The organism is Pseudomonas sp. G1002, from assembly GCF_013385455.1.
Lineage (GTDB): Bacteria > Pseudomonadota > Gammaproteobacteria > Pseudomonadales > Pseudomonadaceae > Aquipseudomonas.
On the sequence record NZ_JACAPY010000016.1, the window covers coordinates 227,712 to 343,054 of the forward strand.

Annotated in this window: 101 protein-coding genes, 5 tRNA genes and 1 pseudogene (2 of these 107 cut by a window edge); 47 read left to right on the plus strand and 60 right to left on the minus strand. The window is 60.6% G+C overall.

Features of this window, described 5'->3' with window-relative positions; genetic code table 11:
* From HX801_RS07240 to HX801_RS07260, 5 genes are all read left to right on the plus strand, one after another.
* Positions 1 to 798 carry the 3' portion of an RNA polymerase factor sigma-54 gene (locus tag HX801_RS07240; protein WP_003216117.1) on the plus strand. 696 nt of this gene lie to the left of the window's left edge, so the window shows 798 of its 1,494 coding nt (coding positions 697–1,494); the start codon falls outside the window, past its left edge; it ends in the stop codon at positions 796 to 798.
* A 75-nt stretch (positions 799 to 873) separates the two neighbouring features.
* The gene (gene hpf, locus HX801_RS07245; protein ID WP_003216115.1) at positions 874 to 1,179 is read left to right on the plus strand and encodes a ribosome hibernation-promoting factor, HPF/YfiA family; all 306 of its coding nucleotides are present in this window, start codon (positions 874 to 876) and stop codon (positions 1,177 to 1,179) included.
* Positions 1,180 to 1,191: 12 nt separating this feature from the next.
* Positions 1,192 to 1,656, plus strand: a complete 465-nt coding sequence (gene ptsN, locus HX801_RS07250; RefSeq protein ID WP_003216114.1) for a PTS IIA-like nitrogen regulatory protein PtsN — start codon at positions 1,192 to 1,194, stop codon at positions 1,654 to 1,656.
* A 2-nt stretch (positions 1,657 to 1,658) separates the two neighbouring features.
* The gene (gene rapZ / locus HX801_RS07255; RefSeq protein ID WP_003216111.1) at positions 1,659 to 2,516 is read left to right on the plus strand and encodes an RNase adapter RapZ; all 858 of its coding nucleotides are present in this window, start codon (positions 1,659 to 1,661) and stop codon (positions 2,514 to 2,516) included.
* 16 nt (positions 2,517 to 2,532) lie between these two features.
* Positions 2,533 to 2,805, plus strand: a complete 273-nt coding sequence (locus HX801_RS07260; RefSeq protein WP_177021835.1) for an HPr family phosphocarrier protein — start codon at positions 2,533 to 2,535, stop codon at positions 2,803 to 2,805.
* Between the two features lie 20 nt (positions 2,806 to 2,825).
* Here HX801_RS07260 and HX801_RS07265 read toward each other — a convergent pair whose 3' ends face one another.
* On the minus strand, positions 2,826 to 3,827 hold the full coding sequence (locus HX801_RS07265; protein WP_102369902.1) for an SLAC1 anion channel family protein: 1,002 nt from the start codon (positions 3,825 to 3,827) through the stop codon (positions 2,826 to 2,828).
* A 114-nt stretch (positions 3,828 to 3,941) separates the two neighbouring features.
* Here HX801_RS07265 and HX801_RS07270 point away from each other — a divergent pair, with 114 nt between their 5' ends.
* The gene (locus tag HX801_RS07270) at positions 3,942 to 4,892 is read left to right on the plus strand and encodes a GlxA family transcriptional regulator (RefSeq protein ID WP_087692865.1); all 951 of its coding nucleotides are present in this window, start codon (positions 3,942 to 3,944) and stop codon (positions 4,890 to 4,892) included.
* A 13-nt stretch (positions 4,893 to 4,905) separates the two neighbouring features.
* Here HX801_RS07270 and HX801_RS07275 read toward each other — a convergent pair whose 3' ends face one another.
* The 6 genes from HX801_RS07275 to pmbA all read right to left on the minus strand — a co-directional run bounded on the left by HX801_RS07275 (position 4,906) and on the right by pmbA (position 10,174).
* Complete coding sequence (locus tag HX801_RS07275) at positions 4,906 to 5,799, minus strand: ZIP family metal transporter (RefSeq protein ID WP_087692866.1); 894 nt, start codon at positions 5,797 to 5,799, stop codon at positions 4,906 to 4,908.
* A 31-nt stretch (positions 5,800 to 5,830) separates the two neighbouring features.
* The gene (locus tag HX801_RS07280; protein WP_008434313.1) at positions 5,831 to 6,442 is read right to left on the minus strand and encodes a superoxide dismutase; all 612 of its coding nucleotides are present in this window, start codon (positions 6,440 to 6,442) and stop codon (positions 5,831 to 5,833) included.
* A 1-nt stretch (position 6,443) separates the two neighbouring features.
* Positions 6,444 to 6,887, minus strand: a complete 444-nt coding sequence (locus HX801_RS07285; RefSeq protein WP_003216099.1) for a hypothetical protein — start codon at positions 6,885 to 6,887, stop codon at positions 6,444 to 6,446.
* Between the two features lie 27 nt (positions 6,888 to 6,914).
* Positions 6,915 to 8,291 (minus strand): aspartate ammonia-lyase, encoded by a 1,377-nt coding sequence (locus HX801_RS07290; protein ID WP_008434316.1) that lies wholly within the window; start codon positions 8,289 to 8,291, stop codon positions 6,915 to 6,917.
* Entirely contained in the window at positions 8,284 to 8,679 is a 396-nt protein-coding gene (locus HX801_RS07295; RefSeq protein ID WP_008434319.1) for a hypothetical protein, read from the minus strand. Before HX801_RS07295 ends, HX801_RS07290 begins: the two co-directional genes overlap by 8 nt.
* Before the next feature lie 148 nt (positions 8,680 to 8,827).
* Positions 8,828 to 10,174: a metalloprotease PmbA gene (pmbA, locus tag HX801_RS07300; protein WP_003216094.1), complete on the minus strand. Its 1,347-nt coding sequence runs from the start codon at positions 10,172 to 10,174 to the stop codon at positions 8,828 to 8,830.
* Positions 10,175 to 10,282: 108 nt separating this feature from the next.
* On the opposite strand from pmbA, the gene yjgA reads away from it, so the two are divergent.
* A complete protein-coding gene (yjgA, locus tag HX801_RS07305; protein WP_003216092.1) occupies positions 10,283 to 10,804 on the plus strand; it encodes a ribosome biogenesis factor YjgA in 522 nt (173 codons plus the stop codon).
* Between the two features lie 45 nt (positions 10,805 to 10,849).
* On the opposite strand, the gene tldD is transcribed toward yjgA, so the two are convergent.
* From tldD to mreB, 8 genes are all read right to left on the minus strand, one after another.
* On the minus strand, positions 10,850 to 12,292 hold the full coding sequence (tldD, locus tag HX801_RS07310) for a metalloprotease TldD (protein WP_010170608.1): 1,443 nt from the start codon (positions 12,290 to 12,292) through the stop codon (positions 10,850 to 10,852).
* Positions 12,293 to 12,308: 16 nt separating this feature from the next.
* Positions 12,309 to 13,157: a carbon-nitrogen hydrolase family protein gene (locus tag HX801_RS07315; protein ID WP_008437218.1), complete on the minus strand. Its 849-nt coding sequence runs from the start codon at positions 13,155 to 13,157 to the stop codon at positions 12,309 to 12,311.
* A 48-nt stretch (positions 13,158 to 13,205) separates the two neighbouring features.
* Positions 13,206 to 17,021 (minus strand): YhdP family protein, encoded by a 3,816-nt coding sequence (locus HX801_RS07320; protein WP_177021836.1) that lies wholly within the window; start codon positions 17,019 to 17,021, stop codon positions 13,206 to 13,208.
* Positions 17,022 to 17,097: 76 nt separating this feature from the next.
* Complete coding sequence (rng, locus tag HX801_RS07325) at positions 17,098 to 18,555, minus strand: ribonuclease G (protein WP_003216085.1); 1,458 nt, start codon at positions 18,553 to 18,555, stop codon at positions 17,098 to 17,100.
* A 70-nt stretch (positions 18,556 to 18,625) separates the two neighbouring features.
* Positions 18,626 to 19,222: a nucleoside triphosphate pyrophosphatase gene (locus tag HX801_RS07330; protein ID WP_003216083.1), complete on the minus strand. Its 597-nt coding sequence runs from the start codon at positions 19,220 to 19,222 to the stop codon at positions 18,626 to 18,628.
* 50 nt (positions 19,223 to 19,272) lie between these two features.
* The gene (gene mreD / locus HX801_RS07335) at positions 19,273 to 19,761 is read right to left on the minus strand and encodes a rod shape-determining protein MreD (RefSeq protein ID WP_003216081.1); all 489 of its coding nucleotides are present in this window, start codon (positions 19,759 to 19,761) and stop codon (positions 19,273 to 19,275) included.
* Positions 19,761 to 20,870: a rod shape-determining protein MreC gene (mreC, locus tag HX801_RS07340; RefSeq protein ID WP_080673268.1), complete on the minus strand. Its 1,110-nt coding sequence runs from the start codon at positions 20,868 to 20,870 to the stop codon at positions 19,761 to 19,763. Before mreC ends, mreD begins: the two co-directional genes overlap by 1 nt.
* Before the next feature lie 140 nt (positions 20,871 to 21,010).
* Positions 21,011 to 22,048, minus strand: a complete 1,038-nt coding sequence (mreB, locus tag HX801_RS07345) for a rod shape-determining protein MreB (RefSeq protein ID WP_002555108.1) — start codon at positions 22,046 to 22,048, stop codon at positions 21,011 to 21,013.
* Between the two features lie 210 nt (positions 22,049 to 22,258).
* Between mreB and gatC the strand changes: the two genes are divergently transcribed.
* The 6 genes from gatC to HX801_RS07375 all read left to right on the plus strand — a co-directional run bounded on the left by gatC (position 22,259) and on the right by HX801_RS07375 (position 27,518).
* Positions 22,259 to 22,546 carry an Asp-tRNA(Asn)/Glu-tRNA(Gln) amidotransferase subunit GatC gene (gene gatC, locus HX801_RS07350; protein WP_003216077.1) on the plus strand — a complete coding sequence of 96 codons (288 nt, stop codon included), beginning with the start codon at positions 22,259 to 22,261 and terminating at the stop codon, positions 22,544 to 22,546.
* A gap of 16 nt (positions 22,547 to 22,562) precedes the next feature.
* On the plus strand, positions 22,563 to 24,014 hold the full coding sequence (gene gatA / locus HX801_RS07355; protein WP_008437245.1) for an Asp-tRNA(Asn)/Glu-tRNA(Gln) amidotransferase subunit GatA: 1,452 nt from the start codon (positions 22,563 to 22,565) through the stop codon (positions 24,012 to 24,014).
* A gap of 10 nt (positions 24,015 to 24,024) precedes the next feature.
* The gene (gatB, locus tag HX801_RS07360) at positions 24,025 to 25,470 is read left to right on the plus strand and encodes an Asp-tRNA(Asn)/Glu-tRNA(Gln) amidotransferase subunit GatB (protein WP_003216073.1); all 1,446 of its coding nucleotides are present in this window, start codon (positions 24,025 to 24,027) and stop codon (positions 25,468 to 25,470) included.
* Positions 25,471 to 25,663: 193 nt separating this feature from the next.
* Positions 25,664 to 26,035: a septal ring lytic transglycosylase RlpA family protein gene (locus HX801_RS07365; RefSeq protein WP_003216071.1), complete on the plus strand. Its 372-nt coding sequence runs from the start codon at positions 25,664 to 25,666 to the stop codon at positions 26,033 to 26,035.
* Positions 26,036 to 26,094: 59 nt separating this feature from the next.
* The gene (locus HX801_RS07370; protein WP_032899620.1) at positions 26,095 to 27,141 is read left to right on the plus strand and encodes a calcium/sodium antiporter; all 1,047 of its coding nucleotides are present in this window, start codon (positions 26,095 to 26,097) and stop codon (positions 27,139 to 27,141) included.
* The gene (locus tag HX801_RS07375) at positions 27,138 to 27,518 is read left to right on the plus strand and encodes a carboxymuconolactone decarboxylase family protein (RefSeq protein ID WP_003216068.1); all 381 of its coding nucleotides are present in this window, start codon (positions 27,138 to 27,140) and stop codon (positions 27,516 to 27,518) included. Before HX801_RS07370 ends, HX801_RS07375 begins: the two co-directional genes overlap by 4 nt.
* Here the strand turns inward: HX801_RS07375 and HX801_RS07380 are convergent.
* The 5 genes from HX801_RS07380 to kdgD all read right to left on the minus strand — a co-directional run bounded on the left by HX801_RS07380 (position 27,515) and on the right by kdgD (position 34,062).
* Complete coding sequence (locus tag HX801_RS07380) at positions 27,515 to 28,456, minus strand: AEC family transporter (protein WP_003216066.1); 942 nt, start codon at positions 28,454 to 28,456, stop codon at positions 27,515 to 27,517. The genes HX801_RS07375 and HX801_RS07380 overlap by 4 nt on opposite strands.
* Positions 28,457 to 28,631: 175 nt before the next feature.
* Entirely contained in the window at positions 28,632 to 30,185 is a 1,554-nt protein-coding gene (gene garD / locus HX801_RS07385) for a galactarate dehydratase (RefSeq protein ID WP_088422717.1), read from the minus strand.
* Between the two features lie 13 nt (positions 30,186 to 30,198).
* On the minus strand, positions 30,199 to 31,563 hold the full coding sequence (locus HX801_RS07390; RefSeq protein WP_177021837.1) for an MFS transporter: 1,365 nt from the start codon (positions 31,561 to 31,563) through the stop codon (positions 30,199 to 30,201).
* 87 nt (positions 31,564 to 31,650) lie between these two features.
* Entirely contained in the window at positions 31,651 to 33,096 is a 1,446-nt protein-coding gene (locus HX801_RS07395) for an aldehyde dehydrogenase family protein (RefSeq protein WP_003216060.1), read from the minus strand.
* A 54-nt stretch (positions 33,097 to 33,150) separates the two neighbouring features.
* Positions 33,151 to 34,062 (minus strand): 5-dehydro-4-deoxyglucarate dehydratase, encoded by a 912-nt coding sequence (gene kdgD, locus HX801_RS07400; RefSeq protein ID WP_003216058.1) that lies wholly within the window; start codon positions 34,060 to 34,062, stop codon positions 33,151 to 33,153.
* A 224-nt stretch (positions 34,063 to 34,286) separates the two neighbouring features.
* On the opposite strand from kdgD, the gene HX801_RS07405 reads away from it, so the two are divergent.
* Entirely contained in the window at positions 34,287 to 35,441 is a 1,155-nt protein-coding gene (locus HX801_RS07405) for a phospholipase (RefSeq protein WP_177021838.1), read from the plus strand.
* Positions 35,442 to 35,642: 201 nt separating this feature from the next.
* Here HX801_RS07405 and HX801_RS07410 read toward each other — a convergent pair whose 3' ends face one another.
* The 8 genes from HX801_RS07410 to rplM all read right to left on the minus strand — a co-directional run bounded on the left by HX801_RS07410 (position 35,643) and on the right by rplM (position 41,451).
* Complete coding sequence (locus HX801_RS07410; RefSeq protein ID WP_008437251.1) at positions 35,643 to 36,392, minus strand: FadR/GntR family transcriptional regulator; 750 nt, start codon at positions 36,390 to 36,392, stop codon at positions 35,643 to 35,645.
* 170 nt (positions 36,393 to 36,562) lie between these two features.
* Positions 36,563 to 36,982: a ClpXP protease specificity-enhancing factor gene (locus HX801_RS07415; protein ID WP_003216051.1), complete on the minus strand. Its 420-nt coding sequence runs from the start codon at positions 36,980 to 36,982 to the stop codon at positions 36,563 to 36,565.
* A gap of 17 nt (positions 36,983 to 36,999) precedes the next feature.
* Complete coding sequence (locus HX801_RS07420) at positions 37,000 to 37,617, minus strand: glutathione S-transferase N-terminal domain-containing protein (RefSeq protein WP_003216049.1); 618 nt, start codon at positions 37,615 to 37,617, stop codon at positions 37,000 to 37,002.
* A 145-nt stretch (positions 37,618 to 37,762) separates the two neighbouring features.
* A complete protein-coding gene (locus tag HX801_RS07425; protein ID WP_003216044.1) occupies positions 37,763 to 38,542 on the minus strand; it encodes a cytochrome c1 in 780 nt (259 codons plus the stop codon).
* Positions 38,542 to 39,753 (minus strand): cytochrome bc complex cytochrome b subunit, encoded by a 1,212-nt coding sequence (locus tag HX801_RS07430; RefSeq protein WP_003216042.1) that lies wholly within the window; start codon positions 39,751 to 39,753, stop codon positions 38,542 to 38,544. Before HX801_RS07430 ends, HX801_RS07425 begins: the two co-directional genes overlap by 1 nt.
* Positions 39,753 to 40,349, minus strand: coding sequence for a ubiquinol-cytochrome c reductase iron-sulfur subunit (gene petA, locus HX801_RS07435; protein WP_003216040.1), 597 nt, complete (start codon positions 40,347 to 40,349; stop codon positions 39,753 to 39,755). The genes HX801_RS07430 and petA overlap by 1 nt, the downstream gene beginning before the upstream one ends.
* Before the next feature lie 266 nt (positions 40,350 to 40,615).
* On the minus strand, positions 40,616 to 41,008 hold the full coding sequence (rpsI, locus tag HX801_RS07440; RefSeq protein WP_003216038.1) for a 30S ribosomal protein S9: 393 nt from the start codon (positions 41,006 to 41,008) through the stop codon (positions 40,616 to 40,618).
* Positions 41,009 to 41,022: 14 nt separating this feature from the next.
* The gene (gene rplM, locus HX801_RS07445; protein WP_003216032.1) at positions 41,023 to 41,451 is read right to left on the minus strand and encodes a 50S ribosomal protein L13; all 429 of its coding nucleotides are present in this window, start codon (positions 41,449 to 41,451) and stop codon (positions 41,023 to 41,025) included.
* 248 nt (positions 41,452 to 41,699) lie between these two features.
* Between rplM and HX801_RS07450 the strand changes: the two genes are divergently transcribed.
* Entirely contained in the window at positions 41,700 to 42,740 is a 1,041-nt protein-coding gene (locus HX801_RS07450; protein WP_177021839.1) for an NADP(H)-dependent aldo-keto reductase, read from the plus strand.
* A gap of 123 nt (positions 42,741 to 42,863) precedes the next feature.
* On the opposite strand, the gene HX801_RS07455 is transcribed toward HX801_RS07450, so the two are convergent.
* Positions 42,864 to 44,000, minus strand: a complete 1,137-nt coding sequence (locus HX801_RS07455) for an acyl-CoA dehydrogenase family protein (RefSeq protein WP_003216028.1) — start codon at positions 43,998 to 44,000, stop codon at positions 42,864 to 42,866.
* A 220-nt stretch (positions 44,001 to 44,220) separates the two neighbouring features.
* Here HX801_RS07455 and HX801_RS07460 point away from each other — a divergent pair, with 220 nt between their 5' ends.
* Positions 44,221 to 45,141 carry a GlxA family transcriptional regulator gene (locus tag HX801_RS07460; protein ID WP_173406101.1) on the plus strand — a complete coding sequence of 307 codons (921 nt, stop codon included), beginning with the start codon at positions 44,221 to 44,223 and terminating at the stop codon, positions 45,139 to 45,141.
* A 193-nt stretch (positions 45,142 to 45,334) separates the two neighbouring features.
* Here the strand turns inward: HX801_RS07460 and zapE are convergent, their stop codons facing one another.
* The 3 genes from zapE to HX801_RS07475 form a co-directional block, all read right to left on the minus strand.
* Positions 45,335 to 46,429, minus strand: a complete 1,095-nt coding sequence (gene zapE / locus HX801_RS07465) for a cell division protein ZapE (protein ID WP_003216025.1) — start codon at positions 46,427 to 46,429, stop codon at positions 45,335 to 45,337.
* Between the two features lie 78 nt (positions 46,430 to 46,507).
* Entirely contained in the window at positions 46,508 to 47,863 is a 1,356-nt protein-coding gene (locus HX801_RS07470; RefSeq protein WP_177021840.1) for a tryptophan--tRNA ligase, read from the minus strand.
* Between the two features lie 16 nt (positions 47,864 to 47,879).
* Entirely contained in the window at positions 47,880 to 48,509 is a 630-nt protein-coding gene (locus HX801_RS07475) for an alpha/beta hydrolase (RefSeq protein ID WP_023659190.1), read from the minus strand.
* Between the two features lie 147 nt (positions 48,510 to 48,656).
* Between HX801_RS07475 and HX801_RS07480 the strand changes: the two genes are divergently transcribed.
* Entirely contained in the window at positions 48,657 to 49,094 is a 438-nt protein-coding gene (locus HX801_RS07480; RefSeq protein WP_003216019.1) for a YhcB family protein, read from the plus strand.
* A gap of 198 nt (positions 49,095 to 49,292) precedes the next feature.
* Here HX801_RS07480 and HX801_RS07485 read toward each other — a convergent pair whose 3' ends face one another.
* The 3 genes from HX801_RS07485 to HX801_RS07495 form a co-directional block, all read right to left on the minus strand.
* Positions 49,293 to 51,017, minus strand: coding sequence for an ABC transporter ATP-binding protein/permease (locus HX801_RS07485; protein ID WP_177021841.1), 1,725 nt, complete (start codon positions 51,015 to 51,017; stop codon positions 49,293 to 49,295).
* Positions 51,018 to 51,117: 100 nt separating this feature from the next.
* Positions 51,118 to 51,678 (minus strand): response regulator transcription factor, encoded by a 561-nt coding sequence (locus tag HX801_RS07490; protein WP_003216016.1) that lies wholly within the window; start codon positions 51,676 to 51,678, stop codon positions 51,118 to 51,120.
* On the minus strand, positions 51,671 to 52,933 hold the full coding sequence (locus tag HX801_RS07495; protein ID WP_003216013.1) for an ATP-binding protein: 1,263 nt from the start codon (positions 52,931 to 52,933) through the stop codon (positions 51,671 to 51,673). The genes HX801_RS07490 and HX801_RS07495 overlap by 8 nt, the downstream gene beginning before the upstream one ends.
* Positions 52,934 to 53,139: 206 nt before the next feature.
* On the opposite strand from HX801_RS07495, the gene HX801_RS07500 reads away from it, so the two are divergent.
* The 13 genes from HX801_RS07500 to HX801_RS07560 all read left to right on the plus strand — a co-directional run bounded on the left by HX801_RS07500 (position 53,140) and on the right by HX801_RS07560 (position 73,038).
* A complete protein-coding gene (locus tag HX801_RS07500) occupies positions 53,140 to 53,853 on the plus strand; it encodes an SIMPL domain-containing protein (protein WP_003216012.1) in 714 nt (237 codons plus the stop codon).
* A gap of 299 nt (positions 53,854 to 54,152) precedes the next feature.
* On the plus strand, positions 54,153 to 57,500 hold the full coding sequence (locus tag HX801_RS07505) for a dermonecrotic toxin domain-containing protein (RefSeq protein ID WP_177021842.1): 3,348 nt from the start codon (positions 54,153 to 54,155) through the stop codon (positions 57,498 to 57,500).
* A gap of 118 nt (positions 57,501 to 57,618) precedes the next feature.
* Positions 57,619 to 57,930 (plus strand): hypothetical protein, encoded by a 312-nt coding sequence (locus tag HX801_RS07510; protein ID WP_134327322.1) that lies wholly within the window; start codon positions 57,619 to 57,621, stop codon positions 57,928 to 57,930.
* Positions 57,927 to 60,299, plus strand: coding sequence for a hypothetical protein (locus tag HX801_RS07515; RefSeq protein WP_218166075.1), 2,373 nt, complete (start codon positions 57,927 to 57,929; stop codon positions 60,297 to 60,299). The genes HX801_RS07510 and HX801_RS07515 overlap by 4 nt, the downstream gene beginning before the upstream one ends.
* A 135-nt stretch (positions 60,300 to 60,434) precedes the next feature.
* A complete protein-coding gene (locus HX801_RS07520; protein WP_177021843.1) occupies positions 60,435 to 62,036 on the plus strand; it encodes an ABC transporter substrate-binding protein in 1,602 nt (533 codons plus the stop codon).
* A 258-nt stretch (positions 62,037 to 62,294) separates the two neighbouring features.
* Complete coding sequence (locus tag HX801_RS07525) at positions 62,295 to 63,923, plus strand: ABC transporter substrate-binding protein (protein ID WP_003216000.1); 1,629 nt, start codon at positions 62,295 to 62,297, stop codon at positions 63,921 to 63,923.
* 364 nt (positions 63,924 to 64,287) lie between these two features.
* On the plus strand, positions 64,288 to 65,832 hold the full coding sequence (locus tag HX801_RS07530; protein ID WP_371135981.1) for an ABC transporter substrate-binding protein: 1,545 nt from the start codon (positions 64,288 to 64,290) through the stop codon (positions 65,830 to 65,832).
* 171 nt (positions 65,833 to 66,003) lie between these two features.
* Positions 66,004 to 67,401 (plus strand): OprD family porin, encoded by a 1,398-nt coding sequence (locus HX801_RS07535; protein ID WP_003215995.1) that lies wholly within the window; start codon positions 66,004 to 66,006, stop codon positions 67,399 to 67,401.
* Positions 67,402 to 67,482: 81 nt separating this feature from the next.
* The gene (locus HX801_RS07540; protein WP_003215993.1) at positions 67,483 to 69,081 is read left to right on the plus strand and encodes an ABC transporter substrate-binding protein; all 1,599 of its coding nucleotides are present in this window, start codon (positions 67,483 to 67,485) and stop codon (positions 69,079 to 69,081) included.
* 74 nt (positions 69,082 to 69,155) lie between these two features.
* Positions 69,156 to 70,166, plus strand: coding sequence for an ABC transporter permease subunit (locus HX801_RS07545; RefSeq protein WP_003215992.1), 1,011 nt, complete (start codon positions 69,156 to 69,158; stop codon positions 70,164 to 70,166).
* A 10-nt stretch (positions 70,167 to 70,176) separates the two neighbouring features.
* A complete protein-coding gene (locus HX801_RS07550) occupies positions 70,177 to 71,088 on the plus strand; it encodes an ABC transporter permease subunit (protein ID WP_003215991.1) in 912 nt (303 codons plus the stop codon).
* Between the two features lie 10 nt (positions 71,089 to 71,098).
* Positions 71,099 to 72,067, plus strand: a complete 969-nt coding sequence (locus HX801_RS07555) for an ABC transporter ATP-binding protein (RefSeq protein ID WP_008437263.1) — start codon at positions 71,099 to 71,101, stop codon at positions 72,065 to 72,067.
* Positions 72,067 to 73,038 carry a peptide ABC transporter ATP-binding protein gene (locus HX801_RS07560; RefSeq protein WP_003215987.1) on the plus strand — a complete coding sequence of 324 codons (972 nt, stop codon included), beginning with the start codon at positions 72,067 to 72,069 and terminating at the stop codon, positions 73,036 to 73,038. Before HX801_RS07555 ends, HX801_RS07560 begins: the two co-directional genes overlap by 1 nt.
* A gap of 113 nt (positions 73,039 to 73,151) precedes the next feature.
* Here HX801_RS07560 and HX801_RS07565 read toward each other — a convergent pair whose 3' ends face one another.
* Together HX801_RS07565 and HX801_RS07570 are read right to left on the minus strand one after the other, a co-directional pair.
* Positions 73,152 to 73,427: a hypothetical protein gene (locus HX801_RS07565; RefSeq protein ID WP_003215984.1), complete on the minus strand. Its 276-nt coding sequence runs from the start codon at positions 73,425 to 73,427 to the stop codon at positions 73,152 to 73,154.
* A gap of 168 nt (positions 73,428 to 73,595) precedes the next feature.
* The gene (locus HX801_RS07570) at positions 73,596 to 75,179 is read right to left on the minus strand and encodes a peptide chain release factor 3 (protein ID WP_003215978.1); all 1,584 of its coding nucleotides are present in this window, start codon (positions 75,177 to 75,179) and stop codon (positions 73,596 to 73,598) included.
* A 295-nt stretch (positions 75,180 to 75,474) separates the two neighbouring features.
* On the opposite strand from HX801_RS07570, the gene HX801_RS07575 reads away from it, so the two are divergent.
* The 5 genes from HX801_RS07575 (at position 75,475) to HX801_RS07595 (ending at position 80,616) form a co-directional block, all read left to right on the plus strand.
* Entirely contained in the window at positions 75,475 to 76,227 is a 753-nt protein-coding gene (locus HX801_RS07575) for an ABC transporter permease (RefSeq protein ID WP_233092015.1), read from the plus strand.
* Positions 76,228 to 76,265: 38 nt separating this feature from the next.
* Entirely contained in the window at positions 76,266 to 77,159 is an 894-nt protein-coding gene (locus HX801_RS07580; protein WP_003215975.1) for a glycine betaine ABC transporter substrate-binding protein, read from the plus strand.
* Positions 77,160 to 77,170: 11 nt separating this feature from the next.
* The gene (locus HX801_RS07585; protein ID WP_003215973.1) at positions 77,171 to 77,824 is read left to right on the plus strand and encodes an ABC transporter permease; all 654 of its coding nucleotides are present in this window, start codon (positions 77,171 to 77,173) and stop codon (positions 77,822 to 77,824) included.
* Positions 77,821 to 78,978: a betaine/proline/choline family ABC transporter ATP-binding protein gene (locus HX801_RS07590; RefSeq protein WP_008437274.1), complete on the plus strand. Its 1,158-nt coding sequence runs from the start codon at positions 77,821 to 77,823 to the stop codon at positions 78,976 to 78,978. The genes HX801_RS07585 and HX801_RS07590 overlap by 4 nt, the downstream gene beginning before the upstream one ends.
* A 474-nt stretch (positions 78,979 to 79,452) precedes the next feature.
* Positions 79,453 to 80,616, plus strand: coding sequence for a type III PLP-dependent enzyme (locus HX801_RS07595; protein WP_003215969.1), 1,164 nt, complete (start codon positions 79,453 to 79,455; stop codon positions 80,614 to 80,616).
* Positions 80,617 to 80,682: 66 nt separating this feature from the next.
* Here HX801_RS07595 and HX801_RS07600 read toward each other — a convergent pair whose 3' ends face one another.
* Both HX801_RS07600 and HX801_RS07605 read right to left on the minus strand, forming a co-directional pair.
* Positions 80,683 to 81,483 (minus strand): tetratricopeptide repeat protein, encoded by an 801-nt coding sequence (locus HX801_RS07600; RefSeq protein WP_177021844.1) that lies wholly within the window; start codon positions 81,481 to 81,483, stop codon positions 80,683 to 80,685.
* A 2-nt stretch (positions 81,484 to 81,485) separates the two neighbouring features.
* Positions 81,486 to 82,166 carry a Fe2+-dependent dioxygenase gene (locus HX801_RS07605; RefSeq protein WP_008437276.1) on the minus strand — a complete coding sequence of 227 codons (681 nt, stop codon included), beginning with the start codon at positions 82,164 to 82,166 and terminating at the stop codon, positions 81,486 to 81,488.
* 219 nt (positions 82,167 to 82,385) lie between these two features.
* Here HX801_RS07605 and HX801_RS07610 point away from each other — a divergent pair, with 219 nt between their 5' ends.
* Entirely contained in the window at positions 82,386 to 84,680 is a 2,295-nt protein-coding gene (locus HX801_RS07610) for a TonB-dependent siderophore receptor (RefSeq protein ID WP_177021845.1), read from the plus strand.
* A 135-nt stretch (positions 84,681 to 84,815) separates the two neighbouring features.
* On the plus strand, positions 84,816 to 87,341 hold the full coding sequence (locus tag HX801_RS07615; RefSeq protein WP_177021846.1) for a sulfite reductase flavoprotein subunit alpha: 2,526 nt from the start codon (positions 84,816 to 84,818) through the stop codon (positions 87,339 to 87,341).
* A 149-nt stretch (positions 87,342 to 87,490) separates the two neighbouring features.
* Here HX801_RS07615 and HX801_RS07620 read toward each other — a convergent pair whose 3' ends face one another.
* From HX801_RS07620 to ptsP, 4 genes are all read right to left on the minus strand, one after another.
* Positions 87,491 to 89,032, minus strand: coding sequence for an alkaline phosphatase (locus tag HX801_RS07620; protein WP_008437279.1), 1,542 nt, complete (start codon positions 89,030 to 89,032; stop codon positions 87,491 to 87,493).
* Positions 89,033 to 89,218: 186 nt separating this feature from the next.
* Positions 89,219 to 90,931 carry a PTS fructose-like transporter subunit IIB gene (locus HX801_RS07625; RefSeq protein ID WP_003215951.1) on the minus strand — a complete coding sequence of 571 codons (1,713 nt, stop codon included), beginning with the start codon at positions 90,929 to 90,931 and terminating at the stop codon, positions 89,219 to 89,221.
* An 11-nt stretch (positions 90,932 to 90,942) separates the two neighbouring features.
* Complete coding sequence (gene pfkB, locus HX801_RS07630; protein ID WP_177021847.1) at positions 90,943 to 91,863, minus strand: 1-phosphofructokinase; 921 nt, start codon at positions 91,861 to 91,863, stop codon at positions 90,943 to 90,945.
* Positions 91,864 to 94,722: a phosphoenolpyruvate--protein phosphotransferase gene (ptsP, locus tag HX801_RS07635; protein ID WP_177021848.1), complete on the minus strand. Its 2,859-nt coding sequence runs from the start codon at positions 94,720 to 94,722 to the stop codon at positions 91,864 to 91,866.
* Between the two features lie 294 nt (positions 94,723 to 95,016).
* On the opposite strand from ptsP, the gene cra reads away from it, so the two are divergent.
* Positions 95,017 to 96,012, plus strand: coding sequence for a catabolite repressor/activator (gene cra / locus HX801_RS07640; protein ID WP_003215943.1), 996 nt, complete (start codon positions 95,017 to 95,019; stop codon positions 96,010 to 96,012).
* A 5-nt stretch (positions 96,013 to 96,017) separates the two neighbouring features.
* Positions 96,018 to 96,794: a TatD family hydrolase gene (locus tag HX801_RS07645; RefSeq protein ID WP_177021849.1), complete on the plus strand. Its 777-nt coding sequence runs from the start codon at positions 96,018 to 96,020 to the stop codon at positions 96,792 to 96,794.
* A gap of 32 nt (positions 96,795 to 96,826) precedes the next feature.
* Here the strand turns inward: HX801_RS07645 and HX801_RS32230 are convergent, their stop codons facing one another.
* The 5 genes and pseudogenes from HX801_RS32230 to HX801_RS07665 all read right to left on the minus strand — a co-directional run bounded on the left by HX801_RS32230 (position 96,827) and on the right by HX801_RS07665 (position 102,634).
* Positions 96,827 to 97,756, minus strand: a complete 930-nt coding sequence (locus tag HX801_RS32230) for a methyl-accepting chemotaxis protein (RefSeq protein ID WP_371316559.1) — start codon at positions 97,754 to 97,756, stop codon at positions 96,827 to 96,829.
* Positions 97,733 to 98,824 (minus strand): annotated as a pseudogene (locus HX801_RS32235) (methyl-accepting chemotaxis protein); the annotation flags it as partial. The pseudogene HX801_RS32235 and the gene HX801_RS32230, both read right to left, overlap by 24 nt.
* 192 nt (positions 98,825 to 99,016) lie before the next feature.
* A complete protein-coding gene (gene ampE / locus HX801_RS07655) occupies positions 99,017 to 99,853 on the minus strand; it encodes a regulatory signaling modulator protein AmpE (protein WP_003215936.1) in 837 nt (278 codons plus the stop codon).
* Positions 99,850 to 100,413 (minus strand): 1,6-anhydro-N-acetylmuramyl-L-alanine amidase AmpD, encoded by a 564-nt coding sequence (ampD, locus tag HX801_RS07660; protein WP_003215934.1) that lies wholly within the window; start codon positions 100,411 to 100,413, stop codon positions 99,850 to 99,852. The genes ampE and ampD overlap by 4 nt, the downstream gene beginning before the upstream one ends.
* 61 nt (positions 100,414 to 100,474) lie before the next feature.
* Entirely contained in the window at positions 100,475 to 102,634 is a 2,160-nt protein-coding gene (locus tag HX801_RS07665; RefSeq protein ID WP_177021851.1) for a DUF1631 domain-containing protein, read from the minus strand.
* Positions 102,635 to 102,916: 282 nt separating this feature from the next.
* Between HX801_RS07665 and nadC the strand changes: the two genes are divergently transcribed.
* A complete protein-coding gene (nadC, locus tag HX801_RS07670) occupies positions 102,917 to 103,765 on the plus strand; it encodes a carboxylating nicotinate-nucleotide diphosphorylase (RefSeq protein WP_008437288.1) in 849 nt (282 codons plus the stop codon).
* Between the two features lie 134 nt (positions 103,766 to 103,899).
* Here the strand turns inward: nadC and HX801_RS07675 are convergent, their stop codons facing one another.
* The 4 genes from HX801_RS07675 to HX801_RS07690 all read right to left on the minus strand — a co-directional run bounded on the left by HX801_RS07675 (position 103,900) and on the right by HX801_RS07690 (position 106,363).
* Complete coding sequence (locus HX801_RS07675) at positions 103,900 to 104,205, minus strand: DUF6388 family protein (RefSeq protein ID WP_008437299.1); 306 nt, start codon at positions 104,203 to 104,205, stop codon at positions 103,900 to 103,902.
* Positions 104,206 to 104,341: 136 nt separating this feature from the next.
* A tRNA-Thr gene (locus HX801_RS07680) sits at positions 104,342 to 104,414 on the minus strand.
* 39 nt (positions 104,415 to 104,453) lie between these two features.
* Positions 104,454 to 105,863 (minus strand): O-antigen ligase, encoded by a 1,410-nt coding sequence (locus tag HX801_RS07685; protein WP_177021852.1) that lies wholly within the window; start codon positions 105,861 to 105,863, stop codon positions 104,454 to 104,456.
* An 86-nt stretch (positions 105,864 to 105,949) separates the two neighbouring features.
* Positions 105,950 to 106,363: a pilin gene (locus HX801_RS07690; protein WP_003215925.1), complete on the minus strand. Its 414-nt coding sequence runs from the start codon at positions 106,361 to 106,363 to the stop codon at positions 105,950 to 105,952.
* Between the two features lie 201 nt (positions 106,364 to 106,564).
* Between HX801_RS07690 and HX801_RS07695 the strand changes: the two genes are divergently transcribed.
* Genes HX801_RS07695 through yacG form a run of 4 tightly spaced genes read left to right on the plus strand, consistent with a single transcriptional unit; the run spans position 106,565 to position 109,465 of the window.
* Positions 106,565 to 107,773, plus strand: coding sequence for a type II secretion system F family protein (locus HX801_RS07695; RefSeq protein WP_218166073.1), 1,209 nt, complete (start codon positions 106,565 to 106,567; stop codon positions 107,771 to 107,773).
* Complete coding sequence (locus tag HX801_RS07700; RefSeq protein WP_003215922.1) at positions 107,770 to 108,648, plus strand: A24 family peptidase; 879 nt, start codon at positions 107,770 to 107,772, stop codon at positions 108,646 to 108,648. The genes HX801_RS07695 and HX801_RS07700 overlap by 4 nt, the downstream gene beginning before the upstream one ends.
* Positions 108,645 to 109,268 carry a dephospho-CoA kinase gene (gene coaE, locus HX801_RS07705; protein WP_177021853.1) on the plus strand — a complete coding sequence of 208 codons (624 nt, stop codon included), beginning with the start codon at positions 108,645 to 108,647 and terminating at the stop codon, positions 109,266 to 109,268. Before HX801_RS07700 ends, coaE begins: the two co-directional genes overlap by 4 nt.
* A complete protein-coding gene (yacG, locus tag HX801_RS07710; protein ID WP_003215918.1) occupies positions 109,265 to 109,465 on the plus strand; it encodes a DNA gyrase inhibitor YacG in 201 nt (66 codons plus the stop codon). The genes coaE and yacG overlap by 4 nt, the downstream gene beginning before the upstream one ends.
* Here the strand turns inward: yacG and HX801_RS07715 are convergent.
* From HX801_RS07715 to HX801_RS07725, 3 genes are all read right to left on the minus strand, one after another.
* Positions 109,462 to 109,677, minus strand: coding sequence for a hypothetical protein (locus tag HX801_RS07715; RefSeq protein ID WP_003215917.1), 216 nt, complete (start codon positions 109,675 to 109,677; stop codon positions 109,462 to 109,464). The two genes, yacG and HX801_RS07715, sit on opposite strands and share 4 nt — an antisense overlap.
* Before the next feature lie 65 nt (positions 109,678 to 109,742).
* Positions 109,743 to 110,432, minus strand: coding sequence for an energy-coupling factor ABC transporter permease (locus HX801_RS07720; RefSeq protein WP_003215915.1), 690 nt, complete (start codon positions 110,430 to 110,432; stop codon positions 109,743 to 109,745).
* Positions 110,429 to 110,896: an FAD/FMN-containing dehydrogenase gene (locus HX801_RS07725; protein WP_134327333.1), complete on the minus strand. Its 468-nt coding sequence runs from the start codon at positions 110,894 to 110,896 to the stop codon at positions 110,429 to 110,431. Before HX801_RS07725 ends, HX801_RS07720 begins: the two co-directional genes overlap by 4 nt.
* A gap of 102 nt (positions 110,897 to 110,998) precedes the next feature.
* Here HX801_RS07725 and HX801_RS07730 point away from each other — a divergent pair, with 102 nt between their 5' ends.
* The 3 genes from HX801_RS07730 (at position 110,999) to HX801_RS07740 (ending at position 113,250) form a co-directional block, all read left to right on the plus strand.
* A complete protein-coding gene (locus tag HX801_RS07730; RefSeq protein ID WP_008437312.1) occupies positions 110,999 to 111,628 on the plus strand; it encodes a DUF1780 domain-containing protein in 630 nt (209 codons plus the stop codon).
* Between the two features lie 89 nt (positions 111,629 to 111,717).
* Positions 111,718 to 111,891: a DUF3094 family protein gene (locus tag HX801_RS07735; protein WP_010174986.1), complete on the plus strand. Its 174-nt coding sequence runs from the start codon at positions 111,718 to 111,720 to the stop codon at positions 111,889 to 111,891.
* 60 nt (positions 111,892 to 111,951) lie between these two features.
* Positions 111,952 to 113,250, plus strand: a complete 1,299-nt coding sequence (locus HX801_RS07740) for an NAD(P)/FAD-dependent oxidoreductase (RefSeq protein WP_003215906.1) — start codon at positions 111,952 to 111,954, stop codon at positions 113,248 to 113,250.
* Positions 113,251 to 113,442: 192 nt separating this feature from the next.
* Here HX801_RS07740 and HX801_RS07745 read toward each other — a convergent pair.
* From HX801_RS07745 to clpB, 5 genes are all read right to left on the minus strand, one after another.
* Positions 113,443 to 113,519 (minus strand) — tRNA-Pro (locus tag HX801_RS07745).
* Between the two features lie 94 nt (positions 113,520 to 113,613).
* Positions 113,614 to 113,689, minus strand: a tRNA-Lys gene (locus tag HX801_RS07750).
* Between the two features lie 5 nt (positions 113,690 to 113,694).
* A tRNA-Pro gene (locus HX801_RS07755) sits at positions 113,695 to 113,771 on the minus strand.
* A 10-nt stretch (positions 113,772 to 113,781) separates the two neighbouring features.
* Positions 113,782 to 113,857: transfer RNA gene (locus HX801_RS07760), tRNA-Asn, on the minus strand.
* A gap of 300 nt (positions 113,858 to 114,157) precedes the next feature.
* Positions 114,158 to 115,343 carry the 3' end of an ATP-dependent chaperone ClpB gene (clpB, locus tag HX801_RS07765; RefSeq protein WP_003215904.1) on the minus strand. Its footprint extends 1,379 nt past the window's final position, so 1,186 of the gene's 2,565 nt are visible here — the last part of the coding sequence; the start codon falls outside the window, past its right edge; its stop codon occupies positions 114,158 to 114,160.

Sequence of the window (115,343 nt, forward strand, 5' to 3'; positions counted from 1 at the left end):
CTGAGCGAAGCGCAGCGCCTGGTCACCGACTACATCGACCTGCTGGGCAGCCGCGACTACAGCCAGCTGATGCGCCGCATGAAGCTCAAGGAAGATGACCTGCGCCAGATCATCGAGCTGGTGCAGAGCCTCAACCCACGCCCGGGCTCGCAGATCGAGTCCAGCGAAGCCGAATATGTCGTGCCCGACGTGATTGTGCGCAAGGACAACGAACGCTGGCTGGTGGAGCTGAACCAGGAATCGGTGCCGCGCCTGCGGGTCAATCCGCAATACGCAGGTTTTGTCCGCCGCGCCGACACCAGCGCCGATAACACCTTCATGCGTAACCAACTGCAGGAAGCCCGCTGGTTCATCAAGAGCCTGCAGAGCCGCAACGAAACCCTGATGAAAGTCGCCACCCAGATCGTCGAGCACCAGCGCGGCTTCCTGGAATACGGCGATGAAGCAATGAAGCCGCTGGTACTGCACGACATCGCCGAGGCGGTGGGCATGCACGAATCAACGATTTCCCGGGTGACCACGCAAAAATTCATGCATACCCCACGGGGTATATATGAGCTGAAATACTTTTTCTCCAGCCACGTCAGCACCTCCGAAGGCGGCGAATGCTCGTCCACGGCGATCCGCGCGATCATCAAAAAACTGGTTGCCGCGGAAAATCAGAAAAAGCCGTTGAGTGACAGCAAGATCGCTGGTTTACTGGAGGCACAAGGCATTCAGGTCGCCCGTCGAACCGTCGCCAAGTACCGCGAGTCCCTAGGGATCGCGCCTTCCAGCGAGCGTAAGCGTTTGATGTGACGGGCGGGCCATAGCGTTCCAGTGGCGGGTATTCCTACCCGCCGCTTTATGCACTGGCAACGAAGGAGAAGCTGTATGCAAGTCAACATCAGTGGACACCATGTAGAAGTCACCCCTCCATTGCGCGAATACGTCGAGCTGAAGCTGAAGAAGCTTGAGGGCCATTTCGACAAGATCACCAACGTGCAGGTCATCATGAAGGTCGACAAGCTTCAGCAGAAAATCGAAGCGACACTTCAGATACCCGGTGGCGAAGTGGTCGCCAATGCCGAACATGAAGACATGTATGCATCAATCGACTTGCTCACAGACAAGCTTGACCGCCAACTTAAAAAGCATAAGGAAAAGCAGCAGAGCCTTCTTCAAGGCACTGGCCGCTAACACTCCCCACCCATGATCCGACTTGAAACCATCCTGACCCCCGGCCGTTCCCTCGTGAACGTGCCGGGCGGCAGTAAAAAGCGCGCCCTCGAACAAATTGCCAACCTGATCGGCCGCGAAGTGCCCGAACTGGATACGCAAGCTGTGTACGAGGCCCTGATCGCCCGTGAAAAGCTCGGCTCCACCGGCTTTGGCAACGGCATCGCCATTCCTCACTGCCGCCTGCAAGGTTGTGAGTCTCCAGTCAGCGCCCTGCTGCACCTGGACGCCCCTATCGATTTCGACGCCATCGACGGCGCGCCGGTCGACCTGCTGTTCGTGCTGCTGGTCCCGCAAGCTGCCACCGATGCGCACCTGGAGCTGCTTCGGCAGATCGCCAGCATGCTCGACCGCAAGGACGTACGCGACAAACTGCGTAGTGCCTCAAGCAATGAGGCGCTCTACCAGGTTGTCCTGGATGAACAAAACGGGCATTAATCATGCGTTTGATCATCGTCAGCGGCCGTTCCGGCTCAGGTAAAAGCACGGCCCTCAATGTTCTTGAGGACAACGGCTTCTATTGCATCGACAACCTGCCCGCCGGCCTGCTACCGGAACTGGCGGAACGCGCGCTGATTCATACCGAGCTGGCGCAACCGCTGGTCGCCGTGTCGATCGACGCCCGCAACCTGCCCAGCCACCTCACACGCTTTCCTGAACTGCTCGAAGAAGTGCGGGCCAAGCATATCCATTGCGATGTGTTGTACCTGGACGCCGACGAAGAGACCCTGCTCAAGCGCTTCTCCGAAACCCGTCGCCGCCACCCGTTGAGCAGCCCTCATCGTTCCCTGGCCGAAGCCATCGAGGACGAGACCAAACTGCTGGGGCCGATCATTGACCTGGCCGACCTCAAGATCAACACCACCAGCCTGAACCTGTATCAACTGCGGGATGCGATCAAGCTGCGCCTGCTGAACCAGCCGGAGCCAGGCACGGCGTTCCTTGTCGAGTCGTTCGGTTTCAAGCGCGGCATGCCGGTAGATGCCGACCTGGTGTTCGATGTGCGCTGCCTGCCCAACCCGTACTGGAAGCCGGAACTGCGGGATCAGTCGGGGCTGGACCAACCTGTGGCCGAGTACCTGGCGGCGCAACCGGATGTCGAGGAAATGTACCAGGACATCTCCAGCTACCTGCTCAAATGGCTGCCGCGTTTTGCGGCCAGCAATCGGGCTTATGTCACCATCGCCATTGGCTGCACCGGCGGCCACCACCGATCCGTCTACCTGACCGAACGCCTGGGCAAGGTGCTGCAACAAACCCTCAAGAACGTCCAGGTTCGCCACCGCGACCTCAGCTGAAAGGAACACCCCCGCGATGCCCGCTCTGGAAATTGAAATCATCAACAAGCTGGGCCTGCACGCCCGGGCCTCGGCCAAGTTCGTCGGCGTCGCCGGGCAGTTCCCTTGCCAGATCCGCGCCGGGCGCACCCCGGAATCCATGGTCGACGGCAAAAGCATCATGGCCATGATGATGCTGGCTGCGGGCAAGGGCACGAAGATTCATTTGAAGACCGAAGGCGAGCAAGAGCAGGAAGCGATGGGTGCCCTGGTAGCGTTGATCAATAATTTCTTTGATGAGGGCGAGTAGGTAATCGCCCCTCCCCTGCGTCAGTTGGACAGCAGTTTGCCGTTGAACAGAATCTTCAACGTCTTGACCGTCAGTACGGCCAGGGCGATCGTCAGGAAAGCCAGGATCAGATAGGCAATCGCTTCCAGGATCACGCCTCCTTTGGCATCGGCATATTTCAACGCAGCGTTGCTCAATGCCGCAATCGGAAAGCTGATTGCCCACCAGGCAGGAGAAAAAGGCGCGGCCTGACGGAATACTTTGAATGCCAGCACCCCAAACAGGAACAGGCCAAAGTAGAAGAGCACGCTGGCAAAGTAGTCGACGCTGCCAAAGAAGTTGGTGTAAGCCAGAAAGCCGACTTCAAAGGGGGCGATAAGTATCATCAGCGAAGGTGTCATACCTTTGGCCATCACCGGCTCGTGAACCAGACGTGAAAAAATTCGCGTGAAGAACACCAGCGCAATCACACTCCCTACCGCCATCGCGAACAGATTGAACTCGTATGCCCACGCCATGGGCATGTGGGCACCTGTCACCGCGATGTCGAGCGCCGCCACCCCCGGGATCAGCCAGGCAGGCACCGCATATTGCGACTCCTGATTACCGGACAACAGTCGCGAGAGCACAATTGCCGCCAGGATCATGGTCAGCAGGCTACCCAACATCCAAAGCCCTTGGCTGATCAGGGTGCTAGCTGAACCTACGACTGCCGACAGCAGCAGCAACGCGATCGTCACCGTGCCAAAGAAATTTCCTGATATCGGGTGATTGAACTCAGCTTTGACCGCCGCAGGGTATTTAACCCACTTGGTGAGATACCCCGCCACCAGTGCGATAAACACCAGAATGGCAAACCCACCAATGACCGCTCCGATCATTTGCGCGTAAGCCACATATTCACTGGCGGACTGCCAGGCCAGGCTCAGGCCGGCCAACCCCATCACGGCGCCAAACAAATTGATGGGAAGATTCTTGATGGACCCCGACCGCTCGCTCGATTCGACAGCGAAGGGGGGAAGTGGCGCGTTACAGATGCTCATGCGGGTCTCCGGTTGACGATAAAGCACGTGACGGACAGTGTCGCCTACCTCCCCTCTGTCCTATAGTGTCGCTTAACGACGATTTCAGCCAATTCCACTACGGAGACCGACACCATGCGAATTGCCCTCCTGGCGTTTCCCCGTGTGCAAATGCTGGATGTCGTGGGCCCTGCCGATGTGTTCGCTGAAGCGGCCAGGCAATTGGGCAATTCCCGTGCATACCGGATCTCGGTCATCGGTACCGTCGCCGGGCAGATCAAGGGAACCAATGGGCTTCGCCTGGCCACGGATGACTCCATCGAGACGTTCAAGGGGGCTATCGATACGCTGCTGATCGCAGGAAGCCCCAGCGTGAATGATGTGGCACACGACGCCCACCTGCGGGACTGGGTGCGCTACCAGGCCACGCGCGTGCGGCGGATAGGCTCGGTTTGCAGTGGCGCTTTTGTGCTGGGGGCTGCTGGCTTGCTGGTCGGGCGACGCGTCACCACGCACTGGAATTCCAGTGCATTGCTGGCCAGGCAATACCCCGATGCCGTGGTCGAACCGGACAGCATTTTTATCCGCGACGGTAACCTGTACACCTCCGCCGGTGTGACGGCCGGTATGGATCTGGCGCTCGCGTTAGTCGAGGAGGACCACGGCCGTGATTTGGCGCTCAGTGTGGCCAGGGAAATGGTGATGTACTTCAAACGGCCGGGCGGCCAGTCACAGTTCAGCGCCCAACTGGCGGCACAGACCGCAGAGCGCACGAACATTCGCCAGATACAGACCTATATCGTCGACAACCTGGCCGCAGACCTGAGCGTGGCATTGCTGGCCCAGCGCGCTGACATGAGCGAACGCAACTTTGCCCGGGTATTCAAGGCCGAGGGTGGATTCACCCCTGCCGAGTTCGTGGAGCTGGCACGTATCGACCAGGCACGGCGGCTGATCGAAGGCTCGAATGTCTCGCTCAAACGCCTGGCCGATCAGGTCGGCTATGCCAATGTTGATGGGTTCCGGCGCGCCTTCGTTCGCCGCCTGGGCGTTACCCCCAGCGACTACCGCAAGCGCTTCTTGTAGAAGCGCGACAGCCTCAGCCCAACGCCGTATCCATCACCATCATCAAGCAAAACCCGATACACAGCCCCAGGCTGGCGAGCTTGTCATGGCCATTGCGCCGCGACTCGGGAATGACTTCGTGAGTCACCACCAGCAGCATGGCCCCGGCCGCCAGCGCCAGCCCCAGCGGCAACAGCACCTGAGCAAGGCTCACCAGCCAGGCACATAGCACCGCAAACACCGGCTCCACCAGCCCTGACGCTGCGCCGATCAGGAATGCCTTGACCCGCGACATCCCTGCCCCGGCCAGCACCAACGCAATCACCAGTCCCTCCGGCACATCCTGCAAGGCAATACCCATGGCGAGGCTGTCGGCATCCGGCATGCCGCCGCCTGCCGAGACACCCACGGCCATGCCTTCGGGAATGTTGTGGGCAATGATGGCGAACACAAACAGCCAGATACGCGGCGGTATCACCGGATGATCCGGACTGCCCACCAGCATTTCCGGGCTCGCGCCGGAGACCTTGCGATCCACCAGATACAGCCCGAACGCGCCCAGCATGATGCCGAAACTGATCAATCCACTGGCGCCCCATGGCGTCAGCCCCAGGCTTTGGGCAGCCGCAATACCCGGCACGATCAGCGAAAACGCCGTAGCGGCCAACATCACCCCGGCACCGAAGCCGAGCAGCGTGTCGCTCACCGCCAATGGCATCCGGCGGATCACCAGTACCGGCACGGCACCCAGGGCGGTGCCGAGCGCGCAGATGGCCCCGCCCTGCAAGGCACGCAGGATGCGCGGTTCCAGGTCAAGCCAGGCCAGCCCTTGGGCCACCAGCAATGCAGTTCCTGCCAATAGCAGCAGCGAGCCAAACGCATAACGAAACATTCGCACGCTGCTGATCGCCAGTGTTTCAGTGCCCATAGTCGGCCTTAGATCTTGTTATAGAGGAGTTTCAGCCCAGCGCAGCCTGGTAGCGGCCGGCAACTTCCGGCCAGTTGATGACGCTGTAGAACGCATTGATGTATTCCGGACGACGGTTCTGGTACAGCAGGTAATAAGCGTGTTCCCAGACGTCCAGGCCGAGGATTGGCGTATTGCCGTTCATCAACGGGCTGTCCTGGTTGCCGCTGCTTTCCACCACCAGGGTCTTTTGCGGCGTCACGCTCAACCACGCCCAGCCGCTGCCGAAACGGGTCAAGGCAGCTTTGGTGAAGGCCTCTTTGAAGGCGTCGAAACCGCCCAACTGCTCGTCGATGGCGTCACCCAGCGCGCCGTCTGGCTTGCCGCCGCCCTTGGGCGACATGACAGCCCAGAACAACGAGTGGTTGGCGTGGCCGCCGCCCTGGTTGATCACCGCCGCCCGGAGTTTTTCCGGCAGTTGCTGGACGCTGGACACCAGTTTCTCCACCGGCCAAGCGGCAAACTCGGTGCCTTCGACGGCTGCGTTGAGGTTGTTGATGTAGGTCTGGTGGTGCTTGGTGTAATGGATCTCCATGGTTTGTGCGTCGATATGCGGTTCAAGGGCATCGTAGGCGTAAGGCAAGGCCGGCAAGGTGTAGGACATATCAATGAGCTCCATAAAAAGGGCTGTTGCGGGTCGACGCATCCGATGGCGCCACGTTGCTGCCCAGCAGGCGGTGGGTACGTGGGTACTCACCGTGATCGCTGATGAAATTCAGCAGTTCGACGTAGGTCTTGCTGCTCTGACGCAGGGCCGCTTCCCGCAATAGCGGGTTAAGACGGGTGTCTTGCATGGTCTGCAACAGGCGCTGGTGAATGGCGCAGAGGTATTCCGCGCTTTCTTCCGGCTGGTTCAGGCGCAAGTGCAGGTCGGCCAGGTTGTGATGGGAAATGACGCAAGCCGCCACCGCTTCGTCGGCATCCGCCCAGCGCTCAAACAACACTTGAGCCAGGGCCAGGGCTTGCAGGTAGGCCTCGCGGGCATCTACCAGCTCGCCCGCCATAAAGCAGCGATTGGCCCGTTCGATCGTGCGTTTCCAGTGCTCCATGGTGAGCCTCCAAAGCAGGGTCGGTGATTACACGCCGCCGGCCGTGAGCTTTTCCGGATCCAGCAGGATTTCCAGTTGGCTGCGGGGCAAGTCGGTATGTTCGAGCGCCACATCAATCACCGGACGGCCTTGTTGATAGGCCTTCTTGGCGATTTCGGCGGCCTTTTGGTAACCGATGATCGGGTTGAGTGCGGTCACCAGGATCGGATTGCGCGACAGCGCTTCCTTGAGCTTGGCTTCGTTGACCTTGAAGCTGGCGATGGCCTTGTCGGCCAGCAGTCGGCTGGAGTTGGCCAGCAACTCCAGGCTGCCGAGCAGGTTCTGGGCAATGATCGGCAGCATCACGTTGAGTTCGAAGTTGCCGGACTGGCCGGCGATGGTAATCACCGTGTCGTTGCCGATGACTTGTGCGGCAACCATGGCGGTGGCTTCCGGGATCACCGGGTTGACCTTGCCGGGCATGATCGAAGAGCCCGGCTGCAGGCCTTCCAGCTCGATTTCACCAAGGCCCGCCAATGGGCCGGAGTTCATCCAGCGCAGGTCGTTGGCGATTTTCATCAGGGACACGGCGGTGGTCTTGAGCTGCCCGGAGACCGCGACGGCCGTGTCCTGGGAGCCGATCAGCGCGAACAGGTTCTTGCCTGGGGTGAACTGGACGTGGGTCAGGCTGCTCAGTTGCTGGCTGAAGCGCGCTGCAAACTCCGGATGCGCATTGATCCCGGTGCCGACTGCAGTGCCACCCTGGGCCAGCGCCTGCAAACTCGGCAGCAGGTCTTGCAGATGACCGATATTGGCCTTGAGCTGCTGCGCCCAGCCATTGAGCACCTGGCTCATGCGCACCGGCATGGCGTCCATCAGATGCGTCCGACCGGTCTTGACGAAACGGTGCACCTCCTCGGCCTTGTGCTCGATCACCTGGACCAGGTGCAGCAGCGCCGGCAGGGTTTGCTCATGCAGCACCAGCGCCGCGCTGACGTGAATGGTGGTGGGGATGATGTCGTTGCTGCTCTGGCCGCAGTTGACGTGATCGTTAGGGTTGACCGGCTCGCCCAGCAAGCGGCTGGCGAGGGTCGCAATCACTTCGTTGGCGTTCATGTTGGAGCTGGTGCCGGAACCGGTCTGGAAGATATCCACCGGGAAATGCTGCATGAAATCGCCTTCCAGCAAGCCTTGGGCGGCATCAACGATGGCCTTGCCCTGGGCTTCGCTCAGTTGTTTCAGCTCGACGTTGGCTTTAGCAGCGGCAGCCTTGGCCAGAATCAACGCACGAATGAACTGCGCCGGCATGCGCTGGTGGCTGATGGGAAAGTTGTTCACCGCACGCTGGGTTTGTGCGCCATACAAGGCTTCGGCGGGCACTTGCAGTTCGCCCATGCTGTCGCGTTCGATACGGGTGTTACTCATCGGAAGATCCTTGCACCAGGTCAGAGTGAGAAATCGATGGCAGCAATTCGCAGGTCGCCAATTGCCAGGCAAAGGTCTGCCAGCGCTTGAGGCGGCAGGCACAGTGGGAAAGTTTTTCCAGGTCGCGCAACGGGCGCCAGGCCTGGTCCAGGCACATGGACCGCCAGTGCCAGGGCAAGGCGATGTCGGAGGCGGTGTCCAGCAGCAGGCGGAATGAGGTTTCGCCGATGGTCCACGGGTGGGTCGCAGTGCAACAGGCGAGGTACCGGCCTTCGGCCAGGTAATGTTCGATCAGGCGGGGCTCGTCGGGAGCAAGGCCGCAACGAATCTGACGACTCATCCAACGCCAGCTTTCCAGGTAGGGATCCTCATGCAGGACAGAACTCATGATCCACACTCATTCGGTAATGATATTTATTATTAAATGATATTGAGAATCAAAACAAGAGCCTGAGGAAATCACTCGGAATTCCAGGCACAAAAAAAGGCGCGCCACCCAATGGGTGGCGCGCCTTCTTTATGGCGCCTGTGGCGGGTTAGCTGCCGGCGACGGTCATCTTTTCGATCAACACCGAACCGGTGCGGATGTTGCTGCGCAGTTCCAGGTCATTACCCACCGCGACAATCTGCTTGAACATGTCACGCATGTTGCCCGCGATGGTCACTTCCTGCACGGCGAACTGGATTTCGCCGTTTTCCACCCAGAAACCCGCCGCACCACGGGAGTAATCACCCGTGACCATATTCAGGCCATGGCCCATCAACTCGGTGACCAGCAAGCCACGGCCCATGCGCCGCAACAGCGCCGCCTGGTCTTCATCGCCATGGGTGATGAACAGGTTGTGTACGCCACCGGAGTTGGCGGTGCTTGGCAGGCCGAGTTTGCGACCGGCGTAGGTGCCCAGCACATAGGACACCAGCTCACCGTTCTCGACGAATGGCTTGGCATAGGTGGCCAGGCCATCACCGTCAAACGACGAACTGCCCATGGCGCGCATCAGGTGCGGGCGCTCATCGATGGTCAGCCATTCCGGGAACAGCTTCTGGCCAATCGCACCTTCCAGGAACGACGACTTGCGGTACAGGTTGCCGCCGGAAATCGCCCCAAGGAAACTGCCGAACAAACCACCGGCCAGTTCCGCCGAGAACAACACCGGCACTTCACAGGTCGGCACCGGGCGCGCGCCCAGGCGGCTGGCAGCACGCTGCGCGGCACGCTGGCCGATGAGTACCGGGTCCATCAGCAATTCGCCCTGGCGGTTCACGTCGTACCAGTAATCACGTTGCATCTGGCCGTTGGCTTCGGCGATCATCACGCAGCTCAGGCTGTGACGCGTCGAAGCATAACCGCCGATAAAACCGTGGCTGTTGCCGTATACGCGGCACCCCTGATGAGTACTCAAGGTGGTGCCATCGGCGTTCTTGATCCGGCTGTCGGCATCGAATGCCGCCGCTTCACAGGTCAGTGCCTGCTCAATAGCCTGTTCCGGGGTGATGTCCCAGGCATGGAACAGGTCAAAATCCTTCAAGTCCCGAGCCATCAGGGCTGCATCAGCCAGGCCGGAGCTTTCATCTTCGGAGGTGTGCTTGGCAATCGCCAGCGCTGCTGCAACGGTTTCGCGAATCGCTTCCGGGCCGCTGGCAGAAGTGCTGGCCGAGCCTTTGCGCTGGCCCACGTACAAGGTGATGCCAAACCCCTGGTCGCGGTTGAATTCGACGGTTTCCACTTCCCGCTGGCGCACCGATGTCGACAACCCCTGCTCCAGGGACACCGCCACTTCACAGGCACTGGCCCCCTGGCGCTTGGCCTCGGCAATGATCTGCTCGACTTGTTCCTGCAGTGCCGGTAACGCTTGCGGACCGACGCTTTGGGCTGCACTCATGGTTTTCTCCACTCAAATTCTGCTTTCGGTTAAGGCCTTCTAGCGACCGGGCCGGACAAGCGGCCCCCGACTGGTTATCATGGCGGCGTTTCTTTGCGGACTGCCACCATGGTTGATTCTTACGACGACTCCCTCGATGGGGAAAAAAGCAAATCTCAGGTCAAACGCGAGCTGCATGCTCTGGTTGACCTCGGCGAGCGCCTTACAACACTCAAGCCTGACTTGTGTGCAAAACTGCCATTGACCGACGCCCTGCGCCGGGCTCTGAACGATGCGCCCAAGCACACCGCGAATATCGCGCGTAAACGGCACCTCATGTTCATCGGCAAACTGATGCGCGACCAGGACACTGACGCCATTCTGACTTTGCTCGATCAACTCGATGCCTCCACTCGCCAGTACAACGAGCGCTTCCATAACCTGGAACGCTGGCGTGATCGCCTGATCGCTGGCGATGACGCGGTACTGGAGAAGTTCGTCATCGAGTACCCGGATGCCGATCGCCAACAATTGCGCTCCCTGATCCGTCAGGCCCAGCACGAACTGGCGCAAAGCAAGCCACCGGCCTCCAGCCGAAAAATCTTCAAATACATCCGTGAGCTGGACGATAGTCAACGCGGCCTGCGCTGACCCTCTTCCCCGGGTGGCGGCCTTCGCCACCCGAAGCTCCCGTTCTTACGACCCCGTGCCACCCACGGTGATCGCATCGATTTTCAAGGTTGGCTGGCCGACACCCACCGGCACCGACTGACCATCCTTGCCGCACGTCCCCACACCGCTGTCCAGCGACAGGTCGTTACCGACCATCGACACCTTGCTCATGGCTTCCGGGCCGTTGCCAATCAACGTTGCACCCTTGACCGGCGCGGTGATCTTGCCGTCTTCGATCAAATACGCCTCGCTGGTGGAGAACACGAACTTGCCGCTGGTGATGTCCACCTGCCCACCACCGAGGTTGGCGCAGTAGATGCCGCGTTTCACCGAGGCGATGATTTCGGCCGGATCGCTTTCGCCGCCGAGCATGTAGGTGTTGGTCATGCGCGGCATCGGCAGGTGCGCGTAGGACTCGCGACGACCGTTACCGGTGCGGGCCACGCCCATCAGGCGCGCGTTGAGCTTGTCTTGCATGTAGCCCTTGAGCACACCATTTTCGATCAGTGTGGTGCACTCGGTCGGGGTGCCTTCGTCATCGACGCTCAACGAACCGCGACGCCCGGCCAGGGTACCGTCATCGACGATGGTGCAGAGCTTGGACGCAACCATCTCGCCCATGCGCCCGCTGTAGGCGGAACTGCCCTTGCGGTTGAAATCACCTTCCAGGCCGTGGCCCACCGCTTCATGCAGCAGCACGCCGGACCAGCCAGAGCCCAATACCACCGGCAACGTACCCGCCGGGGCCGGAATTGCTTCCAGATTGACCAGGGCCTGGCGCAACGCTTCACGGGCATACCCCATGGCGCGGTCTTCGGTGAGGAAATAACGGTAGTCGGTACGCCCACCGCCGCCATGGCCACCGCGCTCGCGACGGCCATTCTGTTCAACGATCACGCTGACATTGAAGCGCACCAGCGGCCGCACATCCGCCGCCAGGCCGCCATCGGTGGAGGCCACGAGGATGCGTTCCCACACCCCGGCCATGCTTACGGTGACTTGCTGGATACGCGGATCCAGGGCGCGGGTCGCCGCGTCCACACGCTTGAGCAGCTCGACCTTTTCGGCGCGGCTGATCACTTCCAATGGGTTATCCGGGGCATACAGCTGGGCCACGTCCTGGGTGCTGAACGCCTGCACCGTGCCGTTTTGCCCGGCACGGGAGATCGAACGCGCTGCGCGAGCCGCCAGCCCCAGGGCTTCCAGGGTGATGGCGTTGCTGTAGGCAAAGCCGGTTTTTTCACCGGACTGCGCACGCACACCCACGCCTTGGTCGAGGTTGAAGCTGCCTTCCTTGACGATCCCGTCTTCCAGGGCCCAGGACTCGGAAATCTGCCCCTGGAAATACAGGTCGGCCGCGTCGATGCCTGGCCCGGCCAGATCGCCGAGGACCGTTTGCAAGCTTTCGATGGTCACGCCACCAGGCGCCAGGAGGTGTTCACTGACTGAGGACAACAACTCGCTCATAGGTTTGGCCTTAAATTCATCGTTCTGAAGCAGGTCGCTGTGCGCCCTGCGAGAAAAAGCGCCGGTGGCCCGCCACCGGCATGCGCGTCCGTATCGACGCCTGTTCGCTGCTATCGCGTTCGGCCAACAACACCGCCTCGCCTTGATCCTGTTGTGCCAGCACCCGCCCCCATGGGTCGATGATCGCTGCATGCCCGAAGGTTTCCCTGGGCCCCGGATGCACGCCACCCTGGGCGGCTGCCAGCAGGTAGCACTGGGTCTCGATGGCACGCGCACGGATCAGCACATCCCAGTGCGCGGCGCCGGTTACCGCTGTAAAGGCCGAGGGCGCGGTGATCAACTCGGCACCCGCAGCGCGCAATTCGCTGTATAGCTCCGGGAAGCGCAAGTCGTAACACACCGTCAGCCCCAGGCGGCCGACCGGCGTATCCGCCACGACCACCTGGCTACCATGAGCATAGTCATCGGATTCACGATAACGACCCCGGGCATCGGCCACATCGACATCGAACAGGTGCAGCTTGTCGTAGCGGGCAACGATTTCGCCCTGATCATCGATCAGCAGCGAGCAGGCATTGGACTTGGCGTTCGGTTGGTCCTTTGGGGGCAGCGGCAAAGTGCCGGCCACTATCCATAAGGTGAGGTCGCGGGCGGTCTGTTTCAACCATGGCAGGATCGGACCTTCGCCCAAGGCCTCGGCGCGACCGATATCGGCCACATCGCGACGGCCCATGGCGGCGAAGTTTTCCGGGAGTACCGCAAGCCTTGCACCGCCCGCCGCCGCTTGCTCCAGCAGGCGCCGGGCCTGGGCCAGGTTGGCCAGCACATCGCTTTGGCTGACCATTTGAATTACCGCAAAGGACATGGGCCCACACTCCAGAAAAGGCATGAGGCCATGCTACTCCACAGGTACTCAGTTTGGCTTTTCAAATGGCTTGTCGAAGGTGATTTTCGGGTCCTTCCACGGGCCTTCTACCTTGTACTGCACGCTGGCGAAACGCGAAACACGGTCGCCAATCAGCTTGTCGATCAGGAACAGCGCCCCACCAATGGCCGGCGCGCCGACGATCAATGCAGCAATCGGCAGGTTGTTGGTGACCGGCAGCGTCACCAGCAACTTGGCATCGACGCGATCTGCCACCAGGTCCAGGGTGCCGTTGATCTCCAGGTTACTCGACGGGCCGGTCATGGTGATCGGCTCACGGGTTACAAACACGCCGTTACTGGCGGCCAGCAAGCCCTTGACCCGGTCATAACTCAAGCCCTTGCCAAGCAAGTCCGAGAAGTCCAGGCGCAGCCGGCGACCGATGGAGTTGAAGTTCAGCAAGCCAAACACCCGCAGGGCCTGCGCACCGCCGTCCACTTCAACAAACTGGCCTTTGCGGAAACTGGCGTCCAGGCTGCCGGAGAAACGCTTGGGACCTACCCAGGCCGGCGAACCCGGCCAGCGGCCGTCCACGTCCACGTGAAAATCTTCGCTGGTCACGCTCGGCGCAAATCCCCAGCCCTTGAGCACGTCGCCAATGTTCTTGCCATCGAGGCGGCCCTTGTACCAACTGCTGCTGGCACCGGGTGCACCTTCCCAACCGCCGGCGCCCTGGAGCACCATGCCCTTGAGCCCCAGGTTCAGGCTGTTGAACGCCATGCCCCTGGTGGTCGGGCGAACTTTCAGAGACCAGGCACCTACCAGGTCCGGGCCCTGGAACAACTGGGCAATCGAGATATCCAGCGCGGGAATATCCTTGGGATCAACATCAGCCAATGGGTCCGGCGCATTTTCATCCGCCTGCACGGTCGGATCCACCGCAGGCAGCTTCACGTACTGCAGGTTGACTGCAATCGGCGCGCCCTTGGCGTCCGGCAACCCCACGGTACCCTTGGCCTGCTGGCTGTCGAACTGCAAGCCCCAGGCAGCGGGTTTGCGGTCCAGCTGCAAGCTGACCTGGTCGAACTGGGTGCCGAAACCGGTCAGCTTGCCGACCTTGAAATCGGCCCCGCTCAACAACTGCTTGGCACTGCCACCCGGGTCGTTGCCGGCGTAGCGGTCCACGAGCTTTTTCCAGGGGTCGATATCCAGCTCCGACAACACGCCGCGGATTCGCAAGCCCTTGCCGGCCGGCAACACCGCATCGCCATCTCCCAGGAACAGCTCACCCCGGCCGTCGGCGAAATTGTCCGCCGGGGCGGCGAAGGTGAAGCTGCCCAACTCGCCATAATCGAACCAGTAACGGCGCTCCTTACCCTGCAAGGTCATGCGGAACACACTGTCGCGGCCCTGGCTCGCCGGCATGCCGAACGGCGCCGGCAGGTCCACGGCCACGCCCTTGAGGTTGGAGCTGACCATCAACTGGCTGTCGGCGCCATCGAGGTTGAGCTGCAATTGGTAGGGGATATCGCCGGACACCGGCAACGGCTGGCTGACCTTCAGCCAGTCAGTCAGCCGCTTGACGGTCACCTGCCCTTTCGCGGTGACGCGGGTGTTGAGGTCGCCTGGCTTGCCATCGGCGAAAATCTGCGCGGTGATCGGTCGGTCGAAGGCCTGGGCGCTGATGTTCTGGCCACTCAGGCCCTTGGCGCTGTCGAAGCGGAAATCACCCTTGAGCTGGCTCAGGTCCAGCGTAGGCTCGGCCAGTTGCAGGCGGGACTTGTCGGTCTTGAAATCCACCACGATCTTGGGATCGGCGCCCTTGGCCAAGGGAATATCCAGGTCCAGCTTGCCTTGCAGGTCGCCCTCGCCTTTCCAGCCGGCGAAGGTCGAGGCGGTGCCGATCGGCGCTTCCTGAAGGATTTTCAGGCCATCGCCCAGGCCACCGGCAAAGTTGCCGGTGAGCAGCAGGTGGCTGTCCTTGCCTTCGGGGGCGTGGGGAATGTTGACGTAGATATCATTGACCTTGGTGTCGAGCAGCTGGCCCTTGCTGGCCAGGATGCGCACGCCGCTTTCCTCGACAAACACTTCACCCTTGACCTTGCTCACGTGCGGCCAGCCCGGCTGGAATGCCAGCTCGGCATCATGCACCTTGAAGAACAGGCTGATATTGCGCGAGGCAGGCAGTGCGTCGTGGTTCAGCGAGCCTTGGTACTGGAAGAAGCCCTCGTCCACTGCACCCTTGAGAATCGCAGTGCGCAGCCACTCATCGAGTGCCGGGCTCAACACCGCCGGCAGGTATTTGGGGGTGAAGCGGCCATCGCCGTCGACCATACCGACCCGCAGGTCCATGTAGTCTTCCTGGCTATGGTCGAAATGCAGGCGAATCAGGAAGTCGGCGGCGACCTTGCCCTCCTCGCCCAGCACCTTGATATACGGCGCGATCAGGGTGAAGCCTTGCTTGTCGAGCTTCCACGTCAGGCGGGCGTTGGCCTGGATGTACTGCCAGGGCTTGGCGAAGATCGGAAACAGGTGCAAGGAGAAATCCTTGCTGTCCATGCGCAACTCGCCCTTGCCCAGGTCACCGCTGATGCTGCCGCTGACATTGCGGGCTGCCGGTGCGCCGAAGTAAGCGTCGAAACCAATACGGTCGAGGTTGGCCGCGAAGCTCACGCGCTGGTCGGTGGTGTCTTGAGGCCGATAATCCAGCAACACGTTCCGCAGCGTGCCGGTGGCCTTCAGATGATCCAGGGTGGTGGCCACGGCTTCCGGCAAGGGTGCCAAGGCGTGCAGCAATGGCGTGATCGGCGTCAGGTCGAGGCGATCGGCCTGCAGGTTCCAGACTTCCTGGGCCTTGTCGGTGGCCAGGGTTTGCTGCAGTTGCAGGCGCGATTCCCAGCGGGTGTCGCCGAGGTTCATTGCGAGCGAGTCAAACAGCACCTTGAGGCCGCTGTCACTGCGTTGCAGGTACGCAGTGAGGGCCAGGTTCTCAATATGAGTCGGCTTGCGATCGGCATAGCTGCCCTTGAGCTGCGGGGCGTTGAGGCGCACGGCGGCGCTTTGCACGGTGCCCTTGGCCCAGGTCAGCCAGAATTCGCCGCCGGCCTTGAGTTCGGTAAGTTTCCATTGCTGGGTCAGTTTTGCCGGGATCCATTTTGCCCAGTCACTCTGGGGCAAGCTCAGGTAAGCCTCGGCTTCGCCGTCTTTCCACTGGCTGGCGCGGATTCGGGTGCGCAGGTTCAACGCCAGGGGCTGGCCGTCGGGCAGGGTCAGGCGCGCGTCCAGGCGCTGGCGGTTGGCGCCGGTCTGCAGGCTCACGCCGACATAGGTCAAGGTCAGCGGAGCCTGGTCGAACGGCTGCAGCGTCACCTGGCTGTCGAGCAATGAAACCTGCCCGACCATTTGCATGCGCGTCAGCAGTTGTTCGGGATCCAGCGGCTGGTCATCCTGCACCGGCAGGCCTTGCAGCGCCCAGTGGCCGTCCTGGTCTTCCTTCACGCTGACTTGCAGGCCGCTGACTTCCAGGTGGGCAATGCGCACTTCACGCGCCAGCAGGCTGGCCCAGATATCCGGCACCACTTGCACCTGGTCCAGGCGCAGGGCGCTGCTGCCCTCGCCGACCATCACGTCGTGAGCCAACAATACCGGCGCGAAGCCACTCCAGCGCCCTTCCAGGCTGCCGATGTTCACGGGCATATCCAGCGCAATACGCGCCTTGGCCTCGATTTCGCCACGGTATTCCGCCACCAACGGCGTCAATTCACGGCCCAGGCTCACGTACACCGCCGCCAATACCAGCAGCAAGGCGCACAGGCCGAGGCCCCAGCGGGTCAATGCGGCAAAAAAGCGTATCAGACGCTCCATGTCAGGCGACCCTCAAAGGCAATAGTCGGACGGCAGATCAAGGCCTGCCCGTCTCGTTGATAAGAACTAACGCGAATCAGAGCAGCACCACGTCATATTGTTCCTGGGAATACATGGTTTCGACCTGGAAGCGAATGGTGCGCCCGATAAAACCCTCCAGCTCGGCTACGTTGCCGGATTCTTCATCCAGCAAACGGTCGACCACCTTCTGGTTAGCCAGGACTCTATAGCCCTCGGCCTGGTAGGCGCGTGCCTCCCGTAAGATTTCCCGGAAAATCTCGTAGCAAACCGTTTCCGGGGTCTTCAACTTACCGCGCCCCTGGCAACTGCTGCACGGCTCGCACAGCACTTGCTCCAGGCTTTCGCGGGTGCGCTTGCGGGTCATCTGCACCAGGCCCAGCTCGGTGATGCCGATGATGTTGGTCTTGGCGTGATCGCGCTCCAGTTGCTTCTCCAGGGTACGCAGCACCTGGCGCTGGTGCTCTTCGTCTTCCATGTCGATGAAGTCGATGATGATGATCCCGCCCAGGTTGCGCAGGCGCAGCTGGCGGGCGATCGCGGTGGCCGCTTCGAGGTTGGTCTTGAAGATGGTTTCTTCGAGATTGCGATGGCCCACAAAGGCACCGGTATTCACGTCGATAGTGCTCATGGCTTCCGCCGGGTCCACCACTAGGTAACCGCCGGACTTGAGCGGCACTTTGCGCTCAAGGGCTTTCTGGATTTCGTCTTCGACGCCATACAGGTCGAAAATCGGCCGCTCGCCCGGGTAATGCTCCAGGCGATCGGCGATTTCCGGCATCAGCTCGGCAACAAATTGCGTAGTGCGCTGGAAGGTTTCCCGCGAGTCGATGCGAATTTTCTCGATCTTCGGGCTGACCAGGTCGCGCAAGGTGCGCAGGGCCAGGCCGAGATCTTCGTAGATCACGCTGGGGGCGCCAATGGTCTTGATCTGCGCTCCGATCTGGTCCCAGAGGCGGCGCAGGTAGCGGATGTCCATGAGGATTTCATCGGCACCGGCACCTTCTGCGGCAGTACGCAGGATAAAGCCGCCGGCCTCCTTGATGCCTTCGAGCGCCACGCAGTCACTGACCACCTTTTTCAGGCGCTCGCGCTCGGCTTCGTCTTCGATTTTCAGGGAAATACCGACGTGGGCCGTGCGCGGCATGTACACCAGGTAGCGCGAAGGAATCGACAGTTGCGTGGTCAGGCGTGCGCCCTTTGAGCCAATCGGATCCTTGGTGACTTGCACCACCAGGCTCTGCCCTTCGTGCACCAGGGCGCTGATGCTTTCAACCGCAGGGCCTTCGCGCAGGGAGATTTCCGAAGCATGGATAAACGCAGCGCGGTCCAGGCCGATGTCGACGAACGCCGCTTGCATCCCCGGTAACACACGCACGACCTTGCCTTTATAAATATTGCCGACGATCCCGCGCTTTTGGGTGCGCTCGACGTGCACTTCTTGCAGAACACCGTTCTCTACCACCGCCACGCGCGATTCCATCGGCGTGATATTGATCAGAATCTCTTCACTCATGGCTGGGTCTCGTTCAGGCGTTTTCACAATAGTGACCGATCGCTTAAGGCTTGGCGCTGGAATACGGCGTTTAGCGCACGGTAAGGTTTTGCCAACAGGGTATGCCGAATTGGCCCAGCAGTTCTGCGGTTTCGCAGACCGGCAGGCCAACGACGGCAGAGTAGCTGCCATTGAGTCCGGCGACGAACACCGCCGCCAAGCCTTGGATAGCATAGCCGCCCGCTTTGTCCTGGGGCTCGCCGCTGTGCCAATAAGTGGTGGCTTCGTCCGCTGAAATCCTGCGAAAGCGCACACGACTGCTGACCAGCTGCGTTTCGCAACGCTGGCCGTCAATCAGCGCAATGGCCGTCAACACTTCGTGTTCACGCTCGGAAAGGGCCAGCAACATGGCCAGGGCATCGGCTTGATCCACGGGTTTACCGAGGATCCGGCCGTCGAGGATCACGGCTGTGTCCGCGCCCAGCACACAGGCGCCGGTGGCATCGGCCAAGGTCGCTCGACCGGCCGCAGCCTTGCCGCGCGCCAGGCGTTCTACGTAGGACGCGGGCGATTCATTTGTAAGGGGAGTTTCATCAATGGCGGCGCTGACGACGGTGAACGGCACGCCGATCTGTGTCAGCAGCTCACGCCGCCTCGGGGAGCCCGAGGCCAGATAAAGCGAATTCATGCAGACTCTCCCTGTAGGGTTCGATAACCAGGCAGAGCCTCGCGATCCATTCAATTGATTTTATAGCGACGACGCAATCCACGCAGGCCAAAACTGACCCAGGGCCACAACAGCGCGCTGACCAGCGCGGGCAACACCAGCGCCAGGGTCGGTTGGCGGTTGCCGGTCAAGGCGCTGAGCCACAGCTGTACCAACTGCGCCAGGCCGAAGATCACCAGGATCACCAGGCACTGTTGCCACATCGGGAACATCCGCAGGCGCTGCTGCAATGACAGCACCAGGAAGGTAATCAGGGTCAGGATCAGCGCGTTCTGCCCGAGCAGGGTGCCGTAGAGCACATCCTCCATCAGCCCCAGGCACATGGCCGTGACCATCCCGACCTTGTGCGGCAGCGCCAGGGCCCAGAACGCCAGCAGTAAGGCGAGCCACAGCGGGCGCAGGATCTCCATGAATTGCGGCAGCGGCGAAACGCTGAGCAGCAAGCCGATGGCAAAGGTCAGCCAGACGATCCAGCCGTTACGCGAATGAGTACCGGCCATTATTCTTCCCTCTGCCGAGTGGTTGCCGGGGCCGCGGCCGGTGGTTTGGCGGCGGCGGGCGGTTTGGCAGCGGCAGGTGTTGCAGCCGCAGGCTTGGCCGGACGCGCGCTATGGGCCACAGGCTTGACCGGTGTCGCAACCGGCGCGGCTGGCGTTGCCGGAGCGGCTGCCGGGGCAGCAGGTGCAGCCGGCTTTGGTACGGTGGCCGGAATGATCGGCGCGGTGCCGTTTTGCTTGTCTTCCGCTTCCTGGGCCTGGGCGGCTTCGTTGGCACGCTCTTCCGGGGTGCGGTTGTCACTGAACACCAGCAACAGGTAACGGCTGCGGTTCAATGCGGCGGTCGGCACGGCGCGCACAATGGCGAACGGCTGGCCGGAATCGTGGATCACTTCCTTGACCGTCGCGACCGGGTAGCCTGCCGGGAACCGCTGACCCAGGCCGGAGCTGACCAGCAGGTCGCCTTCCTTGATGTCGGCGGTGTCTGCGACGTGACGCAACTCCAGGCGTTCCGGGTTACCGGTACCGCTGGCAATCGCCCGCAGGCCGTTGCGGTTGACTTGCACCGGGATGCTGTGGGTGGTGTCGGTCAGCAACAGCACGCGGGAGGTATAAGGCATCAACTCCACCACCTGGCCCATCAAGCCACGGGCATCGAGCACCGGTTGGCCAAGGACTACGCCGTCGCGCTCACCCTTGTTGATGATGATGCGATGGGTGAAGGGGTTCGGATCCATACCGATCAACTCGGCCACTTCGACCTTCTCATTGACCAGCGCAGAGGAATTGAGCAACTCGCGCAGCCGAACGTTCTGCTCGGTGAGGGCCGCGAGCTTTTGCATGCGCCCCTGCAGCAGCAGGTTTTCGGTCTTGAGTTTTTCGTTCTCCGCCACCAGTTCGGTGCGGCTGCCAAATTGACTGGCGACACCCTGATAGAGACGCTGCGGCAGGTCAGTGATCCAGTACGTCTGCATCAGGACCAGCGACATCTGGCTACGCACTGGCTTGAGCAGTGTGAAGCGGGCATCGACCACCATCAGCGCAACCGATAGCACGACCAGCACCAACAGGCGCACGCCCAATGAGGGGCCTTTGGAAAAAAGCGGTTTAATAAGCCGCTCCTCCCAGGCAAATGTTTTCTTTATTCATACGGCATCAAACCGGCCTGGATGCAGATTGAAGAAGATAAACGCCAACAGGCAGCACTGCAAAGTGCTGCCTGTGAGCGAAACATGGGCAAACCAGCAAATTCTTATTCGCTGGAGAGCAGGTCCATGGTGTGTTTATCCATCATTTCCAGTGCACGGCCACCGCCGCGGGCGACGCAGGTCAACGGGTCTTCAGCGACGATCACTGGCAAACCGGTTTCCTGGGCCAGCAACTTGTCGAGGTCGCGCAGCAAGGCGCCACCACCGGTCAGTACCAGGCCACGCTCGGCGATATCGGAAGCCAGTTCCGGAGGCGATTGCTCCAGGGCGCTCTTCACCGCCTGAACGATGGTGGCCAGGGACTCTTGCAGAGCTTCCAGCACTTCATTGGAGTTCAGGGTGAAGGCACGTGGAACGCCTTCGGCCAGGTTGCGACCGCGAACATCGACTTCGCGAACTTCGCCGCCCGGGTAAGCGGTACCGATTTCCTGCTTGATGCGCTCGGCGGTGGATTCGCCGATCAGGCTGCCGTAGTTGCGACGCACGTAGGTGATGATCGCTTCGTCGAAGCGGTCGCCGCCAACCCGTACGGATTCGGCATACACCACACCATTGAGGGAGATCAGGGCGATTTCAGTGGTACCACCACCGATATCCACCACCATCGAACCGCGCGCTTCTTCAACCGGCAGGCCGGCACCGATCGCAGCGGCCATTGGCTCTTCAATCAGGAACACTTCACGGGCACCGGCACCAAGGGCCGACTCACGGATGGCACGACGTTCCACCTGGGTGGACTTGCACGGAACGCAGATCAGCACACGAGGGCTGGGCTGCAGGAAACTGTTTTCGTGAACCTTGTTGATGAAGTACTGCAGCATCTTTTCGCAGACACTGAAGTCAGCAATCACGCCATCCTTCATCGGACGAATGGCAGCAATGTTGCCCGGTGTTCGGCCCAACATGCGCTTGGCCTCGGTGCCAACGGCAACGACACTTTTCTGATTACCATGGGTCCGAATGGCCACAACCGATGGCTCATTCAGGACGATACCGCGCTCGCGCACGTAAATAAGGGTGTTGGCAGTGCCCAGGTCGATGGAAAGATCGCTGGAAAACATGCCACGCAGTTTCTTGAACATGGGAAAGGGACCCTAGGCAACGCGTGGGTAAAAAAGTGCGGCAAACTCTAACAACGACAGGGATTTTGGGCAAGGCGCCAATGTGCTAAATTGGCCGACTTTCTGTGCACCAACCCCCACAATCGCGGCCATATGACCGTAGAAATGCGGTAGTGTTCCTACAATCTAACACACGGATAGCTTCCGTTCTGTTTTCCACTGGAGAATCCCATGGCGCTTGAACGCTCCGACGTGGAAAAAATCGCTCATTTGGCCTGCCTGGGCCTCAATGAAGCCGATCTTCCACAGACCACCGCAGCCCTGAACAGCATTCTCGGGCTGGTCGACCAAATGCAAGCCGTGAATACCGACGGCATCGAGCCCCTGGCTCACCCGCTGGAAGCCAGCCAGCGCCTGCGCGCCGACGTCGTGACCGAGCGCAATAATCGCGAGGCTTACCAGTCCATCGCGCCAGCGGTCGAAAACGGCCTGTACCTGGTTCCGAAAGTCATCGACTAAAGGGAAAGAGCCTGCAATGCATCAATTGACTCTGGCCGAGATCGCCCGCGGTCTCGCCGACAAAAAGTTTTCTTCCGAAGAGCTGACCACGACCCTGCTGGCGCGTATCGCCGAGCTGGACCCTAAGGTCAACAGCTTCATCAGCATCACCGAAGAGCTGGCCCTGAGCCAGGCCAAGGCCGCCGACACACGTCGCGCCAACGGTGAGAACGGCGCCCTGTTGGGTGCGCCGATTGCCCACAAGGACCTGTTCTGCACCCAGGGCATTCGCACCAGCTGCGGCTCGAAGATGCTCGACAATTTCAAGGCGCCCTACGACGCCACTGTGGTCGCCAAGCTGGCCGCTGCCGGGGCCGTGACCCTGGGCAAGACCAACATGGACGAATTCGCCATGGGCTCGGCCAACGAGTCGAGCCACTACGGCGCGGTGAAAAACCCGTGGAACCTTGAGCACGTGCCCGGCGGTTCGTCCGGTGGTTCGGCGGCCGCGGTTGCCGCTCGTCTGTTACCTGCCGCCACGGCCACCGACACTGGCGGCTCGATCCGCCAACCGGCCGCTTTCACCAACCTCACCGGCCTGAAACCGACCTACGGTCGCGTTTCCCGCTGGGGCATGATTGCCTACGCCTCCAGTCTCGACCAGGGCGGCCCCCTGGCACGCACCGCTGAAGACTGCGCAATTTTGTTACAAGGCATGGCAGGCTTCGATCCGCAGGACTCCACCAGCATTGATGAACCCGTGCCGGACTACAGCGCCAGCCTGAATACCTCGATCAAAGGCCTGCGCATCGGCGTGCCGAAAGAGTATTTCAGCGCCGGCCTCGACCCGCGCATCGCCGAACTGGTGCACAACAGCGTCAAGGAGCTGGAAAAGCTCGGCGCCGTGATCAAGGAAATCAGCCTGCCGAACAACCAGCACGCGATTCCGGCCTACTACGTGATCGCCCCGGCAGAAGCCTCCTCCAACCTGTCGCGGTTCGACGGCGTGCGCTTCGGCTACCGCTGCGAAAACCCGAAAGACCTCACCGACCTGTACAAGCGCTCCCGTGGCGAAGGTTTCGGCGCGGAAGTACAACGCCGGATCATGGTCGGTGCCTACGCCCTGTCGGCCGGCTACTACGACGCGTACTACCTCAAGGCGCAAAAGATCCGTCGCCTGATCAAGAACGACTTCATGGCTGCCTTTAATGAAGTCGACGTGATCCTCGGCCCAACCACGCCGAACCCGGCCTGGAAGATCGGCGCCAAGACCGGCGACCCGATCGCCGAGTACCTGGAAGACCTGTACACCATCACCGCCAACCTCGCCGGTTTGCCGGGCTTGTCCATGCCTGCAGGTTTCGTCGATGGCTTGCCGGTGGGCGTGCAACTGCTCGCCCCGTATTTCCAGGAAGGCCGCCTGCTCAATGTGGCGCACCAGTACCAGTTGAACACTGACTGGCACACTCGCACCCCTACCGGCTTCTGAGGAGAACACTATGCAATGGGAAGTCGTGATCGGGCTGGAGATTCATACCCAGCTCGCCACCCAATCGAAGATTTTCTCCGGTAGCGCCACCACGTTCGGCGCAGAACCCAACACCCAGGCCAGCCTGGTAGACCTGGGCATGCCCGGCGTGCTGCCGGTGCTGAACCAGGAAGCAGTGCGCATGGCAGTGATGTTCGGCCTCGCCATCGATGCCGAGATCGGCCAGCACAACGTGTTCGCCCGCAAGAACTACTTCTACCCGGACCTGCCCAAGGGCTACCAGATCAGCCAGATGGAATTGCCGATCGTCGGCAAGGGCTACCTGGACATCCCGCTGGAAGACGGCACCATCAAACGTGTCGGCGTGACCCGTGCGCACCTGGAAGAAGATGCCGGCAAGAGCCTGCATGAAGAATTCAACGGCGCCACCGGCATCGACCTGAACCGCGCCGGCACCCCGCTGCTGGAGATCGTTTCCGAGCCGGACATGCGCAGCGCCAAGGAAGCCGTGGCCTACGTCAAGACGATCCACGCGCTGGTGCGTTACCTCGGGATATGCGACGGCAACATGGCCGAAGGCTCCCTGCGTTGCGACTGCAACGTGTCGGTGCGGCCAAAGGGCCAGGCCGAATACGGCACCCGCTGCGAGATCAAGAACGTCAACTCGTTCCGTTTCATCGAGAAGGCGATCAACACCGAAGTACGTCGCCAGATCGAGCTGATCGAAGACGGCGGCAAGGTGATCCAGCAGACCCGCCTGTACGACCCGAACAAAGACGAAACCCGCGCCATGCGCAGCAAGGAGGAAGCCAACGACTACCGTTACTTCCCCGATCCGGACCTGTTGCCGGTGGTCATCGAGGACTCGTTCCTGGCTGACGTGCGCGCCACGCTGCCGGAACTGCCGCCGCAGAAACGCGAGCGTTTCCAGGCGCAGTTCGGTCTTTCGGTGTATGACGCAAGCGTGCTGGCGTCGAGCCGCGAGCAAGCCAACTACTTCGAAAAAGTCGTGAGCATTGCCGGCGACGCCAAACTGGCGGCCAACTGGGTGATGGTTGAGTTGGGCAGCCTGTTGAACAAACAGGGCCTGGAAATCGACGAGGCACCGGTGTCGGCAGAACAGTTGGGCGGCATGTTGCTGCGGATCAAGGACAACACCATCTCCGGCAAAATCGCCAAGACCGTGTTTGAAGCCATGGCCGCCGGCGAAGGCAACGCTGACGAGATCATCGAAAAGCGCGGCCTGAAGCAAGTCACCGACAGCGGCGCGATTTCGGCCGTACTCGACGAGATGCTGGCAGCCAATGCCGAGCAGGTTGAACAATACCGTGCGGCGGATGAAGCCAAGCGCGGCAAGATGTTCGGCTTCTTTGTCGGCCAGGCGATGAAAGCCTCCAAAGGCAAGGCCAACCCGCAACAGGTCAACGAACTGCTGAAAAGCAAACTCGAAGGCTAAACGCGGTGAAATGGTCGGAGCAGGACCTCACGTCCAACTCTGACCCCTTGTGGGAGCGGGCTTGTGTGGGAGCGGGCTTGCTCGCGAAAGCGGTGGATCAGTCAGCCTATTCGTTGCCTGACACACTGCATTCGCGAGCAAGCCCGCTCCCACCCAAGCCCGCTCCCACATCTGTAAGGGGGAAACCTTGAAAATGAAGCGTCTACTCGGCCTGTTGGCCCTGTTCTCTCTGCTCGCCGGCTGCGCCAGCGGCCTCATCGACCCCAACGGCTATGACGAAACCGGCTCCGCGTCCTACTACGGCGCCAAACACCACGGCAACCGCACTGCCAGCGGTGAACCGTTCAACCAGAATGCCCTGACCGCCGCCCATCGTCGCCTGCCCTTCGGCACGCAGGTGAAGGTCACCAATCTCGACAACAACAAAAGCGTCGTTGTCCGCATCAATGATCGCGGCCCGCATACCCGTGGGCGCCTGATCGACCTTTCACGCAAGGCCGCCGAACAGATCGGTATGATCGGCAGCGGCACCGCGCGCGTTCGCGTGCAAGCCCTCAGCAACTGACCGACGGAGCCCAGGCCATTTCCGCATTAACCGCCCTCTCGCCCTTTAGCCTGATCGAACTGATCAGCGGCCTGCTGCTGTTGATCTTCGGCGCAGAAGTATTAGTGCGCGCCGCCGTGCGCCTGGCGGCCAGCCTCAAGGTGCGCCCGCTGATCATCGGCCTGAGCATCGTCGCCTTCGGCAGCAGCGCGCCGCAGATGGCGATCAGCTTGCAAGCGACCCTGGCGGACAACACCGACATCGCCGTGGGCAGTGTGATCGGCAGCAGCATCTTCAACACCCTCGTGACCCTTGGCCTGGCAGCCCTGATCATTCCGCTGCGGGTCTCCCGGCAACTGGTACGCCTGGATATCCCGATGATGATCATCGCCAGCCTGCTGGTGTTTGTGCTAGCCGCCAATGAAGAACTCACGCCGATCGATGGCCTGTTACTGCTGGTGGCCCTGGTGGCCTACCTCGGCGTGCTGCTCTACCAGACCCGCCACTCCCGCCGCCCGCGCACCCGGGACACTGTGGTGCAGGCGCCGTGGCTGAGCAGCGTGCTGCTGATGCTCGGTGGACTGTTGATCCTCGTACTGGCCGGGCACCTGCTGCTGGGCGCGGCGGTGGACGTGGCCTCTGACCTGGGCCTGTCGGAACGCATCATCGGTCTGACGCTGATTGGCGTCGGCACTTCCCTGCCCTGCCTGGCCACCTCGCTGATCGCCGCCCTGCGCGGCCAGCGGGAAATTGCCGTGGGCAACGTGATCGGCAGCAACCTGTTCAACCTGCTTGGGGTGCTGGGCTTTACCGCCCTCGTGGCGCCCTCGCCGTTGTCGGTGTCGCCCAATGCCCTGGATTTCGACCTGCCGGTAATGCTCGGCGTGGTCGCCCTGTGCCTGCCGGTGTTTTATTCGGGCTACCGCGTCACCCGGGCCGAAGGCCTGGTGTTCCTGGGCCTGTACCTGGTGTACGGGCTGCACGTGGTGTCGTTCACCTTCGGCATGCCGCTGGCCAACAAGCTTGAACAACTGATGCTGTATTACGTCCTGCCAGCGCTGGTGGCTTTCCTGTTGTTCACCTCGCTGCAAGCCTGGCGCCGCCAACACAAGAGGGAATCGCAATGACCGAACAGAAAAAGCCCGGCGTTGAAATGCGCCGCCAGGTGATGGGTGATGTGTTTGTCGATCGGGCGCTGGGCAATGCCACGGAGTTCAGCCAGCCGCTGCAGGATTTCGTCAACGAGCATGCCTGGGGCAGCGTGTGGAATCGCGAAGGGTTGCCGCTGAAAACCCGCAGCCTGATCACCCTCGCCGCGTTGACCGCCCTCAAGTGCCCGCAGGAACTCAAGGGCCACGTGCGCGGCGCGCTGAACAACGGTTGCACTGTGGAGGAGATTCGCGAGGCGCTGCTGCATTGTGCGGTGTATGCCGGTGTGCCGGCGGCCATTGACGCCTTCCGCGCCGCGCAGGAAGTGATCGACAGCTACCAGAAAGACGCCTAGATCCAGCCACCCGCCTGCAACACGAAAATCCCGATATTCGTGGTCACCGCCGCCATCAAGGTGGTGATCACGATAATCGCGGCCGCCAGTTCATGATTGCCCTCCGCCGCCCGCGCCATGACAAAACTGGCCGCCGCCGTGGGCGCGCCGAAGTACAGGAACAGAATCCCCAACTCCGGCCCACGGAACCCCAGCAGCCACGCCCCCAGGGTCGCGATCACCGGCAGCCAGACCATCTTCATCAGGCTGGCGCTCAGGGCCATGTCGCCGCTTTTGCGCAGCGCCGCCAACGACAACGTGCCACCGATACAGATCAACGCCAATGGCAACGTCATGTCCGCCAGGTACTGCCCGGAGGATTCCAGCCAGCCAGGCAAGCCAATCTGGAAGTACGCGAAGGGCGCCGCCGCGATCACGCTGATGATCAACGGGTTGGCCAGCACGCTCTTGAAGATGCTCCACGGGTCGGACTTGATCACCGGGCTGTACACCGCCAGCACAATGGTCGACAGGGTGTTGTAGAACAGGATCACCAGCGCCGCGAGCACCGCGCCAAGGGAAATCCCGTAGTCGCCGTACATGCTGGCCGCCAGCGCCAGGCCGATCACCCCGTTGTTACCACGGAAAGCGCCTTGGGCGTAGATGCCACGGTCTTCCCGCGGGCATCGGAAGATCGCCCAGCCCCAGGCCAGGGCGAAGCTCAGCAGCGTGGCGACGGCGAAATAGATCAGCAGGCCGGGCTTGAGGGCTGAATGCAGGTCGGCATGGAGAATCCCGAGGAACAGCAACGCCGGCATGGTGACGTTGAACACCAGAGCCGAGGCGATGTGGATAAAGTTATCGTTGATCCAGTTGATGCGCTTGAGCAGGACGCCCAGGAACAGCATGGCAAACACCGGCGCGGTGATGTTCAGGGTTTGTAGGAAGATTGCCAGCATGCCGGAGAGAACCTTGGGTGGGCGTCGGTAGGTGGCTAATGATAAGCCAGCATGGCCAGCTTCGTCTGGACTACCGCTTTCGCGAGCAAGCCCGCTCCCACATTTGACCGAGTTCTACCTTTGGAATGCAGTCAAATGTGGGAGCGGGCTTGCTCGCGAAGCAGGCGACTCGGTCTTAAGTAATCGGCGCGGGATTGAACAACGTAATGTCGTTATGCAGCTTGTGCTGCTCCGCCCACGTCTGTTTTTTGCCGCTGGCCACATCCAGATAGAAGTGGAACAACTCCCAACCCAACTCCTCGATCGTTGCCCGCCCAGTGGCGATCCGCCCGGCATCGATATCAATCAGGTCCGGCCAACGCTGCGCCAGCTCGGTGCGCGTCGAAACCTTCACCACCGGCGCCATCGCCAGCCCATACGGCGTGCCACGCCCGGTGGTGAACACGTGCAGGTTCATCCCCGCCGCCAACTGCAACGTGCCGCACACAAAATCACTCGCCGGCGTGGCACAAAAGATCAGGCCCTTGCGATTGAACCGCTCGCCCGGGCCAAGCACGCCATTGATCGCACTACTGCCCGACTTGACGATGGAACCCAACGACTTCTCGACAATATTCGACAACCCACCCTTCTTGTTCCCCGGCGTAGTGTTGGCGCTGCGATCCGCCTCGCCCTTGGCCAGGTAGCGGTCGTACCAGTCCATTTCCCGCACCAGTTCCCGGGCCACGTCCTGGTTCTCGGCACGGGAAGTCAGCAGGTAGATCGCATCGCGCACTTCGGTCACTTCGGAAAACATCACCGTCGCGCCCGCCCGCAGCAGCAAATCCGAGGCATAACCCAGCGCCGGGTTCGCGGTAATCCCCGAGAACGCATCACTGCCGCCGCACTGCATGCCGAGGATCAACTCCGACGCCGGTACGGTTTCCCGCCGGCGCAGGTCGAGTTTCTTCAGGCGGGTTTCGGCCAGTTCCATGATCTGTTCGATCATTTCGGTAAAGCCGTGGCTGGAGTCCTGCAACCGATACAGCCATGGCTCGCTCAGGTCCACCGAGCTGTCGTTTTCATGCATCACCTGCCCGGCCTGCAACTTCTCGCAACCCAGGCTGATCACCAGGGCTTCACCGCCCAGGTTCGGATTGCGCGCCAGGTTACGCACGGTGCGGATCGGGATGTAGGCGTCGGTGGCCGTGATCGCCACGCCGCAGCCGTAGCTGTGGGTCAGCGCCACCACGTCATCGACGTTCGGGTACTTGGGCAGCAACTCGTCCTTGATGCGCTTCACCGCATGGTCCAGCACGCCCGTGACGCACTGAACCGTGGTGGTAATCCCGAGGATATTGCGCGTGCCCACGGTGCCGTCGGCATTGCGATAACCCTCGAAGGTAAAACCTTCCAGGGGCGCTTGGGCCTCGGGCACTTCGGTGGACAGCGGCAAGCTGTCCAGCGGCGGCGCCGTGGGCATGCGCAGTTGATCTTCCTGCACCCAACTGCCTCGCGGAATCGGGCGCAGGGCATAACCGATGGTCTGGCCGTAGCGAATGATGCGGCCGCCTTCGGGGATGTCTTCCAGCGTCACCTTGTGGCTTTGGGGAATGAAATCCACCGTCACCAGGCCGTCGGGAAACTCGGTCCCCGCCGGTACGCCCTGGTCGTTGACCACAATCACCACGTTATCCAGCGCGTGCAAACGGATGGAGCGTGGCGAATCGGCATGTTCAATCAACTGCATGACGCGGGCCCCTTCAGGAATGCGCTTGGGAAAGTTTAGTCAGCTCGGGGCCGTTGGCCGGCGGCTCCTTGAGCACTACACGCTTGATCGGGCCAACGATCACCACGTAACTGAACACAGCGACCAGCGCGTTGGCGCCAACGAACACCAGGGCCCACTTGAACGAGCCGGTGGTGCTGATGATGTAGCCGATCACAATCGGGGTGGTGATCGACGCGATGTTGCCGAACATGTTGAACAGACCACCGCTCAAACCGGCGATTTGCTTTGGCGAGGTGTCGGAGACTACCGCCCAACCCAGTGCGCCAACGCCTTTACCGAAGAAGGCCAGGGCCATGAAGCCCACCACCATCCATTCGATGTCTACGTAGTTGCAGGCCACGATACTGCAGGAAATCAGCAATCCACCAATGATCGGCGCCTTGCGGGCGAACGTCAGCGAATGGCCTTTGCGCAGCAGATAGTCGGAAATGATCCCGCCCAACACGCCACCGATAAAACCACAGACCGCAGGCAGGGAAGCAATAAAGCCGGCCTTGAGGATCGTCATGCCGCGCTCCTGGACCAGGTACACCGGGAACCAGGTCAGGAAGAAGTAGGTGATGCCGTTGATGCAGTACTGGCCCAGATACACGCCGAGCATCATGCGATTGGTCAGCAATTGACGAATGTAATCCCACTTCGGCCCGTCGACTTTCTTGCCTTTGCCCTTGTCCTGATCCATATCGACCATGCCGCCGTTCTGGGCGATGTGCTGCAGTTCGGCGTCGTTGATCATCGGGTGTTGGCGCGGACTGTGGATAAGTTTCAGCCAGATCAACGAGAACAGAATGCCGATGCCGCCCATCACGATAAACACGTGCTGCCAGCCGAAGGTGTAGACGATCCAGCCCATCAACGGCGCGAACAACACAGTCGCAAAGTACTGCGCCGAGTTGAAGATCGCCGAGGCCGTACCCCGCTCAGCCGTAGGAAACCATGCCGCCACGATGCGCGCATTTCCGGGGAAGGATGGCGCTTCAGCCAGGCCCACCAGGAAGCGCAACATGAACAGCGCAACGATGGCCGTGGAAACACCGAACTCACCGACATAGCCTTGCAGCACGGTGAACAGTGACCAGGTGAAGATACTCAGGGCGTAGACTTTTTTCGAACCGAATCGGTCCAGCAGCCAGCCGCCGGGAATTTGCCCGGCCACGTAGGCCCAACCGAATGCGGAGAAGATATAGCCAAGGGTGACCGCGTCGATGCCGAGGTCTTTTTGCAGGCTGGAGCCGGCAATCGCGATGGTGGCCCGGTCGGCGTAGTTGATCGTGGTCACCAGGAACAGCATGAGCAGGATCAAATAGCGGACATGGGTCGGCTTGGTCGCTTGCATGAAGATGTACTCCCACTAATTATTTTTTTTGCGGGTAATCAAATTGTAAGCCTGTGGCGGGCACGGACCCGCCACAGGGTGCAGCCGTTACGAACCGATGTAGCTGGTTTTCACCACGGTGTAGAACTCTTGCGCATAGCGACCCTGCTCACGCGAACCGTAGGATGAACCCTTACGGCCGCCGAATGGAACGTGGTAATCCACACCGGCAGTCGGCAGATTGACCATCACCATCCCGGCCTGGGAATGACGCTTGAAGTGGTTGGCGTATTTCAGCGAGGTGGTGGCGATACCGGCCGAGAGGCCGAACTCGGTGTCGTTGGCCATCGCCAGCGCCGCCTCGTAATCCGCCACGCGCACCACGTTGGCCACCGGCCCGAAGATCTCTTCACGGCTGATGCGCATCGCGGCTTCGCTGTCGGCAAACAGCGTCGGCGCGAGGAAGTAGCCTTCGGTGTCGCAGGTCACCAGCTCACCGCCGCTGACCAGCCGGGCGCCTTCGCTCTGGCCGATGTCGATGTACTTCAAGTCCTGGTCCAGTTGGGCCTGGGAAACCACCGGGCCGATGTCGGTGCCGGTTTTCAGGGCGTGGCCGACCTTGATCGACTTCATCCGCTCGGCCATGGCCGCGACGAACTGGTCGTGAATCCCGGCGGTGACGATAAAGCGGCTGGACGCGGTGCAACGCTGGCCGGTGGAGTAGAACGCGCTCTGTACCGACAGCTCGACGGCTTGCTTGAGGTCGGCGTCGTCGAGAATGATCTGCGGGTTCTTGCCGCCCATTTCCAACTGCACCTTGGCCTGGCGCGACACGCAGCTGACGGCGATCTGACGACCCACGCCCACCGAGCCGGTGAAGCTGATGCCGTCGACTTTCGGGCTGTTGACCATGGCATCGCCGACCACACGGCCGCTGCCCATCACCAGGTTGAACACACCGGCAGGGAAGCCGGCGCGGGAGATGATTTCGGCCAGGGCCCAGGCGCAGCCCGGTACCAGTTCAGCCGGTTTGAGCACCACGCAGTTGCCGTAGGCCAGGGCCGGGGCGATCTTCCAGGCCGGGATGGCAATCGGGAAGTTCCACGGCGTGATCAGGCCAACCACGCCCAACGCCTCACGGGTCACTTCAACGTTGACGCCCGGACGCACCGACGGCAGGTAGTCGCCGGACAGGCGCAGGCATTCACCGGCGAAGAATTTGAAGATGTTACCGGCGCGGGTCACTTCGCCGATGGCTTCCGGCAGGGTCTTGCCCTCTTCCCGGGCCAGCAGGGTGCCGAGTTCTTCGCGACGGGCGAGGATTTCGGTGCCGACTTTATCCAGCGAATCATGACGCGCCTGGATCCCGGAAGTGGACCACGCCGGAAAAGCAGCGCGCGCAGCGTCGATGGCCGCGTGGACCTGGGCGAGGTCAGCCTTGGCGTATTCGCCAATGACATCAGACAACTCCGACGGATTGATGTTGGCCGAGTAGTCGGCGCCGGCAACCCACTGGCCACCGATGTAGTTTTCAAAACGCTTGGCTTGGGACACGAATTCTCTCCTGACGCAAAAAGCCGCTGATTACTCAGCGGCCTTGGTGATGGGTTATTGCGCGCCTTGCTTGTCGATCAACGCGGCCAGGGCTTCGTATTCTTCCGGCAGCAGATCGGTCAGCGGGGTACGCACGGGGCCTGCGTCGTAGCCGACGATTTTCGCCCCGGCCTTGACGATGCTCACCGCGTAACCGGCCTTGCGGTTACGGATGTCGAGGTACGGCAGGAAGAAGTCGTCGATGATCTTGCCGACGGTGGCGTGATCTTCCCGGGCAATGGCGTGGTAGAAATCCATCGCGGTTTTTGGAATGAAGTTGAACACCGCCGAGGAGTACACCGGCACGCCCAGGGCCTTGTAGGCAGCGGCGTAAACCTCTGCAGTCGGCAAGCCGCCCAGGTAGCTGAAACGGTCACCGAGGCGACGACGGATCGACACCATCAATTCAATGTCACCCAGGCCGTCCTTGTAACCGATCAGGTTCGGGCAGCGCTCGGCCAGGCGCTCCAGCAGCGGCGCGGTCAGGCGGCAGACGTTGCGGTTGTAGACCACTACACCGATCTTGACCGACTTGCACACCGCTTCAACGTGGGCGGCAACCCCGTCCTGGCTGGCTTCGGTCAGGTAGTGCGGCAGCAGCAACAGGCCTTTGGCGCCCAGACGCTCGGCTTCCTGGGCGTACTCGATGGCCTGGCGGGTGGCACCGCCGACACCGGCAAGAATCGGCACGCTGGTGGCGCAGGTATCAACGGCGGTTTTCACCACTTGCGAATATTCGCTGGCCGCCAGGGAGAAAAACTCACCGGTGCCGCCAGCGGCGAACAAGGCGGTAGCGCCATAAGGGGCCAGCCATTCCAGACGCTTGATGTAGCCCGCCTGGTGGAAATCACCCTGGGCATTGAAATCGGTCACCGGGAAAGACAGCAGACCGTGAGAGAGGATGGACTTCAGTTCTTGTGGATTCATTATTCGAACACCCTGGGCGAAGACTTTCTGTTGTGAGATTACGGATGGTTATCTTGATGTCGTACGTCATCGTACAACTATAAAAATATTCGTCAACTGCAATTCATCGCCGCCCTTCTCGATTGCTGCTTTCTTGACGTAGGAAGTTTTTCCTCTATGCTCGGGATAACTGTATATACGTACAGTTATTACGGAAGATTCCTACGACATAGCAAGGAGCTAACATGTCAGATCTTGAACTCGCCACACCTGTGAAAACCCCGCCAACCCTGCGTTTTGAAGGCGGCGAACACACCGCCATCGGCGACGACACCCTGTTGCGTTTCGTCAAGGACGCCCCGCCGATTCCCGCCCGGCAGGTCGAATTGCACCTGCCCAATGGCCTGGCCCTGAGCTATGGCCAGATCATCGCCCTGGGCGGTGATTTCTATGGCATCCCCGGACGCCCCATCAACGAAGGCACATCGCCCGCTGATCGTGTGCAGCGCTTTACCGATGCATTCAACTCGCTGGCGGTATTGCCAGCATCACGGGAAGAAGCGGGCAAGATCCTGGCGGTGATGCAAAAGGAGATCAATGCGGTCAACCAGGCGATCAAGGATGGCAAGCAACCCCATGAAGCCTATGACGCGCTGGGTGACACCTTGTCCGAGGAATGGAACCGCATCACCGGCGGCGGCAGTGCTGTCTCGGCACTGATTCCACTGGGGCGCTACCTGAAACTGGCGGCAGACAATGCCGACCACTTTGGCGAATGGGCTTTGGCGGCCTATTTGGCGGGGCATACGGCAGCCTTGCAACAAGCCGTCGTGGCGCATCAGACCGACACCGACCAGGCGCTGGAACTGGCCTATGCCATGAACAGCTTTGCTGATCACTTTTTGACCGATCTATTTTCCGCCGGGCACCTGCGGGTACCGCGCAAGCAACTGGCGGCGGTGGTGACACCGGGTGAACTGGGCTCGCTGATCAGCCGCTTCATGCACGATGAAGACAGCAAGTTCGGGCTCAATGTGCGCAACGCCCTGGGCGAGCAGTGGCATGCCTACGGTGATAAACGCTATTTCGACAGCAACGATGCGGCCAACCGCGCCATGGTCAAACGCGCCGTGCAGGCCTCGGCCGATGAGATCTTCGAAACGTTTATCAGCGGCATGGCGCCCTCCCCGGCCAACTTCAAGGCACCGCTGTATGTGCCGGACCTGAACGCCGCGCAGAACCCGGTGAACAACTTCTCACCGCTGTTCAAGGCTGAAGGCGACAAGGTGCTGCGACGCAAGGACGTCAACAACCTGAACGACAAGCAGTGGACCAATGACTGGTGGGGTTGGAGCACGTATCTGCTGCTCAAGGACTACAAGCCGAATCAGCCGGCCTGAAAGACGTGAGTTAAGCCTCGCGCATTAACCTGTGGCGAGGGAGCTTGCTCCCGTTGGGCTGCGAAGCAGCCCCAGCAAGAACACGGGGTTCTTTCAGACAGAACTCGGGGCAATGGATTTGGGGCCGCTGCGCGGCCCAACGGGAGCAAGCTCCCTCGCCACAATGAGCTTTCAAGCCACACGCTTACGTCCAGCCTGGAATCAACCGCGCTGCGCTTCCGCCTCTTCATGGGCATGGCGCAGCCGCTCACGGCTGTTGGTCAGGTGCAACCGCATGGCCGCCCGCGCCGCATCCGAGTCCTGGCGCGCGATCGCCTCGTAGATCTCTTCGTGTTCGCGGCTCAGGCGGCTCATGTAGTGCTGCTGGTCATCATGGGCCAGGCGTGCCGAGTTCAGCCGCGTGCGTGGAATGATGCTGGTGCCCAGGTGGGTCATGATGTCGGTGAAGTAGCGGTTGCCGGTGGACAGGGCAATCTGCAGGTGGAACTGGAAGTCCGACGCCACCGCATCACCGGCGTGGGCCGCACTTTCGTTAAGGGCATCGAGGGCAGCACGCATGCCGGCCAATTGCTCGTCGCTACGACGCTGGGCGGCGAGCCCGGCAGACTCCACTTCCAGACTGATCCGCAGTTCAAGGATGGCCAGCACATCACGCAGGGTGACGACAGTGGCCGGATCAATCCGGAAACCGCTGGGGCTTGGCGTATCCAGCACAAAGGTACCGATGCCATGGCGGGTTTCTACCTGCCCGGCGGCCTGCAATCGAGAGATGGCTTCACGCACCACGGTGCGGCTGACCCCATGGGCGTCCATGATCGCCGACTCGGTGGGCAGTTTGTCGCCACGTTTGAGTTGGCCGTCGCGGATCTGCTCGGACAACACCGTGACCAATTCCTGGGCAAGGCTGCGGCGCTTGCGGGGAAGACGAGGGGCGGCGCTGGAGTTTTCCATGATGAATCATCTATCTCGGCGATCTGAAGCACGCATGATAGCCCATGGCGGTTGTACGATCACCGTCCTGTCATGACTTTCATCTATAACCGCCGGGGTTTTCGCCAGGCAAAAAAATGCCCCGGCATCACCGAGGCATTTTCAACGCTGGCCCGAGGGCCCGCGCCTTGTTACTTCACCACTTTCAGACTCGGCCGACCGCTTGGACGCGGTGGCTCGGAATCCGGCGGCGGCACATCATCTTCGCCTTCGAGCTCGATCGCTTCGTCATCCTCAAGGGAAGACTCCAGATCAAACACCATGCCCTGGCCATTTTCCCGGGCGTAGATCCCGAGGATGGCACCGATGGGCACGAACAGCGTATGCGGCACACCGCCGAAACGCCCTTCAAAGCTGACCGCTTCATTGTCCATGTGCAGGTGTCGCACGGCACTGGGTGAAACGTTCAGGACGATTTGTCCGTCACTGGCAAAACCTTGCGGTACCTGAACCGCGGGAAACTCGGAATTGACCAGCATGTGCGGGGTGCAATCGTTGTCCACTATCCACTCATAGAGCGCGCGGACCAGGTAAGGTCGACTGGAGTTCATCAACGGCTCCTTAAGCCTTAGCGCATATCGCGTTCGACACCAGACAGACTCGCCTGGAAAGCCTCACGCGCAAACTGGCGCTCCATGTAGTCAAGCAGCGGCTTGGCAGGCCGCGGCAGTTCTATGCCCAAAATCGGCAAGCGCCAGAGTATGGGTAATAGGCAGCAATCCACCAGGCTTTGTTCCTCGCTGAGGAAAAAAGGTTTGTCGGCAAACAACGGCGAAACACCGGTCAGGCTCTCGCGCAATTCCTTGCGCGCCTGAACCCGGGCCGCTTCCTTGCTGCGTGAATCCAGAATCAGGTCCACCAGGCCACACCAGTCACGCTGGATCCGATGGATCAGCAGGCGGCTGTTGGCACGCGCCACCGGATACACCGGCAGCAACGGTGGATGGGGATAACGCTCATCCAGGTATTCCATCACCACGGTTGACTCCCACAACGCCAGGTCACGATCGACCAGGGTGGGCAAGCTGCCGTAAGGGTTCACTTCGATCAGTTTCGGCGGGTGACGTCCCACCTCCACACTGATGATCTCTGCGCTGACACCCTTCTCTGCGAGCACGATGCGTACTCGGTGGGAATAGTGGTCGGCGGGGTCGGAGTAACAGGCCAACCGATTGGTCACGCCCATGGCGGTCCTCCTCGCTTGTTGAAATTATCGGAAGCTCAAAAACGAGCGCGCCCAGTGAGCATCTCCGTGATGCCTGGATAAACCAGACTTACCTTCAGAGATGCCGCTGGGCGCGCAAGATTAACAGCAATTACTTACGGTTGGATCAATGCACATCCTTCCAGTATTCGCGTTTCAGCAGATAGGCGAACACGAAGAAGAAGGCCAGGTACAGCAACACATAGGTACCAATGCGCTGATGCTGCAGCTTCACTGGGTTGGCCGAGTAGGCCAGGAAGGTCACCAGATTCTTGACCTTCTCGTCGAACTGCTCTTCGTTCAGCGTGCCGGTCTTCGGCACTATGGTCAGCTGATCGCACGCTTCATGAGTCAAAGGCGTACCGGTGAGCGGATCATACTGCTTCTTGCCGTCTTCGACGATTTGTACTTGCTTGCATCCTACCACTTGGCGACCTTGCAGGCCGACCAGAACGTTAGGCATACCGACGTTCGGGAACACTTTGTTGTTCACGCCGTAGGGACGCGTCGGGTCTTCATAGAAGGATTTCAGGTAGCCATAGAGCCAATCGGTGCCACGCACACGGGCCACCAGGGTCAGGTCGGGCGGTGCAGCCCCGAACCAGGTCTTGGCGTCGGCCGGTTGCATGCCGATGGTCATGTGGTCGCCGATCTTCGCCCCGGTGAACACCGAGTGGCTCAGCATCACGTCATGGGGAATGCCCAGGTCGTCGGCCACTCGCTCGTAACGCTGGAACTTGGCGCTGTGGCAGCCCATGCAGTAGTTGGTGAACGTACGCAGCCCGTCCTGCATTGCGGCTTTGTCCGACACGTCGATGTCGACTTTTTCCAGTTCTGGGCCGTGTTCAGCGGCGAAAGACAGCAGCGGCAGGGCCGCAAGAATGAATGCAACGAATAATTTTTTCATCAGCCAGTCACCCTTTCCGGTACCGGTTTGGTCTTCTCGAGCCGGGTATAGAACGGCATCAGAATGAAGTAGGCGAAGTACAGGAAGGTGCAGACCTGCGACAGCAACGTACGCTCCGGGGTCGGCGCCAGTACGCCCAGTACACCCAGGATCACGAACGCAATGCAGAACACCCACAGCCAGATCTTGCTCAGCCAGCCCTTGTAGCGCATGGACTTGACCGGGCTACGGTCGAGCCACGGCAGCACGAACAGCACTGCAATCGCTGCGCCCATGGCGATAACGCCCATGAGTTTGTCGGGAATCGCCCGCAAGATCGCGTAGAACGGAGTGAAGTACCAGACCGGGGCAATGTGTTCCGGGGTCTTGAAGGCGTTCGCCTGTTCGAAGTTCGGTTTCTCGAGGAAATAACCGCCCATCTCCGGGAAAAAGAACACGATCGAGCAGAAGATGAACAGGAACACCACCACACCGACGATATCTTTCACGGTGTAGTACGGGTGGAACGGAATGCCGTCCAGTGGTACGCCGTTTTCGTCCTTGTGCTTCTTGATATCCACGCCGTCGGGGTTGTTCGAACCCACTTCGTGCAACGCCAGGATGTGCAGCACTACCAGGCCCAGGATCACGATCGGCAAGGCCACCACGTGCAAGGCGAAGAAGCGGTTCAGGGTGATCCCGGAGATCAGGTAGTCACCGCGAATCCACTGGGTCAGGTCGTTGCCGATGACCGGGATCGCACCGAACAGCGAGATGATCACCTGGGCGCCCCAATAGGACATCTGGCCCCACGGCAGCAGGTAGCCCATGAAGGCCTCGGCCATCAGCGCCAGGTAGATCAGCATGCCGAACACCCACACCAGCTCGCGAGGCTTCTGGTACGAGCCGTAGAGCAGGCCACGGAACATGTGCATGTAGACGACGATGAAGAACGCCGAGGCGCCGGTGGAGTGCAACAGACGCAGGATCGAGCCGTACTCGACGTCGCGCATGATGTATTCGACAGAGGCGAAGGCTTCTTCGGCCGACGGGGTGTAGCTCATCGTCAGCCAGACACCGGTAACGATCTGATTGACCAATACCAGAAGTGCCAGGGAGCCAAAGAAATAGAAGAAGTTGAAATTCTTCGGTGCGTAATACTTGCTGAGGTGGTCTTCCCACATCTTGGTCGCGGGGAAGCGCGCATCCACCCAATCCATGAACTTGCTCATCAGGCTTTCTCCCCCTCGTCGACGCCAATGACAATGACACTGTCAGTCTCGTAGTGATGTGGCGGAACTGGCAGGTTCAGTGGTGCAGGTTGTGACTTGTAGACGCGGCCAGCGAGGTCGTAGTGAGAACCGTGGCACGGGCAGAAATAGCCCCCGACCCAGTCCTTGCCCAGGTCCGCGGGCGCCACTTCCGGGCGGAAGGTGGGAGAGCAACCCAAGTGGGTGCAGATACCGATCAGCAGCAGAATTTCCGGCTTGATCGAGCGAATTTCCTTATCGACGTAAGCGGGTTGGTCGGAATTCTTCGAGTCGGGGTCGGACAGCTGGCCCTCGATCTTCTTCAGATTTCCCAGGATTTCCTCGGTACGACGAACGATGAACACTGGCTGACCGCGCCATTCAGCAATCATTTGCTGGCCTGGATCGATCTTGCTGACATTCACCTTCACCGGTGCACCTGCGGCTTTCGCCTTGGCACTGGGAAACCATGACCCCACGAACGGGACCGCAGCCCCCACCGCTCCTGCAGCACCCACCACGGATGTGGCTGCTACCAAGAAGCGACGCCGGCCTGCATTCACGCCGTCATTGCTCATTCAGTCCTCTCCCATCAGCTTTGTGGCCTGTTAAATCAGGCGTCTACTAAGTGTTAAATCTGAACTTATAAAAATTTTGCCGAATGGTAATGAAAAGCCCCACGTCTGACAAGGTAATTACCCCCGGCACTGGCTCCAAGCCTTTGAGTATAGGGGCTCTACGGATGTGGCAAGTTGTCACACAGATTTTTTTACATAAATAGCAGGCAATAAAAAACGCCCAGCTCCGTGAGGAGGCTGGGCGTTTTCTGGAACGTAAAAGCGAATTAACGCTTCGAGTACTGCGGACGCTTACGCGCTTTACGCAGACCAACTTTCTTACGTTCAACTTCACGAGCATCGCGAGTCACGAAGCCAGCTTTGCGCAGAGCGCCACGCAGGGTTTCGTCGTACTGCATCAGAGCGCGAGTGATACCGTGGCGGATTGCGCCAGCTTGACCACTTACACCGCCACCGATAACGGTGACGTAGATGTCGAACTTTTCAACGGTCTCGGTCAATTCCAGCGGCTGACGAACTACCATGCGGGCAGTTTCGCGACCGAAGAAATTTTCCAGAGTGCGGTTGTTGATCGAGATGTTACCAGTACCCGGACGCAGGAAAACGCGAGCGGTAGCGGTTTTGCGACGGCCAGTGCCGTAATTTTGAGTCGCCGACATAATGAACTATTCCGTTAAAACTTCAGTTCTTGGGGCTGCTGAGCAGCATGAGGGTGAGCAGCGCCCGCATAGACTTTCAGCTTGCGATACATGTCGCGACCCAGTGGGCCCTTCGGCAGCATACCTTTGACCGCGATTTCAATCGGGGCTTCAGGCTTTTTGGAGATCAGGCCTTCGAAGTTCGAAGACTTGATACCGCCTGGGAAACCGGAGTGACGGTAGTACATTTTGTCTTGCGCTTTGTTGCCGGTAACACGTACCTGCTCGGCGTTGATGATGACAATGTAGTCACCGGTATCAACGTGAGGGGTGTACTCAGGCTTGTGCTTGCCACGCAGACGGCTGGCGACTTCAGTGGCCAGACGACCCAGGGTCTGACCAGCGGCGTCGACGACAAACCAGTCGCGCTGAACTGTTTCTGGTTTTGCAGTAAAAGTTGTCATTCTTTAATAGCCTCAGGGGCCGCCCTGTAAATTAGACGGCGGATCTTACTGAATAGTGCGTACTTTGACAAGTCAAAGGCAGCCGGATACAGACGCTATCGGGGGCTCGGGTCGGCGCGTCCGTTCAACGGCAAGATTCTTCGGCAGGCGGCGCATCACTTCCACTGCAGAAAGAGGTGGGCAATTATGCAGATTGCCAAAAAAATTTCAACCTGCTTTTATGATTGTTTTCCCCGAAGGAGTACCCGATGGACTATCGACAGCTGGGCCGAACCGATCTGAACGTGAGCGCGATAGCCTTGGGCACCATGACCTGGGGCGAGCAGAACAGCGAGGCAGAGGCCTTCGCACAGATCGAACGGGCCAAGGCCGCGGGGATCAACTTCCTCGACACCGCGGAAATGTACCCGGTGCCGCCCAAGGCCGACACCTACGCCACCACCGAGCGCTACATCGGTAATTACTTCAAAAGCCGCGGCGACCGTGCCGACTGGATCCTCGCCAGCAAGATCGCCGGCCCCGGCAACACCATCGACTACATCCGCGATGGCAGCCTCAAGCACAACCGCAAGCACATCGCCGAAGCCCTGGACGCGAGCCTCAAGCGCCTGCAAACCGACTGGATCGACCTCTACCAGCTGCACTGGCCGGAACGCAGCACCAACTTTTTCGGCCAACTGGGCTACAAGCACAAGGCCGACGAAGACCTGACGCCGCTGGAGGAAACCCTCGAAGCCCTGGATGAGCAGGTCAAGGCCGGCAAGATCCGCCACATCGGCCTGTCCAACGAAACCCCGTGGGGCACCATGAAGTTCCTGGCCCTGGCCGAAGCCCGTGGCTGGACCCGCGCGGTGTCGATCCAGAACCCCTACAACCTGCTCAACCGCAGCTTTGAAGTGGGCCTGGCGGAAATCGCCATCCGTGAACAGTGCGGTTTGCTGGCGTATTCACCGCTGGCGTTCGGCATGCTCAGCGGCAAGTACGAAGGTGGCGCACGCCCGGCCAAGGGCCGCCTGAGCCTCTATAGCCGCTTCAGCCGCTACTTCAACCCGCAGTCGGAAGCTGCATGCAGCCGTTATGTGGCACTGGCCCGTGAGCACGGCCTGGACCCGGCGCAGATGGCATTGGCGTTTGTGACCCAACAACCGTTCGTGACCAGCAACATCATTGGCGCCACGACCCTGGAGCAGCTGGACAGCAACATCGCCAGTGCCGACCTGAAACTGTCGGATGAGGTGCTGGCAGGGATTGAGGCGATTCAGAAGGATCATCCGAATCCTGCGCCTTGATTGATCTCTAGACCGCCTTCGCGAGCAAGCCCGCTCCCACATTCGACCGAGTTCCACCTTTGGAATGCAGTCGAATGTGGGAGCGGGCTTGCTCGCGAAGAGGCCCTCAAAAACACCAAGAATTCAAAGCGCCCGCGCAATAATCTCCTTCATGATCTCATTCGTCCCCGCATAAATCCGCTGCACCCGCGCATCTGCCCACGCCCGCGCAATCGGGTATTCCCACATAAACCCATACCCGCCGTGCAGTTGCACACACTCATCCAGCACCTTGCACTGCAGGTCCGTGGCCCAGTATTTGGCCATCGCGGCCGTGGGCACATCGAGCTTGCCTTCCAGGTGCAACTCCATGCACTTGTCGACAAATACCCGGCCGATCTGGGTTTCCGTCGCAATCTCCGCCAGCTTGAAACGGGTGTTCTGGAAGTCGATGATCGCCTTGCCGAACGCCTTGCGGTCGCGGGTGTATTCCAGCGTCCATTGCAGCGCCGCCTCGGCTGACGACAACGCGCCAATCGCCACCGTCAAACGCTCCTGCGGCAACTCCTGCATCAGGTAGGCAAAGCCCATCCCCGCCTGGCCCAGCAGATTCTCCTTGGGCACCCGCACATCCTGGAAGAACAGCTCCGATGTATCCTGGGCCTTCATCCCGACCTTCTCCAGGCGCTTGCCCTTGTCGAAACCCGGCGTGTTGGCCTCCACCAGGAACAGGCTGGTGCCCTTGGCGCCGGCCTTGGGATCGGTCTTGGCCACGACGATCACCAGATCAGCCAGGAAGCCATTGGTGATGAACGTCTTGGAGCCGTTGATCACGTATTCATCGCCATCCAGCACCGCCGTGGTCTTGACCCCTTGCAGGTCGGACCCGGCCCCCGGCTCGGTCATGGCAATCGCCGTGACCATTTCCCCGGAGATCAGCTTGGGCAGGTACTTGTGCTTCAGCGCCTCACTGCCGTAATGCAGGATGTAGGGCGCAACAATGTCCGAATGCAGGGAGAAACCAATCCCGGTCAGTCCCAGGCGGCTGATCTCCTCGATCACCACCGCGCTGTAGAGAAAGTCCGCCCCGAGGCCGCCGTACTCTTCCGGCAAATGCGAGCAGAGCATCCCCGCCTCCCCCGCCTTGTTCCACAGGTTGCGGTCGATGTAGCCCTGCTTTTCCCATTGCCCGTGGAACGGCGCCGCGTCTTTTTCGAGGAAGGTGCGCACGCTCTGGCGGAAGAGTTCGTGCTCCGAGCTGAACAAGGTTCTGGGAATCATGGGACACCTGTGTGAATTGTCGGACAAGACCGGGATCACAGAGCCTAAGCCGCGAAGGCGTCACGGGACACTGGACACATGCGACAAAAAATAAGACGATCCAGCCGTCTGGTGACCACTTTCCCCTATAAGAATAAATGAAATTATGTCTAACCAAATCTCCACGCCCTTGCGGCGCGTCAGCATTTTGGCCATTGATCGGGTATTCGCTTCAACCCTCATGCAAGCCAAGGATTTCTTCCACCTCGCGAGCCTGCGCTACGGCAAACAGCTGGGCCAGGGCCTCACTCCCGCCTTCGAAACCCGCCTGGTCAGCCCCGACGGGCAGTCGGTGCGCAGCTTCAGCGATGTGATCATGCCGGTGGACGGCGGCCTCGAAAACGCCGACATCATCGTGCTCCCGGCCTTCTGGGACGATTTCGACTCGTTGTGCCAACGCTACCCCCAAGTGCTGCCCTGGCTGCGCGAACAACACGCCCGTGGCGCGGTGCTGTGCGGCGAAGCCACCGGGGTGTTCTGGCTCGCCGAAGCCGGCCTGCTGGATGGCAAGGAAGCGACCACCTATTGGCGCTTCTTCAACGCTTTCACCGAACGCTTTCCCAAGGTGCAGCTGAACCAGGACAAGCACCTGACCGACGCCGACAACCTCTACTGCGCAGGCGGCACCACCTCGGCCTGCGACCTCTACATCTACCTGATCGAACGCTTCTGCGGCGCCAACATCGCCCAGGCCGTGGCCCGCGACATCCTCTACGAAGTGCAACGCAGCTACGCCCCCGGGCGCATCGGTTTTGGCGGGCAGAAGCTGCACCAGGACGTGATCATCCTGCAGATCCAGCATTGGCTCGAAGAGCACTTCGCCGACAAGTTCCGCTTCGAAGACGTGGCCCGGGAACACGGCATGAGCATCCGCAACTTCATGCGCCGCTTCCAGACCGCCACCGGTGACAAGCCGCTGCACTACCTGCAACGGTTGCGCATCGAGACAGCCAAGGGCCTGCTGTCCGGCAGCCGCAAAAGCATCAAGACCATCAGTTACGAGGTGGGCTACGACGACGCGAGCTTCTTTGCGCGGCTGTTCCGCCAGCATACCGAGCTGTCGCCCAACCAGTATCGCCAGCAATTCCAGCAGGCCGCGTAACCAAAGGGTATACACAGTAAAAATGTGGGAGCTGGCTTGCCTGCGATGGCGGCGCGCCAGGCACCAGAGGCATCAGCTGACAGACCGCTATCGCGGGCAAGCCCGGCTCCCACAGCTCTTTCTGTTGACCTGGAAATTTTGCATAAAAAAAGGCCCGCATCGCTGCGGGCCTTTTTCATTTCAAGCGCATCGCTTACGGCTTGTGCGCCCGCGACAGGAACTCGTGGGACTGCATTTCCAGCAAGCGGCTCAAGGTGCGCTGGAATTCGAAGTTCAAGCGGCCGCCGGTGTAGAGGTCCTTGAGCTCGACTTCCGCCGAGATGATCAGCTTGACGTTGCGGTCGTAGAATTCGTCGACCATGTTGATAAAGCGCCGCGCGATGTCGTCGGTGGTGACGCTCATCTGCTCGACACCGCTCAGGATCACCGCGTGGAAGATCTTGCCCAGTTCGATGTAGTCGTTCTGGCTGCGAGGGCCGTCGCACAGTTCGCGGAATTCGAACCAGGCCACGTCATCGCAGGTGCGCAGCGCGATGATTTCGCGGTTTTCGATGATCAGCTTGTCGTTTTCAATCGCCTGGGTGCATTCCGGCGTCAGCGCGCGGAAGCTCTTGCGCAGGCTTTCCTGGGCCACTTCGTTGAGCGGGTAGTGGAACAGTTCGGCTTGTTCAAGGTGACGCAGGCGGTAGTCGACGCCGCTGTCGACGTTGACGATGTCGGTGTTCTGCTTGATCAGGGCGATGGCCGGCAGGAAACGCGCGCGTTGCAAACCGTCCTTGTACAGGCCGTCGGGCACGATGTTCGAGGTGGCGACAAGGGTCACGCCGTTCTTGAACAGCTCTTCCATCAGGGTGCCGAGGATCATCGCGTCGGTGATGTCGGAGACGAAGAACTCATCGAAACAGATCACCCGGGCTTCTTCCGAGAAGCGCTTGGCGATGATGGTCAGCGGGTTCTTCTCGCCAGGCAGGGTCTTCATCTCTTCATGCACGCGCTTCATGAAGCGGTGGAAGTGGGTGCGGACCTTTTCCTTGAACGGCAGCGCTTCGAAGAAGGTGTCCACCAGGTAAGTCTTGCCCCGGCCAACACCACCCCAGAAATACAAGCCCTTGACCGGCGTGTGGTCTTTCTTGCCAAACAGCTTGCTGAACATGCCCGGCTTGTTCTGCGAGGCCTGGACCAGGTCGTCGTACAGGCGCTGCAAATGGCGCACCGCAGTTTCCTGGGCAGCGTCATGGAAGAATTCAGGGCGTTTCAGATCAGCTTGATATCGTTCTAGGGGCGTCATAATTCGTTAGCAAGGCAACAAAAACGGGCCGCCACTGTAACGACGGCCCTGAAGAATGGCAATCAACCCTTGGTCGGGTCAATCCTCGATTGGGGTCAACGCAACGCGCAAGGCTTCGATCGCCGCATCCCGCGAGGCGCTATCGGCGAACGCCGGGCTATCGGCGACGACTTCACCCTCCAGCCACACGCTGAAGCTCGAGGCTTCACTGCGGACATCCAGCGCCTGACCCGATTGCAGCTGCTTGGTTACGGCGCCTGCGGTTTTACCGTCGGCAAAGTTGCGCGACAGCAGCAGTTGCTCGCCTTCGGCCGCCAGCAAACGGAAGCGGAAGCTGCCGTCGTCTTCGCGGAAGCTGACAAAGCGTGCGGCTTTCGCAGCTTTCTTCTTGGTGGTGGCAGCCACGGCGACCGGGTTGACGAACGAGCGCAGGCCCACCGCTTCACGCAGTTCGGCCAGGAACGGTGCAGCCACGGCGCGGGCTTTGCGGGCGCCGACCAGCAGCAGGTCTTCCATGTCCGACGGGCGCGACATCAGCTGGTGATAACGCTCGCGCGCTTCACCCAACTGGCCGTCCAGCAGTTGGAACAGACGGTTCTTCGCCTCACCCCAGCCCAGGCCCTGCAGCAGTTCGCCGCGGAACTCTTCTTCCTGGGCCTGGGTGGCAAATGCCTGGTACAGGGTGAACAGGTGCGAGTTGTCCGGATCCTTGGCTTCGCCCGGCGCGCGGGAGTCGGTGACGATCCGCGAGATTGCGTCCTTCATGTCCTTGGCGCTGGTGAACAACGGGATGGTGTTGTCGTAGCTCTTCGACATCTTGCGGCCATCCAGGCCCGGCAAGGTGGCGACGCTTTCTTCGATCAGCGCTTCGGGCATGGTGAAGAATTCTTTACCCTTGCCGAACAGGTGGTTGAAGCGCTGGCCGATGTCGCGAGCCATTTCCACGTGCTGGATCTGGTCACGACCGACCGGCACCTTGTGGGCGTTGAACATCAGGATGTCCGCAGCCATCAGCACCGGGTAGCTGTACAGGCCCATGGTGATCCCCGCATCCGGGTCTTCGCCGTTCTCCAGGTTCTTGTCCACCGAGGCCTTGTAGGCGTGCGCACGGTTGAGCAGGCCCTTGGCCGCCACGCAGGTCAGCAACCAGGTCAGCTCGGGGATTTCCGGGATATCGGACTGGCGGTAGAAGGTTACCCGGTTCACATCCAGGCCACCGGCCAGCCAGGTCGCGGCGATTTCCATGCGCGAGCGCTGGATGCGCTGCGGGTCATCGCACTTGATCAGGGCGTGGTAGTCGGCCAGGAAGTAGAAGGAGTCGGCGTTGGCGTCCTGGCTGGCAAGGATCGCCGGGCGAATCGCGCCGGCGTAGTTGCCCAGGTGCGGCGTGCCGGTGGTGGTGATGCCGGTGAGGATGCGGGTACGGGTCGTCATGGGTGATCGCTTGTCATCAATTCGAAAGACGTGGCAGCACAAGATCCTTGAGATCGGTCAGCTTGCCATGAAAAAAGTGTCCGCATTCTGCCACTTTCAGCAGCTCATGGGGGCGATTCAGGGCCGCGGACCAGTCGTAGACGAGTTGCGGGTCAACCACTTCGTCGGTTTCCGGCTGGATCACGGTCAATGGGCAGCCTTGTGGCAACACGTCGTTGTCCCGCAGGCGCATCACGGCCGCGGCCACCATGAACAGGTGCGCGAGTTTTTCGCCCTTGGCTTCCAGGCGGCCGCCGAGGGTGGCCGCGACAAACCCGCCGAAGGAAAAACCCAGCAGGGTGATCGGCAGGTCGGGATGCTTTTCACGCAGCCAGGTGGCTGCCGCTTCGGCGTCGTCGACTTCACCGGTGCCCATATCGTGCGTACCGGCACTGGTGCCGACACCGCGATAATTGAAACGTAACGTGATCAAGCCGGCATCGCGCGCGGTGCGTTGCAGGGTCGATACGACTTTGTTGAGCATGGTGCCGCCCTGCACCGGGTTCGGGTGACAGATCAGCGCCAGGCCACGTGGCTCGGGGTGATCCAGATACAGGGCTTCCAATTGGCCTACCGGGCCATCGATCAAAACGGGGGTTTCACGCATCAGCAAGGAAGGAACTCCGTGACCTCTCAAGGGGTCGACTCGTCTAGCTAAAAGTCTGTGCATGGCATCATTGCGAGCTTAATCGCGGTATACAGCGCAGGTCCGAGCCGTTAACGTAAAGCAAAGCCGTTTATAGAGGAAGGACTCGTGGAACACTCGCTCTTAGTTTGGTTGTTGCCGACTCTCGCCTTGGTTGCCGGTGTCGCCATTGGATTCCTGGTTGCCCGCCTGCTGCCGAATGCCGCGCCTAACCGCACGCAGCGTCAGCTGGATGACATTCAGGAACGTTTTGACAGTTATCAGAACGAGGTTGTTACCCACTTCAACAGCACCGCGACCCTGGTGAAAAAGCTCACTCAGAGCTATCAGGAAGTACAGGATCATCTCGCCGAGGGTGCCAACCGCCTGGCCCTGGACGACATCACCCGCCAGCGCCTGCTGGCCGCGCTGCATTCCGATGCACCGCACGCTCCACGGGAACGCCTGACCCCTCCGCGGGAAAATCAGGAACCGCCACGGGATTACGCGCCAAAAACGCCAAACGCCCCGGGGATGCTGGATGAGCATTACGGCTTGAAGAAGTAATAGCTTTTCAAGCGGCATGAAAAAGCCCGGCTGATCGATGATCAGCCGGGCTTTTTTGTTGGAACCAGGTCGACCAGACGACACTGATCCAATGTGGGAGCGGGCTTGCTCGCGAATGCGGTCTATCAGTCACCCTATGTATTAACTGACCCACCGTATTCGCGAGCAAGCCCGCTCCCACATTGACCGAGTCCGACTTCAGGACACTGGCTGTTCTTGTAGCTGCCCGTTCTCGATCCGCACATGCCGCCCATGGAAACGCTTGAGGCTGCTGCGGTGCCCGACGCTGACGATGCTCAACCCCGGCAACTCATCGATCAACGCCTGATACAGCGCCGCCTCATCTTCCTCGTCCATCGCCGAGGTGGCCTCGTCCATGTACAGCCATTGCGGTTCAAACAACAACGCCCGCGCAAACGCCAGGCGCTGTTGCTCACCCGGCGACAGCATGCGCTGCCAGTGATTGGCCTCGTCCAAGCGTGGAATCAGGTGCGCCAGGCGGCAGGTTTCCAGGACCTGTGCATAACGTTGCGGCGGGTACGCGCCCTCCTCCTGTGGATAACTCAACACACCCCGCAAGGTACCAATCGGCAGGTACGGCTTTTGCGGCAGGAACAGATAACGCTCGGCCGGCAAGCGGATGTTGCCGTGGCCGTTTGGCCAGAGATTGCCCATGGCCCGCAGCAAGGTTGACTTGCCGCTGCCGGAACGCCCGCTGAGCATCAATCGCTCACCCTCGGCAACCGTCAGGTTGGCGCCATCGAGCAGGTGACGACCATCCGCCAGATCGAGGCTGAGGTTGCTCATCTGCAAATTGCCGCCCTGGCGTTGCAGCTCGATGCCCGTGTTGCGGCCTTCGTTTTCTTCCATCGCCTCGCCAAAGCTCAGCAGACGATCACAGGTCGCACGCCAGCTGGCCAACACGGTATACGCGTCGACAAACCAGCTCAGGCTGCCCTGCACGCTGCCAAACGCACTGGCCACTTGCATCAGCACGCCCAGCTCTATCTGGCCGGAAAAGTAACGCGGCGCTGCCACCACAAACGGGAAGATGATCGCGATCTGCGAGTAACCACTGGTGAAGAAGTTCAGGCGCTTCTTGAGCTGCATGATGCTCCAGAAGTTGCTCCACACCCGCCCGAAACGTGCACTCAGTTGCTGGTGTTCATTCGGCTCGCCATTGAACAGCGCGATGCTTTCGGCGTTCTCGCGCACCCGCACCAGGCTGAAACGCAAGTCGGCCTCGAAGCGTTGCTGGCGGTTGCTCAAGCCGATCAGTTTTCGACCAATCAAGTGGGTCAACCAACTGCCCAGCACGGCATATACCAGTGCCGCCCAGAACATATAGCCGGGAATCGTGATGCCCCAAACCTCGATACTGCCGGACACGCCCCACAGGATCACCGAGAACGACACCAGGCTCACCAGGTTACTGATAAACCCCAGGCCCAGGCTCAGGGTGCTGCTGGTAAAGGCGTTGAGGTCTTCGGAGATACGTTGGTCGGGGTTATCGGTGTAGCCGCCATATTCCAGGTGGTAGTAGTTTTTCTCGCTCAGCCACTTGGCGAAGTAGGTTTCAGTCAGCCAGCGCCGCCAGCGGATGGTGAGCATTTGCTGCAAATAGGAAGTGAACACCCCGGTGACGATCGCCACCACGGCGATCACGCTGAAATACATCAGCAGGTGGGTGAAGGCGTCGTAGTCCTTCTTTTCCAGGGCGTTATAGAAGTCGCGGTTCCAGCTGTTGAACCACACCGACACCGCCACACTGAACAGCGACAGCCCCAGCACCACCAGCAACAACAGCCAGGCCTTGAACTTCTCCTCACTGCGCCAGTAGGGGGTGATCAGCGCCCAGACTTTCCTTAAAAATTGCCCACGCACCGCGTCATTGACCGCGGAATACTCAGCGTTCTGATTCATTGTTCAGGCTCGGTAGGAAAAAAATAACAGGCGTTTGAACCGATCATAGACGATCGGTTCAGGGCTCCGTGCGGCCTGAAGCAGATTGTTCAGTCGCCGTTCAACGTCGAACCGGGCGTTTCTGCAACTTGCGCTGCAACGTTCGACGATGCATGCCCAGGGCGCGGGCCGTGGCGGAGATGTTGCCTTCGTGCTCGGTCAACACCCGCTGGATGTGTTCCCACTGCAGGCGGTCCACTGACATCGGGTTTTCCGGCACCAGGGTGTCGAGGTCGGCGTGCTCGGAGAGCAAGGCGGCCAGCACGTCGTCGGCATCTGCCGGCTTGCACAGGTAGTTGCAGGCGCCACGCTTGATCGCCTCGACGGCGGTGGCAATGCTGGAATAGCCGGTGAGGATCACCACGCGCATTTCCGGGTCCAGCTCCAGCAGCTTGGGCAGCAGCACCAGGCCGGAGTCGCCGTCCATTTTCAGGTCCAGGGCCGCGTATTCCGGCAGGTCGGCCGTGGCGATGGCCAGGCCTTCCTCGGCGGAACCTGCGGTGCTGACGCGAAAGCCACGACGGCTCATGGCGCGGGCCATCACGCGGGTAAAGGTGGCGTCGTCATCTACCAGCAGCAGGTGCGGCAGTTCTTCGCCTTCGACTTGGATCTCGTCACTCATCGATGTCTCCTCGTGCGACACGGGGCAGGCGCAGCTCGGTGAGCGTGCCGCCTTCCTCATGACTATAGAGTTTCACTGAGCCGCCCGCGCGGGTCACGCTGGCCTTGCTCAAAAACAGGCCCAGGCCGAAGCCTTTGCCCTTGGTGGTAAAGAAGGGCTTGCCGATCTGCTCGGCAATCGCCAGCGGCACACCGGCGCCGTGGTCGCGAATGCTGATGGTGAAGTCTTCCGCATCCCAGTCCAGGGTCACTTCCAACCCTTCCGGGCAGGCATCGGCGGCGTTGTTCAGCAGGTTCAGCAGCGCCTGGGTCAGGTCCGGCGGCGGCGCCATGCGCGGCACCGTGCCCTGGCCCAGCAGGTGGAACCGGTAACTGGCTTCGGGACGCATCAGGTGCCAGCGGTTCAGGGCCTCGTCCAGCCACTGGGTGACGTCTTGCATCTCCACCGCCAGGCGGCGATTGGCCTCGGCGGCGCGCACCAGCTGCTGCAAGGTCAGCTTGCACTGCTTGACCTGTTCCTGCAGCACACTCAGGTCGTCTTGCAGGGCCGGGTCGTGGTGGTCCTGGGTCATTTCCTTGAGCAGTACGCTCATGGTCGCCAGCGGCGTGCCCAATTCGTGGGCCGCGCCGGCGGCCTGGGTGGCGACGGCCAGCAACTGCTGGTCCCGCAGGCCTTCTTCACGGCGAATGGCGCGCAGCTCTTCCTGGCGGCGCAGCTCTTCCGCCATTCGTGCGGCAAAAAAGGTGATGACCGCCGCCGACAGGGCAAAGCTCAGCCACATGCCGTAGATCTGCAGGTTTTCCCGGGCGATGGGGAAGGTCTGCAACGGGTAGAACTGTGCCAGCAGCAGGGTGTACAGGGTCAGGGCAATACCCGACAGCACCACCGAATAGCGCCACGGCAAGGTCACCGCCGCGATGGTCAGTGGCACCAGGTAATAGGACACGAACGGGTTGGTGGAGCCGCCGGAGAAGTACAGCAACACACTGTGGATAAACAGGTCGCAGGCCAGTTGCAGGGCGTATTCCAGCTCGGTCACAGGCCACGTGGTGCGCAGCCGGATGACGGTAAATACACACAGCACGGTGGAGAAGCCGAGGGTCACGGCCAACTGCAACCAGGGCAGCGGCAGCAGCTTGAACCAATAGGCGAGCCCCACCGAACCGGCCTGTGCGGCCAGCACCAGGGTGCGGATGAACGTCAGGCGCCAAAGGTTCTGGCGGGTGGCGGAAGTCAGTTTTACGGCGGCGAGCATGAGCTCTCCCGATGAGCGCTGCAGGCGGATCGCACGGAGTATAAACGAAGCGACAGCGCTGGCACGGCGTGTGTGGCTCTTTGACGCAGGGGTCAGGATCATGACCGTTCGTCGGCATCCGCCAACTTGTAGTGAATGTGTAAACCCGAAGAACTGAAACCTTGCGTCTACAGTCTTACCGAACACGAACATCTCAAGGAGCTTACATGTCTCGTTTCATTCGCAGTGCAGCCACCCTCACCCTCGGCGCCGCTACCCTCGCCAGCCTGCCGGCCATGGCCGCTGACGAACTGCATTACAACCAGATTTCCCTGCGTGCCGAAGTCAGCCAGGAAGTGGCGCGCGACCAGATGATCGTCACCCTGTACACCGAGTCGCAGAACACCGACCCGGCCAAGCTTGCCGCCGAAATCACCACCACCATGAACAAGGCGCTGGCCCAGGCCCGCGAAGTCAAAGGCGTGACCCTGCGCCAGGGTAGCCGCAACAGCTACCCGATCTACGACAACAAGAACCAGAAAATCACCGGCTGGCGTGAACGCGCTGAGCTGCGCATGGAAAGTGCCGACTTCGCCGCCCTGTCCAAGCTCACCGGCGACATGCTGACCAACCTGAAAATGGACAGCATGGACTTCGCCATCGCCAACCCGACCCGCAAGGCCAGCGAAGATGCCCTGCTTAAAGAAGCGGTCACCGCATTCAAGGCCCGTGCCCAACTGGCCACCGATGCGCTGGGCGGCAAGGGCTACAAGATCGTCAACCTGAACTTCAACACCAACGGTTATCCACAGCCGTATGCCCGCGGCGGGATGATGATGAAAGCCGCAGCGATGGATTCGGCACCGACGCCGGAAGTCGAAGCCGGCACCAGCCAGGTCAACATGACCGCAGATGGCGTGATCGAAGTCCAGATGCCTTGATCGAGCGGTACCCCAGTTGCAATGACGCTGCCCACGGGCAGCGTTTTTTTTGCCTGCGCACTTCATTCAAGAAGTATCAGCGGTAATAACCGGATATCAGCTTAAGAAAATACTCAATGGCTGAGAGTGTTCTGGTCCACACACCTTGAAGCGCACCGGCGATAAATCTTTTCAGCTTATAACCCGCGTAATGGCGAACTACATCTTCCCCATCAAAGAACGGAACACGCCTACACGCTGAACCACCTATGGCGGACATCACATCATTCCTGCACACCATGCACATCAGGATTTGTCATATGACCACCATAGGTTCCATCGCGGCAAACAACGGCTTCTTCCTTGATACCCCCTCCTCGGCAGGTATTGCCGAAGAACAGGGAAAACCCCGCCAAGGTACGGATACTTCACGGCAGACATATTCGCCAGGGCAGCCCGTAAAGGCAGCCGATCGGGCCACCGACACTCCCGCATCACGACCCCGCCGTCACACTCACGACGTGTTGATCCCGGGATTGCCATACAACAAGACAGTCGAAAACTACATTCGCAGTGCAACGACAGGGTTCGAGACGCCCCTGGAAAGCACCGCCAACCTTATCAAGGCCGAAATCAAGAAAAAGTGGGGCGAGGACGTTGATCCGGACAACACGTTTATTACTACCTTCAACTACGACCCGACACGGGGAAGGCCTCCTCGCAATGCAAAGGTACTGAACCGGATAACCTTGACCCAGGCGGCCCTGCAAGATGTGCAGAAAAAAAACAACACCGATGAACACCAGACGCCCGAGGAAAAAACACGCACGACCCTGCATACCTGGCTGGAACGGCTACTGACGTTTTCGCCGCTGGGCCAGGCGGGGCTTGCCATTGACTCTGCCGTCAATGCCCAGCAGACCTATGAGTTTATATACCGCGCCTCCCCGCCCGGCCAGCGCCAGCAATACAACGAGTCGATGCGGATCAAAAAGACCCCGGAGCAATTCAGGGAATTGGTGTGGAACACCGAACGCGCCGCGCCGTATAAAACATTCCTGGATACGTTCTGGCCCAGCCACGAAAGCAAATACACGGCATTGACCAAGGCCTCCTTCGTTGCCGCCATCCTGCTCCAGGAAAAGACCGGCAGCCTGAGCCCAAGCGACAAGGAACTGGCGCTACGCGCAGCGAACTTGACCACCGATAAAGACTGGTCGAACCTCCGCGTCGAGGACCTGAAAGCCTCTGCCGCCCAGGACCCAGGCCTGGAAATGGGTCTGCTCAGCATCAACGGTTTTCAATCTTCGGACCTGCTGTACATCACCGACAAAAACCCCAAGGTCACCGATGACGGCAAGATCATCAGCCCCACGCTTTTGTATATTCCCGGCAACTCGTCGCCTATTCATCGCTTTGACAGCCAGGCCCAGATGAAAAACTGGCTGGCTGAGCAAGCTGCCGACCCCACCAAGCGCGAAGCCCTTTCAACCCATTTCACGCTGCGTGACCAGGCCGACCGGACGTTCTCCGACGGCGTGAACCAGACACTGACCGGGCTGGGTGGCTGGCACCGCAAAGACGCGCCGGATGCCGATGTGTTGGAGCGCCTGAATGAATTCAACCCGCAGACTTTCATCACCACCGAACCCCTCGCCCAGGACCCATTCGAGGCCATTACTGCCCGCCAGAAAGATCGCTCGTACAAGGATGCCGAGACCCAAATCGTCACCGACAGCGACGTGACCAAAGCCAACATCCTCAAAGGCCTGGAAACCGCCACCAAGGTCGCGATGCTGATGACGCCGCTGGCACTGGTGATGCCCGAAGTCGCCGTGGCCCTCGAGGTGTTCTACGTCGCCTCCGGCGTAGCGGAGGCCGGTATCGGCATCGATGACGTCAAGCACGGCAAGAAAGGCGGGGCCGACCATATCGTGTTCGGAGTGCTCAATGCGCTGCCGACGGTGGCTTCGGGCGCAACTTCACTGGTGGAGAAAGGGATAGAGAGGGCCTCGAAAGCCCTTGAGTCCTCCACCCGCATCGCCCTCACGCGCGAAGTCGAGCCGGGAGCTGCAGGGGCAAGCGTGCTGGTACCTGAGGGCCTGTCCGCAGACCAGACCTTCCTGATCAAGCGTGCAACCCATACCGATGTAGTGGTCGGGGATGACGTTTACCGCTACGACCCCGCACAACCGGACGCCTTGACCAAGATGGGGCCTACCGAGCATGCCGAGCCGCTGGAGGATTTTGAAGCCGTTTGTGCGCCGGTTGGGCGCCGCGTAAAGCGCAACATTGACAGCTTGTGCTACACAAAAATGATCGAGGACGCCGATACATCGGTCGCTCAAGACGCCCAGGCACTTGAGCATCGGCGTCTCTTGCCGGGCGCCCCAACGCAGGAAGGCGCGCGGACCGTGGTGCATGAGCACAGGCTGTATAGAGTGAGCGACACATCCAGCCAGGAGCTGATGTCGGTGCCCGGGCACACGCCGGTTACCTACCGCAACCAAACCAGCGGGGTGGTGCTCAATGAGCCGGACTTCGGCTATGAAGATATCGGTCAACCACGGGCGCTCAACCAGGAAACCGTGGTTGTAAAGCTGGACCAGATCAGTGATCTCAGTGATGACCAGCGCGTCCTGAGGGGCATAAAAATACCCTACGCAGGAATAGATTATGTGGTGGTCGAGGGCGATACCGGCATTTACTACGTGGCCGAATACGACGGTTCGAACCCTGCGCTCAACTTTCAACGCATCGCCGCAAACACCGATCCGGCCAGCCGGGACATCATCAGGCTGCATGACGAGTACAAGGACCTCTATCGTGACATTTCCGGAAAAACCCACAATAACGATCTGGTGATACTGCCCTCCCTGGACTCACTGGCAAAAAAACTGAGCCTTGAATACAACTTCACACCCGATCAAGCCACCCAACTGGACCGAGTCCTGGCCGGACTGTCCGATGAAAAGAAACGTGAAGTTCTACTGGCAGTCTATGCCTGGGACAAGAAGGTAGAGGTGGCCGCCAAGACCATACAACTTGAGCCCCTTCAAAAGCCTCACTATTTCGGGCAGCTCACGGTCAACGAGCAAAACAAGGCCTACGCCCGTTGGGGCAAGAGAACGGTGGAGGAACAGTTCCAGACAACCGGTATACGGTCGGCCAACCAGAAAACCCTGGCCGATGCCGGTAACAGTCTGCGCAGCGACGTGGCCAATGAAATAGTGACCTGGCTATACACTCGAACCGGCGCGCCCAACTACTCGGAGGTCATCCTGAAAACGGGGGCCGGCAATTGCGACCAGATGGCCAGGGTCGCCACCGATACCATTAACGCCAGTGGCGGCTTTGCCCGCATTGCACAAGTGCAGGGACACACCTTCAGCGTGGTCGGCGGCCCCGCAAGTCAGCCTAACCTCTTGACCGCTGGATTTGCCGAGCCCGAATGGGCTGATGCGTGGATAGTGGACCCATGGGCCGGTATCACTTGTCCGGCCAACGAGTACCACGGCCAATTCGCACAACGCATGCAGGAATGGAGCGACGAGGGCCGGCAAATCCTGATCGGAGATGGTGGTACGCCGCCTCGGCACGTCTGGAGCGATCCTATGGACCCGCGGTGGATACAGTCCACCGTTTATGGCGGCGCACAGGTGTTTTAAGGCGATCGCCGCGACGCAGGCGCTTATCTCAACCTGGGTAACCCGAACGGCGGCACCGTGGTGACCGCCGTTCTCGTTCGCGTAGCGTTTACCTGCCATTTCAGGGAGCAGGACTGCAATGCCGCTGCCTTCGGGCAGCATTTTTTTTGCCTGGCACTTAATTCAAGAAGTTTCAGCGGTAATAACCGGTTACCAGCTTCAGAAAATGCTTAATCGCCGGGCGTCTGCTGGTCCGGACACATTGAAGTGCGTTGGTGATAAATCTTTTCAACTTATAACCCGTGCAATGGACAACTACATCCTCACCCTCAACGAGCGGAACACGCCTGGACGCTGCACCACTCATGGCGTAGATCACCGTACTCCTCATCCACAGTTTATGGCGGCGCAGATGCGTGCAATCAACATCCAGCCAGGTAATCTGAAATGACAAGCTCAGTTCAACTTAACATTGTCCATTACCCAAAAACACCGCTACCCGGTACGACTCAAGAACAACGTACCGAGGCGCTGGAACGGATACCGCCAACGCCATTGAAGAGTACCGATATTTATGAAACGGACAACGTTGGCACTGCCGCCAGGAACGAGTCTGATATCTACAAGGCAACCATTTACGGACCCGACTTTGTTCACGCGCCAGGCGATGGGTATATCTACAATGAGCGAGAGGCTCATATCGATGCCTATGCCAATCGTGTAAAGACGCAGATCGAAAATATAGAAAGTGGCACTGAAGGCGAACGAAACGTCAAGTTCCAGAACGTGCGCCTGTTCATGGACCCCGCAGGATACTTCAGTGGGGGTTTATTGGCAGCCGGGTTCGACCCGCATGAAAAGTTCACGGTAACGTTCAATACCTATGTCGGTATGGGCACAGCACAAAATCTCTCTGATACCCAGACACACACTTATTTCGCATGGGAAATTGCAGCGGGTGCTCTAGCGCACGACAGACCCGCACGTGGTGGGGTTTTAAATTTTCCTGAAATGGAAATAGAAAAAAAAGACCGGACAAAAATCAATGATTTGGAAGCGTTCGGCCGACAACTTCAAGCTCGCTGGGAGAAAGACATAGCCGCGCCGATGCGCGAGGGCTCCGGAACAATAGCAGAGCGATCGGGAAAAGCAGACGCCTATGTAACACGGGGCACGTTGCTGAGCCTTCGTAGTGACACGGAAAATTTCGCAAGGTTAAGCCCTGCCGGCCAGGAAGCGGTGAATCGCACGCTGGACAAGAATGGGCAAGTGATTATCCCCAATATTTACGGCTACCCCATGAGCGGGTATGCCTTTATCCCCTACACGCCTTACGATGGCAATCCCGCCAATCGCCCCAATCAGGGAGTCATGATCGACTTGAAGAACGGCGCTGTCCGCGAGATAAAAGGCGATGAAGAATTTGCGAACTGGGCCAAAGACAATCGTGATGAATTGATGCGCCGTTTCAATACCGGTGATATGCAAGGGGGACACAATGCCCACTGGCCACCGGCCGGGGCGGTGCTCGACAGCCTCATCCAGGATAATCGGTCGCGATATCCGGGGTACGAACACTGGTACAAAGATAAATCCGTGCCGGTACGAGAGCTATTCAACTACACCGAATCGCGAAAAGCAGGTTATGGGCTGCAATTTGGCGATCTGAACAAAGGTATCGCCCCCCACTATCAGGAGCAGAACGCCAACAATGCGGTGTGGGCCGACCAGACGGATGTGTTTGGTGCCTCGCAGCAAGCCTGGAAGTCGGTGAAAGACACCTGGGGCAAAACCTTTGGTAATCTGCCCATTGTTGGCAATATAGGCAATATCGTGTTTGGCGTGCATGACAGCCTCTATGGCAAGACCGCAGGCGAGCGCACAGGGGGAACTGCTGCGGCCGTCATCTCAAGCCTGATGCTGGCACACGAAGTTGCACCCGGTTTGGTCGAGGCGAGCCTGGGTGAAACTCCGATTACGTTCAACTCCACCGTTACTGAAGACTACCGCTGGAACTATAATTCGCAGAAGAGCGAATTTGAGCTGACACGCGTTTCGAAAGTATCCGGCGATAGTCATCCGGACCCGTCTTTAAATGAAATTGAGTCGAGTGGACCAGAGGTCCCCCCGGCATCTATCAACGTAGACGGCGTCGAACTGCCGCCCCTGAAAACGGTTAAAAATCTGCCGGTCGGCGAAGCCCTTTTTTCTACTGCTGAAAAAACCAGTATTCTCAGTGGAGAAATAGATAGCCTGAACACTATCAACGATAAACTTTACACGTTCGTGGATGTGAACAAACAAGGTTCGGCCCAGCGATTGAACATACTGGTACACGGTAAAGTCGATGAGACTACGGGGGTCGCAAAAGTTTCTTATGATGGAAAGCTCAATAGTCCGGAAGAATTGCTGGATACGCTTCACAGCAAAGGGATCCATCCGGAAGAGTTCGACAACGTGCGCCTGCTGTCATGTGATTCCGCAACCGGTGGGGATGCTTCGTTTGCCGCTCAATTCCAAAAGTTGATTGGCCGCCCTGTCAAAGGTTATAGCGGTACCTTGACCGCCAACCTGTCCCCGGAACAAGTAAAAGCAGCCATTGATAAAGTAGAACACCTCTACCTGGAGAACTTATCCGCACAAAAAATCCCGATCACCGACAACGTCCGTACCGCAGTAAGAGCTCAGGCTGAACAGTATGTCAGCGAAGAAATGGCGCGGATCAAGAAATTCAAGCCGTCAAAGAACAACCCGTACTGGAATCCGTTCAAGTGGTGGGCGTTCACTTATAAACCCGAACACTTTCCGGCCAAATCGTAGCGACCTGGAATAGCCGAATCCCGGAGACACTGGGGCCTCGCATGCTTATCTCTACCTGAGTGACAAGAACGGCGGTAACCTCGGTGACTGCCGTTTTCGTTCGGGCACTATTTGCCTGCCACTTCAGGGGTCTCCATGGAAAGAATCACCTTAAAACCGCTGCTCCTTGCTGCCGGCCTGCTGGCATTCATGCCCATGGCCCAGGCAGCCGGCACCCTGGTCTACTGCTCCGAAGCCAGCCCCGCCGGCTTCGACCCCAGCCAGTACACCAGTGGCACCGATTTCGATGCCTCCGCCGAAACCGTGTTCAACCGCCTGACCCAGTTCAAGCGTGGCGGCACTGAAGTCGAACCCGGCCTGGCAACCCATTGGGACGTGTCCAAAGACGGCCTGATGTATACCTTCCACCTGCGCGATGGCGTCAAGTTCCACACCACCGACTATTTCACCCCGACCCGTGATTTCAACGCCGACGACGTGCTCTTCACCTTCCAGCGCCTGCTGGATCCCGAGACCCCGTTCCGCAAGGCCTATCCATCGGAGTCGCCCTACTTCACCGACATGGGCTTGAACACCACGATCAAGAGCGTCGAAAAACTCGACGAGCACACCGTGCGCTTCAACCTGAACAACGTTGACGCCTCCTTCGTGCAGAACCTGGCCATGAGCTTCGCCTCGGTGCAGTCCGCCGAATATGCCGCGCAGTTGCTCAAGGAAGGCAAGGCCGCGGACATCAATCAGAAGCCGGTGGGCACCGGGCCATTTGTGTTCAAGCGTTACCAGAAGGATTCGCAGATTCGCTACAGCGCCAATAAACAGTATTGGAAGCCCGAAGATGTGAAGCTCGACAACCTGGTGTTCTCGATCACCCCGGACGCCGCCGTGCGCCTGCAAAAGCTCAAGGCCGGCGAGTGCCAGGTCAGCGGTTACCCGCGCCCTTCCGACATCGAAGTGATGAAGCAAGACCCCAACCTGCGGGTTCTTCAGCAAGCCGGCTTCAACCTGGGCTTTCTCGCCTACAACGTGACCCACCCGCCCCTGGACCAGCTCAAGGTGCGCCAGGCGCTGGACATGGCCATCGACAAGCCGGCAATCATCAAGGCGGTGTACCAGAGCGCCGGACAATTGGCGCAGAACGCCCTGCCTCCGGCCCAGTGGTCTTATGACCCGACAATCAAGGACGCGCCCTACGATCCGGCCAAGGCGCGGGCGCTACTAAAAGAAGCAGGGGTTGCACCAGGTACCACCCTCAACCTGTGGGCGATGACCGTACAACGCGCGTCGAATCCCAATGCCCGGATGTCGGCGCAGATGATCCAGCAGGATTGGGAAAAGATTGGCATCAAGGCCAATATCGTCAGCTATGAGTGGGGCGAGTACATCAAACGCGCCAAAGCCGGCGAGCACGACGTGATGATCTACGGCTGGACCGGCGACAACGGCGACCCGGATAACTGGCTCGGCGTGCTCTACAGTTGTGCCGCGGTGAAGGGCAGCAACTATGCAAAATGGTGTAACCCGGCCTACGACAAACTGGTACAGCAGGCCAAGGTCAGCAGCGACCGCGAGCAGCGCATCAAGTGGTATCAACAGGCACAAAAAATCCTTAAGGAACAAGTACCTATAACGCCTATCGCAAACTCGACGGTTTTCCAGCCCCTGCGAAAGGAAGTGCAGGACTTCAAGATCAGTCCTTTTGGACTCACTCCCTTCTACGGCGTCAGTCTGAATAAGTAACAGCCGCGCCCCAACCGAGTGCGCCAGACGCCTCGGTTGGGCATTCCTGGTGCAGCCCTCGCACCGAAAAAAACCCTCAAAAGTGCGTAAATGTGTCTGAACTTACACATATGCGACATTCGTGTACGTTCGTACCACTGTTTAGCCGTTGTAGGCTCTCAACATCTTGCATTGGGTATGGGCCCTGCATAAGTATCCGCAGGTCGACTCACGAGGTCGCCCTCACTACCAAAAATGACAACAAATCATGAGGCCAACATGCTTAAACACGCAGTCATTCCGTTATTAGTCAGCGCCGGTTTAATGGCTGCTGCACCTTTCGCCCAAGCGGCGAGCAACCTGGTGTTCTGCTCCGAAGGGAGCCCGGCCGGTTTTGATCCAGGCCAGTACACCACCGGAACAGACTTCGATGCTTCGGCCGAAACCATGTTCAACCGTCTGACCCAGTTCGAGCGCGGCGGCACCGCTGTTGTTCCTGGGCTCGCCACGACCTGGGACGTTTCCCCGGATGGCCTGACGTACACCTTCCACCTGCGTGAAGGCGTCAAGTTCCACACCACCCCGTACTTCAAGCCAACTCGTGAATTCACGGCTGACGACGTACTGTTCACCTTCAACCGGATGATCAATAAAGACGATCCGTTCCGTAAAGCCTACCCGACCGAGTTCCCGTACTTCACGGACATGGGTATGGACACCAACATCAAGAACATCGAGAAAGTCGATGACCACACCGTCAAGTTCACCCTTGGCACCGTGGACGCCGCCTTCATCCAGAACCTGGCAATGAGCTTCGCCTCCATCCAGTCGGCTGAATACGCCGCCCAGCTGTTGAAGGAAGGCAAGGCACAGGACATCAACCAGAAGCCAATCGGCACTGGCCCGTTCGTGTTCAAGAGCTACCAGAAAGACTCCAACATCCGTTACACCGGCAACAAGGATTACTGGAAACCTGAAGACGTGAAGATCGACAACCTGATCTTCGCCATCACCACCGACCCGTCGGTGCGTATCCAGAAGCTGAAGAAAAACGAATGCCAGGTGACCCTGTTCCCACGTCCGGCCGACCTCAAGGCGCTGGGTGAAGACAAGGACCTGAAACTGCCGCACCAGGCCGGTTTCAACCTGGGCTACATCGCCTACAACGTAATGCCGGTCCTCAAGGGCCAGACCGCGCCTAACCCGCTGTCCGACCTGCGCGTGCGTGAGGCCCTGGACATGTCGGTGAACAAGCAGCAGATCATCGACTCGGTGTACCAGGGCGCAGGCCAACTGGCTGTCAACGCCATGCCGCCAACCCAGTGGTCCTATGACACCACCATCAAGGATGCGCCGTTTGATGTGACCAAAGCCAAGGCTTTGCTCAAGGAAGCCGGCGTCAAGGAAGGCACCGAGATCACCCTGTGGGCGATGCCGGTCCAGCGTCCGTACAACCCGAACGCCAAGCTGATGGCCGAGATGCTGCAGAACGACTGGAAACAGATCGGCCTGAAAGTGAACATCGTCAGCTATGAGTGGGGCGAGTACATCAAGCGTTCCAAAGGCGGCGAGAACCAAGCCATGATCATTGGCTGGAGCGGCGACAATGGTGACCCGGACAACTGGCTGAACGTGCTGTTCGGCTGCGATTCCCTGGCCGGCAACAACTTCTCCAAGTGGTGCGACAAGAAATTCGACGGCATCGTGAAAGAAGCCAAGGCGACTTCCGACGTAGCCAAACGCACCGAGCTGTACAAGCAGGCGCAACATATCCTCAAAGATGCAGTCCCGATGACACCTATCGCGCACTCGACGGTGTATCAACCCATGCGCAACAACGTGCAGGACTTCAAGATCAGCCCATTTGGCTTGAACTCCTTCTACGGCGTGAGCGTAAGCGGCAAGTAAGGATCTCTGGCGGCGACGTTTCATAACGTCGCCGTTATTGCATCCGCCAAGACCGTAGGAAACAGACCACCTCCGCACACGCTGCCGTCCTACGGCAGCTAACTGCGAATCGCGGCTCCGTTACCTACAAGGTCTGTCAGATTCGTTGCATTTACTGCCTGGCTCCCGACCCATAACGTCGTGGTACGGCAGACGCATCGTCTCTGTAGGGCAACTGCCGTTGTGGGATCAGTGTTGTCGCAAGGTCGTGAATGACCTTGCGATTGCTCACTGACGAAAACAACAAACAAGGATCGGGATTGTTATGCGCCATACCACCGTTCTATCCGCGATATTTGGCACCAGCCTGCTGGCTGTGGCCTCGATGGGCCAGGCTGCCGAGAAAAAGAGCCTGGTGTTTTGCTCCGAAGGCAGCCCGGCGGGCTTCGACACCGCGCAATACACGACGGCCACCGATAACGACGCCGCCGAGCCTATCTACAACCGCTTGGCCGAGTTTGAAAAAGGCGCGACCAATGTCGTACCGGGCCTGGCAACCCGTTGGGATATTTCCGAAGACGGCCTGACCTATACCTTCCACCTGCGTGAAGGGGTGAAATTCCACGGCAACAAGGACTTCAAGCCGACGCGCGACTTCAACGCCGACGACGTGCTGTTCACCTTCAATCGCATGCTTGACCCCGAACACCCGTTCCGCAAGGCCTACCCCACCGAGTTTCCGTACTTCAACGGGATGAGCCTGAACAAGAATATCGCCAAGGTCGAGAAAACCGACCCGCACACCGTGGTGATGACCCTGAACACGGTCGACGCCGCGTTTATCCAGAACATCGCCATGAGCTTCGCCTCGATCCTGTCGGCCGAATACGCCGACCATTTGCTCAAGGTCGGCAAGCCCAGCGACATCAACCAGAAGCCGATCGGCACCGGGCCGTTCGTGTTCCAGCGCTACCAGAAAGACTCGCAGATTCGCTACACCGGCAACAAACAGTACTGGGACCCGAGCCGCGTGAAGCTCGACCAGCTGATTTTTGCGATCAACACCGACGCCTCGGTACGGGTGCAAAAGCTCAAGGCCGGCGAATGCCAGATCACCCTGCACCCGCGCCCGGCCGACGTCGAAGCCCTGAAGGCCGACCCGAACCTGCAACTGCTGACCAAGCCGGGTTTCAACCTGGGCTACATCGCCTATAACGTGCGGCACAAGCCCTTCGACCAGCTCGAAGTGCGCCAGGCCCTGGACATGGCGGTGAACAAGCAGAGCATCCTCAACGCCGTGTACCAGGGCGCGGGGCAACTGGCGGTCAACGCCATGCCGCCGACCCAGTGGTCTTACGACGACACCATCAAGGACGCCGCCTACAACCCGGAAAAAGCCAAGGAATTGCTCAAGGCTGCCGGCGTGAAGGAAGGCACCGAGATCACCCTGTGGGCGATGCCGGTACAACGGCCGTACAACCCCAACGCCAAGCTGATGGCCGAAATGCTGCAAAGCGATTGGGCAAAGATTGGCCTCAAGGTCAAGATCGTCAGCTATGAATGGGGCGAGTACATCAAGCGCACCAAGAATGGCGAGCATGACATCAGCCTGATCGGCTGGACCGGCGACAACGGTGACCCGGACAACTGGCTGGGCACCCTCTACAGCTGCGACGCCATCGGCGGGAACAACTACTCCATGTGGTGTGACCCGGCGTACGACAAGCTGATCAAGCAAGCCAAGGTCGTCACCGACCGCGAACAAAGGACTGTTCTATACAAACAGGCGCAGCAACTGCTCAAGCAGCAGGTGCCGATCACGCCAGTCGCCCACTCGACGGTCAACCAGCCGTTAAGCGCCAAAGTCGAAGGTTTCAAAGTGAGCCCCTTCGGCCGCAACGTGTTCTCGGGCGTCAGCATCAACCCATAAAAAGATAACCGGATTGCGCAGGGCGAGCATTCGCCTTGCTGCAAACGTGCAGCCTTATTTCGGGTTTTACCCATGGGCAAACGTTTGCAAAGGCTTGAACGAGTTACACACCCAATAGCCGGTTCACCTAAAAAGACCGGCATTAAAAAGAGAACCAAAGGAGCTTCACCCATGAAACTGAGCAGCACCGCGCTACTGGCCCTGGCCATCAGCAGCATCACGGCTAACGCCTACGCTGATCCTGCAAGCCAGGACTTCGTTCCAACCACACTGGCCGGCACCAGCGCCCAAAGCGAGGCCAAAGGCTTTATCGATGGCGCAAGCCTGGGCGGTACAACCCGTAACTGGTTCTCCAACGAACAACGCTTCCGTGGCAGCAAGTTCACTTACCAGAAGCACGGCGAAGCCCGTACTGACAACTACCGTACCAACTGGGTGCAAGGCACCATCCTCAACGCTACCTCGGGTTTCACCCAAGGCACCGTTGGCGTGAGCACTGAAGTGGCGGTCTACAACGCTCTGGTCCTGGACCGCAGCAAGCGCGACATCAAGGGCGGCTCCAACCGTACCCTGGCCGACTCCGACGGCGACGCTGTAGACCAGTGGAGCAAACTGGGCCTGGCCAACGTCAAGTTCCGTGTCTCGAACACCACCTTGACCGCCGGTCGCCAGAACTTCAGCAGCGGCATCATCGACACCATCGGTAACCGTGCGCTGCCTTCGAGCTTCGAAGGTGTGAGCTTCAACAGCGAAGAGTTCAGCAACCTGTCCTTCCAGGGCGGCGTGTTCGACCGCGTTTCGCCACGGACCGAGCAGAGCCTGTCGAAATTCCGTACTGAATACGGCAATGGTCGCCAGGAAACCGACAAGGTCAACACCCTGGGCGTCAACTACCAGCCGTTCAAGAGCCTGAAGACCAGCCTGTTCGCCGCTAACGTGGAAGACTTCTGGAACCAGTACTACTTCGGTGCTACCCACGAACTGGGTGACAGCCAGACCCTGTCCCTGACCACGGGCCTGAACTACTACAAGACCGTCGACGAAGGCAAAAAGTTGATGGGCAAGATCGACAACGACACCTACTCGCTGTCGTTCGGCCTGACCCACCAGGCTCACAGCCTGACCTTCTCCTACCAGGCCGTGAACGGCGACGAGTACTTCGACTACCTGCACGAAACCAACGGCATCTACCTGGCCAACTCCCTGACGTCCGACTTCAACGGTCCGAACGAGAAGTCCTTCCAGATCGCCTACGGCATCAACATGGCCGAATACGGCGTGCCGGGCCTGAAGTTCAACGTCTACTCGGCACGTGGCTGGGGTATCGACGGTACTCACTACACCGGCGACGGCGGCCGCGCTGGCTTTGCCTACAACGGCATTCAGGCCCAGGACGGCGAGAAGCACCAGGAATACGGTGTAGGCGCGGCTTACGCGATCCAGAGCGGCGCACTCAAGGCCACCACCATTCGTGGTACCTACGTGACTCACCGTGCCAGCGCCAACCAGGCTGACGGCAACCTGCGTGAGTTCCGCCTGGTGACCACCATCCCGTTCAACATTCTTTAATCAGCGCCAGGTCGGCGGCGGGCTCAGGACGGGCCCGCCGCCTACGCTTGTCTGGTCCAATCGATTGCAGAGGGCTCTTAGATGAAAATGCTCCCGTTACAAGCTGCCATTGCCGCTGCGCTGTTGAGCGTCGCTGTCGGCATCTCGGCCAAACCGTTGGTCGTCTGCACCGAAGCCAGCCCGGAAGGCTTCGATCCGGTCCTGTACACCACGGCTGTCACCGCCGACGCCGCGGCCGAAACCATCTTCAACCGCCTGGTGGACTTCAAGCCCGGCACCACCGAAGTGATCCCGGCGCTGGCCAAAGACCTGCCCGAGATCAGCGCCGATGGCCTGACCTACACCTTTCACCTGCGTGACGACATCAAGTTCCACACCACCGACTACTTCAAACCCACGCGCAACATGAACGCCGACGACGTGCTTTGGAGCTTCCAGCGCCAGCTGGACCCGAATCACCCGTGGCACAAAAAGTCCAACGTGGGCTACCCATACTTTGAAAGCATGGGCTTCAAGGAACTGCTCAAGAGCGTAGAGAAGACCGATGACCACACCGTGGTCTTCACCCTGACCCGCCCTGAAGCACCGTTCCTGGCCGACCTGGCCATGGCGTTTTCCTCGATTCACTCCGCCGAATACGCCGACCAGTTGCTCAAGTCCGGCAAGACCGACGACCTGAACGCCAAGCCCATCGGCACCGGCCCGTTCATCTTCACCCGCTACGCCAAAGACGCCCAAGTGCGCTTCAAGGCCAACCCGGACTACTTCCGTGGCAAGCCGCCGGCTGACCCGCTGATCCTGGCCATCACCACCGACAACAACGTGCGCCTGCAAAAGCTCAAGGCCAACGAATGCCAGATCGCGCTGTATCCGAAACCGGATGACGTGCCGAGCATGAAGGCCGACCCGAACCTGAAGGTGGCGGAACTGGCGGCGATGACCACCGCCTACACCGCCATGAACACCACCCACAAATACATGAGCGACGCGCGGGTGCGTCACGCGATCAACATCGCGTTCGACAAGAAGGGCTACAACGAATCCCTGTACGGCAAAGGCAACGCCGTCGACGCCACCGGCCCGTACCCGCCAACCCTGCTGGGTTTCAGCGACAAGCTGAAAAACCCGCCCCGCGACCTCGACAAGGCCCGCGCCCTGCTCAAGGAAGCCGGCGTACCGGAAGGCACCGAGTTCACCCTGTTTACCCGCAACGGCGGCGGCCCGACCAACCCCAACCCGATGCTCGGCGCCCAGCGCATGCAGGCGGATCTGGCGCAGATCGGCCTGAAAGTGAACATCAAGGTCATGGAATGGGGCGAAATGCTCAAGCGCGCCAAGAATGGCGAACATGACATGGTCTCCGCCGGCTGGGCGGGGGATAACGGGGACCCGGATAACTTCCTCACCCCGAACTTGAGTTGCGATGCAGCGAAAAACGGCGAAAACTACGCCCGCTGGTGTAACAAGGAGTTTCAAGACTTGATCGACAAGGCGCGCGCCATCGCTGAACCCACCCAGCGCGCTGCACTCTATGAACAAGCAATGGACGTTTTCGACAAGGACCAACCATGGATTCCCATGGCTTACCCGAAAATGTTCACCGCCATGCGTAAAAACGTCGAGGGTTATACCCAAAGCCCTCTGACCACAAATAACTTCGCCACCACCCAGGTGAAGTAGATAAGAGACGCTCGGCACCGTCGACATTGACGGTGCCGAACCTGCCTAACCGGCTGATTGAGGTACACAACAAGATGTTTAGTTTTATTGCCCGCCGATTGGGGTTATTGATCCCCACGTTTTTCGGCATCACCTTGCTGACCTTCGCGTTGATTCGCATGATCCCTGGCGACCCCGTCGAAGTCATGATGGGCGAACGACGAGTCGACCCCGAGATGCACGCTCAGGCAATGGAACGCCTTGGTCTGAATAAACCGCTCTACGCGCAATACCTGGATTATGTCGGCAAGCTCGCCCACGGCGACCTCGGCGAATCCCTGCGCACCCGTACCAGCGTGTGGACTGAATTCACCGCCCTTTTCCCTGCGACCCTGGAACTGTCCATGGCCGCCCTGTTGTTCGCCGGCATCCTGGGGCTGTTAGCCGGGGTGATCGCGGCCTTGAAGCGAGGATCCCTGTTCGACCATGGGGTGATGGGCATCTCCCTGGCGGGATATTCGATGCCGATCTTCTGGTGGGGCCTGATCCTGATCATGTTCTTCTCCGTCAGCCTGGGCTGGACGCCAGTCTCCGGACGGATCGACCTGCTCTACGACATCGAGCCGCGCACCGGCTTCATGCTGATCGACACCCTGCTGGCCGACGAGCCGGACGCATTCTGGGACGCGTTGCACCACCTGATCCTGCCGGCCATCGTGCTCGGCACCATCCCGCTGGCCGTTATCGCGCGGATGACCCGTTCGTCGATGCTCGAAGTACTGCGCGAAGACTACATCCGCACCGCCAAGGCCAAGGGCCTGTCGCCGGCACGCGTGGTGTTCGTCCACGGCCTGCGTAACGCCTTGATCCCGGTACTCACCGTGGTCGGCCTGCAAGTCGGCACATTGCTGGCGGGTGCGGTCCTGACCGAAACCATCTTCTCGTGGCCCGGCATCGGCAAATGGCTGATCGAAGCCATTGGCGCAAGGGATTATCCCGTGGTGCAAAACGGCATCCTGTTAATCGCCTGCCTGGTGATTCTGGTGAACTTCGTGGTGGATATCCTCTACGGCTTCGCCAACCCACGCATCCGTCACCAGCGCTGAGATCATGACCATGACCACACCTACTCCCGCGGTAGCAGTCGATCAAAGCCTGCTGTACCCGTCCCCGTACAAAGAATTCTGGCAAGCCTTTTCCAAGAACAAGGGCGCCGTTGCCGGCCTGCTGTTCATGTTGCTGGTGGTGTTTTGCGCGCTCTTCGCCCCTTGGGTGGCCCCGCATAACCCGAGCGAGCAATACCGTGACTTCCTGCTGACCCCTCCGGCCTGGCTGGAAGGTGGGCAGATCCAGTTCCTGCTGGGCACCGATGAACTCGGGCGTGACCTGCTGTCGCGCCTGATCCAGGGTTCGCGCCTGTCGTTGCTGATCGGCTTGTCGTCGGTGGTGATGTCGCTGATCCCGGGGATCCTGCTGGGCCTGTTCGCCGGTTTCTTCCCGCGCCTGCTCGGCCCGACCATCATGCGCCTGATGGACATCATGCTGGCCCTGCCGTCGCTGCTGCTGGCTGTGGCGATTGTCGCGATCCTCGGCCCTGGCCTGATCAACACCGTGATCGCCATCGCGATCGTGTCGCTGCCGTCCTATGTCCGCCTGACCCGCGCTGCGGTGATGGGCGAACTGAACCGTGACTACGTGACCGCCGCACGCCTTGCTGGCGCCGGCCTGCCGCGCCTGATGTTCGTCACCGTGCTGCCGAACTGCATGGCGCCGCTGATCGTTCAGGCCACCCTGAGTTTCTCCTCGGCGATTCTCGATGCTGCCGCCCTGGGCTTCCTGGGCCTTGGCGTACAACCGCCAACCCCTGAGTGGGGCACCATGCTGGCTTCGGCCCGCGACTACATCGAACGCGCCTGGTGGGTCGTGAGCCTGCCTGGCTTGACCATTTTGCTCAGCGTGCTGGCAATCAACCTGATGGGCGACGGCCTGCGCGATGCGCTGGACCCGAAACTCAAGAACGCCGCCTGAGGAGATTCCCATGTCACTGCTAGAAATCAAGAATCTCAATGTCCGCTTCGGCGACAAGACCGCCGTACCGGTGGTCGATGGCCTCGACATCTCCGTCGACAAAGGCGAAGTACTGGCGATCGTTGGCGAGTCGGGTTCGGGTAAATCCGTGACCATGATGGCGCTGATGGGCCTGATCGAGCACCCCGGCATCGTCACTGCCGACGCCCTGAACTTCGACGGCAAGGACATGCTCAAGCTGAGCAACCGCCAGCGTCGGCAGATCGTCGGTAAAGACCTGGCGATGGTGTTCCAGGACCCGATGACCGCCCTGAACCCCAGCTACACCGTGGGTTTCCAGATCGAAGAAGTGCTGCGCCTGCATTTGAAAATGTCCGGCAAGCAAGCGCGCAAGCGTGCCATCGAACTGCTCGAAAAGGTGGAAATACCGGGCGCAGCCAGCCGTATGGATGCCTACCCGCACCAGCTGTCCGGTGGTATGAGCCAACGTGTGGCCATCGCCATGGCGATTGCCGGCGAGCCGAAATTGCTGATCGCCGATGAACCGACTACTGCGCTCGACGTGACCATCCAGGCCCAGATCATGGACCTGCTGCTGGCCTTGCAGAAAGAGCAGAACATGGGCCTGGTGCTGATCACCCACGACCTCGCGGTAGTGGCCGAAACCGCCCAGCGCGTGTGCGTGATGTACGCAGGCCAAGCCGTGGAAGTCGGCCAGGTGCCGCAGTTGTTCGACATCCCGGCGCACCCGTACAGCGAAGCGCTGCTCAAGGCGATTCCAGAGCACAGCCTGGGCGCCACGCGCCTGGCCACGCTGCCGGGTATCGTTCCCGGCCGTTATGACCGCCCGCAGGGTTGCCTGCTGTCGCCGCGGTGCCCGTATGTGCAGGAGTCCTGCCGCGCCCAACGCCCGGGCCTTGACCCGAAAAGCAACAGCCTTGCCCGCTGCTTCTACCCGCTGAATCAGGAGGTGGCGTAATGGCCGTCGTACTTACCGCCCGCGACCTGACCCGTCACTACGAAGTGTCCCGTGGCCTGTTCAAGGGCCATGCCCTGGTGCGCGCACTCAACGGTGTGTCGTTCGAGCTCGAAGCCGGCAAGACCCTCGCGGTCGTAGGCGAGTCCGGTTGCGGCAAATCCACCCTGGCCCGCGCCCTGACCTTGATTGAAGAGCCGTCTTCCGGCTCGCTGAAAATCGCCGGGCAAGAAGTCGCCGGTGCCGACAAGGCCCAGCGCAAGCAACTGCGCAAAGACGTGCAGATGGTGTTCCAGAGCCCTTACGCCTCGCTGAACCCGCGCCAGAAGGTCGGCGACCAACTGGGCGAGCCGCTGCTGATCAACACCAACCTGTCTGCCGCCGAGCGCCGGGAAAAGGTCCAGGCGATGATGAAGCAAGTGGGCCTGCGCCCTGAGCATTATCAGCGCTACCCGCACATGTTCTCCGGCGGCCAGCGCCAGCGGATCGCACTGGCGCGGGCGATGATGCTGCAACCCAAGGTGCTGGTGGCGGATGAACCGACCTCGGCGCTGGACGTATCGATCCAGGCCCAGGTGCTGAACCTGTTCATGGACCTGCAGCAGGAATTCAACACCGCCTACGTGTTCATCTCCCACAACCTCGCGGTGGTGCAGCACGTCGCCGACGACGTAATGGTGATGTACCTCGGCCGCCCGGTGGAAGTGGGCCCGAAGGAAGACATCTACGCACGCCCGCTGCACCCGTACACCCAGGCGTTGCTGTCGGCAACCCCGACCATTCATCCGGACCCGAACAAACCGAAGATCAAAATCGTCGGGGAGTTGCCCAACCCGTTGAACCCGCCATCCGGCTGCGCCTTCCACAAGCGCTGCCCGTACGCGACCCAGCTGTGCAGCACCGATGAACCGGTGCTGCGACCTCTGGACAACCGCCAGGTGGCTTGCCACTACGCGGAGCAATTTGTGGTCTGACGTGCAAAAAAAATGCTCTGGAGGGTGAGTCCAGAGCATTCCAGTGTTCTACAGCCCTGCTTGTCGGATAGCGCATCTGTTCGGCAAGCGGGGCTTTCTTTTGCCTGCGTTACTTACGTATCGCTGTCGCCATCGTTGTAAGTGTCGCTGTCTTCGCCATCATTGTCCGGGTTCTCGGCGTCGTCATCGTCCTTGGAACCGCCCTGGTTTTCGTCACCGGGCTCGGATTCACTCTTGGCCAACTGCAAGCCACCCGCCTGCACCGTCTTCGCCGCCACAAACCCCGTGCCATGGCTTTGCACAGCCGTATTGGCCCACGCGGCAGACATGCCCAATGACATCATCACCAGCACTTTGAGCAACAGCACCACACGTTGAAAGATACTCATGGTCGAATTCCGCCCAGTCAGGAGTTGAACTGCGTACGACAGCTGTCCGCCGTCGCCTTGCTTCAAACTAGTCCCGAACTGAAGTTTTCGCCAATGAAACAACCTGAATAGCAGCCAAAGAAAAAGGCGAAGCCATCACAGCTTCGCCCTCTCTTATATCGCTAACCCTTAGTGATGCTCACGGGTCGCGCGGAATTTCACATCCGGCCAGCGCTCTTCCATCAGCGCCAGGTTGACCCGGGTTGGGGCCAGGTAGGTCAGGTGACCACCGCCGTCGATCGCCAGGTTTTCCACGGCCTTGATCTTGAACTCTTCCAGCTTCTTCTTATCGCTGCAGTCGATCCAGCGCGCGGAGTACACGGTGATCGGCTCATAGGAGCATTCCACCTTGTATTCCTCTTTCAGGCGACTGGCCACTACATCGAACTGCAGCACACCGACGGCGCCGAGGATGATGTCGTTGCTGCGCTCCGGGAAGAACACCTGGGTGGCACCCTCTTCCGCCAACTGCTGCAAACCTTGGCGCAGTTGCTTGGATTTCAGCGGGTCACGCAGGCGTACGCGGCGGAACAGTTCCGGGGCGAAGTGCGGGATACCGGTGAAGCCCAGCACTTCGCCTTCGGTGAAGGTGTCACCGATCTGGATGGTGCCGTGGTTGTGCAAGCCGATGATATCGCCGGCATACGCTTCTTCCAGTTGCTCACGCTCGGAGGAGAAAAAGGTCAGGGCGTCGCCGATGCGCACGTCCTTGCCGGTACGCACGTGGCGCATCTTCATGCCTTTTTCGTATTTGCCGGAGCAGATACGCATGAAGGCGATACGGTCGCGGTGCTTGGGGTCCATGTTCGCCTGGATCTTGAACACGAAGCCGGCGAATTTCTCTTCCACAGGCTCCACGGTACGCTCGTTGGCAACCCGGGCCAGCGGCTTGGGGGCCCAATTGACCACGGCATCCAGCACGTGGTCGACACCGAAGTTGCCCAGGGCGGTACCGAAGAACACCGGCGTCAGCTGGCCGTCGAGGAATTCCTGCTGGTTGAACTCGTGGCAGGCGCCCTGCACCAGTTCCAGCTGGTCGACAAACCGGTCGTACTCGTCACCCAGGTGGGCGCGGGCTTCGTCGGAGTCGAGCTTCTCGATGATTTTCACATCGGTACGTTCGTGGCCGTGGCCAGCGGTGTACACAATGATGTAGTCGTCGGCCAGGTGGTACACGCCCTTGAAGTCGCGGTAGCAACCAATCGGCCAGGTGATCGGCGCGGCCTTGATCTTCAGGACGGCTTCGATTTCGTCCAGCAGTTCGATCGGGTCGCGGATGTCACGGTCGAGTTTGTTGATAAAGCTGACAATCGGCGTGTCCCGCAGGCGGCACACGTCCATCAGCGCGATGGTGCGCGGCTCGACGCCTTTACCGCCGTCGAGGACCATCAGTGCCGAGTCCACCGCCGTCAGGGTGCGGTAGGTGTCTTCGGAGAAGTCTTCGTGGCCCGGGGTGTCGAGCAGGTTGATCATGTGATCGCGATACGGGAACTGCATGACCGACGTGGTAATGGAAATACCGCGCTGTTTTTCCATTTCCATCCAGTCGGAGGTGGCATGGCGGTCGGATTTACGGGATTTCACCGTGCCGGCCACCGCGATCGCCTTGCCCATCAGCAACAGCTTCTCGGTGATGGTGGTTTTACCGGCATCGGGGTGGGAAATAATGGCGAAAGTGCGGCGTTTCGCGACTTCGGCGGCCTGGTGGGTCATGGGAAATCGCCTGGCAGGTGAGTCAAAAAAGGGCGGCGAGTATAGCGCAAACCCGGGGTGACGGACCACCGTTCACCCCATTGGGGGTGGCTAATTGCTGCCAAGTATGGAACCTTTTAAAAGGTAGAGACGTCCACTCCCCTGCTATCGCACTCGTAACAGGGGCTGAAAAATCAGCAAGTTAGCCTGACGAGGCTGCGCTCATGGCTCGACCGCATACCGCGTTGCCGGTAGGGGCGAGCTGCTATTCGCGACCACATTCGCCGACAGCCAGGAATGGCATTGCCGCTCGGAAATGTGTTCGCCGACAAAAGAAAAAAGGAGTCCGCCTGTGGCTATTCGCTATGGCAAAGGGCTGATAGGAGGAGCGGTTGTCGTCGCTCTCCTGGCCCTGCTGGTCCACTGGATCGGCATCAACACGATCGAACTGTACCGCGACGATTTGTTGTTTTACCTGCAAGCTCACTTGATCCTCGTACTTGTTTCGATGCTGGCCGCCCTGATCGTAGGGATTCCCGCCGGTATCCTGCTGAGCCGACCCAACATGGTCGGGCGCGCAGAACGCTTCATGCAGATCTTCAACATCGGCAATACCGTCCCTCCCCTGGCCGTACTGGCCATCGCCCTCGGTGTCCTTGGCATCGGCAGCGGCCCCGCGATCTTCGCGCTGTTCCTCGCCTCGTTGCTGCCCATCGTGCGCAACACCTATGAAGGCCTGAAAAACGTTCAAGGTTCCCTGAAAGAAGCCGCCGTCGGCATCGGCATGACGCCGCGCCAGGTGCTGTTTCGCGTGGAATTGCCCAACGCCGTGCCGATCATCATCGGCGGTGTGCGCGTGGCCCTGGCGATCAACGTCGGTACCGCGCCCCTGGCGTTCCTGATTGGCGCCAACAGCCTGGGCAGCCTGATCTTCCCCGGCATCGCCCTGAACAATCAGCCGCAACTGCTGCTCGGCGCCGCATGCACCGCGCTGCTGGCCTTGCTGCTCGACGGTCTGGTGACCATGGCCAGCCGCCTTTGGCTGGAACGCGGGTTGCGTCCGTCTTAAGGCTTTGGCCCCGTCTTGGGCCTGAAACAGGAATTCACATGAAAAAACTGACATTGATATTGAGCTGCGTCCTGCTGTTCGCAGGGTTTGCGCAAGCCGCTGAAAAACCGGTCATCCGCATCGGCGCCCGGGTGTTCACTGAACAGACCCTGCTCGCCGAAATCACCTCCCAGTACCTGCGCACCAAGGGCTACGACACCCGTGTGACCGGCGGCCTGGGCAGCAACCTGGCGCGCAGTGCCCAGGAAAGCGGGCAACTGGACCTGATCTGGGAATACACCGGCGTGTCGCTGGTGGCCTACAACCATGTCGACGAGAAGCTCGACAGCGAACAGTCCTACGCCCGAGTGAAAGAACTCGACGCGAAAAAAGGCCTGGTCTGGCTCTCCCCGTCGAAATTCAGCAACACCTACGCCCTGGCCCTGCCAGAGAACGTGGCCAAGGAATTCCCGCAGATCAACAGCATCAGCGACCTGACCGCGGCACTGGCCGAGAAAACCAAGGAAAACCGCCTGGTGGCCCTGGACACCGAGTTCGCCAACCGTTCCGACGGCATGGCCGGCATGGTCAAGCTGTACGACATGAACCTGACCCGCAAGAACACCCGGCAGATGGACGCCGGCCTGGTGTACACCGCGCTGCGTAATGGCCAGGTGTTTGCCGGCTTGGTCTACACCACCGACGGTCGCCTGAACGCCTTCAAATTGAAGCTGCTGGAAGACGACAAGCACTACTTCCCGGACTACACCGCCGCGCCGGTGGTGCGTCAGGTTTACCTCGATGCCCATCCGCAACTGGCCGCTGATCTCAAGCCACTGGCTGCGCTGTTCGACGACGAAACCATGCGCCAGCTGAACGCGCGGGTCGACGTCGACCACGAAAGCCCGTCCGCCGTGGCCGCAGATTTCCTGCGCCAGCATCCGATCAACTAAGAGGAGAAGACATGGAATTCCTGAACGCCTTTTCCCATCTTGATTGGGCCCAAGTCCTGCACCTGACCTGGCAGCACATCACCCTGGTCGGCATTGCAGTGATCCTCGCAATCGTCGTCGGCGTGCCCCTGGGCGTGCTGATGACCCGCTTCCCGACGCTCGCCGGCCCATTGCAAGCCAGTGCCACGGTGTTGCTGACCGTGCCGTCGATTGCGCTGTTCGGCCTGCTGCTGCCGTTCTACTCCAAGTTCGGCCAGGGCCTGGGGCCGATGCCGGCGATCACCGCCGTGTTCCTCTATTCCCTGTTGCCCATCATGCGTAACACCTACCTCGCCCTCACCGGCGTTGAGCCAGGCATTCGCGAGGCCGCCAAAGGCATCGGCATGACCTTCGGCCAGCGCTTGCGCATGGTCGAGCTGCCGATTGCCGTACCGGTGATCCTCGCCGGTGTGCGCACCGCCGTCGTCATGAACATTGGTGTGATGACCATCGCCGCCACCATCGGCGCCGGTGGCCTGGGTGTACTTATTCTGGCTTCCATCAGCCGCAGCGACATGTCGATGCTGATCGTTGGCGCCGTGCTGGTCAGTCTCCTGGCCATCTTCGCCGACCTGCTTCTGCAATGGCTGCAACGCACGCTGACTCCAAAAGGACTGCTCAAATGATCGAACTTCAAAACCTGACCAAGACCTTCCAAAGCAACGGCAAGACCATCACCGCCGTTGATTCCGTAAGCCTGACCGTCAACGAAGGCGAAATTTGCGTATTCCTCGGCCCCTCGGGCTGCGGCAAGAGCACCACGCTGAAGATGATCAACCGCCTGATCAAGCCGACCTCCGGCAAGATCCTGATCAACGGCGAAGACACCACCGACCTTGACGAAGTGACCCTGCGTCGCAACATCGGCTACGTGATCCAGCAGATCGGCCTGTTCCCGAACATGACCATCGAAGAGAACATCGTGGTGGTGCCCAAGCTGCTGGGCTGGGACAAGCAGAAATGCCACGACCGCGCCCGCGAGTTGATGAGCATGATCAAGCTCGAACCCAAGCAGTACCTGCATCGCTACCCGCGTGAGCTGTCCGGCGGCCAGCAACAGCGGATCGGCGTGATCCGCGCCCTGGCGGCGGATGCACCGTTGCTGCTGATGGATGAGCCGTTCGGCGCGGTCGACCCGATCAACCGCGAGATGATCCAGAACGAGTTTTTCGAGATGCAGCGCGCGCTGAACAAGACCGTGATCATGGTCAGCCACGACATCGACGAAGCCATCAAGCTGGGTGACAAGATCGCGATCTTCCGCGCCGGCAAGCTGCTGCAGATCGACCACCCGGACACCCTGCTGGCCCACCCTGCCGACGAATTCGTCAGCAACTTCGTTGGCCAGGACAGCACCCTCAAGCGCCTGCTGCTGGTGAAGGCTGAAGATGCGGCGGACAACGCGCCGTCGGTCAGCCCGGAAACCCCGGTGGCGGATGCCCTGGAGCAGATGGATGAGCTGGACCGTCGCTACGTGGTGGTCACCGATGCCGAGAACAAGGCCCTGGGTTATGTGCGACGTCGCGACCTGCATCGTCAGACCGGTACCTGCGGCCAGTACCTGCGGGAATTCAACGCCACGGCGGCGTATGACGAGCATTTGCGCATCCTGCTGTCGCGGATGTACGAGTTCAACCGCTCGTGGTTGCCGGTGATGGATGCGGAGCGGGTGTTCCTCGGGGAGGTGACCCAGGAGTCGATTGCCGAGTACCTGAGTTCCGGTAAGTCCCGTGGGGGCAAGACCAGCATTGTGTCGCCTGCCGAGACAGCACTGGCCTGACCTGACACACAGCGGTCAAAATGTGGGAGCGGGCTTGCTCGCGAAGGCGGAGTGTCAGTCACCGGATGCATTGGCTGATACACCGCATTCGCGAGCAAGCCCGCTCCCACATTGGATCTTCACTGTACCCGCAACACCTCAAATTGCCCCTACCGGGGAACATCAATCCGTCATACCGGTCGGTTACATAAGTAGCTGCACGCGACCGCACGACGAACGCGTGCAAAAACGCGACATTTTTAGTTGATCTATAGCCCCTCACGTCCTAAAGTTCGCGCCGAACGTCCATGCTGGAAACGATCCATCCGGCTCAAGTACTGACGACGAGACAGCAAGGCCAAGGGAAGCGGTTGATCCCATGGCCTTTTTGCTTTCGGCGACATGCCTTGGGAAGTAGGCGAACCAAAGTGGGGATACGGAGGACGTTCATTTGCACCCATTGATCAATCTAGTTTGCCAGTAGGAGTTCCCAGCATGTCGATCCAGGTCGAAGACTATTTCGCGCGCGCCACTTTTGACAAAATGAAGGCGTTTGCCGACACCCAGGAAACCCCGTTCGTGGTGATCGACACCGCGATGATCAGCCAGGCCTACGATGACCTGCGCGCCGGTTTCGAATTCGCCAAGGTGTATTACGCCGTCAAGGCCAACCCGGCCGTCGAGATCATCGACCTGCTCAAGGACAAGGGTTCGAGCTTCGACATCGCGTCGATCTACGAGCTGGACAAGGTCATGGACCGCGGCGTCAGCCCCGACCGTATCAGCTACGGCAACACCATCAAGAAATCCAAGGACATCCGCTACTTCTACGAGAAGGGCGTGCGCCTGTTCTCCACCGACTCCGAAGCCGACCTGCGCAACATCGCCAAGGCCGCCCCGGGTTCGAAAGTGTATGTACGTATCCTCACCGAAGGCTCGACCACGGCCGACTGGCCGCTGTCGCGCAAATTCGGCTGCCAGACCGACATGGCCATGGACCTGCTGATTCTCGCTCGCGACCTGGGCCTGGTGCCTTACGGCATCTCCTTCCACGTCGGCTCGCAACAGCGTGACATCAGTGTGTGGGACGCGGCGATCGCCAAGGTCAAAGTGATCTTCGAGCGCCTGAAGGAAGAAGACGGCATCCACCTGAAGCTGATCAACATGGGCGGCGGCTTCCCGGCCAACTACATCACCCGCACCAACAGCCTGGAAACCTACGCCGAGGAAATCATCCGCTTCCTCAAGGAAGACTTCGGTGACGATCTGCCGGAAATCATCCTGGAGCCGGGCCGTTCGTTGATCGCCAACGCCGGGATCCTGGTCAGCGAAGTGGTACTGGTTGCGCGTAAATCCCGCACCGCCGTCGAGCGCTGGGTATACACCGACGTGGGCAAATTCTCCGGCCTGATCGAAACCATGGACGAAGCCATCAAGTTCCCGATCTGGACCGAGAAGAAAGGCGAGATGGAAGAAGTGGTCATCGCCGGCCCGACCTGCGACAGCGCCGACATCATGTACGAGAACTACAAGTACGGCCTGCCGCTGAACCTGGCGATTGGTGACCGGATGTACTGGTTGTCCACCGGTGCGTACACCACCAGCTACAGCGCAGTTGAATTCAATGGCTTCCCGCCGTTGAAATCGTTCTACCTGTAAACGCACGCCCTGATCGTTCCCACGCTCTGCGTGGGAACGCATCCGGTGACGCTCTGCGTCACGCCGTTAGAGCGGACGCAGGGCGTCCAGGGCGGCATTTCCACGCAGCGCGTGGGGACGATCAAGTTCAATCGCATGCTCTTGATAGATCTCGGCCATTGCCCGTATCTGCGGCTCATTGGCGGCACACAACGCCTTGTGCGCCACCCGCAAGAACTTCAAATTCCCGCCCGCCAGTGCCTTGCGCAACCATTCCAGTGCCGTTTCTATCTCGCCTCGGTCCGCCAACACCGCCGCATAACTGAACTGCCCGCGAAAATCCCCGCCTTCTGCTGACTGGCGATACCACGCCACCGCCGCCTCCAGATCCCTCGGGCAGTACTGCCCTTCTTCCAGATAACGCCCCAGCAGGTTCATCGACTTGGCATGGCCCAGTTCCGCCGCCTGTCGATAACACGCCAGCGCCTGGGTTTGATCCTCGGCAACCCCGCGCCCGGTCGCCAGCAGGTTGGCGTAGTTGTACAAACCCCAATCCAGCCCGGCCTCGGCCGCCCGACGATATTCCCGGGCCGCCGCCACGGCATCCGCCTCGCAACCCCAGCCATGCTCCAGGCAACGCCCGAGCATATTGCGCGCCATCAAATGCCCGCCCTTGGCGGCAATGCGGAACCAGCGCATTGCCAGTGCTTCATCGCGCTCGATGCCGCGCCCTTCCAGCAGGATTTGCCCGAGCAGCGCCTGGGCATCCACCACGCCCTCTTTCGCGGCGATCAAAATCGCCTGGGCGGCGCGCACCGGGGAGTCGTCGAGCATGCTCTGCAATTGCTCAACGTTGAGTACTTCTTCACGGCGCAATAAAAAGCCCACGCTCAGACCTCAACCCAGCGGCGCAGCAGGTTGTGATAGGTGCCGGTGAGCTGGATCAGCGCGGGGTGGTCGGGCACGTCGCGGCTCAGTTGCTGGATCGCCCCGTCCATCTCGAACAGCAAGGTGCGCTGGCTGTCCTCGCGCACCAGGCTTTGGGTCCAGAAAAACGAGGCGTAGCGCGCGCCGCGGGTCACGGCGTTGACCTTGTGCAGGCTGGAGCCGGGGTACAGCACCATGTCGCCCGCCGGCAACTTGACCCGCTGCAGGCCGAAGGTGTCCTGGATTTCCAGCTCGCCGCCGTCGTAGTCGTCGGGGTCGCTGAAAAATACCGTGGAGGAAAGGTCGGTGCGCACCCGCTCGTGGCTGCCCTTGGACTGGCGCACGGCGTTGTCGATATGGAAGTCGAAACTGCCACCGGCGGTGTAACAGTTGAGCAATGGCGGGAAGACCTTGTGCGGTAACGCCGCTGACATGAACAGCGGATTTTTCCACAGTCGATCGAGGATCGCCGCGCCGATTTCCTTTGCCAACGGGTGGCCTTCCGGCAGTTGCAGGTTGTGTTTGGCCTTGGCCGATTGGTGCCCGGCAGTGATTTTGCCGTCGGCCCACTCGGTGTGCGCCAGGGCTTCGCGGATGCGCAGCACTTCCTCGCGAGAGAACAGGCCGGGAATGTGCAGCAACATGGAGGCATTACCTGAAAACAGTGAGACGCCAATGGTAGTGATTCTTATTGACTGTGTACAACCCTACTCCCGCCCAAAGGACGAACGAGATCGTCAAAACCGTAAGCAAAAAGTGTAAAGAACGTAAATTCAGTGCGAATAGTAATGTATCGCAATTGATATGAAGTCTTGTTCTCCCTATATTCCGCGGCCTCACCTCCTTGGGGAAAGGACACACTCATGCCGCGCACTTCGATAAAAACACCTGCCAGTTCACCACGTTTGCTGGCCTCGGCCATCGGCGTTGCCATCAGCGCCAGCGCTGCCGCCCAAATGGCGCAAGCTGCTGAAGACACCGAGCAGAAAGGCGAGCGCAACAGCATTTCCCTGGGAGCCACCAGCATCACCGGCCAGGAACAGGACAGCACGTCCTACCAGGTCGAAAAAGCCTCCTCGCAGAAGTACACCGCGCCGCTGGTAGATACTCCGCGCTCGGTCACCGTGGTGCCGCAGCAAGTGCTCAAGGACACCGCCGCCACCTCGTTGCAGGACGCCTTGCGCACCGTGCCGGGGATTACCTTCGGCGCCGGTGAAGGCGGCAACCCGCAGGGCGACCGTCCGTTCATTCGCGGCTTCGACGCCCAGGGCGATACCTACCTCGACGGCGTGCGCGACACGGGCGGCCAGAGCCGCGAGATCTTCGACATCGAATCCATCGAAGTCAGCAAAGGCCCCAACTCGTCATTCGGCGGCCGCGGCTCGGCCGGCGGCAGCCTCAACCTGGTGAGCAAGACGCCACAGGCGCGGGACTTCACCAACGGTGGCTTCACCTACGGCTCCGACCAGACCCGCCGCTATGTGCTCGACGTCAACCGTCAGTTCCTCGACAGCGCGGCCTTCCGCCTGAACCTGATGAGCCACGAACAGAACGTCGCCGGGCGTGATGCCGTCAACTACGACCGCTGGGGCGTGGCGCCGTCGCTGACCTTCGGCCTGGGCACTCCGACCCGAGTCAACTTCAGCTACTACCACATGGAAAGCAACGACCTGCCGGATTCGGGCATTCCGTATGGCTACAGCAACAGCGGCGCAAGAGCCGCCCACGTGCATGACAAGCCAACCGACGGCGGCGACAGCAACAACTTCTACGGCCTCAAGGATCGCGACTTCCGCAAGACCCGCGCCGACATCAGCACGTTCTCCATCGAGCACGACCTGAACGACAACATGACGCTGAAAAACACCCTGCGCCACGGCAACACCGGCCAGGACTATATCGTCACCCAACCCGACGACAGCCAGCACAACGTCAACCAGTTCGGCACCGTGTGGCGCCGCGCGAACACCCGCGTGTCCACCACCGAGACCACCACCAACCAGACCGATCTGTTTGGCAGCTTCCAGGCGCTGGGCTTCAAGAACACCTACTCCACCGGGCTGGAATTCACCGGCGAAGAAACCCGCTACAGCGGCTACACCGTCAGCCCGAACAGCAACCCCGGTTGCCCGGTGCCCGGCAAAGGCGGCCAGTGCACCTCGCTGGGCAACCCGAACCCGGACGATGCCTGGACCGGCAGCATTGCGCGCAACTACAACGGCACCAACACCAAGGCCACCAGCCGTGCCGCCTATGTGTTCGACACCATCGAGCTGGACCCGAAATGGCTGCTGAACGTCGGCCTGCGCTACGACACCTTCGACACCGTGGCCAACACCAATGCGGTGCCGACCGCCACCGTCAAGGCCCGCAGCAAGATCAAGAACGACAGCCAGTTCTTCAACTGGCAGGCGGGCCTGGTCTGGAAGCCGGTTGAAAACGGCAGCATCTATGCCTCCTACGCCACCTCAGCCTCACCGGCCGGCGGCCTGGTAGGTGAAGGCGCCGACGGCAACCCGCTGTCTGCCGGTGCCGCCACCAGCGACCTGAAACCGGAAGAGACCGTCAACTACGAGCTGGGCACCAAGTGGGACATGTTCCACGACCGCCTGTCCCTGACCGCCGCGGTGTTCCGCACCGAGAAGAAAAACACGCGAATCCTGGTGGACGCGCTGACCTATGAAAACGGTGGCGAATCACGCGTCGACGGCCTGGAGCTTTCCGCCAGCGGCAAGCTGACCGATCAATGGCAAGTGTTCGCCGGCTACAGCTACCTGAAAAGCGAACTGGTGGACCCGGGCCTGAACGGTCGTAACGGTGTCGTCAGTGCCGGCTCGAACAAAGGCAACCAGATGCCCAACACGCCGAAGAACACCTTCAGCCTGTGGACGACGTATGACGTGACACCGAAGCTCACCATCGGCGGCGGCGCGTTCTATGTCGACGAGGTCTACGGCGATGCGGGCAACACCGTCTACGTGCCGTCCTACACCCGCTACGACGCCATGGCCAGCTACAAGCTGACCAAGAACGTCGACCTGCAGTTGAACGTGCAGAACCTCACCGACAAGACCTACTACGACAAGGCCTATGCCTCGCATTTTGCCAACCAGGCAGCCGGTCGTACGGCCCTGCTGACCACCAGTTTCCATTTCTAAACCGATACAAATGACTGCACGAAACCCCACGCATCGGATGCGTGGGGTTTTTGCGTGTAAAAAAGAATGTTTCTCGACAACTCGCGGCATAATGCGCGCCGTGAAACACCTAACCTGATGACGAGGCCGTACGACGTGTTGAAGAAAACCCTGTTCCAGTTGCATTGGTTCTTCGGCATTACCGCCGGGCTGGTGTTGGCCTTGATGGGGATCACCGGCGCGACGGTGTCGTTCCAGGATGAAATCATCGAGTTGCTGAACCCGACGGTGTTGACGGTGGAAAAGCGTCCGGCCGGGGTACTGCCGCCCGCTGAACTGGTGCACCTGCTGGAAGCCCGTGAAGGCAAAGTCGTGTCGATGCTCACGGTGCAGCCCGACAGCACCAACGCGGCCAAGGTCTGGTTCACCCCACCGCCCGGTGAACGCCGCGGGCAGATGCGCTACTTCGACCCGTACACCGGCGATTACCTGGGCGATGCCGTCGGCCAGGACTTCTTCGGCTTCGTGCTGCAACTGCACCGTTTCCTCGCCATCGGCGACACCGGCCGGCAAATCACCGGCGCCTGCACGCTGATCCTGGTGTTCTTCTGCCTTTCGGGCCTGTACCTGCGCTGGCCGCGCCAGGTGGCAAGCTGGCGTGCATGGCTGGCGGTGGACTGGCGCAAGAAAGGCCGCAGTTTCAACTGGGACCTGCACTCGGTATTCGGCACTTGGTGCCTGCTGTTCTATCTTCTGGCGGCACTCACCGGACTGTTCTGGTCCTACGAGTGGTACAGCAACGGCATGACCAGACTGCTGTCCGACGCGCCGCAGAACGAACGCGTACGCAAGCGCGGCCCGGCCTCCGAAGGGCCTGCGCCGGTGGCCAATTACGCCGCGATCTGGAGCAGCATCTACAGCAACGCCGGCCCCGGCTTGAGCGGCTACAACATCCGCATGCCCGCGGTCGCCGGCCAACCCGCCACCGTCTACTACCTGCTGAAGACCTCGCCCCACGATCGCGCGCTGAACCAGATCAACCTCGACCCGGGCACCGGTGAAGTCAAATCCCATGACACCTACGCCGGCAAAAGCTTCAAGGCGCAGATCCTGACCAGTATCTATGCGCTGCACACCGGCAGCTACTTCGGCCTGCCCGGCCGGATCATCCTGACGTTCAGCGCGCTGCTGATGCCGCTGTTCTTCATCACCGGCTGGCTGCTGTATCTGGACCGCCGCCGCAAGAAACGCCAGGTGCGCGATGCCCGCAAAGGCCTGACCGGCAACCACAGCGACGCGCCGGCCTGGCTGATCGGCTTTGCCAGCCAGAGCGGCTTTGCCGAGCAACTGGCCTGGCAGACCGCCGGGCAGTTGCAGGCCGCCGGCGTGCCAGTGAACGTGCAGTCGCTGGGCAGCGTCAGCGAAGAGGATTTGCGCCAATCGAGCCATGCGCTGTTCGTGGTCAGCACCTTCGGCGACGGCGAGGCACCAGACAGCGCCCGCGGTTTCGAGCGCAGCGTGCTCGGCCAGGACCTGTCCCTCAAGGGCCTGAACTACTCGGTGTTGGCCCTGGGTGATCGCCAGTACCAACACTTCTGCGGCTTCGCCCGGCGCCTGCATTTCTGGCTGACCAACCAGGGCGGCAACCCGCTGTTCGCCCCGGTGGAAGTCGACAGCGGCGACACCGATGCGTTGCTGCACTGGCAACAACAACTGGGCCAACTGACCGGCCATGCACCCGCTGCGGCATGGGCCAGCGCGACCTATGAAAACTGGACCCTGAAGCAACGCACCCTGCTCAACCCGCACAGCAGTGGCTCCGGCGTCTATTTGCTCGGGCTCACCCCGCCAGCCCCCCGGGACTGGCTGGCCGGCGACCTGGTGGAAGTGCTGCCACGCAATTGCCCATGGGCCATCGAACACTTCCTGGAAGGCCTGGGACTGGCCGGCAGCGAAGGTGTGGTAGTCGACGGCCTTGCACACACCCTCGACCAGGCCCTGGCCGGCCGCCAACTGCCGGACAATCGCGCACACCTGGTGGGCCTGCATGCCCAGGCGCTGGTCAATGCACTGGTGCCGCTGGGCATGCGCGAATACTCCATCGCCTCGATTGCCAGCGACGGTGTGCTGGAGCTGATCGTGCGCCAGGAGCGTCACCCCGATGGCAGCGTGGGCGTGGGTTCCGGCTGGTTGACCGAACATGCACCGCTGGGTTCGACCATCAGCCTGCGAGTGCGGCGCAACAGTGGTTTCCATCTGCCGACCGAGCCGCTCCCGATGATCCTGCTGGGCAACGGCACCGGCCTTGCCGGGTTGCGCAGCCTGCTCAAGGCGCGGGTTGCCGACGGCCAGCAGCGCAACTGGCTGCTGTTTGGCGAACGCAATATCGCCCATGACTACCACTGCCAGGACGAGCTGCAAGGCTGGCTGGCCAGCGGTGACCTGGCGCTACTGGACCTGGCCTTTTCCCGGGATCAGGCAGAGAAAATCTACGTGCAGGATCGCCTGCGCGAATCAGCGGATGTGCTGCGTAAATGGGTGGCGGATGGCGCCGCGATTTACGTCTGCGGCAGTTTGCAGGGGATGGCGGCGGGTGTGGATCAGGTGCTGCACGATGTGCTGGGCAGCGAAGCCGTCGAACGCTTGATCGAGCAGGGCCGCTACCGCCGGGATGTTTACTGACCCCCTGAAGATACACCGGTCAAAATGTGGGAGCGGGCTTGCTCGCGAAGGCAGTGGATCAGTCCATACATCTGTTGACTGACACACCGCCTTCGCGAGCAAGCCCGCTCCCACATTGGCTCTTCTTCAGTAGGTAGATTGCATTGCAATCACACTGGCGCCAGTTTCTGTTCAAACACTGAAACCCCATCCAGGTCCCGCAAAATCACCGTCAGCTCCGCCGTCTGCCCGTCAATCTGCACTTCGCCAAAAAACTGGAACCCGGCAAACGGCGAGCTGTTCTGCACCGTCGGCGCCTTCTCGAACACCACTTCCGGGCCAAAGGTTTTATCCAGCGGATTAGGCCCGAAACTCCCGGCATTCAACGGCCCGGCGACGAATTCCCAGAACGGCTCAAAATCCTGAAACGCCGCCCGATCCGGATGGTAATGATGGGCTGCGCAGTAATGCACATCCGCCGTCAGCCACACGTGATTACGCACCTGCTGCGCCCGCAGAAACGCGAGCAGTTCAGCAATTTCCAACTCGCGCCCCTGGGCCGGGCCCGGGTCGCCGTTGGCGATCGCTTCCCAACGCGGCACGCCGGGGCTGACCTCACCGTCGGGCACGCCCAGGCCAATGGGCATGTCGGCGGCGATGACTTTCCACTGCGCCTGGGAGGCCTTCAATTCGCGCTTCAGCCAGTCCAGTTGCTCACGCCCAAGGAACGGTTTTTCACCGCCAAGGTTGTCATCGTTCGGCCCGCGATAGCTGCGCATGTCCAGCACAAACACATCCAGCAACGGGCCGTAGCCGAGCTTGCGATAGATGCGCCCGCCCTGGTCGGCGCTTTGCCGGCGCATCGGTGAATATTCCAGCCAGGCCTGACGCGCACGACCCACCAGGGTATTGATGTCGCGAGTCTTGTAGCGCTCATCCAGTTGCTTGCTCGGCGACCAGTTGTTGATCACCTCGTGGTCGTCCCACTGCCAGATCTGCGGCACTTCGGCGTTGAAGCGACGTACGTTCTCGTCCATCAGGTTGTAGCGGTAGTTGCCCCGGTATTCATTCAGGGTTTCAGCGACTTTGCTTTTGGCTTCGGTGGTGATGTTGCGCCAGATGCGTCCGTCCTCGGTGGTCAGTTGCGCGGGCACCGGGCCGTCGGCGTAGATGGTGTCGCCGCTGTGAATGAAGAAGTCCGGCAGGCGCAGGCGCATGGCTTCGTAGATGCGCATGCCGCCGATGTCCGGGTTGATGCCGAAGCCCTGGCCGACGGTGTCGCCGCTCCACACAAAGCGGATATCCCGGCGCTGCTGCGGCACGCTGCGCAGGTGACCGAACCAGGGCTCGCTGGCCACGCCGGTCTGGGCATCTTCAAAGTGCACACGGTAGAAAATCGCCTGGTCGACGGGCAGGCCGGTGAGTTCGACACGGGCGGTGAAATCGGTGCGGCTGTCGGCCAGGGGCGAGACGAATTTGCGCGGGTTGCTGAATACGCTGCGGGTGTCCCACTCCACTACCATCCGGGCCGGGCGGTCGCTGCGGCTCCAGATCATCGCGCGGTCGCCCAGCAGGTCGCCGGACTGCACGCCGTCGGTGAGTTGCGGGCGATCCTTGACCGAGGCGATCACCGCAGGCGCGAGGCCCGGCAGCAACAGGCCGGCGCCGACGGCTTGCATCACGCGGCGGCGGCCGAGATTGAAGTGGCTCATGCGGGTTCCCTCTCGAGCAGCAAAAGGGAAACTTAAGCATGAAGGGATGAACGAGTTATGACACCGGCCTTATTGCTCACGGAGGTCAAATGTGGGAGCTGGCTTGCCTGCGATAGCCTCAACTCGGTTGCGTTGATACACCGAGGTGCCTGCATCGCAGGCAAGCCAGCTCCTACATGAACCGCGTTATGCCTGGGCGGGTGCGACAGAAAGTTCTACGGTCTCAGGGCGCTTGAGGAATGCATACACCACGGCAGTCAACAAACTGCCCGCCACGATCGCCAGCAGGTACAGCAGCGCATGGTTGATCGCATTCGGGATCAGCATCACAAACAATCCACCATGGGGCGCCATCAGCTTGCAGCCGAAATACATCGACAGCGCACCGGTCAGCGCACCGCCGGCGATGCTTGCCGGGATTACCCGCAGCGGGTCCTTGGCAGCAAACGGAATTGCGCCTTCAGAGATAAAGCACATGCCGAGGATCAGCGCGGCCTTGCCGGCTTCACGCTCGGTCTGGGCGAACTTGCGCCGCGCCAGGAAGGTGGCGATGCCCATGCCAATCGGCGGCACCATGCCGGCAGCCATGGTCGCGGCCATGGGTGCACCGCTTTGCGCTGCCAGCAGGCCGACGGAAAACGCGTAGGCCGCCTTGTTGATCGGGCCACCGAGATCGACGCACATCATGCCGCCCAGCAAGATGCCCAGCAGCACGGCGTTGGTGGTGCCCATGGTGCTGAGAAAATCCGTGAGGCCGGTGAGCATCTTCGCCACCGGCGGCCCTACCAGGTAAATCATCGCCAGGCCGGTGAACAGACTCGCCAGCAACGGGATGATCAGGATCGGCTTGAGGGCTTCCAGGCTCTGGGGCAAACGGATCGCGCGGCTGATGAATTTGACGCAGTAGCCGGCGAGAAAGCCGGCGAAGATCCCGCCGATAAACCCCGCGCCCAAAGTGCTGGCCAGCAGGCCACCGATCATGCCGGGGGCCAATCCAGGACGGTCGGCAATCGAGTAGGCGATGTAACCCGCCAGCAGCGGCACCATCAGCATGAACGCCTGGTCGCCGACGGTTTTCAGCGCGGCGGCCAGGGTGCCTTTTTCTTCAAAGGCATGAATGCCGAACACGAATGACAGGGCGATCAGCAGACCGCCCGCCACCACCATCGGCAGCATGAACGACACGCCGGTGAGCAAGTGTTTGTAGACACCGGTCTTCTCCGGTTTGGCAGCGGCACCACTGGCAGCGGATTCCTGCTTGCCTTCGGCCAGCGCCTTGTTGAGGGTCGCCTCGGATTGCTTGAGCGCGATCCCGGTGCCGCAGCGATAGATTTTCTTGCCGGCAAAGCGCTCGGTGGCGACTTCGATGTCGGCGGCGAGCAGCACCACGTCGGCGTCACGAATCGCCTCGGGACTCAGCGGCGTGCGGGCGCCCACGGAGCCCTGGGTTTCCACCTGCAAGTCATACCCGAGGCGCTTGGCGGTTTGCTGCAACGCTTCGGCAGCCATGAAGGTGTGGGCGACGCCGGTCGGGCACGCGGTGATCGCGACGATACGCGGCGTGCTTTTCGCCGGTGCCGCGTCAGCCACCTGCACCTGGGCCTCCTCGGCCCCGCGACGCAACACCGCGTCCACATCCTGCAACGCCTGGGCCGGCGTGCTGCGGAATACACGTTTGCCGACAAAACGCTGCATGTCCACCGGCGTGCTGCTGACCAGCAATACCCACTCGGCGGCTTCAAGGGTGGCCGCCGACAATTGGCGTTCCGGATGCTGCACGTCGACCACTTCGACGCTGGTGCTCCAGCCCTGGCGTTGCGCGGCAGCATCCAGCAAGCGGGCGCACAGCACACTGGTGACCATGCCGTTCGGGCAGGCAGTAACAATGGCTAACTTCATGACCAACCCTCTTATTGTTCTGTCAGCGGGCGCACGTGGACGCCGCTCTGCAAAGTCTCAAGCTGCGCTTCGTCGGTGATGCCAAAGCCGATCTGCGTGACCGCCATCGCGGCAATGGCGGTGGCGCGGCCCAAGGTCTGCTCCGGCGTATCGCCACTGAGCAAACCGTGAAGCATCCCGGCCAGCAGCGAGTCGCCGGCGCCTACGGTACTGGCCACGGTTACCTTGGGCGGCGTGGCGTGCAGCGCGGTATCCGGGCTATACCAGCTCACACCTGCGGCACCGTCGGAGACCACCACATGCTCAACACCTTGCCGATGCAGTTGGCGGATGGCATCTGTGGAATGACCAAGGGCATCGGCCAGCTCTTCGGTATTGGGTTTGACCAACCACGGGCCGGCGTTCAATCCGGCGCGCAGCGCTTCGCCGCTGGTGTCCAGGGCGACTTTCAAGCCGAGGTTTTTCAGTTGCTGCAGCAGGCCCTGGAACCACTGAGGGGTGATGCCGCGTGGCAGGCTGCCGGCCACGACGACGGCGTCGTAGCCCGGAGCAATCCGCGCCAGTTGCTCAAGCAGTGCGTGTTGCGCCTGCTCGCTGACCAACGGGCCCGGCGCATTGACATCCGTGACCCGCCCGTCCTGCTCGGCGATCTTGATATTGCTGCGGGTTTCGCCCGGCACGCGAATAAAGGCATCGGTAAAACCGCGACGGGCAATCAGCATCTCGAATGCCTGGGGATTGTCCTCTCCAAGAAAGCCGCCCACGGTCATCTGATGACCAAGGTCCGCCAGCACCTGCGCGACGTTCACGCCCTTGCCGGCAGCGTGGGTGATCATCGCTTCGCTGCGGTTGACCTCGCCCGGTTCCAGGCGCGCCAGGCGCACCGTCAGGTCCAACGCCGGGTTCAGCGTCAGGCTTAAAATCCTTGCCATTTACACGGCCTCCACAAGCGCACGCACTTCGGCGGGAGAACCCACCGCCAGGGCTTTTTGTGCCAGGCCCTGGGCCTCGCTCAGACTGAATTCACGCACCCGTGCCTTGACCTCGGGGATGCTGCGCGCAGACACACTCAGCTCATCCACTCCCAGGCCGATCAGCACCGGAACTGCCAACGGGTCGGCTGCCAGCTCGCCGCACACGCCGACCCATTTGCCATGGGCATGGGCGGCGCGCACGGTGATGTCGACCAGTTGCAACACCGCCGGATGCAGGCCGTCAGCCTGGGCCGACAGCGTCGGATGGCCACGGTCGATGGCCAAGGTGTATTGGGTCAGGTCGTTGGTGCCGACGCTGAAGAAGTCCACTTCCTTGGCCAGTACCGGCGCCAGCAACGCGGCCGACGGCACTTCGATCATGATCCCCAGTTGCAGGTCGGCCACCGGGATTTCCAGGCGCAGGCGCTCGGTCATGTCCCGGGCCTGGCGCCACTCGTCAACACTGCCAACCATCGGGAACATGATGCGCAGTGGACGGTTGTCTGCCGAACGCAACAGTGCGCGCAATTGCGCTTCCATGATCTGCGGGCGTTGCAGGGTCAGGCGAATGCCGCGCACGCCGAGGAAGGGGTTTTCTTCCTTGGCGATCGGCCAGTAAGGCAGCGGTTTGTCACCGCCCACATCAAGGGTGCGCACCACCAGCGGCCGGCCGCCGAGGCCGTCGAGCACGCGGCGGTATTCGGCTTCCTGGGTGGCTTCGTCGGGCGCTTGTTTGTGGGCCATGAAAATCAGTTCGGTGCGCAGCAGGCCGATGCCTTCGGCGCCCTGCTCCACCGCGCCGGCAACCCCGGCGCTTTCGCCGATATTGGCGAATACTTCGACGGCATGGCCATCGCGGGTCAGGGCCGGTTCATGGCGTTGGGCAGCGGCGGCTTGCAGACGTTGTTCGCGGGTGTCGCGTTCGACGGTGGCGCGCTGCAAGGTGGCGGCGTCGGCGTCCACATGCAGGCGACCGCGCTGGCCATCCAGCAACAACGGCGTGCCCGAAGCCAACAGCAATACAGCAGGGCCTGCACCCACCAGCGCGGGAATGCCCAAAGCACGGGCGACGATGGCGCTGTGGGCGGTGGCGCCGCCACGGGCAGTGAGGATGCCGGCGACACGCACCGGGTCCAGGCGCGCCACGTCCGAGGGCCCCACTTCGTCCATCACCAGGATGTAGGGTTCGTCCGGCTCCTGGGCGGTTTCGACGCCGCACAGTTGTGCCAGCACGCGGCGGCCAATGTCACGCAGATCGGCAGCGCGCTCGGCGAGCAAGGCGTCCTGCAACGATTCCTGCTGTTTGGCGGCGGCTTCGATCACGCTCATCCACGCGGCCTCGGCGCTTTCGCCCTGCTTGAGGCGCGTCTCGACTTCGTCGGTCAGTTCCGGGTCGTCGAGCATCTCCTGGTGGGTGATGAAGATCTCGCGGATGGCCTTGGATTTGCTGCGCTCGATCAGGCCCTGGATGTCCCGGCGCACGTCGGTCAATGCCGCGTGCAGGCGCTGGCGCTCGATCACCGGCGACTCGCCGCGCAGCGGGTATTCGAAAGGTTGCAGCACCTGGATATGCGCCGGGCCAATCGCAATGCCGGGGGCGGCGGCGATGGCCTGGATCAGGCTGCCGGACACTGGCGCGCTGATCACCGGTTCGATCTCGACCACGGCTTGTTGGGCGCTGACTGCCGGCAGCGGCTCGACTTCTTCGCCGAGGCCGTCTTCCACTGCCGCCAGCAAGGCGGGCAAGGCGTCACCGGCAATGGTTGGCTCGGCGACAAACTCCAGTACCTGGCCGCGACGCGCACCGAGGCTGAGCAACTTGCTCAGGCTTTTTACCGATACCGCGCCGACGTCTCCATCGACGATGCGCACACGGATTTCACCGGCAAAACTTTTCGCCAATTGCGCGAGGATCTTCGCCGGGCGCGCATGCAGCCCGTGGGCGTTGGCCAGGGCAATGCGCACGCTTGGCCAGTCGGCTGGCAGTTCACCGCCGAGCACTTCCAGTACGGCCCGGCTGCTGGTGGCGCGGCCGAGTTCCTGGCCACGGCCTTCGATCAGCAAGGCACACAGGCGTTCGAGCAAGGTCTGGTGGGCCTCGCCGAGGCTGGCCAGGCAGAACAGGCCGCTCAATGGCTGGCCCAGGTAACGCATCGGTTTATCCGGGGTGACAAAAGCCAGGCCCGGGCGCTTCACCGTCTGCTCGCTGTGCAACCACCACAAGCCATCGCCCAGGGGCAGCGCGTCGACTTGTTGCAGCACGGCGGCAAAGCCATTGCTCACGCAATCGGCCTGGCGCAGCAGGCGTGCGCCTCTCCACACCAGTTCTTCGAAATCATCAGCCGACACGCCCAGGCCAATCATCTGTGCGTCCAGCGCCAGCTCCTGCGGCGCACCTTGTAGCAGTTTCAGCAAGGCCTCGGCAGAACTGGCGCGACGCAGGGCCTGGCCCAGGTCGGTCTCGCCAAGGGCACGGGTCAGCAGTTGCAGCAGGCGCAGGTGTTCGTCGGATTTGGCGGCAATGCCGATCGCCAGGTAGACGATCTGGCCATCGCCCCAATCCACGCCGTCGGGAAATTGCAGCAGGCGCACGCCGGTGGCGAACACTTGGTCGCGGGTTTCGGGGGTGCCGTGGGGGATGGCGATACCCTGGCCGAGAAAGGTCGAACCTTGGGCTTCACGCGCTTGCAAGCCACTGAGGTAACCCTCGGCGACCAGGCCATCGGCCACCAGTTTTTCAGCGAGCAGTTGCAAGGCAGCAGACTTATCCACAGCCGTCTGGCCCATGGATATCTGCTCGTGGGTGAGCTCAAGCATGCCGTTCTCCTAGTTAGTGCGGCGGGCGCACTAGGTATTATTTTGAATAAATCAGTGCAAAAGCGTTCGAATAAAATTGACTGAGTGGTCAGTTGGCAGGACCACACTCGTCGCGATAATCGTAAAAATACGCTTGCTGAAACGTTTAATCTAGAATTTATGGCAGATTACGCGTTAATTTCCCATGATTGAAGAGCCACTCGGCTGTTGAGTTGCGACAATGGTCGCCTGCAGTAATCGGTTACGATTGGACAAAATGTCGGGGCAAGCTCTAAAAAACAAGGAAATCCCGGTTTGAAACTCAGTGATATCGCGCGCATTGCCGGTGTGTCTGTGACCACCGCCAGCTACGTCATCAATGGCAAGGCCGAACAGCAACGGATCAGCAGCGCAACCGTCGAACGGGTGCGCGCCGTGGTTGAAGAACATGGCTTTACGCCCAACCCCCAGGCCGCCGGGCTGCGCAGCCGGCACACCCGTACCCTGGGTTTTATCCTGCCGGACCTGGAAAACCCCAGTTACGCACGCATCGCCAAGTTGCTCGAACAAGGCGCCCGTGCCCGCGGCTATCAATTGCTGATCGCCAGCTCCGACGACGACGCCAACAGTGAGCGGCAACTGCTGCAACTGTTCCGCGCCCGCCGTTGCGATGCGCTGTTTGTCGCCAGCTGCCTGCCGGCCACCGACGACAGCTACCGCGAACTGCAAGCCAAGGGTTTGCCGGTGATCGCCATCGACCGGGTGATGGAGTCTACGCAGTTTTGCTCGGTGGTCAGCGATGATCGCCAGGCCTGCCAGCAATTGACCAGCAGCCTGCTGCACCCGCTGCCCAAGCAGATCGTGTTGATCGGCGCGCGGCCAGAGCTGAGCATCAGCCAGGAACGTACCGCCGGTTTCAAGCAAGCGCTGAAAGACTTCAGCGGCGAAGTGCTGATCGAACAAGGCGAGTCGTTCAGCCGCGACTGTGGCCGACAGCTGATGGAGCAGTTGCTGCAAAGCCTGGGGCATTTGCCTGACGCACTGGTGACTACGTCCTACGTCCTGCTGCAAGGGGTGTTTGACGCGCTGCATGACTTCCCGCTCAAATCCCGGCCACTGCGACTGGGGACGTTTGGCGACACCCAACTGCTGGATTTCCTGCCGCTGCCGGTGAATGCCATGGCCCAGCAGCATCAGTTGATTGCCGACACCGCGCTGCGCCTGGCGCTGGCGGCCATTGAAGAACAGCACTACGAACCCGGCGTGCATGCCATCGGCCGTACGTTCAAGCAGCGGATTCACTCGGAGTAAGCGGTGTGGAGCTGATCGACAGCCACACCCATCTGGATTTTCCGGACTTCGATACGGACCGCCGCGAAGTCCTGAGCCGCAGTCGCCGCCTGGGCGTGCGCAGGATGGTGGTGCTCGGGGTCTATCAGCAGAATTGGCAACGGTTGTGGGACCTGGTGCAAACCGACGCGGATTTATTCGCCGCCTTCGGCCTGCACCCGGTGTATCTCGACCACCATCGCCCCGCCGACCTGACGGAACTGGGCGACTGGCTGACCCGCCTGAACGGCCACCGGCAACTGTGCGCGGTGGGCGAAATCGGCCTGGATTATTTCCTCGAACAGCTGGACCGCGAACGCCAGCAAAGCCTGTTTGAAGCGCAACTGAAGCTGGCGGTGGATTTCCAACTGCCGGCGCTGCTGCATGTGCGCCGCAGCCACGCTGCCGTGATCGCCACTCTCAAGCGCATTCGGCTGCCACGGGGCGGAATCATCCACGCATTTGCCGGCAGCCAGGAAGAGGCCCGCGAGTACATCAAGCTCGGCTTCAAACTGGGCCTGGGCGGCGCGGCCACGTGGCCGCAAGCCCTGCGCATGCACAAGGTGATCGCCCGGCTGCCGCTGGAAAGCGTGGTACTGGAAACCGACTCACCGGACATGGCCCCCGTGATGTACCCCGGCCAGCGCAACAGCCCCGAACACCTGCCAGACATCTGCGCCGCCCTGGCGGAGCGTATGGGCATCAGCTCCTCAGCGCTGGCCGAGGCGAGCACCCGTACTGCCTGCGAGCTGTTCAACTGGTAGGGGCCCATCCCCGATGCATGCCTGGCCATGCCTCACACTCGAAAGGCCCCGATCAACTGCTTCAGCTCGATCACTTGCAAGGACAACTGCCGGCTGGCCTCTTCAGTCTGGTGCGCGCCCTGCGCTGCATGTTCACCGGCGCGATTGATCTCGACGATGTTCTGATCGATGTCATGGGCCACGGCAGTCTGCTGTTCGACGGCGGCGGCAATCTGCTGGTTCTGGTCGACGATCATGCCTACCGCGCCGAGGATGTTTTCGAGGGCCTGCTGGACTTTTTCCGACTGCCCCACCGTGCCATTGGCCATCTCGTGGCTGGTGCCCATGGCCTTCACCGCAGCGCCGACACCGCTGTGGAGCTTGGCAATCATCTGCTCGATCTCTTCGGTGGAGTGCTGGGTGCGCCGGGCCAAAGTGCGCACTTCATCGGCCACCACGGCGAAACCGCGTCCTTGCTCACCGGCGCGCGCGGCCTCGATGGCGGCATTCAACGCCAGCAGATTGGTCTGTTCAGCAATGCTCTTGATCACTTCCAGTACGCGACTGATGGATTGGCTGTCGATAGCCAATTGGTTGATGACCCGTACCGATTGATCGATCTCCGAAGCCAACGCCGCGATACTGCCTTGCTGGGACTGCACCAGGCCGCGTCCGCTGACGGTTTCATCGTTGACGCTGTGGGCGCTGCTGACCGCCGCCGCTGCACTGCGCGCCACTTCCTGGGCAGTGGAGGACATCTGGTTCATGGCGGTCGCCACTTGCTCGATCTGGCTGCGTTGGCCGGACACGGCCTGGTTGCTGCTGGCCGAGACTGACTCCACTTGCCCGGCCTGGTGTTCGACCTGGTTGACGGTGTGCCCTACCCGCTCGATCAGGTCATGGATTTTGGCCACGGTGGCGTTGAACACCTGGCCCAAATCCCCCAGTTCGTCGCGGCTGTGGGCGACGAAGGTGACGGTCATGTCACCGGCCGCCACCTTGTCCATCGTCGCCCCCAGGCGGCGCAAGGTGGTGCGGGTGGAGGCGTAGAAACCGGCATACAAATAGAAGATCAGCAAAAACACCGACGCCAGTGCCGCCACCAATCCGATCATGTGCGTGCGGTTTTCTGACAGGCGTTGCTCCAGTTGCTGCTCGAGAAAGGTCAGGGTGGCTTCGTCGAGCTGATAGGTCTTGGCCATCAACGTGCTGACGTCGTCGTAGAAGCCTTGCCATGGGGCGTCGAGGGTTTCGGCCACCACGACCTGCTCTTCGAACAACTCACTGCCTTGCTTGAGGCTGGCCTTGCTCGCGTCCGCCAGGCTCGCCAATGCTGCGTGGGCGGGCTTGCTGGAGCCGAGGGCATCCTGCAGTTTCAGGCCGTATTCCGCCTGGAGCTTTTCCAGTTGCTGCAGCAGCTCGTCAAAACGAGTGCTGGACGACGAATTGAGAAAACCCTGGCCCAACGAATAAGCCCCCATGGCCCGGCCTTCCCCCAGGGTCTGGGTGACTTGCGGGGTGACGCTGGTGATCAGTTCACTGAGTTGGCGCAGGTCGCCCTGGGGGTCACGGCTCAAACCCGACTGGCTGGCGATGATCTGGCTGAGCATCTGCGCCTTGTTGAGGAGTTTGCCGATCAGCGCGCTTTTGCTGAGCAGTGAAGTTTCCTGTTGCTGGGCCTTGAAGGCGGCGATCATTTCATCGCGCTTGGCTTCGAAGGCGGCGGCCTGCTCAGGGTCGGCGGACAGGGCGTGGAAGCTTTGCAGGCGCTGCAGCAGACTGTCTTCGAGGGCGGTGATTTTGTTTTCGATATCACCGGCCTTGCCTGATTGGCCGAGGGTTGCGTTGATCTGTACCTGGTTGTTCAGGGTTTCCAGGTCGCGGCGCAGGGCCAGGCTGCTGCCCAGCAGGTCGAGGCTTTGCAGCTCGATGCGAGTGCCCTGGAATTCTCGCCAGGAATCGCGCACCAGGTAGTAGTTGGTGGCCAGCATCGGCAACAGGAACAGCACGCTGATAAGGCTGAACTTCATGCCGAAGGTCAGGCGGTTCATGAACGCGACGGCGGGATAGAGCAAGCTCTTCACAGGTGAACTCCCTTTTCTTTTATTTTTATTGAGGGCGCAGGGCGGCGGCAGATAGCCACTATTTGGCGCTCTGTCTGTATAGCTCAATTCGAAAAGGAGGTTTGTAACTTAAGGTTAACGAGGTAGGAGCGAGCTTGCCCGCTCCTACAGGGAGGCAAATCAGGGCAGCACGGTCCAGATGGCAAAGCCGGCGTACCACAGCACGGCGGCACGCAGCAGCAACTCCCAGATACGATCAAGGCTGTTGATGCCCTCGGCGCCTACCACCGGTGGCGGGATCTCCGCGGCCACCAGGCCCACCTTCTCCACCAGTTGCGCAGCACTGATGTCCCAGCTCAGCAGCTCATGCAGCATCACCCGGCCGACCGCCACAAAGTTGCCGACCAGGGCGAAACTCGCCGCCAGCAAACGTACCGGCAACCAGTCGAAGGCATGGCGCAATTGCCCGGCACGCTCGGCCACCAGTGGGTTCTTGCTGTTCTCGGTCGCCAGCGCCAGCAGACGGTAGGCCAGGGCGGCCACCGGCCCGAGGAGGAAGTACCAGAAAATCACCGCGAAGAAGCTTTGGTAGGCCTGCCACAACAGATGGCCCTGGACCCGCTCCAGCAACTGCTCACCACTGTCGGCACTGATGCTCAAGTCACGTTCGGCCACATGTTCGGCCGCTTGCAGGTCACCCCGGCGCCAGGCATCACGGAACGGGCCCAATCCGGCCAAGAGATCGCCACGGCCCAGGCTGTAGATCACCACCAGCAGGTGCACCGGCAGCGCCAACAGGCCATAGGCCACTGGCTCCAGCACCAGCAACAACAACGCAAGCAAGGCCACCGGCAGCAGCACCAGCAATGTGAGGATCAGCCACGGCTGCTTGCCCAGGCTGGCGCTCGACTCCAGCTTGGCCAGTTCCCGCAACCAACCGCCATCACGTTGTATTCGGTGACGCAGGGCCGAGAACTTCTCGATCCATACCGCCAGCACCAACACCAGAAAACTCATTGTGCGTGTCCTCCATCCTGCAAGGCGCTGCGAAAGCGCGCCCAATCAAATTCGGGTCCGGGGTCGGTCTTGCGTCCCGGGGCGATATCGCTATGGCCACAAATGCGCTGGCGGGTAATGCCCGTGTACGCCGCCAGCAACTGGCGCGTCAGGGCGATCAGGGATTGATACTGGGCATCGGTGAAGGGCAGGTCATCAGTGCCCTCCAGCTCGATCCCCAGGGAAAAGTCGTTACACGTCTCACGCCCCTCGAAGCTCGATACCCCGGCATGCCAGGCTCGGTCCCGGCACGAGACAAACTGCGTCACCGCGCCATCACGCTCAATCAGAAAATGCGCAGAAACCCGTAGGTCGGCAATACCTTCAAAGTAGGGATGTTCCGTGACATCCAGGCGATTCTGGAAAAACTCGTGCACCTTGCCGGTGGCGAATTGCGCCGGTGGCAGGCTGATGTTGTGCACCACCAACAGGGAAATCTCGCCACCGGGGCGCTCGTTGAAGTTGGGCGAGGGGCAATGACGAATGCCCTGGCACCAACCGCTGGCGGGGTCCAACTGCATACTGGTTCCTTGAACGAGGCTGGGGTGACTCAGTATGCCGCGTTCCGCTGTCTGGTTGCGATCACTTGGCGCGATGAAGTTGGCGCAGGTTGCCAATCACCGAAGCCAGGGCGCGGTCGAACAACAGCGCATCATCCAGGGTTCGCACCGCGCCGCGCTTGAACTCCAGGGCCAGTTCAAGCGGATTTTTTTCCAATACCTTGAGGCCGGTTCGATTGACGAAAATACAGGTATTGCCCGGCGCAATAATCGCCGTCAGCTTGCAACGCAGGGTGTTTTCGGCATCTTCCTGAAATTCCACCCAGCAACCGATCCGCAGTTGGCGAACCTTGAGCAGGTCGGGATCATCTTCCGGCAGGCTCGCCTCGATGGCCGGTGCCGCGGGACTGAGGACGAATGCCTCGCGCACCTCGACTTGCGACAGCGACGGTTGTTCCTCGGCACTGCCCCGGAACGACTGGACATGCAGGGTTTGCAAGCGGGTGAAAAATTCCCGGGTAATGAAGGGATCGAATGCCGCGCCGCTCAACCCATCGCGCAAGGCTTTCAGCAAGCCTGGCAACTGCTCCAGCAGGTGCCGGCCGGCGTCGGTGTCTTCGCTGAGGCCGACACTCCAGATCAACTCGTCCATGGTGCGCAACCCGGCCAGCCATTGTGGCGAGTGCTCACCATGCTTCAGGCACGCCAGCAACAGCACCTGGCTCCAGGCCTGTTGCAGGAACTGCACCACGACCTCGGGCAGTACTTTGCCCAGCAACCGCAGATTGAGGGCTTCGGCTACACGCTGACGAGCGATTTCGGTACGGGCGCGCCCTTCTTCCGCATCGCGGGTACGTTGCTCTAGCAATTCGCTGCGGCGTCGCTCGTCATGGGTAAACGCGGTGAACTCGGTCAGGAGCTGGGAAAAGATCGCCGGATCATCCACAAAATCGTTCAGCAACCGCTGCACCACCTGCTCGATGTGCAGGTACAGGCTGTCGCGCTGATAATCGTCGCGCTGGCTCCAGCCCATGGCCGCCAAAGCGATTTCATTGAGCAAGCGTCGCGCCGGGTGATTGGTGCGGCTGAAAAAACTCTTGTCCAGCACCGCCACTTTCAGCATCGGGATCTGCAGGCGGGCGATCAGCGCCTTGAGGGATTCGGGCACCGTACCGTCATTGAGGATGAACTCGAACAGCATGGCGATCAGGTTGATCACATCCTCGTCCGCATCCTCCACCACCCGAGACTTGCCGCTCTTGACGCTGACCCGGGTCAGCAATTGTTCAAGCTGGTTGCGCAGGTCGAAATCATCCTCGACCTCAGGCTCAGGCACATATTGCTGCAAATGGGACAGCAGGCGCAGCAAGTCACGGGTGGAGATGGGCTGGGTCTCGGCGCTGGCTTCCAGCGTGGGTGCCACGCTGCCGCGCACTGCCGACAGCAATTCCTGCAACGCCGCGAAAACTTCCTGGCCGCTGTCGTCTGCCGGGTGTCCGGCAATCGGCGGGGTGTCTTCAGGCAACTCGGCCGTGGCGACGGCGCGCCGCGATGGCACGGCCTTGAGTTCGGGCAATACGCCGGTGGCGATCAGCAACTGATTGGCTTCGCCGTACAACAGATCAGCGTCACTGAGCACGTATTTCTCAAACAGCTTGAGAATGATCAGCTTGACCCGGATTTCCACGCCAAGGCTGCGTCCTGCTTGCAGAAAAAACGCGCACAGCATTGCCGGGCCCAGGGGGTTGTCCCGATCATCCAGGCGTTTGTCGAGCAAGGCATTCAGCCGGGCTGTCAATTGCCCAAGGGCGAGCCCGTCACGGCGCAGCACCTTGCCCAGCATGGCCTCGAGCGCGACGGCTTTTTCCAGCTCATCGCCCGAGACCCCGGGCGCCGCGGTGTAGGACACCACCGGAATCAGTTGCAGCTCACCGCGCTCCACGTTGCCAAGATTGGCAAACGCTTCGTAGAGTTGCTCCATGAAGCCACGCTCGAAATTCTTGCGCTTGAGGCGCAGGTCGCGCATGGCTTCAAAGAAAATACCGTGGTCGACGTTACTGCGGGTCTTGTCGGCCATTTCGAACAGGGTGTCGTCGGCGTTATCAAACAGCTCCTGCAGTCCCTGCCTGAGTTGCTGCGCCGCCTTGTCACGGACCTGGAGCAACACCACCGGCAGGCGGGCGAGCGGCGATGGCGTCGCCCGTGCCTTATTGATCGGCACCACCTTCCCGTCATTGTGCATCCTGGCCTCCTGAAACGGCGGTATTCGATTGTGTGAAAGATCGGTGCAGCAACAGCGCGAAGCACGCCGGGGCACTGCGAAAATCGGGCTATCACCGTGACGTCAAAGCTATGACGCCAATTGCAAGGCGCGAGATTATCTTGCAAATGAGGGTTGTTGCGCCAGCGAACTCTGTGATTGCCGTGTAAATGAACATCGCGCACCGCACCCGAGGTGCCAGTTGCCTTGGGTTCAGGCCCGCCCTGCCCCTATAATCCAGGCACTTTGTTTGTGGAGCCTGTTATGCCCAATCTTCGTCTAGCCGACCTGACCGCCGAAATCGAAGCCAACGTGCGTCGCGCACTGCTGGAAGACATCGGCAGCGGGGATATCACCGCACAACTGATCCCCGCCGAACGCCTGGCCAAGGCCACGATCATCACGCGCGACGCCGCCGTCATCAGCGGCACGGCCTGGGTGGAAGCGGTGTTTCGCCAATTGGACCCACGCGTCGCGGTGCATTGGCAGGTGCGCGACGGCGAACGTGTCAGCCCCAACCAGGCGCTGTTTCACCTCGAAGGCCCGGCCCGCTCGCTGCTCAGTGGCGAGCGTTGCGCGCTGAATTTCCTGCAACTGTTGTCAGGCGTTGCCACCCGCGCCCAATACCTGGCGGACTTTGTCGCGTCCACCCAGGTCAAGCTGCTGGATACCCGCAAGACCCTGCCCGGCCTGCGCCTGGCGCAAAAATATGCAGTGACCTGCGGTGGTTGCCACAACCACCGCATCGGCCTGTATGACGCGTTCCTGATCAAGGAAAACCATATCGCAGCCTGCGGCGGCATTGCCCAGGCCATCAGCGCCGCCCACAAGATCGCCCCGGGCAAGCCGGTGGAAATCGAAGTGGAAAGCCTGGAGGAACTGCGTGAGGCACTGGCGGCGGGCGCCGACATCATCATGCTGGATGAGCTGAGCCTGGATGACATGCGCGAAGCGGTGCGCCTGAACAACGGCAAAGCCAAGCTGGAGGCCAGTGGCGGGATCAACGAAAGCACCCTGCTGCCCATCGCTGAAACCGGCGTGGACTACATCTCCATCGGGGCGATGACCAAGGATGTGAAGGCGGTGGATTTGTCGATGCGGCTTAGTCTCTGAAACGCCCTTGAATGTAAGCGCCTGCTTTTGTGGCGAGGGAGCTTGCTCCCGCTGGAGTGCGCAGCGCTCCCAAGGTTTTTGGGGTCGCTTGGCAACCCAGCGGGAGCAAGCTCCCTCGCCACATCAAACTTGTGTCAGATCGCGAGATTGTTCATCCCGCAATACTCATTCCAGTCGACACCCAGCACCTCGGCCGCTTCCTTGTGCAAAGCCAGGCGAGCCGCCTCGAACGCTTCGGGGGTGGAGGTGTACTTCAGGGTCAGTTCCCATGGCTGCAGGCCCTGGGCCTCGGCCTCATCCTCAAACGCCCATTGGATCTGGTCCCTTTGATCATCGGCGCTCAGGTCCTTGATCTCATCCAGCAGTTCCGGCGACTCCGCGACGTACTTTTTGAGGGCTGCTTCGTGCCGCGCTTCCTGGGTCATTTCTTGTGTGGTCATGTCGTTCTCTTAGATCGAGGAATGGGGATGCATCTGGGTCATCAAGGTCGCGCAGATACAAAAGAACAGGCATGAATACCGGTTCGTCTGGCCTTCAGAACCATTCTGGGATCATCTGAAAACTGTGTTGCCTTTGTGCCCGAGACAGGAATCGAACCTGCGACCTTCGCGTTACGAGTGCGCTGCTCTACCGGCTGAGCTACACGGGCGGTGGGCTAAAGCTAGCACTGCCTTGGACGTCCGGCAACTCACTGCATTTCGAGGGCAATCACACCTTGCACCCAAAAGCGTGGCTGCAGGTGACCGTTGCCCAGGCCCATGTAGCGCTCGCTGCGCTCCGTGAGTCGGGGCACGTCACGAATCGCGACGAACACCAGCAAGCCCACGGCCACGACGCTCGCGGCCATCCACACCCTGTACAACGCCGGCATCGGGGCGACCGATGGAACGCGCCACACATGCAATCCCATCAGCCAGCCAACCACCAGCGCCAGCCAGAGTTGCGACACCGGCATCACGATCACCCCATCCACCTGTGCCTGGGCCAGTGCACCGATCAGCGAGGCAAACAGGCACAGGCGCAGCAGGTCCACGGGCGCCAAGGACAACGCACGCTCACGCAACACGCCCAAGGTTGACCAACCCGCCCACGCAACCAACGCGATCACGCACAGCGTCGACGGTACGCCCCATTCGCTGGCCCATTGCAGAATCGCCTGGTGAGGGTGAGCGGCAATGTCATTGGCGATGTCGGCAAAATGCATCGGCCCGAAACCCAGCCAGGGCCGCTCGATAATCATGCTCCAGGCCTGCCACCATATAGGCCCACGCCCCGAGAGGCTGGTGGTCAGTCGGTCTACGGCACCATTGGAAATTACAATCCCCAAGTACCCTGCCAGCACCGTGAAGACCAACCAATACAACACTAACCCACAGGCCAGTGCCGCCAACTGCCAGCCCAGCCAACGACGCCCCTGCGGCCCCAGGAACATCAGCACGCAGCCGGCAGCGCCCATACCGAGCCAGGTGCCGCGGGTACCGCCACCGATCGCGATCAGCCACCAGACACACAGCAGGGCGAACACTGCGCCCCGCGCTGGACGAGCGACGTTTGAAACCAGCAAGGGAAGCGCCAGCAGCGGCAGGGTGAAGGTCTGGAACTGACCGTAGAAACGTTTATTGGAGAACCCGGACAACAGCAAATCGGTATTCACGATTGCTTCGCCGCTGGTGAAGGCGAGGACCCCGGCGTGCAGATATTGAATGCTTTTAACCATGCACAGCAGCAATACGAACAGGACCAATACACGATCCAGGGACTCATCCCCATTGCGCCTGGCCCGGCTGAAAGCCACAGCAGTGGCGCAACAACTGATGAGCAGCGCCAGCTCGGTCAACGCCCAGAGTGGCTGGTGGGCCAACAGGGCCGAAACCAGCCCCGCGCCCCCGATCAGCGACACCCCGAGCGCTGTCGACCTGTCTACGCATCGCTCTGCCTGCGGCAAGCACAGCCCATACACCACCGCACACAGCGCCACCCATATCTGCACCGCACGTTGCCAGTCATGACTACTGAAAGGCGCGCAGATCGCCAGCATCAGCAGACACATAACCACGACGAGGAATATGTTCCCCCGCTGCTGGACAGACGACGTCATCGGCAACCTCTACTTCCTTGTGATGGGCGTAGAGCGGTTTACACACACGCTCTTCCTTGCTGCGTAAACAGTAGACGACCTGATGATCACGCGCCGCCGGAAGCACAACCTTTAGCGGCGTATTGGTCTTCTGCCGTGGTGGTGCACTTCCAGCCGGTTGTGGCGCTACGGGTCAAGGTGATGATCTTGCCCAGGACCGGCGCGGGTGCGTCGAGGATTTCACAGGCAATCGTGCCAGCACCGGTGGCGATGTCGCCGGTCACGTCAATCCTGCAGTTGGCCGTTGGGCTGGTCCCGCCAATCAACGCCAAGGTCGGTGGCGTCCCCTGGTTCAGCGTGTCTTCAAAGCCCGCCTTCAACGCGGAGACTTCGGCCAGCCCTGCGGTGAACTTGGCCTTGGCCTGGTGCTTGGTGTACATGGGCAGGCCGATGGTGGCCAAAATGCCGATGATTGCCACGACGATCAACAATTCGATCAAGGTAAAACCTTTCTGACGCATCACATTCACTCTCCAGAATAAAACCTTTCGCGAGGCGCATCCTGCACCCCGTCTCGGCAACCGCGCCAGTGTACTCACCCCCGCGCAACCAATGCTGAACAAGACGCACAAACTGACATTTTTTCGCTCACGGCGAGCCTGCCCGAATCCGTCACCTGACTAAGCTATAAATCTTCCACTGTCTGTGTGCGGAACCGTGAAATGAATGATGTTTCAGCGATCTACGCCTGGGAAGGCGTCAACCGCAAAGGGCGCAAGGTATCCGGAGAAACCCGCGGTCACAATCCCGCCCTGATCAAGGCACTGCTGCGCCAGCAAGGTATCAATCCTGGGCGCGTACGCAAGAAATTCGCCGGTTGGCCGAGCCTCGCCCTGCCGGTCAAACCGGCAGAGATCGCCCTCTTCACCCGCCAACTGGCGACGCTGCTGAAGGCAGGTATCGCACTTTTACAGGCGCTGGATATCATCGCCGAGGGCTTCGACAACCGGCATATGGGGGCGCTGGTACAAGGCTTGAAGCAGGAGATCGCCGCCGGCAGCAGCCTGGCTGTCGCCTTGCAGAAATACCCACGCTACTTCGATGATCTGTACTGCAACCTGGTTGCGGCGGGTGAACAGGCGGGCGCACTCGAAGCGCTGCTGGAAAGGGTGGCCATTCACCTGGAAAAAAGCGAACAGCTGAAAGCCAGAATCAAGAAGGCCATGACCTATCCCGTGACGGTACTGGCAGTCGCCACCGCTGTCAGCACAATCCTGCTGATTCACGTGGTGCCGCAGTTTCAGGGGTTGTTTGCCGGCGTCGATGCACAACTGCCGGGCTTTACCCTGGGCGTCATCAGCCTGTCGGAGTTCATGCAGCAAAGCTGGTGGATGCTGATCCTGGCCGCGGGTGCCGGTTTCGCAGGAATGCGCAAAGCCTATCGCTCGTCCACAGGCTTTCGCCACTGGCTCGATGCCAGTTTGTTGAAAGCTCCCGTGGCAGGCACACTGCTGAAAAAATCGGCGGTCGCCCGCTATGCTCGCACGCTCTCGACCACCTTTGCGGCGGGCGTTCCATTGGTGCAGGCATTGGATTCCGTGGCCGGCGCCACGGGTAACGGGCAGTTCAAACAGGCAATCAATCGTATGCGGCACGACGTTGCAACCGGAATCCAGCTGAATGAATCCATGGCCATAAGCGGCCTGTTTCCAGGCATGGCGATCCAGATGACGGCTATCGGCGAGGAGTCGGGCAGCCTCGATAACATGCTGGAAAAAGTCGCCTGCCACTACGAGGCTGACGTCGATAACCTGGTGGACAACCTTACCAGCCTCATGGAGCCGCTGATCATGGTGGTACTCGGTGGCATCGTCGGGGCATTGGTGCTGGCCATGTACCTGCCGATCTTTCAACTCGGTACAGCCTTTTGAGCACGCCACTGACTGAAATCCTCGTTTATCAGCCGTGGGTGTTTGTGTCAGGCGCGTTGCTGCTGGGCTTGATTGTCGGCAGTTTTATCAACGTGCTGGTATGGCGCCTGCCGAAGATGCTGGAGCGCGAATGGCGAGCCCAGGCCCATGAAGTACTGGGGCTTCCCGCCGAGCCCATCGCGGCTCCCTATAACCTGATGCGCCCCAACTCCTGTTGCCCACACTGCAGCCACCCGATTCGCCCCTGGGAGAATATTCCGCTGCTCAGTTATGTACTGCTCAAGGGACGTTGCTCAAGTTGCCATCAACCTATTGGCGCGCGTTATCCCATCACCGAACTGGCGTGCGGGCTGATCTCGGCGGTTGTCGCCTGGCATTTCGGTTTTGGCTGGGCAGCCGGAGCGGTGTTGTTGTTGAGTTGGGGCTTGCTGGCGATGAGCCTGATCGATGCAGACCACCAACTGCTGCCGGATGTGCTGGTGCTGCCGTTGCTGTGGCTGGGCCTGATCCTCAACAGCTTTGGCGTTTTTGTTTCATTGCCCGATGCGCTGTGGGGCGCGGTAGCCGGTTACATGAGCCTGTGGTCGGTGTTCTGGGTGTTCAAGCTGATTACCGGCAAGGACGGGATGGGGCACGGGGATTTCAAGCTGCTGGCCATGCTCGGTGCCTGGGGCGGCTGGCAGATCCTGCCGATGACGCTGTTGCTGTCTTCCCTGGTGGGTGTGATGGGAGGCCTGATTCTATTGCGCCTGCGCAAAGCCCACGCATCCACTCCAATGCCTTTTGGTCCGTATCTGGCAATTGCCGGCTGGATTGCATTGCTCTGGGGTGGTCAAATAACCGACTTCTATTTGCAGTCTGTCGGTTTCAGATGACCACTTCTGTCGCAACACCCTGGATTCTTGGCCTCACTGGCGGCATCGGCAGTGGCAAAAGCGCGGCCGCCGAACACTTCGTCCGGCTTGGCGTGGACTTGATTGACGCCGACCACGCCGCGCGCTGGGTAGTCGAACCCGGGCGCCCTGCCCTGGCGCAGATTGCCGGGCATTTCGGTGCGGGTGTGCTGCAGCCTGACGGGCAACTGGACCGCGGCGCGTTGCGCAAGCTGATCTTCGAAGTGCCCGACGAGCGCCGCTGGCTGGAGGCGTTGCTGCACCCGCTGATCGCCGAGGAGATTCGCAGCCACCTGGCGCGTGCACAATCGCCTTACGCGATCCTGGTGTCACCGCTGCTGATCGAGTCCGGCCAGTACACCATGACCCAGCGGGTGCTGGTGATCGACGTGCCGCAATCGCTGCAGATACAGCGTACCCTGCAACGCGATAGCATCAGCGAAGCGCAGGTGCAGGCGATTCTCAAGGCCCAGGCCACCCGTGAAGACCGCCTGCGCCATGCCGATGACGTGCTGGTCAATGACCAGGACCTGGCCCGGCTGCACGCCGAGGTCGAGCGACTGCACCACTTTTACCTTACTTTGCGTGGAGGCCGATCATGAGCCAACCCTTGAACGTCGAATGCCCAACCTGCGGCGCACCTGTGGAATGGAAAGCAGAAAACGTCAACCGTCCCTTCTGTTCGGACCGTTGCAAACTGATCGACCTGGGCGCCTGGGCGTCCGAGGAACACAAGATCCCGGTCAGTCCGGACGCCGAGGACGACCTGTTCTCCGAAGACTTTCAGCCCAAACACTAAGGCCGCATAAAGCCATAGTCCTGCTGGTCGTCGAGATTCTCTGCAAGGTACTGCAGCTCGTCGGCCAGGTCTTCAAAACTGCGCACGCCCTTGCTCTGCTGCACCACCGCACTGAGCATGGCGCGCAGGGTCAAGCCCGGGTCAAAGCCGATTTCCTGCGCCGCGTCCTGGCTTCTGCGTAACTCCTGCCGTGCCCACTCGTACACACTCATGATTCCGTGCTCCTGGAAATTTTGCAGAGCATGCGACCACTTGCGTGTGCGGCATTTGACCTGGATCAAGGCCGCGGATCGTCATCCTTCCAGGGCGCCGAGAGGTAGCGAGTGCGGTTGAATGTCTCCAGCCACTCGGGGCAGAACACCACCAGGGCGCTGATCACCATGCCGTTGATAAAGGCCTCGGGGAAAATGATCAGCCACAAGTAGCCGACAAAATCCTCGATCCATTCCGGCATCGCAAAACGGCCATCGAACCACAGCAGCCCCAGGCCTGCCAGCAGGCACAGCAAGGCCGACAGTGCGGCGGCGAAAAAGCCCGAACAGAAGATATACACAAAGGGATTGCGTGGCTTCGCCCGCTCCACCAGCAGCGCACATCCTTCGGTGACCAGCACCGGCAACAGGATCAGCAGCATGCCGTTAATCCCCACGGCGGCCAGGTCCTGGCGGCCGAGCAACACCAGGCCGATTTGCGCGGCAAAGCCTCCGACGATCGCCAGGGGCCAATCGAGCAACAAGGTCACGGCGGTCATGCCGATGAAGTGGTAGGACACCCCAGTGTCGAAATCCCGGCGCACCAACCACAACATGAACAGTGCGAATACGGTGCCGAACAGCAAGTGCTGGCGTCGGCGGTCGGCAAACAGCTCGACCCACGGCGAACGCAGGAGCGCCCACATCACCACCGGCGCATATAGCAGCCAGCCGATGCTGAGGGTTTCCGGCGCCAACACCGCTGCGCTGATCACGGCTGCACCTGCTCCAGGGCCTGGCGCAGTTCAGCGGCGGAATCGTATTCGTGCTGCGCCACCAGCGTCCCGTGATCCAGTTGCAGCCACAGCACTTTATCCACAGGTGCGGGATAGCGCGGGGTAACACGAGCATCGCGGTCGAGCATGACGCGATAGTTGTAGGCCTGCATCGCCGGCACCGCGAACATCTTCGCGATCAGCCGGGGCATGCGCTGGATATCGGCGAGAAACACCGCATGCCGAGCCTCCAGGTAACCCTTGGGCTGGCCCTGCAGCGCCGCATCGACGATCTTGGCGGCGTCCATGCTGCGCGCTACGAGCAAGGTTTGCGCCTGGTCATCCAGGGTGTAGGCCTGGTCGAACTGATCAAGCAACGTCCAGGGTGCAACACGCTCACCCACTTCGACGGCGTGGGCCCACACGGGCAAAAGACTCAAGAACAGCACCACAAAACCCTTCACTGCATACTCCTCATGCCACGGGAAACTGTCGAGTGGCCAGTCTACACCGACCTTTTGACGCAGGACTTCCTGCGGTCATCATTTGGACGCTAAGCTGGTGACATGGATGACTCAGATTATTTGCGCCTGCTCACCGTAGCGGCCGAACAAGCCAACGCGTTCCTGTCCAATGCCCGCAAATGGGAGCGTGAGCGTTGGGTCTGCCAGCGCCTGTTGCAAGGCTTGAACGTGCCCTACCGCGCCGAAGAATTCCACGCCGCCGGGCAAGAGCCGCCGGACGTGCTGTTTCGCGACGCCAGTTTCGAAGTGTTTTTCGTACTCGATGAAGGCCGGCGCCTGAACGATGAATGGCGTGACGAACTGCTGCGGCGGCGCAGCGCGTTTTCCCTGAGCCAACTGGTTCGGCGAGAAGCCAAGCCCCGGCGCATTCCCGCCCACGAATTCCTGTTGCGCCTGGCGCCCACCCTGCGCAAGAAGGCCCACAACTATAAAGAGCGCGGGATGGACCTGGGGGAGCTGGACCTCATCGCCTTCGCCAGCCTCAAGCGCGAAGTACTGGACCTCAACAGTCACTTCCCTCCTCCCACCGAGTACCTGCGCCAGGGCTGGCGCTCGCTGTCCCTCGTGGGGCCGACCTTCGCCCGCGTACTGTTCGCGCACCCGGACGCACCGGACTTCTTGCGCAACAATCTGGGGCGCAGCATAGTGTTCGATGTGGGCATCAGCCTGTGATCGGGTTGGCGACTATGCTTCAGGCAATGCCGCCAATCACCTGACTGTAACGTGGCGCCCTTCAGCAACGTCTACCTGACGAGGCCTTTATGACCAGCCGCCTGAACCCCGACGACCAACAGCATGTCGAAGAGTACCTGCAACTGTCCCAGAACCAAGTCGAGCGCAAGCCTTTCCGGCCCTGGCTGCTCCTTGCCGTGGTGCTGGTTGCAGTGATCGGCCTGGGTTTGCTGAGCCGCCTTTTGAGTTACCTGACGCTATGAGCTGCCTGGCGCTCGCTCGGGTAACTGCACCGATTTCCTTTAGCCTTGCGAGATATCCCCATGACCCATCGTATTATTATCGTCGGCGGCGGCGCCGGCGGCCTGGAGTTGGCTACCCGCCTGGGTAAGACTCTGGGCAAGCGCGGCATCGCCAGCGTCACCCTGGTGGATGCCAACCTCACCCACATCTGGAAACCCTTGCTCCACGAGGTGGCGGCCGGCTCGCTGAACTCTTCGGAAGACGAACTCAATTATGTTGCCCAAGCCAAATGGAACCACTTCGAGTTCCAGCTGGGGCGCATGAGCGGGCTTGATCGCGAGCAGAAAAAAATCCAGCTGGCCGCCACCCTCGACGAGGAAGGCCGGGAACTGGTGCCCGCGCGCGTGCTGGGCTACGACAGCCTGGTGATCGCCGTCGGCAGCACCACCAATGACTTCGGCACCGAAGGCGCGGCGCAACACTGCCTGTTCCTCGACACCCGCAAGCAGGCTGAGCGTTTCCACCAGCAATTGCTCAATCACTATCTGCGCGCCCATGCCGGGCAGACGGACGTGGTAGAGCAGATCAGCGTCGCCATCGTCGGCGCCGGTGCCACCGGCGTCGAGCTGGCCGCCGAGCTGCATAACGCCGCACATGAACTGGCCGCCTATGGCCTGGACAAGATCAAGCCGGAAAACATGCACATCACCCTGATCGAAGCCGGCCCACGGGTGTTGCCTGCACTGCCGGAGCGTATTGGCGGGCCCGTACATAAAACCCTGGAGAAACTCGGGGTGACCGTCCTGACCAACTCCGCCGTCAGTGAAGTGACGGCCGACGCCCTGATCACCAGCAGCGGCCAGGTAATCCCGGCCAGTCTCAAGGTCTGGGCCGCCGGGATTCGTGCGCCAGGCTTCCTCAAGGACATCGACGGCCTGGAAACCAACCGTATCAACCAACTGCAAGTGCTGCCGACCCTGCAAACCACCCGCGACGAGAACATCTTCGCCTTTGGTGACTGCGCGGCCTGCCCGCAACCCGGCACCGATCGCAATGTGCCGCCACGGGCCCAGGCAGCTCACCAGCAGGCATCGTTGCTGGCCAAGTCGCTGAAACTGCGAATCGAGGGCAAGGACCTGCCGTCGTACAAGTACACCGACTACGGCTCGCTGATCTCACTGTCGCGCTTCTCGGCGGTGGGTAACTTGATGGGCAACCTGACGGGCAGCGTGATGCTGGAAGGCTGGCTGGCGCGGATGTTCTATGTGTCGCTGTATCGCATGCACCAGATGGCACTGTATGGCTTCTTCCGCACGGCGATGCTGATGCTGGGGAGCAAGATCGGGCGAGGGACCGAGCCGCGCCTGAAACTGCACTGACAGCACGTTCCGGGATAGGACTCGGTTAGCGTGGGAGCGGGCTTGCTCGCGAAAGCGGTGGTTCAGTGCCAGATGCACTGGCTGACACACCGCTTTCGCGAGCAAGCCCGCTCCCACATTTGTTTTGTGGTGAGGCCAGGATTCCGCGCACAAAAAAAATCCCCGTATCTTTCGATACGAGGATTTTTAATATGGTCGGGGTAAGGGGATTCGAACTCCTGACATCCTGCTCCCAAAGCAGGCGCGCTACCGGACTGCGCTATACCCCGGTAAAAAAAAGGCGACCTCTCAGTCGCCTTCTTCGATCAGCGCTTTTGGCCTCTGATCTTAAGATTCGATTCCAGCGTTAACTGGTCTCAAAAATGGTGGGTCGTGTGGGATTCGAACCTACGACCAATTGGTTAAAAGCCAACTGCTCTACCAACTGAGCTAACGACCCAAATATGGTCGGGGTAAGGGGATTCGAACTCCTGACATCCTGCTCCCAAAGCAGGCGCGCTACCGGACTGCGCTATACCCCGGTTTTGAAATTGGCTCCGTGACCAGGACTCGAACCTGGGACCCAATGATTAACAGTCATTTGCTCTACCGACTGAGCTATCACGGAACTACATATTTCAAAGTGTTACGTTGTTGCATGTTACCTTCTCTTCGACGCTTCCGTATCGCTACGTTAGTGTCTCTGAGGCGCGCTATTCTACAATCTTAAAAACCCCTGTCAACCCTTTAAATTGCTTTTAAGACAATGATTTGCGCTTCTTTCTGATTTCGCCTTGGGGAGAAGAAACCGTTGGGCTGACGTTGCTGCGGGGCGCACTTTACAAGCCTTTGCCTTACAGTTCAACGCCCTATCGAAAAAAAAGGCCCCGCAATGCAGGGCCTCTTCTTATAGCAGTACCGCTTGGGCTTAGTGGAAGACGATTTCGTCGTTCTCCACCGTCGCCTCGACGCTGGTGCCCGGCATAAAGCTGCCCGACAGGATCAGCTGCGCCAACGGGTTCTCGATCCAGCGCTGGATCGCACGTTTCAACGGCCGTGCGCCATAAACCGGGTCGTAACCAACCGCGATCAGCTTGTCCAACGCCTCGCGGCTCAGCACCAGGGACAACTCGCGCTCCGCCAGACGGCTGCGCAGGCGGCCCAACTGGATCTCGGTAATGCCCGCGATCTGATCCCGTGCCAGAGGCTCGAAGATCACCACTTCATCGACCCGGTTGATGAACTCCGGCCGGAAGTGGCTGGTCAGCGCGTCCATTACCGCTGCACGCTGGGCTTCACGGTCACCCACCAGCTCCTGAATCTGTACCGAGCCCAGGTTGGAGGTCATCACGATCACCGTATTGCGGAAGTCCACGGTACGCCCATGACTGTCCGTCAGGCGGCCATCTTCCAGCACTTGCAGCAACACGTTGAACACATCCGGGTGGGCCTTCTCGACCTCGTCCAGGAGGATCACCGAGTAAGGCTTGCGCCGTACCGCTTCGGTCAGGTAACCGCCTTCCTCGTACCCTACATAGCCTGGTGGCGCCCCGATCAGGCGAGCCACGGAATGTTTCTCCATGAACTCGGACATATCGATCCGCACCATCGCCTCTTCGGTATCAAAGAGGAATTCGGCCAGGGCCTTGCACAGCTCGGTCTTGCCCACGCCGGTCGGGCCGAGGAACATGAACGAGCCGCTCGGACGGTTCGGATCGGACAACCCGGCCCGCGAACGCCGCACCGCGTTGGACACCGCGACCACCGCCTCTTCCTGGCCGATGACGCGCTGGTGCAACAGGCTTTCCATCTTCAGCAGCTTGTCGCGCTCGCCTTCGAGCATTTTCGACACCGGGATACCGGTCCACTTCGAGACGACTTCGGCGATTTCTTCCTCGGTCACCTTACTGCGCAGCAGCTGGTTCTCAGGCTTGCCGTGCTGGTCGACCATCTGCAGGCTACGCTCCAGGTCCGGGATCACCCCGTACTGCAACTCGGCCATGCGGTTCAGGTCGCCTTTACGGCGGGCTGCTTCCAGTTCCTGACGGGACTGCTCGATCTTTTGCTGGATCTGCGCAGAACCCTGCACTTCGGCTTTTTCCGAGGTCCAGATT

Coding starts and splice junctions, on each gene's coding strand:
- mreB (WP_002555108.1), bottom strand. CDS start 22,048: ATGTTCAAGAAACTGCGTGGCATGTTTTCCAGCGATCTTTCCATCGAC.
- HX801_RS07605 (WP_008437276.1), bottom strand. CDS start 82,166: ATGTTGCTGCACATTCCCGGCCTGTTCTCTCGCGAGGAAGTGCTGCGC.
- HX801_RS07590 (WP_008437274.1), top strand. CDS start 77,821: ATGATCGAACTTCAAAACCTGACCAAGACCTTCCAAAGCAACGGCAAG.
- HX801_RS07290 (WP_008434316.1), bottom strand. CDS start 8,291: ATGAGTAACACCCGTATCGAACGCGACAGCATGGGCGAACTGCAAGTG.
- HX801_RS07620 (WP_008437279.1), bottom strand. CDS start 89,032: ATGAGCCACTTCAATCTCGGCCGCCGCCGCGTGATGCAAGCCGTCGGC.
- gatC (WP_003216077.1), top strand. CDS start 22,259: ATGGCGCTTGAACGCTCCGACGTGGAAAAAATCGCTCATTTGGCCTGC.
- HX801_RS07675 (WP_008437299.1), bottom strand. CDS start 104,205: ATGACCACACAAGAAATGACCCAGGAAGCGCGGCACGAAGCAGCCCTC.
- HX801_RS07485 (WP_177021841.1), bottom strand. CDS start 51,017: ATGAATCAGAACGCTGAGTATTCCGCGGTCAATGACGCGGTGCGTGGG.
- HX801_RS07515 (WP_218166075.1), top strand. CDS start 57,927: ATGACAAGCTCAGTTCAACTTAACATTGTCCATTACCCAAAAACACCG.
- HX801_RS07695 (WP_218166073.1), top strand. CDS start 106,565: ATGAATGATGTTTCAGCGATCTACGCCTGGGAAGGCGTCAACCGCAAA.
- HX801_RS07730 (WP_008437312.1), top strand. CDS start 110,999: ATGGATGACTCAGATTATTTGCGCCTGCTCACCGTAGCGGCCGAACAA.
- pfkB (WP_177021847.1), bottom strand. CDS start 91,863: ATGGCAAGGATTTTAAGCCTGACGCTGAACCCGGCGTTGGACCTGACG.
- rng (WP_003216085.1), bottom strand. CDS start 18,555: ATGAGTGAAGAGATTCTGATCAATATCACGCCGATGGAATCGCGCGTG.
- HX801_RS07665 (WP_177021851.1), bottom strand. CDS start 102,634: ATGCACAATGACGGGAAGGTGGTGCCGATCAATAAGGCACGGGCGACG.
- HX801_RS07580 (WP_003215975.1), top strand. CDS start 76,266: ATGAAAAAACTGACATTGATATTGAGCTGCGTCCTGCTGTTCGCAGGG.
- HX801_RS07525 (WP_003216000.1), top strand. CDS start 62,295: ATGCTTAAACACGCAGTCATTCCGTTATTAGTCAGCGCCGGTTTAATG.
- kdgD (WP_003216058.1), bottom strand. CDS start 34,062: ATGAATCCACAAGAACTGAAGTCCATCCTCTCTCACGGTCTGCTGTCT.
- HX801_RS07585 (WP_003215973.1), top strand. CDS start 77,171: ATGGAATTCCTGAACGCCTTTTCCCATCTTGATTGGGCCCAAGTCCTG.
- HX801_RS07505 (WP_177021842.1), top strand. CDS start 54,153: ATGACCACCATAGGTTCCATCGCGGCAAACAACGGCTTCTTCCTTGAT.
- HX801_RS07315 (WP_008437218.1), bottom strand. CDS start 13,157: ATGTCCTTTGCGGTAATTCAAATGGTCAGCCAAAGCGATGTGCTGGCC.
- HX801_RS07570 (WP_003215978.1), bottom strand. CDS start 75,179: ATGACCCACCAGGCCGCCGAAGTCGCGAAACGCCGCACTTTCGCCATT.
- HX801_RS07545 (WP_003215992.1), top strand. CDS start 69,156: ATGTTTAGTTTTATTGCCCGCCGATTGGGGTTATTGATCCCCACGTTT.
- HX801_RS07265 (WP_102369902.1), bottom strand. CDS start 3,827: ATGAGCATCTGTAACGCGCCACTTCCCCCCTTCGCTGTCGAATCGAGC.
- gatA (WP_008437245.1), top strand. CDS start 22,563: ATGCATCAATTGACTCTGGCCGAGATCGCCCGCGGTCTCGCCGACAAA.
- HX801_RS07495 (WP_003216013.1), bottom strand. CDS start 52,933: ATGCTCGCCGCCGTAAAACTGACTTCCGCCACCCGCCAGAACCTTTGG.
- rpsI (WP_003216038.1), bottom strand. CDS start 41,008: ATGTCGGCGACTCAAAATTACGGCACTGGCCGTCGCAAAACCGCTACC.
- HX801_RS07410 (WP_008437251.1), bottom strand. CDS start 36,392: ATGGAAAACTCCAGCGCCGCCCCTCGTCTTCCCCGCAAGCGCCGCAGC.
- HX801_RS07595 (WP_003215969.1), top strand. CDS start 79,453: ATGTCGATCCAGGTCGAAGACTATTTCGCGCGCGCCACTTTTGACAAA.
- tldD (WP_010170608.1), bottom strand. CDS start 12,292: ATGAGCGAGTTGTTGTCCTCAGTCAGTGAACACCTCCTGGCGCCTGGT.
- garD (WP_088422717.1), bottom strand. CDS start 30,185: ATGCAGTTGATTGAACATGCCGATTCGCCACGCTCCATCCGTTTGCAC.
- HX801_RS07260 (WP_177021835.1), top strand. CDS start 2,533: ATGCCCGCTCTGGAAATTGAAATCATCAACAAGCTGGGCCTGCACGCC.
- HX801_RS07415 (WP_003216051.1), bottom strand. CDS start 36,982: ATGAACTCCAGTCGACCTTACCTGGTCCGCGCGCTCTATGAGTGGATA.
- yjgA (WP_003216092.1), top strand. CDS start 10,283: ATGGTTGATTCTTACGACGACTCCCTCGATGGGGAAAAAAGCAAATCT.
- gatB (WP_003216073.1), top strand. CDS start 24,025: ATGCAATGGGAAGTCGTGATCGGGCTGGAGATTCATACCCAGCTCGCC.
- petA (WP_003216040.1), bottom strand. CDS start 40,349: ATGAGCAATGACGGCGTGAATGCAGGCCGGCGTCGCTTCTTGGTAGCA.
- HX801_RS07500 (WP_003216012.1), top strand. CDS start 53,140: ATGTCTCGTTTCATTCGCAGTGCAGCCACCCTCACCCTCGGCGCCGCT.
- HX801_RS07425 (WP_003216044.1), bottom strand. CDS start 38,542: ATGAAAAAATTATTCGTTGCATTCATTCTTGCGGCCCTGCCGCTGCTG.
- HX801_RS07735 (WP_010174986.1), top strand. CDS start 111,718: ATGACCAGCCGCCTGAACCCCGACGACCAACAGCATGTCGAAGAGTAC.
- ampD (WP_003215934.1), bottom strand. CDS start 100,413: ATGCAGTTGGACCCCGCCAGCGGTTGGTGCCAGGGCATTCGTCATTGC.
- HX801_RS07565 (WP_003215984.1), bottom strand. CDS start 73,427: ATGAGTATCTTTCAACGTGTGGTGCTGTTGCTCAAAGTGCTGGTGATG.
- HX801_RS07420 (WP_003216049.1), bottom strand. CDS start 37,617: ATGGGCGTGACCAATCGGTTGGCCTGTTACTCCGACCCCGCCGACCAC.
- HX801_RS07450 (WP_177021839.1), top strand. CDS start 41,700: ATGGACTATCGACAGCTGGGCCGAACCGATCTGAACGTGAGCGCGATA.
- HX801_RS07295 (WP_008434319.1), bottom strand. CDS start 8,679: ATGAGTTCTGTCCTGCATGAGGATCCCTACCTGGAAAGCTGGCGTTGG.
- HX801_RS07610 (WP_177021845.1), top strand. CDS start 82,386: ATGCCGCGCACTTCGATAAAAACACCTGCCAGTTCACCACGTTTGCTG.
- mreD (WP_003216081.1), bottom strand. CDS start 19,761: ATGGCCGGTACTCATTCGCGTAACGGCTGGATCGTCTGGCTGACCTTT.
- HX801_RS07405 (WP_177021838.1), top strand. CDS start 34,287: ATGTCAGATCTTGAACTCGCCACACCTGTGAAAACCCCGCCAACCCTG.
- HX801_RS07535 (WP_003215995.1), top strand. CDS start 66,004: ATGAAACTGAGCAGCACCGCGCTACTGGCCCTGGCCATCAGCAGCATC.
- HX801_RS07380 (WP_003216066.1), bottom strand. CDS start 28,456: ATGCTGGCAATCTTCCTACAAACCCTGAACATCACCGCGCCGGTGTTT.
- ptsP (WP_177021848.1), bottom strand. CDS start 94,722: ATGCTTGAGCTCACCCACGAGCAGATATCCATGGGCCAGACGGCTGTG.
- HX801_RS07275 (WP_087692866.1), bottom strand. CDS start 5,799: ATGGGCACTGAAACACTGGCGATCAGCAGCGTGCGAATGTTTCGTTAT.
- HX801_RS07330 (WP_003216083.1), bottom strand. CDS start 19,222: ATGAATTCGCTTTATCTGGCCTCGGGCTCCCCGAGGCGGCGTGAGCTG.
- HX801_RS07270 (WP_087692865.1), top strand. CDS start 3,942: ATGCGAATTGCCCTCCTGGCGTTTCCCCGTGTGCAAATGCTGGATGTC.
- nadC (WP_008437288.1), top strand. CDS start 102,917: ATGCCCAATCTTCGTCTAGCCGACCTGACCGCCGAAATCGAAGCCAAC.
- HX801_RS07550 (WP_003215991.1), top strand. CDS start 70,177: ATGACCACACCTACTCCCGCGGTAGCAGTCGATCAAAGCCTGCTGTAC.
- HX801_RS07285 (WP_003216099.1), bottom strand. CDS start 6,887: ATGGAGCACTGGAAACGCACGATCGAACGGGCCAATCGCTGCTTTATG.
- HX801_RS07510 (WP_134327322.1), top strand. CDS start 57,619: ATGCCGCTGCCTTCGGGCAGCATTTTTTTTGCCTGGCACTTAATTCAA.
- yacG (WP_003215918.1), top strand. CDS start 109,265: ATGAGCCAACCCTTGAACGTCGAATGCCCAACCTGCGGCGCACCTGTG.
- HX801_RS07280 (WP_008434313.1), bottom strand. CDS start 6,442: ATGTCCTACACCTTGCCGGCCTTGCCTTACGCCTACGATGCCCTTGAA.
- HX801_RS07715 (WP_003215917.1), bottom strand. CDS start 109,677: ATGAGTGTGTACGAGTGGGCACGGCAGGAGTTACGCAGAAGCCAGGAC.
- HX801_RS07375 (WP_003216068.1), top strand. CDS start 27,138: ATGACCGAACAGAAAAAGCCCGGCGTTGAAATGCGCCGCCAGGTGATG.
- HX801_RS07530 (WP_371135981.1), top strand. CDS start 64,288: ATGGGCCAGGCTGCCGAGAAAAAGAGCCTGGTGTTTTGCTCCGAAGGC.
- pmbA (WP_003216094.1), bottom strand. CDS start 10,174: ATGAGTGCAGCCCAAAGCGTCGGTCCGCAAGCGTTACCGGCACTGCAG.
- rplM (WP_003216032.1), bottom strand. CDS start 41,451: ATGACAACTTTTACTGCAAAACCAGAAACAGTTCAGCGCGACTGGTTT.
- HX801_RS07430 (WP_003216042.1), bottom strand. CDS start 39,753: ATGAGCAAGTTCATGGATTGGGTGGATGCGCGCTTCCCCGCGACCAAG.
- HX801_RS07520 (WP_177021843.1), top strand. CDS start 60,435: ATGGAAAGAATCACCTTAAAACCGCTGCTCCTTGCTGCCGGCCTGCTG.
- rapZ (WP_003216111.1), top strand. CDS start 1,659: ATGCGTTTGATCATCGTCAGCGGCCGTTCCGGCTCAGGTAAAAGCACG.
- coaE (WP_177021853.1), top strand. CDS start 108,645: ATGACCACTTCTGTCGCAACACCCTGGATTCTTGGCCTCACTGGCGGC.
- HX801_RS07460 (WP_173406101.1), top strand. CDS start 44,221: ATGCAAGCCAAGGATTTCTTCCACCTCGCGAGCCTGCGCTACGGCAAA.
- HX801_RS07470 (WP_177021840.1), bottom strand. CDS start 47,863: ATGACGACCCGTACCCGCATCCTCACCGGCATCACCACCACCGGCACG.
- HX801_RS07740 (WP_003215906.1), top strand. CDS start 111,952: ATGACCCATCGTATTATTATCGTCGGCGGCGGCGCCGGCGGCCTGGAG.
- HX801_RS07455 (WP_003216028.1), bottom strand. CDS start 44,000: ATGATTCCCAGAACCTTGTTCAGCTCGGAGCACGAACTCTTCCGCCAG.
- HX801_RS07540 (WP_003215993.1), top strand. CDS start 67,483: ATGAAAATGCTCCCGTTACAAGCTGCCATTGCCGCTGCGCTGTTGAGC.
- ampE (WP_003215936.1), bottom strand. CDS start 99,853: ATGAGTTTTCTGGTGTTGGTGCTGGCGGTATGGATCGAGAAGTTCTCG.
- HX801_RS07475 (WP_023659190.1), bottom strand. CDS start 48,509: ATGCGTGAAACCCCCGTTTTGATCGATGGCCCGGTAGGCCAATTGGAA.
- HX801_RS07575 (WP_233092015.1), top strand. CDS start 75,475: ATGTGTTCGCCGACAAAAGAAAAAAGGAGTCCGCCTGTGGCTATTCGC.
- HX801_RS07625 (WP_003215951.1), bottom strand. CDS start 90,931: ATGAAGTTAGCCATTGTTACTGCCTGCCCGAACGGCATGGTCACCAGT.
- HX801_RS07365 (WP_003216071.1), top strand. CDS start 25,664: ATGAAGCGTCTACTCGGCCTGTTGGCCCTGTTCTCTCTGCTCGCCGGC.
- HX801_RS07490 (WP_003216016.1), bottom strand. CDS start 51,678: ATGAGTGACGAGATCCAAGTCGAAGGCGAAGAACTGCCGCACCTGCTG.
- HX801_RS32230 (WP_371316559.1), bottom strand. CDS start 97,756: ATGACCGTCACCTTCGTCGCCCACAGCCGCGACGAACTGGGGGATTTG.
- zapE (WP_003216025.1), bottom strand. CDS start 46,429: ATGACGCCCCTAGAACGATATCAAGCTGATCTGAAACGCCCTGAATTC.
- HX801_RS07685 (WP_177021852.1), bottom strand. CDS start 105,863: ATGACGTCGTCTGTCCAGCAGCGGGGGAACATATTCCTCGTCGTGGTT.
- HX801_RS07690 (WP_003215925.1), bottom strand. CDS start 106,363: ATGCGTCAGAAAGGTTTTACCTTGATCGAATTGTTGATCGTCGTGGCA.
- HX801_RS07320 (WP_177021836.1), bottom strand. CDS start 17,021: ATGGAGCGTCTGATACGCTTTTTTGCCGCATTGACCCGCTGGGGCCTC.
- HX801_RS07560 (WP_003215987.1), top strand. CDS start 72,067: ATGGCCGTCGTACTTACCGCCCGCGACCTGACCCGTCACTACGAAGTG.
- hpf (WP_003216115.1), top strand. CDS start 874: ATGCAAGTCAACATCAGTGGACACCATGTAGAAGTCACCCCTCCATTG.
- ptsN (WP_003216114.1), top strand. CDS start 1,192: ATGATCCGACTTGAAACCATCCTGACCCCCGGCCGTTCCCTCGTGAAC.
- HX801_RS07390 (WP_177021837.1), bottom strand. CDS start 31,563: ATGCAAGCGACCAAGCCGACCCATGTCCGCTATTTGATCCTGCTCATG.
- HX801_RS07555 (WP_008437263.1), top strand. CDS start 71,099: ATGTCACTGCTAGAAATCAAGAATCTCAATGTCCGCTTCGGCGACAAG.